Below are 115,343 nucleotides of genomic sequence, written 5' to 3'. Positions count from 1 at the left end.
GAGCGACTGAACGGACTGAGCAACGAACGGATCCTGGTGGCCTATTCCGGCGGCGACGAGTTCATGGTGTGCCAGCAGCAGGTCGAGGATATCGACGACGTCATTCACCTGCTCGGCCAGATCAAACAGTGTTTTTCAGCACCTTTTGACGTTCATGGCGAGGCCCATGGTATTACCGCGACGATGGGGGTAGCGGTATACCCGCAAAGCGGACTGGATGCAGACACCCTCCTTCGCAATGCGGATATCGCCCTCTACCGGGCCAAGGAGCAGGGCCGAAACAGCTACCAGTTCTACACCGAAGGCATGCAGGACCGGGAAGTCCTGCGCCTGGAACTGGACCGGGATCTGAGCCAGGCACTGGCCAACGATGAATTTGTGCTCTATTTCCAGCCACAGCTCAATCTGGAAACCGGCAGGATCAACAGTGTCGAAGCCCTGATTCGCTGGCAACACCCGGTCCGGGGGCTGTTACCGCCGGCCGAGTTCATTCCGCTGGCCGAAGAAAGCGGCCGGATCACAGAGATCGGGCGCTGGGTGGTGCGTGCCGCCTGCCGGCAGCTGACGCGCTGGAAGGGAACCCCCTGTGAACATCTGCGGATTGCCGTCAACCTGTCCGGCCGGGAGCTGGATGACGACACCCTGATTGATCACATCCGCCAGACCCTCAACTCAGAAGGGGTGGCTCCGTCCCGGCTGGAAGTGGAGCTGACCGAGGAAATTTTCATCCAGAATATCGAACACAATCTCAATCAGTTGTCCCAACTGCACCAACTGGGCGTGCACCTGGCCATTGATGATTTTGGGGTTGGTTATTCGTCCCTCGGGTACCTGAGAGACTTCCCGGTAGACCTGCTTAAAATCGATCGATCGTTCATTACCGACGTCACCGAACGACATGACGACGCCGTCATCACCCGCGCAGTGATCAACCTGGCCCACAACCTCGGCATCCAGGTGGTGGCCGAAGGGGTGGAGACCGAGGAACAACTCCATTTCCTGAAAGCTCACCGCTGTAATCTCGTGCAGGGCTACCTCATCAGCTGCCCCATTCCCGCCCATGACCTGGAGCAGGCTCTGGAGGAAGGCATCCTGAGCCCGGAGCATCCTGTTGGACAGGGTTTGTAATTGGCGCTAAGGCGCGCCAAACTTGTGCCTTCACAGTTTGGCTCGGAAACGTTATGTCTGGCAGGTATCTGACTCCGGAGCAGGATGCTCAACTTCGCCGTTGGGAACGATGGAACCGGAACTATTTTGTCTTTGCGTTTGTAACGCTGATTGTCGTCCTGGTATTCAGCAGTCAGTTAGGGCTGTCTTCTGGCGATGACTGGGGATCGCTCGGGCTGATACTCGCGGCGTTGGTGACGCCGATCATTCTGTTTCAGCTGCGGCTGCGATGTCCGGCCTGCGAGGCAAAAATCGGTTGGCAGGCCAAACTGATGGCGCCCGACCAGTGCTCATCCTGCGGGGTGTTTCTGCGGGCAACCACCCGGTCTCAGAAATAGGGTAAACAACCGGGAGCGCGCCTAGATTCTCAGGCTTTCACCAATGAGCCGGGCTTTCTCCAACATATAATCGTAGAACTTTTCGGCGGCTTCATCCGGGCTCATGTAAGACCGGTGGAAGATAATGTTGAGGCTGCCAAAGAGCTCTCCCTGAACGTATACGGGCACGGCAATAGAGGCAATCTTGGAGTATTCGCCCCATTCACCCGAATTCTGCCCATAACCTTTACGTCGTGTCTCAGCCAGCACCCTGTTCAGGTAGGTTTCGTCCCCGGCCAGTCGGGCATCCAGTGACGTGCCGTTTTTCAGAATATCCAGAATGTACTTTCGTTGCTTATCAGAACAATTCGCCAGATAGGCTTTACCACTCGCCGTCATCAACATCGGCAAACGTTTGCCAATCATCGACGTTGTCAGCGAAAGCCGGCTCGAACGGTGGGTCGACTCAATAACCAGCATGGAATCCAGTTTGAAGGTGGACAAATCCGCTGGCCACATGACATGTGCCGTAAGCTCGTTCATCAGCTCCAGCGTCTTTGGAGAGTGCACACTTTCGTGCCGATAACCATCACTCAGCTTACGAACGTTCGGTGACAGGTAAAAAAACGTATCGTCTGCCGAACGCTGGATATAGTTGAGCGCGACCAGCGTTTCCAGATAACGGCGGACCGTTGTCCGGTGAATGCCCGTTATCACCGAAATTTGATGGCATGTCGCCCGACAGCCAATTTCATTGATGGTTTCCAGGATTTTGAGCCCCCGTTCCACCCCTTGTACTGTTTTATACACAAGCACCCCGCCAGATCAATGCCCCCCTGCCGGGGGGCCTGATATCAGGTATCAGAAACTATACTTTGCCATCATCTGGAGCCGCGTTGCAGAACCGTCACGGCCATCAACCACTTCCCGCGTGTGGTGAGAAACTTCAACCCCATAATCCAGTCGGCTGACCGGCGACCAGATGTAGTTCAGATAAAGGCTCTGGTACTCGTTGTCCCGATCGGCTTCAACCACACCATCGCGGTGAGCATCATCCCAGTCGGCTTTCCCAAGCCCGTAGGCCAGATTATAACTGCCACGCCCCGCCTTTACGGTAAGACCCAGCGCAACACCCAGCGCAGGGATGGCCTCAACGTCTCCACTCCCAGGCTCCACATAGGCAGGCGCAGCCGGTCCGAGATAGAGGTAACCTCCCGTGCCTTCACCGTACATGACCGATCCCTGAACACTCACCGTAGGCGCCAACTGCACTTTTGCAGCCAGCGATGCACCGTAACCAAAGACGGACTCTTCATCATCCGTGGCTTCGTTGTAGACCTCCAATCGGCGCAACAACAACGAAGACGCATAGGACAGTCGCTCTCCAGAATGTTCGTAACGGAGGGTCAGATCCGGCAGGCTGTTCTTGGCTTCCGCATTGGCCGCCCCCGTGTAGGTTGTTCCACCCAGCCCCGAGGGGTCTTCGAGCGCTATGGAGAGCCCCTGAACGGTGTATCGTAACTGAGCCTGGCGGGCAATGTTGGCCTGCCCCACCTGGCCAGTAAAATCGATAGTAGGCGTATACCCGAGGAAACTCGTGAAGTTGGTGGTGGTTTGGCCCGCCAGGATACCGTTCCAGGAACCATAGGCATGCCTCAGGCGAAGGGTACCACCGCCACCGCCCCAGAAGTCGCCTTCAATGTATGTCGTCAGCGCCCCGGATTTGGTCGGTGTCTCGGTGCCAATGCCAAGTCGGGTCTGGAAAGCGTGGGCATCAAAGTGACCATCAGCGCCTTTGTCACCATCCAGCCGCACAGCGGCGTTGGAGGCCGCATTACCAAGCTTGGCGTCCAGGTCGTAAATAAAATCCAGTTTGCCATAGCCTTTCAGGCTGACCTGCGTACCTTCCACATCAAAACTGACCGCTTTCGCGACAGGCACGGATAAGAGCGTTGAAACAGAAATAACAGCAGCGATCTTTTTAATTTTATTATTCATGATTATCCTTAACACAGTAAATTCAGATATTGTTTTTCTATTCAGAGATACAGTTCTTTTAACCTCCCTCCTTTAAATAAAAGCCCCCCCAAAAAACGAACCTCAAAAAATAAAATCGACAAATCACTCCGCTCTGACTCAATGAAAAAGAATGTATAAATCCGGAATGACTTTTCATTCGGCAGCAGAAAGGCAGAACATTGTTGTAAACAACGCTCGCCAGACTGCCGATTGAATGACTATTGCCGGTGGATGTGTCGGTCTTTTCAGAACCGGAGGTGGCTCCCTCAGGCCATTCGATAGCCCCCGTTCACGTCGATCGAAGCGCCAGTTATGTAGGAGGCGGCAGGTGACAACAGAAACTCGATGGCACCCGCCACGTCCTCGGCTTCTCCCAGACGACCAACCGGCACACGGGACGCCACATTGTCGGATGGACAGCCTTGACGGAACATCTGGGTATCAATCAGCCCGGGGCAAACACTGTTTGCAAGAACCCCGTAGTCGGCATAGTCCCGGGCAATCGACTTGGTTAACGCAATCACGGCGGCCTTGCTCGCAATGTAAGCCGGGCATGATCGGTATCCCCCCAACTGAGCCGCCGCCGATGACACATTCACGATACGCGCCGGCAGGTTGTTGTCCCGGATCGCTCTCTGGCTCAGGAACGCCTGACACATCAGAAAAACCCCCGTGCTGTTCACCTGGAATACCCGGTTCCACAGATCGACTGAGGTCTGCTCCAGGCCAATTCGGTCACCGTTTTCACCAACCGGCGAAATACCGAAACAGTTTGCCAGCGCCGATGCCTGCAGCCCCTGGCTCTCCAGGCGATCAAACAGGCCTCTGACCGAGTCCTCACAGCCAACGTCCACAACAAAGCTCTGATGCCCCGCTCCGGGCAGGCTTTCCAAGACGCCGGCCAACCCCTGGCTGTCGACATCACACAGCACAAGCTGGCAGGTCTGTTTACGCGCCAGGCGCTCGGCCACCGCCCTGCCAATCCCTCCGGCCGCGCCGGACACAATCACAACATCATGTTTCATCCGATTTTCCTCAAATCACGCCAGGCAACCAGAGAGCGATGGCAGGAAAACTCACCAGGAGCACGATCCTGACCGCATCGGCCACGAGAAAAGGCGTTACGCCTCTGAAAATTTCCATCATCTGGGCACGATTGCCCACGACCGATTTCATGACAAACACATTGAGCCCCAAGGGCGGTGTAATCATGCCCACTTCGACCAGCGAGAGCGTGACCACCCCCCACCAGACAAGGTCGTACCCCATTCCCGCAATCAGCGGCAGCACCACCGGCGCCGTCACAAGTACCGCGGCAACCGTATCGAAAATGGTACCAATGGCCAGATAGATCAGTACGAGCACCGCCAGGATGACAAAGTGGGACGTTTCTTCCGGTTTGACGTACTCCAGAATCAGGTCGGCGGCGCCCGCGAAGCTCATCAGCGCCGCAAACACACTGGCCCCGATGTAAATGACGTAAATGGCTGCGGAATTGAGTGCAGTGTCCTGCAGGCTGTCCCAGAAACTGCTGAAACTGAAGTTCCCGGAAAAGAAAAAGAACAGCAGAGCCAGCACGGCTCCAACCGAGCCCGCCTCCTGAGTGGTAAAAATCCCACCGTAAAGGCCACCGACTACCAGGCCGAACAGAACCACAGGGCGCCAGGCCTTGATCAGGTCTCGCACGGCGGTGTTACGGTCAAAGGCCTGAGTTTCCGGAGCCAGCTCAGGTTTCAGCCGGATGGTGACGACAATGGCAAGGCAATACAGAACAAGCGCGAGCAGCCCCGGAATCAGGGCGGCCTGGAAAGACTCCTGAATAGACACTTCGGCAATGATGGCGTAGATGATCAGAACCACTGATGGCGGAATCAGAGCCCCCAGAGTGCCCCCAGCCGCAATCGTACCGGCGGCCAGGGCCGAGGCATACCGACGATCCACCATCTCCGAAAAAGCGACTTTGCCGAAAGTTGCCGTGGTTGCAATGGAGGAACCGCAGATTGCCCCAAACCCTCCACAACCGACGATGGAAGCAATTGCCAGCCCCCCTTTTCGGCTTCCAAGCGCAGAGGAGGCCGCCCGATAGATCTGGCCAGACATTCCGGAAGCCGTCGCAAAGTTACCCATCAGCAGGAATAGAGGGATGGCAATCAGGTCCAGACTGGTGGCCGTGCCCACCACCACATTACCCGTGATCGCCAGTGCCTGCGGCCACCCCAGGTAACCACCAATTCCGAGTCCACCTACTACCAGCAACGCCACACCAACCGGGATCTGCAACAGAATCAGCGCATAGGCAAGCAGGAACCCTCCCACCACCAGAAATACCGCCGACGCATCACTGCTTCCCGCCAGGGTAAAGTAGGCCGCGCCAACCGCAAGGACCGCGCCCACGATCAGAACCGGCGCCAGCAGTTTCTCCCCCGACAACGCTCGCAGGCAGTCCCGAACCGGGCGAGCCATACCCGCAATCACAAACAGGGCAAGAACCAACGCAACCAGGCCGGCGAGACTCCAGACCGGGTACGTCTGAAGCCCCAACACCGACGTGGTTTCACCATACTGATGCGTTTGCAGAGCCTTGGAGATAAACGACCAACTGATGACCGCCAGGGCGAGCAGACATAACGCACGCTCAAACAGGGCCATCAACCCGCTGCCGACGGGACCAAACCGGGACAGTAGCTCAACCTTGATATTTCGCGACTCAAAAAAGGACGAGGCAATCAGCCCTGCCACCACCACGGAAACCAGCAACTCGTTCAGCTCGTAGGTTCCGGCAAACGAATAGGAGAACACCGTTCTGGCAACCACATCCACACACGCCAACGACGCCAGAACAATCAGGAAAATCAGACTCAGCCGGGTAAGCATCGTAAAGCTGTTATCCAGGCCGAAACGTTTTGAATCTATACAGGATTCCGTGAGTAAAGCGTTTGACTGTTCCATAATCGATCATTTACAGAATGTGGGTACAACATGCCCGGCACTGGCAAGGCATGTCCGGAGTCGGTTATTACTGATGGGCGTTGTTTACTGCCTCCAGGTAGGTCTCCCAGACCTCCTGTCCATTGGCCACATTTTCCGACCACTCTTCGATTACTGGCGTCAGGCGGGCTTTCCAGGCCTCAATGTCTTTCTCTGAAGGCACGGTGATTTCGTCCTGATCCGAAGTCGCAACCTGCTCGCGCAAACGCTCATTTTCTCCACCCAGGCTGTCAGACCAGTAGCGAATGAAATTCCGGCCACCCATCTCATTCAGAACCTGCCGCACATCTTCTGGTAACGCGTTGTATTTTCGCTTGTTGATGGTGATGAAAACCGGGCTTGAACCAAATGGCACATCCAGATGCCATTTCACGTAGTCGGCAATGCCCCAGGTGAACACGGCATTCCAGTCATTGATGCTGCCGGTGAGCACGTTTTTGGAGAGGTTTTCCGCAATCGAGGGCACCGCCAGCGCTACGGGGTCAGCACCGAAAGCCTCCAGGGATTTTGCAGCCAGCGGACCTGCGGCCCGATAGCGTTCGCCTTCCAGCGCGGTAAACGACGTCAACGGCTTGGTGGAATGAAGCCTCTGGATCCCTGAGGAGAGAATGGCGAAAACGTGAACATTGTCGAATCCCTTTATCAGGCCGTTTTCGTAGAGCGTCCATAACCCAACAGACGCCTCATAGATGTCCGAGGCATAAAGGGGAACCTCAGCCACTTCCAGCTCCCGGAAACGCCCGGGCGTGTAACTGGTGACCCCCCACGCCATGTCGACGAGCCCCTGCTCCACCGCGTCAAAGGTATCTTTGGCGCTGACCAGCGTCCCACCTGAGAACATCTTTATTTTCAGCTTACCGTCGGTGCGTTTTTCAATGTCTTCAAAATAGTTACCAAACAGGTCCGTTGTCATAAAAGAAGTCGGACCTGCGATATTGGAGAAACGAAGCGTGGTGGACTTTGGGCCAGCAAATACCGCAGAGGAAAAAATGGTAAAAGCCAGGCCAAAAGCCAGGAATTTGAAATTCATGGGTTTACCCTTTTTTGTGTGTTGTTTTCGAGGATGAAATCTATAACTGCACTGCACCCATGTCCAAGAACCGATGGGTTAGTGTGCACATAGTGCACGAACCCTTCGAACTCAAATCAGAGCATACCTCCCCTCCCGGGGACAAAATATATCCTTACATAACAATTTATTAGCTTAAACTTCTAATAACATCACTCCGAAATGATCGCCTGATCTTGCCATCGCCCCTGGATGTCACCCTGCGACAACAAAAATCAACCAGCACTTTGTGCACTTTGTGCACACCCGACTGACTTTCTGTTGATCTGATTTTTATTGCCTCCCTATAATTTTGATGGCTACTAAATATTAAAACCCAAAATAAATACTTATCCTGAAATAAAAGTCCTATCGTCAAAGAAAAAGCTCTAATAAAAGATCCCGACCACCCCGTGTTTTCAACACGCTCTTTATATAAAAGAGCCCGAAAATATATCCATAATGGTTACCTGACATGAAAGCGTTACTTCAATGTTTATCTCACAGCCCGCTGGTAGGGCATGTAGATCCCGAGCCATCGGTTCTCAATGAGGTAAACCGCGTCATCCGGCATTCCAGAGAACGCGTCAATGCGTTTGACCCGGAACTTATCCTTTTATTCTCGCCCGACCACTACAACGGCTTCTTCTACGACATCATGCCGTCGTTCTGCATCGGCACCAGCGCCTACGCTATCGGTGATTTCGGGACCGCGGCCGGTCATCTGAAGGTTCCGGCGAAGCTGTCAGAAGACGCGGTGCAATACGTTATGGATGCCGGTGTCGATGTGGCCTTGTCTCACAAAATGCAGGTCGACCACGGGTTTGCACAGCCATTGGAGTTTCTGGTCGGACACCTCGATCAGGTACCGGTCATTCCAGTCTTCATCAATTCTGTCGCCGTCCCGCTACCGTCCTTCCAGCGTGCACGGCTGCTGGGCGACGCTCTGGGCAGGTATCTGGCCACGCTGAACAAACGCGTTCTGATCATTGGGTCCGGCGGGCTTTCCCACCAGCCACCGGTTCCCGAACTGGCAACCGCAGATTCACGCATTCAGGAACGCCTTCTGGGCAGTGGCCGTAATCTGCCAACCGAAGAAAGGCAGGCACGGACCCAACGCGTGATTGATGCCGCCCATCGGTTCGTGGACAACCAGAACACGCTGCACCCCCTGAATCCCGAGTGGGATCAGTGGTTTCTCGAACGCATCGCCACTGGTGATCTGATGTCTCTGGACAACGTCAGCAATCAGGACGTCTCTGACAAAGCCGGAAAATCCACTCACGAAGTGAAGAACTGGGTGGCTGCCGCCGCAGCCATGGCCGCCTTTGGCCCATATCAGGAAGAAAGCCGTTACTACCGGCCCATTCCTGAATGGATCGCCGGCTACGGAGCACTGACAGCCGTACCGGCCTGACCCGGAATCACTAACGCAAGGTTTCGAAAGCACAAGGACAAGAACATGACACAACCATGGACCGAAACAGGTACCAGTAAGTTTGTTTCCATTCGCGAAGGCGATTCGGACCTGAACATTCACTACAACGACACAGAAGTGGGCACCGAGGTTGTTGTGATGTTGCATGGCTCCGGCCCCGGGGCCAGCGGCTGGGCCAATTTCAACCGTAACATTCAGCCTCTGACCGACGCCGGCTACCGGGTCATTCTCCTGGACTGTCCGGGCTGGAGCAAAAGCGACACGGTGCTGAACACCGGTTCCCGCTCGCACCTGAATGCCCGGGTTCTGAAGGGGCTGATTGATGCGCTGGGCCTAGAGAAAGTCCACATTATCGGCAACTCCATGGGGGGGCACAGTACGGTGGCCTTTACCCTGGACTACCCGGAACACGTGGACAAAATCATCCTCATGGGAGGGGGTACCGGAGGCGGAAGCCTGTTCACCCCAATGCCGGCCGAGGGCATCAAGCGGATCGGCAAGCTGTACCGTGAACCGACGATGGACAACCTCAGGGACATGATGGACATCTTCGTGTACGACACAAGTCACCTGACCGAAGCACTGTTCCAGACCCGCCTTAACAACATGCTGGCACGCCGGGACCACCTGGATAACTTTGTAAAAAGCCTCACGGCCAACCCCAGGCAGTTTCCAGACGTCGGCCACCGCCTGAGCGAAATCACAAACGAAACCCTGATTGTCTGGGGACGTGATGACCGCTTTGTCCCAATGGATATCGGGTTGCGCCTGCTGAACGGCATCCCCCGTTCCGAGCTGCACATATTCAATCGTTGTGGCCATTGGGTGCAGTGGGAATATGCCGACAAGTTCAACCGCATGGTGCTGGACTTCCTGAAGTACGGCATTAACTGATTATTGCACCCGGATAGCTCGAAGGACATCGAAATGATCGTAAATCCACAGGTTCTGAACGAGCTGGCGGCTCAATTACGCCAGGCCGAAGCTTCTGGCGAGCCGGTAGCGCCACTGCGTGAGCAGATCGGTGAAGAAAATGCCGAAGCCGCTTACCAGATCCAGCGTTTGAATGTTGCCCACGCCAGCGCCAACGGTGCCCGCATTGTCGGCCGTAAGATTGGCCTGACCAACCCGAAAGTTCAGGCGCAGCTAGGCGTGAATCAGCCGGATTTCGGCACTCTGTATGCCGACATGGCTTACGGCGACAACGAAGAAGTGCCCTTTCATCGTGTCCTGCAACCGAAAGTGGAAGCCGAAATTGCCCTGGTGCTGGCCGACGATTTACCCCGGGCTGATACCGGGCTGGCCGAGCTGGTGGCAGCTGTGGACTGGGTCATGCCAGCCCTGGAAATCGTTGGCAGTCGTGTCGCGAACTGGAACATCCGGTTTGTGGATACTGTGGCGGATAATGCCTCCAGCGGCTGCTTCGTCCTTGGGGGGCCAGCCCGGCGTATTGACGGCGTGGATCTGCGCAAGGCCACCATGACCATGACCCGAAACGGCGAGGAAGTCTCCACCGGCGACGGCTCCGAATGCCTGGGCAACCCCCTGAATGCCGCCGTCTGGCTGGCCCGTAAAATGGTTGAACTGGGCGAACCCCTGCGTAAAGGCGACCTTATTCTGACCGGTGCTTTGGGCCCCATGTCCCCGGTCGCAGCCGGCGACCGGTTTGAGGCGGTCATCAACGGCATTGGCCAGGTTGGCGTGTCATTCAGCGCCGACTGAGGCCCACCGGACTTTTGAGGAACACGTGATGAACAAGACACTGAAAGCCGCCATCATCGGCTCCGGCAACATCGGTACCGACCTGATGATCAAGATCCTGCGTAACGGCAGGCACATCGAAATGGGCGCCATGGTCGGTATCGACCCGGAATCCGACGGCCTGGCCCGCGCCCGGCGCATGGGCGTGGCCACCACCCACGAGGGCGTGGACGGGCTGGTAAAGATGCCCGAGTTCGCCGACATCGACATCGTCTTTGATGCCACCTCCGCCAAGGCCCACATGCACAACGAAGTGTTTCTGCGGGGCCACAAGGACACCCTCAAGATCGTCGACCTGACCCCGGCGGCCATCGGCCCCTACTGCGTGCCGGTGGTGAACCTGGAACAGAACCTGGCCGAGGGTAACGTCAACATGGTGACCTGCGGAGGCCAGGCCACCATTCCGATGGTGGCCGCGGTGTCCCGGGTGGCCAAGGTGCATTACGCCGAAATTGTCGCTTCAATCTCCAGCAAGTCGGCCGGTCCCGGCACCCGCGCTAACATCGATGAGTTCACCGAAACCACCTCCAAAGCCATTGAAGTGGTGGGCGGTGCCAAGAAGGGTAAGGCCATCATCGTCCTCAACCCGGCGGAGCCGCCCCTGCTGATGCGAGACACCGTCTATGTGCTGTCCGAGGCCGCCGACCAGGCCCAGGTGGAAGCGTCGGTGGAAGAAATGGCCGCCGCGGTGCAGAGCTACGTGCCGGGCTATCGCCTGAAACAGAAGGTCCAGTTCGATGTGATTCCCGACGACCAGCCCATGAACGTCCCGGGGCTGGGCCGGTTCAGTGGCCTCAAGACCTCCATCTTCCTGGAAGTGGAAGGCGCTGCCCATTACCTCCCGGCCTACGCCGGCAACCTCGACATCATGACGTCCGCGGCCCTCGGCACTGCCGAGCGCATCGCCGAGTCGCTGGTCAACTGAGGAGGACCAACCCATGACTTTCAATCCCGGAAAGAAACTGTACATCTCCGACGTGACCTTGCGCGATGGCAGCCACGCGGTGCGTCACCAGTACTCGATCAGGAACGTGCAGGACATCGCTCGTGCCCTCGACCGGGCCAAGGTGGACTCCATTGAAGTGGCCCACGGCGACGGCCTGCAGGGCTCCAGCTTCAACTATGGCTTTGGTGCCCACACCGACCTGGAGTGGATCGAAGCGGTGGCCGAAGTGGTCACTCATTCAAAAATCGCGACCCTGCTGCTGCCCGGTATCGGCACCGTCCATGACCTGGACAACGCCTACAACGCCGGCGCAAGAGTTGTGCGTGTTGCGACTCACTGCACCGAAGCCGATGTCTCCCGACAGCACATCGAACATGCCCGCAAACTGGGCATGGACACCGTGGGCTTCCTGATGATGAGCCACATGCAGACCCCGCAGGGGTTGGCGCAGCAGGCCAAGCTGATGGAAGACTACGGCGCCACCTGCCTCTATGTGGTCGATTCCGGCGGCGCCATGAACATGAACGACATTCGTGACCGCTTCCGCGCTCTCAAGGATGTGCTCAAGCCAGACACCCAGACCGGCATCCATGCCCACCACAACCTTGCCCTCGGGGTGGCCAACTCCATCGTGGCGGTGGAAGAAGGCTGTGACCGCATTGATGCATCGCTGTCCGGCATGGGCGCCGGCGCCGGTAACGCCCCATTGGAAGTGTGTATTGCCGCCTTTGACAAGATGGGCTGGGAGCACGGCACCGATGTGTACGGGCTGATGGATGCGGCGGATGACATTGTGCGGCCGCTGCAGGACCGACCGGTACGGGTGGACCGGGAAACCCTGGCCCTGGGTTATGCCGGGGTCTATTCCAGCTTCCTGCGCCACTCCGAAGTGGCGGCGCAGAAGTATGGCCTGAAAACGGTGGATATTCTGGTAGAGCTGGGCAAACGCCGCATGGTGGGGGGGCAGGAAGACATGATTGTGGATGTGGCGCTGGATCTGTTGAAAGCCCAAGACGCACAAACACCGGCCTGACTTGTCCAAACCGGTCTCAGGCGTTGTGCCTCCTGACGGGGCTGCCTATGGCAGCGCCTTCCGGTCGACGCCGAGACCCGAGGGAACCCCTGAATGAAACATCAACGAACACTTTCCCTGCATCATCTGACCGCGTTGGATGTTGCCCCCATCGACTTACCGGCTTACGCCGCTCAGGCAGGGTGCGACTATGTTGGCGTATTCTGCGATCTGCCCGGAGTGAAAGCGGCAGGCTACCCCACCCTTTCACCCGGCGAGAGTGAACAACAATTCCGGGAAGCTCTGATCGCGCATGATATCTCCGTGAACAACCTCGAATTGTTTCAGATTCGGCCTGACACCGAGATTTATGAATTCAGAGAGGGTCTGGCCATGGGGAACCGGCTGGGGGCACGGCAAATTACCGTTCACATGCACGATACCAACCCCACACGCTCCGTCGCCGCCTTTTCAGAACTCTGCCGGATCGCCGAGGACTATGGGCTGGATGTCGCCTTGGAATTCACCAGTTTTTCAGCGGTCCGCACCCTTGAGGAGGCTCTGACCCTTCTTCGTGCCGCCAACAGAGCGAACGGGCGCGTGGCACTGGATCTGCTCCACTTTTTCCGCAACGGAGGAACCCTTAACTCCATCCACAGCCTTGAACCGCACGAACTCGGTTATGTTCAGGTGTGCGACGGGATGTATCAAACCCCCGAGGATCTCTACGCTGAAGCCGTAAAGAACCGAATGCTACCCGGAGACGGAGAGTTTCCCATCCGGCAGGTGCTGTCTATGATTCCGGACCATATCATCGTGGACATTGAAGTACCTCAGATGCGTTTCAAGGAACAAGGCATTAGCGCCCGCAGCCGGATTGCGCTGGCCGTTGAGCGCACGATCAGAACTCTTGATCCACAATAAACTCTATTAATACCGAGAATAAGCTAAGATCAATCACCTCGTGAAGCAGTATATTTCAAGAGCTCTTTCAGCTGTATGGGAGTGAAACAACCAGACTAAGACGAGATTTCTCGCAAAAGAATCTAGTGACAGAGGTGAGGCGTAAGACTAACGTATTCATCGCGCCTTTGAAGTAGCGACCTGCATCAAACTGCTCAAATATTGTTGGTATGTTGGAGTTGTGGAAAGGTACTCCCCAAGTTAACATCGAAAGCTAATTACTTGAGAAGCGAACCCCGTCCTTTCAATTCAAAAATAGAAGTTTTACATGCAACATAGCACGGACGTTCCGCTCGGGGTGCGAATAGATTCCTCGATTGCTCACTTTTCCAGAACAACTCTCTACTGGCTGAGTATGGTCCTGCTCTTCATAGCAGGGCTCGCAAGCTTTGCCATGATTCCATTAGCAGTTTTCGAGTACGGCGAAGGGTTACACGACGTTTCAACCCACGAGTGGTTTTTCCTAGCTCTGATTGTACTTCTTTTGTGGCGATACTGGATTCACTGTTCACACTTCAACGCCACCTTCTGGACACGAATATCCCGAATTTTCCTGTTTATGGGTGGGTTTCTTTTTATTGAGATCGCTTTCTATATCGCATCGGTAATTGGGGGTTTGCACGCTGGCTTGAGCTACGATCAAGCACTCAGTAACGCCGACACCAATTTCTGGGGCGAAATATTCTCTTGGGTTGGGGTTTGCCTGGTCCTGTACCTGGCATCTCCCTCGGAAGTAAAACAAGACCGGACTGGTGAGGACCAAATTCCGGTGATCCATGCTGAAGCCTCAGCTACAGGTAGTCAAAATAAGGAGTAGTTTTGAAAACGTTGTCCGGCCTTATCTTCGTGGTTCTCCTTTCGATCTCTCCGGCACAGGCAGATACAAGCCTGGAACGACTGATCCAAGGCTGTAGCGAGTTAACCGGCATATACAAGAACCAAGACGAAAAGCGCCTCCTCGCCGCACAGATGACATCGTTGAGCGAAGCACTGAGGGGAGGATACTGCCGTGGCGTTATTGACGAGTATCGCCGCAGTGAAGGCTACTCTGATTGTCGCTACGTCGATTGGTTACAGCAGGCAACCTACATCGCTCAACACGTGACAATGCCGACCGACAGGTTGCGCGTTGAGGATCTTTTGGAGCGATCCTGTGGAGGGTGACAGCCATGTTTCTGTTAAAGAAGCCCTGCGCCAACTGTTCGGTATCGAGAGCTATTCACGGATTCCAAAGCTCAGGAACTCGATAAATACTCTTGTAGGTGCTCTGAAGAAAAAGAAAATCCTAGATGATGCGAACGCACCTATCGAGTTCACTGCCAGTGAACGCGAGCGCTGGTATCTGAAAGCCAAGGACCTTGTCGCCTTCCACAATTCCGTAATCCTACATGGCATATATTCCGAGCCGAAGGTTGTTATCAAAATTTTTGAGAACGCGGATGAGCGCAAAGAGCTGGCAGGTTGGGCACGGGATATCCTGATAAACAGACAATCCGTAGCCTCCGTTGGCTTGATTCGTCATCAACTCACACAGTTTCTGGACCAACTCGACTCCCAATCCGATCTGCGTCAGAGCCGCCTGACGAATCCTTTCGACAATGCATTACCTCAGATGGGCTTTGGTCCACACGGAAATCTTCTCAAAGTTCTGGCCGCACAGACAGCAGTACTGTCTCTGGGCGATTCAATGATGGTTCGTTTTCTTGACGGAGATCTTGAAGGAGCAGAGAAAGCAGCCAAGGAACTATCTACGACCGAACCCCTTCTCAACCGCTACAAGACGATGATCCTGTCCAAATTCCGGGAAGCTGGGGAGTTTGATGACCTTCTGGACGAATGGCGTAAATAAAGTCTTTTTTGTGGAATCCACAACTTAATACTGGCTCCGAATCAATCAACGGAGCCAAACATGTCTACTCTAAATTCCCTATTGCACCACTGCCGCCAAAACCTTTGTGAATCGCATGTCCAGCGAGCCTTGGAAATTAATGATGGTCTTGAAAGTGGCCAGCCCTATCCCACCCTTGGCGGCAAGCGCATTCGCTGTCGCAGTGACCTCATCCGCTTCAAGCTTAGCCCGGCACTGCGCCTGATCTATCAAAAGACCGGACGTGGCTATTCCGCTGTCGCACTGGTGACTCGCGAGGCCTTTGATAGGGAAATCAAGCGAAGACGGGCTTGAAACCAGGGCCCTGTATTCAATTAGAAGGAGATTTAACTATGAATGCCTGTATTCAACTCAATCAGATGGCAGTTACACCGCAAGGCCTCGACTTGAACGTGGCCAACCTCGACTTTGCGCGGCTGAAGCACAAATACACAGAGTCCAGTGAAGCAGAAATGACCATGGAAGCATGGGATGTCGGTGAAAAGGAATATCGCCGCTTCCTGTCACTGAAGTCGTTCTATCCGTCTGTCTCTCTCGTGCCAACCAAGATCGTCGATGAAATCTGGCATGCGCACATACTTGACACACGCGCATACCGGGAAGACTGCCAGAAGGTGTTCGGTCAGTTCATTGACCACTACCCGTATTTCGGGATCTATGGTGAGGACGACTACCGGGACCTACAAGACGCCTTTGCGCGCACCGTAGCCCTCTACGGGCGTCACTTCGGGGAGTTTCCGACGGGGAGCGGCACGGAGGCCATGCGTTGCGCTGACCATGCTTGCCATGTTCCCACCTCTTGCGCGTGCCGCGTGTCTGGTGCGTGTAAGTAAGATAGCGGGGCATCTCAATTGGATAACTAAGGAGAAAAGACTCATATCGAGAATATACGATGATGGAGATAATGACGATTAAAGAATAGGTTTTTCACCTATCAAAATTGGCTTTATCCCGCCATAAAGATGTGAATCGGGAGCGAACTGCTCCCGATTCACATCTTTATGGCGGGAAGATCAAACCCGGAAATCCTAGTGTTCACGTTCAATCCACTGTTCAACAATCGTATCTGCACCAAACGGATTTATAACCATCACAGCCGATCTCATAAGTTGAAACAGGATGGTTACAAAGCATTCCCTTTAATGTTTCCACACTGTTATTACTTGTAAAACAGAGTTTTTTTTCACAACCAATTCTGTTAAAGATTAGCATCAACATAAAGTGAATCCGTTTCGCAACCTTACGTTCTAGGCGGGTTGAACAAAGGACCCTCCTCTCCAGCAGTTTTCGGAGCGGTGCAGTTTCATGAAGGACTGTAAATGGATTTTGAGATTTCCCCTCCCAGCGCTGCGGCCATGCTCGAGTCGCTCAGGGCCTATGGCTATTCGCTCAATTCCGCTATCGCAGATCTGATAGACAACTCCATCACGGCCAAGGCAAAAAATATCTGGATTACCCTTCGTTGGGATGGTGAAAATTCCTGGATCACCATCCGAGATGATGGGATTGGAATGAGCGAAAAACTGCTCTCTACAGCCATGGTTGCGGGTAGCCAAAGCCCTCTCGAACAGCGAGAAGAACATGATCTGGGTCGCTTCGGACTCGGCCTCAAAACAGCCTCTCTCTCACTTGCACGCTCACTCACAGTCGCCTCAAGAACCGAAAGTTCCCCGGTAGCGGTCAGAAGATGGGACCTTGACTACATAGCCGAGCAACAAACCAATGAGTGGCGGCTGTTGAAAACCGGAAGAGAAGAATCCGGGGGAAAAATGGCAGGTATCGAGAATCAGAGATCCGGCACGGTAGTGCTTTTGGAAAACCTCGATAAACTATGTTCAGGCACTATAGCTACTAGCCCTTCGCACAGAGATGAGTTCTATCACCAGATTGACTCCTTGCGTGACCATCTTGGAATGATCTTCCATCGTTTTCTGGCCTCTCCATCCAGGTTGAAGGTTTATATCAATGGTGACACGGAAGCCCAGCTCGTGAAGCCGTGGGATCCGTTCTTCGCAAAGCACAAGGCAACCGAACCCAAACCGGTTTTCAAAATTCCATTTGGGAAGACCACCACTACCGTTCAGGGCTTTATCCTCCCTCACAAAGACATGCTCACTCAGGATGAATATGAGGAGGCCGGCGGCCCGCTTGGCTGGAATGCCCATCAAGGTTTCTATGTTTATCGAGGGGACAGACTGTTGGTCAGCGGCTCTTGGCTGGGACTGCGGGAAGGTGTTTCAAAATGGCGTGCAGAAGAACACTACAAGCTGGCCCGCATTCGTGTCGATATCACCAACGAAATGGACAGCGACTGGAAAATCGATGTCAAAAAATCCCTGGCAACTCCCCCACAGACTGTGGCACTTGCCTTAGTCCAGTATGCCTCTCAAGTGAGAAAAGAGGCTCGGGAAATCTTTGCCCACCGAGGTAAGTACGGTAAACGAGAACGCAGAGAAAAAGTTGGCAAGGTATGGATGGCCAGACAGACCCGTGGGCAGAACACCTATCGTCTTGATCGCAACCATCCCGTTATAAAGAGCTTTCTTGACCGTCTTGGAGGCTGCAAAAACGAAGCCGAAGCTATCTTCAGATTGATAGAGGAAACAGTTCCGGTAGAGCAGATTTGGCTCGATTCCGCAGAGTCGCCAGAAATGAGGTCATCGCCGTTCGGTGCAGCATCAGAAAATGAAGTCATCGAGGCTGCAACTGCTTACCTGAACTTGCTGCAAGGTGGCAACTCCGCGCCGACCGACGAACTAATCAGTGAAATCTGCGATCTGGAGTGCTTTTCAGACCACAAAGAGATTATCTACGCACATTTTGGAGCCAGATAAACATGGAATTTCTTGATGAAATCGGTGCGATGATCTCAAGCACCATACAGCTTAAGAAAAAAATGAATGGTGGCAAAATTACGCGAGAGCAGCTGTGTGAAGCTGTGGATGCGGTTTTGATAATGACTCCCTACAAGGACGACCAGGAAGTCAGAAATAAGCTGATAGAAAATGCTGAGTTCAACAACAAAACATGGATGGACTCAGCACACACCATGGCATCAGAAGACAGGAACTGGACGGCCTGGCTTACCAAAGCCAAACCCGATATTCAGTGGCTTTACTGGAATCGTTACGAAGAGCTTCTAAGAAAAGAAGGGTGGCCACCGAAAGTTATCGAGACGCTGGATGAAACTATTGATGAAACTCTGGGGCAGCTGACTAACCCGGAACAGAAAGGAAGCTGGGACCGCAGGGGCATGGTTGTTGGTTCGGTTCAGTCAGGTAAGACGGCCAACTACACAGGTTTGATCTGTAAAGCCGCTGATGCAGGCTACAAAGTAATTATCGTCCTCGCCGGTTTCCACAAGAATCTTCGCTCCCAAACCCAAATCCGTATTGAAGAGGGCTTCTTGGGATACGACAAAAGTGATCCGGGAAATCCAAAATTCATTGGCGTTGGTGAGATTGCTCACGATCACAAAAAGCTTTGGCCCGATGCTGCCACCACTCGAGCCGACAATGGTGACTTTGTGGCCGGTGCGACCAAGAATTTTGCTAACAGCATAGACCGTCCACTGGTCTTTGTGGTCAAAAAGAACAAGTCAGTACTGGAAAATCTGATTGGATACCTAAAGGGCCAGGGCAGAGCCCAGAAAGGCATCACCGACCCAACACAATACGCCCCGATTTCAGAGATCCCACTTCTGCTGATTGATGACGAGTCAGACCAAGGCTCAATTAACACCAATAAATCGAACATCAAGGATCCAAGGTCCGAAGATAATGAGGAAATTGACCCTGAGGTCGATCCGACTGTCATCAACGGCCTGATTAGAACGATTCTGAACACTTTCGAGCAATCAGCCTATGTCGCATACACGGCAACTCCGTTTGCGAACATCATGATCCATAAGGACTCTGACTCAAAGAATTTCGGAGAAGACCTGTTTCCGAGAAGTTTCATCACCTGCATTCGGCCACCGACAAATTACGTCGGTCCGCAGAGAATGTTTGGTTATACGGACGCTGAAACCGGGCGAGAAACTAAGGGCTTGCCGCTTACTAGAAAAATATCTGATTACGCCGATAGCATGGCCCTGAATGAAAAAAAGGGCTGGATGCCTCCCAAGCACAAAAGCAGTCATATTCCGAAATTCCAAGGCGAATCGAGGGTACCACCTAGCCTTTATGAAGCGCTTCTATCTTATTTGCTCTCTTGCAGTGCAAGACTTCTGAGGGGCCAGGGAAGTAAACACTCCTCAATGCTGGTACACGTCACCCGGTTCACTGATGTTCAAAACAAGGTGACCACCCAAGTAAAAGAAGCTTTAACGAGCATCCGTCATTGCCTCGTTTATGGTGGTGATGATCCAAACTTTTCAGCCTGGAAAGATCTGAAACATCTGTGGCAAGAGGATTACACCAAAACCACCACCTCAATAAATGAGGAACGCTGCCCTGCTCATGAGTGGCGTGAAATTGAACAGGTTCTTCCGAAAGTTGTTCAAACCGTTGTAGTGAGGGAGATCAATGGAAGTGCGGGTGATGTGCTGGACTATGAACGGCATCGTGGCACTGGGCTCAACGTAATAGCAATTGGCGGAGACAAGCTTTCTCGAGGGCTTACACTTGAAGGATTGCTAGTTAGTTACTTTACGCGTCCAAGCAAAACTTACGACACGCTGATGCAGATGGGGCGATGGTTCGGATACAGAGATGGTTTCGTCGACCTCACGCGGCTTTTCGCTCCAAAAGAACTTATCAACTGGTTCCGGCATATTTCAGATGCCGACACTGAACTGAGAAGCGACTTTGAAACGATGTGTGCTGTGGGGGCGACCCCCGAGAATTTTGGGCACAGGGTTCGAACCCATCCACTTCTGCAAGTAACGTCGCCCGTCAAGATGCGGGATGGGCAGAAAGAAAAGTGCAGTTACAGTGGCGATCTCACACAGACTATTGTTTTCGATGCAGAGAAGACGACTAGGGACCTTAACTTGGTCGCGGTCAAGACACTGCTCCATGAAGCTAAACAAAAAGGAAAGTTCGATTCCAGTAGTTCTGAACATCGCCCGATGTGGTCCGAAGTCCCCGTGAAACCGGTTCTCAACTTTCTCGAATCATATAAAACCGGTTCAGAAGATGGCATCCGAAGAGTTGATACCAACCTGCTTGCAAAATATATCAGCGCGCAAAACTCCAAAGGCAACCTTACGGACTGGACAGTGCTGGTTTCAGGAATATCTGCAAATGACACGCAAAATACTGAAAACCTCGCAGGTTTCAATGTGGGTCTTCGAGACCGTGGCGACAAGGCAGAGACTCCGGATTATTTCCGCCCCGGAGTTATCACTGAGCCAAAAGATGAACGGGTGATTACGCTTGATGAGGAGCGTTTTCAAAAAGCTCTCGACGAAAAGCGAAAAATCGAAGAGCAAAGAAATGGCTCGGAAGCAGCCGCAAAAATCCAGTATCCGGGTGGCCCTCAATTACGAAAATATCGTCCGAGTACTAAAGGCTTGCTGATCATCTATCCCATAGATCCCGAGTCGCATAAATACAGCAACGTCGATGTACCCTTTATGGGCTTCGCAATTAGCTTCCCCGGCATTGATAGTGCCCAGGATATTCCTGTTGAGTACATCGTGAACTCAGTAGGACAACAAGCCGATGGCCAGTAATATTGATCAGATCGTTCGAGCTTGGGAAAGCCTGCTCGATGAGCCCGGCGAGCCATCGCAAACTGCGAGATATCGAATCGGCGGATCAGCCAGATTCGGCGCTTACCTCGCGATTTGTTTCGACGATCAATCACCAATGTTGGAGTTTGGGCCGATCACGCCTGATCTCGTCAAGGATACTCCCCTGCCGTCAATCAAAGGAATTGACTCAGGCCTCTCGTATCACAACCGGGAACTTTTTCTATCTCTGACTTTGAACCAACCTGCCTCAATAGATATTTTTCTGACTCTGGCTGCCCGCCTCACGGACGAGCTATCGGAAGTGGATTTCCCGGTCACCGGGTACAACGTCGTCAGACAAGTCCTGGTTGTCTGGAGAACTTTCTTCTCTTCCGAGAAGAAAATCCTTTCAGGTCCCGAGCAGACAGGGCTGGCAGGCGAGCTTATCCTGGCACACATGTTTATGGACAACGGCATTGAAGAGGCGACTGTTATCCGAGCGTGGAAGGGCAGTGAGAGAAGTCATCATGATTTCCAGCTTCCCTTTGCCACCATCGAGGTAAAGGCCACTATCGCACACAACATTGATACCGTGTCCATCAGCAGCTTACGCCAGCTTGATCCTACGGGAACCCAAAAGCTGTTCCTTGCTCAGGTCGCCATGGATTCTCATGATCATGGTGAACAGACCCTGCCTCACCTGATAAAGAGTATTCGCCAACGACTTTCGCTGTTTCCTGCGGAGAGGCTCGAATTCGAAGAAAAGCTCTTGGCTTCCGGCTATCGCGACAAGGACGAGACCCATTACTCTCAGCAATCGTTTCAAGTAAGGAAGGTACGGGCTTTCCTGATAGATAAAAAATTCCCAAAGCTAACCCACGACTCAATCCCTGAAGGCATCGTGGAAGCAACTTACCAAGTCAATTTGGGAACAGTAGCCCAACAAGCCCTCTCTTTCGACGACTTCATGTTAGCAGTATCGAGTAACCAAAATGATTGACTCAAGCGTTCAGGAATTTCGGTATCAGCTCCTCTCAGACATCTCTGACCCTGATAATGGCAATCTGTCTGAAGAGTATCCTGTGGAAAGGTTTACCGAGTATGTCACTGCGATGCTCTCGGAATCAGGTGCATCATTCGATCTTTCTATCGGACATATCGAGCGGCAATTCGGCGCTGGCAGTGTTCGCTGTGATGCCTGGGGCGCTGACCTTGCAGAAGGAAGGTTAGATCTGGTGGTGTCAGACTATTTTGGAGTTGATAACCCCGAATCCATTAACAAGTCCGACCTCGAGTCCTCCTTGAAACGTGCTCTTCGACTATTGGATTTCTGCAAAAAAACGCAACTGTCGGAGATCGAACCATCATCCAAGACTTACGACTGCGTTTCTTTAATCAAGGAATCACTCGGCTCCATAGGCCAGATCCGACTTCACTATCTGACCGACTCCGAGATCTCTCTCAGGGAGGAGCCGGAAATCGAGGGGCCCGCCGGTATCGATCTTCAGATTCACAAGTGGGATATCGTCCGGCTTAGCAGGGCACAGGCCTCAGAGACAAACCAGGAAGGCATAGAGATAGATCTGGTTGACCGCTTTGGTCGAGGCCTGCCCTGTCTATCCATGCCGGGGAATAGCGACGAGTACAGCGGTTACCTCGCAATCCTGCCCGGTGAGTGGCTCGCGGATCTGTATGAGGAGTACGCTGGAAGGCTGATGGAGTTGAATGTCCGCTCTTTTCTTCAGCAGAAAGGCAAGGTCAATAAGGGCATCAGAAACACCATCCTCAATGAGCCCAGCCGGTTTCTGGCATACAACAACGGCATATCGGCGACGGTTGAATCTCTCAATGTAGAGAAGAACGATTCTGGTCAGGAAGTCATCACTTTCATGCGCGGACTCCAGATCGTTAACGGCGGCCAAACGGTGGCTTCAATTCACCGAGCAAAGAAAGCTGACAAGTGCCCCCACCTGAATCGAGTAGCCGTTCAAGCAAAAATCACCAAGGTTAATCCGGAGAGCCTCGATGAGCTGGTTCCCCAGATCAGCCGATACTCGAATACCCAGAACAAGGTTAACGAAGCAGACTTCGCGGCGAATGACAGCTTTCACGTTGAGATTGAGCGCCTTTCCCAGACGGTCTGGGCTCCAGGCCAACAGTTCAAGTGGTTCTATGAGCGTGCTCGTGGCCAATACCAGGTTGCGAAAAGCCGGGCTTCAACCTCGCCAGCCAAGCGTAGGCAATTCGAGTCCATCAATCCGTCGAATAGAAAGTTTGTCAAAACGGATCTCGCCAGATACCAGAATGCGTGGGCGCAACTGCCATACATTGTGTCGAGGGGTGCACAAAAGAACTTCGTTCATTACATGTCCAAACTGAAGCAGGAAAGAAAGAACGAAATTCCAGATATCGATTTCTACAAGGATCTCATTGCCAAAGCTATTATTTTCAAGAAAGCCGAATCGATTGCGCGTCAGCACGCTTTCTCCGCATATCGTGCAAACGCCGTGGCCTACACGGTCGCCCTGCTATCCCATAAAACATACGGTCGGATTGTTCTGAGGGATATCTGGGACCGCCAAGAAGTAACCCCGTCAATCAACAAAGTGCTTTATGACTGGATGCCGGATGTTCTGGACCGGATCGTAGAAACGGCTGAAGGTAGGAACGTCACTGAATGGGCAAAGAACGAGCAGTGCTGGAAAGTCATCAAAGAAATGGAACTTATTGTACCAGAGGAACTGGAGGCCGAACTCGCCGAGGGTGATCACCTGCCAACAGTTGGTGCGGACGCAAGAAAGGGCAAAGTCACAATGACCTCCGAGGATCGCAAAAATATTGCGGTTACCATGGGACTAGAGGCTGAGACTTGGTGGAAGATCACGAAGTGGGGACAGGAAAAGGGCGAGCTTTCTGATTTCCAGTGCAGTCTTGCGACAACGATGGCTGGCTATGCCGCAGGGGGCTGGGTCAAGGTTCCTTCCGTCAAACAAGCCAAGCATGCTGCGAAAGTAGTCTTTGATCTTCAAGAGAGAGGAATTATTGATTCCCTTGCAGAAGAAGAAACGTTTACAGACTGATCAAGGTCGATTTATTTCAGTGCCTTAGCGTTCAAAAGAGCGCCAAGGCACAACGGTTCGAAAAGTTGAATATGAATTATGGCAATTTTGGGGAAGCCGGACAAAGAACGACTGCTTGCCTGGTACCAGGAAAATGGTCGCCACGAACTACCGTGGAGAAAGCTTCAAACACCGTGGGCTATATTTGTCGCTGAGAGCCTTCTGAGACGAACAAAAGCATCAACCGTTGCCGGCATCTACCCTTCTCTCATCGATGAGTTTCGCTGCCCCGAAGATGTCCTTGGCCAAAAAAATCTATGGCAACAACAAACCAACCCTCTTGGCATCGCATCAAGAGCGAATCAGTTTTTTTCAGCTTGTGAGCAATTAATTCAACAGCACCAAGGAAAGGTTCCCGGCAACTATAAAAATCTGATTACTCTTCCGGGTGTGGGACACTACATAGCCAACGCTGTTATCTCTTTCGGCTACCATCGACCTGTCTACATCATTGATACCAATACCATACGCGTCGCTTCCAGAGTTACGGGGGAACAAATTACACAAGCAGAACACCGCTCAAAAAAAGCAAAACGTCTTCTTGAACACTGCTTTGGCGACCAGGATGGCCTCTCGCCAGACCTGAACTTCGCGCTGCTAGATCTGGCGTTTTCAATCTGCAAGACCTCAAAACCAGACTGCAACGCCTGCCCTCTCTCGAGCCGCTGCGAATACGGCGTAGCCGCTGCGAATACGGCGTAGCCGCTGGCTCATAGACCTGGCAAAGCAAAGTAATCCTGGTATTCTATCCAGTCCTACCACTCTATCGACCCGATCTTGAAATGAGTCAGCCTAGCGACAAAGTAAAAATCATTGACCTCTTCGCAGGCCCCGGCGGTTTGGGAGAGGGGTTCAGCAATTGCGACAATTCTCCTTTCGAAATTGCCATGTCAGTCGAAAAGGAAAAAAACGCTCACAAGACTCTGACGCTGAGGTCGTTCTATAGAAAGCTCAAAGATAAATCCCTGTATGTCCGCTACGTGACGTGCACCGACGAGTCTTCGAAGAGACTCGTCATGGACGAGATCGAAAAAACGGACGAGTGGCGGGCTGCATGCGAAGAAACTCTGCAAAGACCTCATGCGCTAGGTAACAGTAAAGTTTTCGAGAAATGGAAAAACGGAGAAGTTCCGGACGAAAAAGACTTCGAGGAAGAGACTCCCGAGCAACGAGAGATAAACAGGAAAATTGATGAAGTTTGCCGATCAACCGGAGAAGATCGACGCTCAAACCTGAGAAGCTGTTCACCGTTAATTGTGATTGGTGGTCCACCCTGCCAAGCCTACTCGACAATAGGTCGCGCGAGGCGCGTGGGCATAGCAAATCATAACCAGGACCATGACGAACGCTTTTTTCTTTACAAAGAATACGCAGATGTCATTGACCGAGCACGGCCCGACTTGTTCGTGATGGAAAATGTGTCGGGAATCGGTTCGGCAAAACTCGCTAACGGAGTCAGAGTTTTTCCGGAGATCATCAAGCGATTGGAGTACCTCAAAGAAAACCCTGATCCTGAAAAGGATCAGAAGCAGTACCACATATATTCGCTGGTCACTGATAAAGATAACTTCATCGGCTCAGAAGGGGATCCTTCAGACAAGGATTTCGTTATCAATGCGGCTGACTTTGGCGTGCCCCAAGAGCGGAAGAGGGTCATTCTCCTTGGAATAAATGCGGAGCACGACAAAGAAGGATCACTTCCGTTAACTATGGACTCGAAGCTAGCCCCACTCGCACCGTCTATCTCGGAAACGATCGCTTCGTTGCCCAAGATCCGGAGTTCGATCAGCACTGCGAACCGATCACCAGGCCCTGACCAAATTACTGAAGACAGTCCATCTGACAGCGACCTGGAATGGCACAAAGTCAGAAACCAGTGCCTCGATGAGATTCGTAGAATTGTGTCGGGAAGGGATGCCATCGAACGAGGTATTCAGGACATCATGGAGTGGGAGCGTCGAAGCCTCAGATTCGAAAAAGCGCGGCAAGTGAAGGCTACAAGAGACATATCCGAGCATGACCTTGTCCGGATTTTCCTTTCCAATGAGGAAGAGCACTTTATCGAGTGTCGGGAGGGCGAATACCGGCATATTTTATCAACAATCTATCCGAAAATTGCCCAGCTCCTCGATGAGCTGGAAACATGGGAGCAGCTGAGTACCGGGTGTAATTTCTATTTGAACTCCCAATCAACCAGAGCCCTGACCGGCATAAATGAAGGCTACGGGAAACTTGAAAACTGGCTGGCCAACAAATACTTTTCCGGAGTGTTGAACCACCGGGCAAAACAGCATATGCCCAGTGATATGACCCGTTACATGTTCTCTGCACTATGGACTGAAGCGCAAATGCTTGTTGACGCTGAGCGCTCACCGCACGCGAGTATGCGTCAGACATCCACTTCGCCGACGACAAAATTTTTCCCTGCGGATCTGGCTTCCCGACATAAAAGTTGGTACTCACGGAACTTCCAAGATCGCTTCAGGTGCTATCCTCGACTTCATCGAGCAAAGACTGTCACTTCACATATGCATAAGGATGGCCATGCAAACATCCACTATGACCCCGCACAAATGAGATCGCTGACAGTGAGAGAGGCGGCACGTATTCAAACGTTTCCTGACGATTACTATTTTGAAGGCGGGCAAAGTGCACAGTACCTCCAAGTTGGGAATGCCGTACCTCCATTTCTGGCGAAGCAGATAGCTGAGCATGTGCTCAAGGTAATGAAATTTAAAAAGATTTTCTGAGTAAGTTCGGGCAAGATTTTCTACGGCAATTCGAGTTATTGCTTGGCCGAGTCTAGTAGGTGCTGGTGATGTGTGATCGGACTTATCCCGCGACGCATGACATACCGATGTGACCAACTCCCACTGGATTTTCCGGGCTCGCAGAGGCATGGCGTGTCCCACTTAGCCCCAACGCGCGCACTCATAAAGCCTATTGGTGCCTGAGCTTTTTCTTTATCTCCAGATATTCTAGTCCGTCTTTCTTCATATAAATGTGTACCGCTCTATGGCAATTTGGGCACAACAATGCAAAATCATTCTGGCTTAAGACGTAAGCTGAAGAGTATGTCGCGATAGGCACCTTATGGTGCGCTTCTATGTATTCGACGCCATAAGTTTAAATCGCAAATATCGCAAACCGAGGCCGAGTTGGCTTTAAGCGCCTTGACTACTCCCTGGTTGCGCTCAGCCATCAGGTGAGTCACGTACTTTCTGCCGCCCTCTTGGTACAGAACCTCCTCCTGAGGCAGAGATGTACCTGGCGCAAAACCAGACCCGCGTTCTAGAACGACGAATTTAGTCTCGATTGCAGATACAGAAAAAGTACCCTCGAAAACCCAAGAATCACCGCTCTCTGTGAACAGCAATATGGGATATTGGTACTGAGGCTGATTAATGAGTGCCGAATTTGCTTTTTCCGAATAAGAAACTTCACCGCCTCTCGCCTTGAATGAGTAATGGTATGCAGTCTTGCCATCATCTCCCCAACCATCCTCCTCGTATGACCCCGGCCGCGTCTTGATGATCACTCCATGACAAGCAGGTGGTTCGCCAATCCAATTGATTCCCTGCTGCGGTGTATTGTTTATTCGTACCTCTTCACCCCCCCAGAACTGGGAGTCAGCAACCTTGGAGTACTGAATTAGATCAAAGAGATTTCGCTTCGTAACGACATCTCCCGAGGCGAGCAGCAATAGATCCTTTGGTGTCTTTAGCTTCATAGGTACATCCTTTGTCGGTAGCATTAAGCCGGGCGCTGCGGCAAATTTGAAGCGTGGCGGAAAATGTTTCCGAAGGCAGCGCCCCCCTTAGCCATTTTCCATCTCCGCAATAAGGTTACGAATAAAGCTATCGAAAACGCTGAGTGCCTCAATAACTACCTTCTCGTCAAAGAAGATTTGAGCATCGTCTTGGTTCATTACTTCCCGTCGCAACTCAACACCTTTAATTTTGCGCAGCTTTGAGTATGTGGATTTCGGAGGCTCAGGCTCATAATCTACAAATCCGTCCCTGTGTGCCACTGAGTTCCTGAGAACGCCAAGCAATTTAATAGCCTGCCAATCTGGCGTGCAAAAGGCTTTTTCTAAGCCGACCACTTTTACCAGATAATTTCTTGCTCTCTCTATCCCTTGTCCGTGAAGGTCTTTTAAAGAAAGGCTTATCTTGTCCGAGTCACGAAATTCACCGCAGAAGTCATTAAGAACTTTCTCGAAGTAACCATAAGCCACCATCAACTGGGAGTACCATTGAAGCCTTGGAAGTATTTCTGCTGTTTCAATCCAGTGATCGTTTATATCCCTGAAAAAAGCATCTTGCTCAAACTCGTTCAAGCCATTCATTTCCTCTGCCATCTGATCTTCCAGTTGCCGAAGCTCCTCGTCCAGCCCCTGTTTGGACACCATACAATGACGCACATAAGTCGGAAGTTCCCATAAAGATCGATACAGAACATGACTTTGTCTCGGCAAAATCGTATTCCTCCATTCTGATGGCTCATCGGTATTGGGACGCAGTCTTTAGCTTGGCAGAAACATGGAATGCCATGTGATTACGAAAAACCTATGAATCAATTATCCGCCAACAACATGATAAAACAGTAGGTTAGCTATCCATTCTCTACGCTACCCTCCAATCATTTGTCTTCCATGATTTTCTGGAGCTTAGTTGCTTCCAAATGGTTCTGCTCGAAAAGGTCGAGTCTTTTCTGTAGTCAAAACCTTGGGTGACCGATTTTGAATCTCACCTTAACTTGGTAAGTTTGAGTAAAGCCGCGCCCCAAAACTGACATAAAGACTCGTAATTCATTAGGTTACAGGTCCCAGACTTCATGAGATCGGATATCAGTCTCGAATTGGACTGACACTAGCTTTTCCCAACTATTTCCCGGAAACCTTTGACCTGTGAGTTGGTCACAGGTTTTAGTCTATCTGTAACCGTAGAATCTGGGAATCCGCCGTGCCGCTATGGGGAGAGCGCTATGAAAGTCAAAGAAATCGCCACCGCCGCCGACGTCAATCCTGATACCGTCCGGTTTTATACCCGGGAAGGCCTGTTACAGCCCACCCGGAATCCGGACAACAACTACCAGCAATACGACGCCGACGACCTTCGCCGGTTGCGGTTTGCCCGTAAAGCCCGGCAACTGGGATTCTCGTTGCCCGAAATCCGACAGATTCTGGAGCAGGCAGACGACCATCACTCACCCTGCCCGATGGTTCGGGATGTCTTCCAGCAGCGGTTGGCGGAGGTCGAACGGGAAATCGCGGAATTGCAGAAACTACGGGCTCGAATGGTGTCAGCGTTGTCGACCTGGCAGGACATGCCCGACGGCACGCCCGACGGACACACCATTTGTCGTTTGATTGAACATTGGGATACCCCTTCGTCGACATCCTGCTGTGAGGAGTCTGAATGATGAGTGAACGATCGGTTCTGAAAACCGCCCTGAGTATCTCCGGAGCGTCTTGTCAGGGTTGCGCAAAAAAGATTCGCACGGCTCTGGAACCGCTGACCGGCAGCACCGAGTTGGTTGAGGTGGATCTTGAGAATCAGACGGTGGCCTTGCCCGAGGAGGTGGACACCGCCGAGGCCGCACGAATTGTGACAGAGGCCGGCTACCCGGCGGAACCCATTGCGGAAGATGCCCCTTCGGACAGCTGTTGTGCTTCCCGGAAGCCGGCCGCCGAGCCAAAACCAGAACCGGCACCCATCCAGCAGCATTCAACGGAAGCCGGCGAGCCTTCTGATGCCGGTCACGGGCAAACCGCCCTTGCCGTCAGCGGTGCGACCTGCGCATCTTGTGTGAATACCATTGAAAAGGCCCTCATGTCGGTGCCGGGGGTCACGCACGCTCATATGAACCTGGCCGACAGCACCGCGACCGCCAGTGGCGATACCGACCCGCAGGCTCTGGTGAAAGCGATTGAAAGTGCCGGGTACGGCGCCCGGGTCATTGAAGACGAAGACGCCGCGGACGATCGCAAGCAGGAAGAGGACAAAAAGCAGTATAAGGTGCTGCTGGTGAAAATGGCGATCAGTCTGGGGCTTGGGCTGGGCCTGATGATCTGGGGGATGGGCTTCGGATCCATGATGGTGACCGAAGACAACCAGCTCACCTGGATCAACCTCGGCATCCTCACACTGGGGGTGATGATCGCAACCGGCGGGCACTTCTTCACCGGGGCCTGGAAAGCGTTTAAACACCACAATGCCAATATGGACACGCTGATAGCCCTCGGCACCGGCACCGCCTGGCTCTATTCGATTGTGGTGGCCAGCATGCCGGAAGCGCTGCCGGAAATGGCCCGCCATGTCTACTTCGAAGCCTCCGCGATGATCATCGGCCTGATCAATCTTGGCCAGGCACTGGAATTGCGGGCCAAAGGCAAGACCTCGGAAGCTGTCAGGCGATTGCTGGATCTGCGGGCGAAGACCGCCCGGGTCATTCGCGAGGGCGAGGAACAGGACATTCCTGTGGAAGACGTCCGCAAAGGCGATCACATCCGGGTACGCCCCGGGGAAAAACTGCCAGTGGACGGCGTGATTGCCGAAGGCTCCACCCGAATTGATGAAAGCATGCTCACCGGAGAGCCCATGCCAGTCAGCAAAGGCGAAGGCGATGAAGTCTCTGCCGGCACCCTGAATACTCACGGCTCTATCATTTATGAAGCAACGCGGGTCGGCAGTGAAACCGCACTGGCGCAGATCATCAAACTGGTGAAGAAAGCCCAGGGTTCCAAACCGGCCATTGGCCGACTGGCCGACAAAATTTCCTCGGTCTTCGTGCCCTCGGTGATGCTGATTGCCGTGGTCTCGGCCCTGGTCTGGTACAACGTCGGGCCGGAACCGGCGGTGGTGCACATGATGGTAGCCGCCACCACCGTACTCATCATTGCCTGCCCCTGTGCCCTGGGCCTCGCAACCCCCATGTCCGTGATGGTCGGTGTTGGCAAAGCCGCAGAATATGGCGCACTGATTCGTCAGGGCGATGCCCTGCAGAGCGCCGGCAAGATTGACCTGGTGATTCTGGACAAGACCGGCACCATTACCGAAGGCCACCCTGCGGTTACCAGAGTGCACGCGGCCAACGCCGACGAGCAGCGCCTGCTGGCTCTGGCCGCCGGGCTGGAGCGGCATTCCGAGCATCCGCTGGCGGAAGCCATACTGGACAAAGCCCGGGAAGACGGCCTCGAACCGGCACCGGTTACCGGCTTTGAAGCCCTGAACGGCAAAGGCGTGCAAGGCAACCTCAATGGAGAGCCCGTGCGGCTGGGCAACCGGCGCTGGCTCGAATCCGAAGGGCTGTCACTTGCCAATCTGACAGACGCTGAGAACACCATCACCCGTGAAGCCGGCACACCGTTGTTCCTGGCTCTGGGCGAGGAGGTTCTGGGTGTGATTGGCGTGGCGGATGCCATTAAACCGGATTCCGAGGCCGCCATCCGGCGCCTGCACGAGGCCGGAATCAAGGTGATGATGGTCACCGGCGACATCGACGCGACCGCCAGGGCCATCGCCGCCAAGGCGGGTATTGACGACTACCGGGCCGAGGTACTGCCGGAAGACAAGGCCGAAGTGGTCAGTGAAATGCGCGGTAAGGGCCACATCGTCGCCATGGTGGGTGATGGCATCAACGACGCACCGGCCCTGGCCGCCGCGGATGTCGGCTTTGCCATTGGCACCGGCACCGATGTGGCCATTGAAAGCGCGTCCATCACTCTGATGCGGGGCTCTCTGCACGGTGTACCAGACGCCATCGAGATTTCACGAGCCACCGTAAAGAATATCCACCAGAACCTGTTTGGGGCCTTTATCTACAACTCCTTGGGTATTCCGGTGGCAGCGGGCCTGCTCTACCCTGTGTGGGGCATTCTGATGAGCCCGATCCTGGCTGGCGCAGCCATGTCCCTGTCTTCGGTTACGGTGGTATCCAATGCCAACCGCCTGCGGTTGTTCAAAACCAGTCACAAACCTTCACAAGAGGAGCGGAACTGATGACAACGTTTCTGGTCAATGCCGGAGGTCTTGCCTTGATGGCCGCCATTGTCTGGTGGTTCTGGCTTCCCGGCTCCAATACGGAACAATCCGATCAACATCACTGAGGTAATCGCCATGAGAAAACACACTCTCGCCCTGGGCCTGATGGCGGCTCTGGGTTTCAGCACCACCGCTCTGGCTGGCGGCGCGGCTCAGAGCATTCATGTCTACAAATCGCCCACGTGCAGTTGCTGTGTCGACTGGATTGACCACCTTGAGGAAAACGGCTTTGACGTTAAAGCCACCAACAGCAACGACATGGGCAGGGTCAAGGCGGAAGCCGGGCTGCTTCCCGGCCTGGGGAGCTGTCATACCGCGTTTGTGGACGGCTATGTTATCGAAGGCCATGTGCCTGCCGACGACATCAAACGTCTGCTGGCAGAGGCCCCGAAAGCGACCGGGCTGAGCGTGCCCGGCATGCCCATCGGTTCTCCCGGTATGGAAATGGGCGACCGCAAAGATCACTACAAAGTCATTATGTTCAACCAGCAAGGCCAGACCCGGGTCTTTAACCAGCATAACTGAAGCCCGGCATACGCTGTTGCCCGTGGGCGCAGGCTGAAACCTGCGCCCAGTGCCTGCCGTTTTTTTCTACACGACACACCCGCACTGTTCTATCATGGAACATAGAGTAGATAACAAGACTGGCAAGGACACATTTTGAGCCTCAAAACCCGCATTCTCGGGCTGGCCGCCCTATTGATCATCGCGGCGGGCACCGCCTCCTGGCTCGCTTACCGGGCACTCTCTGACGACATCGTCGAACGCTGGGGGCAACAGGTCGCCGAGATTCAGGTGCGCTACGACAGCGCCCGCCTGCTGCAATCACTGGAACGGGAGATCGGGCTGGCCCAGCAGATGGCCCGCTCATCGGCCCTGCTTCAGTGGGCTGGCGCACCGGACAATCCCACGCTCAAAGCCCGGGCCATCCGCCAGATGGAAAGCTTCAGGGGCAACTTCCGCGATAACAGCTATTTTGTCGCCCTCCGTGAAAATGGCCATTACTACTACAACAATGCCGATAACGAGTACGCCGGCAACCAGTTCCGCTATGTGCTCGATCCCGATAAGCCAGACGATGCCTGGTTCTTTCAGTTACTCCAGGAAGGCCGGGACTTTCATCTGAACGTGAACCCGGACACCGAGCTGGGCGTTACCAAACTGTGGATTGATGTACTCATGCGCGACGACAACCAGCAGGTTGTCGGGATGGTGGGTACAGGATTGAATCTTGATGATTTTCTGCAGGACATTGTCGATATCGGCCAGGATGGCATCACCACCCTGTTTGTAGACTATAACGGTGCCATACAGCTCTACCGGGACCGCAACTACATCGACTTTGCCAGCATCATCAAACCGGAAGGCCAGAAAAACACGGTCGACCTCCTGTTTGATGACCCACAGGACAAACAGCAGATTCTCGGCATGCTGCAAATACTGAAGCGCCGAAATGGCGAACAGGGTGCCGTAGAAAGCGGTTTCGTGACGGTGAACGACCGAAAACATCTGGCTGGCGTGGCGTTTCTGCCGGCAATCGGCTGGTTTGAAATCACCCTGCTTGATCTGGACACACTGATACCAAGAAGCTACCTGTGGCCATTGGTGGCGGTGTTTCTGGCCAGCCTGCTGATCACTCTGGCCCTGTTTCACCAGATCATTCAGTCCCGGATTCTCAGGCCGGTGCTCAGTCTCGAAGAGGCCGTCCATCGGCTTCGGAACGGGCGCTTTGATCTGCCTTATCTGCCTAAACCGGACAACGAGATCGGTCGCCTGGTCGATCATTTCGAAAAGATGTCCCACGCCTTGCGAAACACCACCCGGGAGCTGGAACAGCAAGTCGCCCGGCGCACCGAAGAACTGCAACGTCTTGCCCGGATAGACGCCCTGACCGGGCTGAAGAACCGTCGGGGCCTGGACGAAGTCATGAGCGAGCAGATCCAGCGCGCCGAACGGGAACAGACAGGCTTTGGCTTGCTCTGGCTAGACATTGATCACTTCAAAACCATCAACGATACGCTGGGGCATCAGGCGGGCGACGACATTCTGTGCCGGGTTGCCCTGTGGCTGAAAGCCGCCGTGCGCCCCTACGACCACCCCGGACGTTGGGGGGGCGATGAATTCGTGGTTCTGCTTTCCCCGTGTGACCCGGCCACGCTGGAACAGATTGCCTGCCGCATCCGCACCAGTGTCGAGAAAGAAAGCCAGCGCACCGGCAGCGCCATCACCATCAGTGTCGGTGGCTATTTCTGCCCGCCGGGAGAAGACCTGGACACCCTGCTACGCATCGCGGATCAGGCGCTTTACGAGGCCAAGCGAAGCGGCCGCAACCGGGTCTGTATCCACACCGCCACAGGCAAAGAAATTCATCCGGCCTGACAGATCTGACTCACACAGGCAGAACCGTTATACTCCGCTGCAACACACTTTATTAATCAGGTTATTTTTTCATGCTCAACGCCGACGCTCTCAATCAGTTGCGCCAGCTGAAAACCGACATCAAACAAAACAAGGTGGTGTTCCCCGGAACCGTCAAATCCACCAACGGACGCTTCGGCTTTGTGGCCCTGGATGAGGGCCGGGACGTGTTCCTGCCACCGGAGGAAATGCAGAAAGTCCTGCCTGGTGACCGGGTGAACGTTACCGAGCACGAGGTTGAAAAAGGCAAAACCCAAGGGGTTGTGGACGAACTGCTGGAATCACACCTGACCACTTTCGTTGGCCGCTACCTGATCAAAGGCAAAGGTCATTTTGTGGCACCGGAAACGCCGGGGATCAACCGCTGGGTATTCATCCCCCCCAAAGAGCGCATGGGTGCCCAGCCAGACGATTTCATTTACTGTCAGATCCACCGGCATCCGATCAAGGATGGCAAGGGCCAGGCCAAAGTACTTCGAGTGATTGGCAAAGCGGGCGAGCCCGGCATCGAACGTGCCCTGACGCTCGCCAGTTTCGACCTGGCCGACACCTGGCCTGAAGAAGTCCGGAACCAGGCCGACGCGCTCAGCGAAGAAACCGTTGCAACGCTCAGCGAAGGGCGCGAAGACCGTACCGCTCAACCCTACGTAACCATCGACAGCCCGGGCACGCAGGATATGGACGACGCCCTGATGGCGACCCCCAATGCCACTGGCTGGACCCTGTCGATTGCCATCGCCGATCCGACCACCCTGGTTGAACCTGGCAGCCCGGCAGAAGAAGAGGCCTTCAACCGGGCTACCGCCATCTATTTCCCTGGCGAACCACTGCCCATGCTGCCTGATACCATCAGCACCCGGCTATGTTCGCTGATGCCAGAGGTGCCGCGACTGGCTCTGGTGTGCGACCTACAGGTCAATAACGACGGCAGTCTGGGTGACTACAGTTTCCATCAGGCCACCATTCGTTCGCAGGGCAAGCTGAGCTACGAACTGGTCTCCCACCTGATTGAGGGCCGGGAAGACGACGAAATCAATGCGCTGCCTGAAGCCGTCGCCAACAGCCTGGATCAACTGCACCAGGTGGCAACCGCGTTGCGCAAGTGGCGTTCTGAGCACGCCTTGCTCAGCGGTGACCGCCCTGAGTTCCGGCTTCGGCTGGACGAGAACAAGCGTATCCGTGTGATCGAGCCGGCGGTCTCAAATGAAGCCCATCGTCTGGTGGAAGAGTGCATGGTGGCGGCCAATCGCTGCGCCGCAGACTTTCTGGAGAGGCAGGGAGCGGGCTTGTTTATCCAGCACCCCGGACTGCGGGATGACCGGGCCGACAATATCCGGAAGTTGCTGGAAGGCTACGCCCCGCATCTGGCAGAGCTCGACGCGCACAGTGCCGATGGATTCCGGGCGCTGATGAAGCACACCGACGCACTTGAGGCCGAGGTGCCCGTCAAAGCGATCCTGTCCCGCCAACTGGCCCGGGCCGAACTGGCTTTTGAGCCCGCACCGCATCAGGGCATGGGGCTGGCGGCTTATACCACCTTTACTTCACCGCTGCGTAAGTTTTCAGACTTCTACGTTCATCGGTTGATCAAAGCTGCCCTGTGGGATCAACCGACCAAGGCCCTCAACCCGCAGCAACTGGAAAGCCTGCAGGCTTCCCAGATCCGTGCACGGATGGCCGCCAACACGTTGGAAACCTGGCTGAAAAGCGACTACGCCAAGGGCCTGCCCGCCGAGGAGCCCATGGACGGCACCATCACCCGCACCCTGCCTTCAGGCTTTTTCGTGCGCCTGGACAGCAACGGGCTGGAAGGGTTTGTGAGCTGCAAAGACCTGGAAGGCAAGTTCAGCTTTGATCCGGTCACCCTGCGCCTGGTGCACAACAAAAATGGCCGGATTTTCCAACTGGACCAGCGGGTAACCGTCTGCTTTTCCGGTGTCGACGAGGAACGCCGTCAGATCAACTTCAAACTGCAGAGTGCCGAGGAAATCCCGGCCAGCACCAGCAACGAGAGCGACTGAACCGCCTCCTCAGCGGTTCAGCATTCGGGCCAGGCGCTCATCCTTCGCCTGCCAGAGTGCACCCAGCCACTCCTTGACGTTCCGGCGATGCTCCGCATCGCTGGAGTAGTCCTTGCCCTTCAGGTTGTCCGGAATGGCCTGAGTATCAATCGTCAGGAGGATTTCCGGCACCTTACCGCACATAAATTCCCAAAAGGTAGGCGCTCCGTTCGGATAGGCAATGGTGACATCCACCAGCGTGTCAATGGAGTCTCCCATGGCATCCAGCACAAACGCCACACCTCCGGCCTTCGGTACCAGAAGATGCTGATAGGGTGATTTCTGACGGGCGTGCTTGGCGGGTGTGAACCGGGTACCTTCCACAAAATTCATGACACTGACCGGGGTGTAGCGAAATTTTTCACAGGCCTGACGAGTGGCCTTCAGGTCATCCCCGCGTTTCTCCGGGTGCTTGATCAGATACTCACGGCTATAGCGTTTCATAAACGGAAAATCCAGCCCCCACCAGGCCAGGCCAATCACCGGCACCCAGATCAGCTGCTGTTTCAGGAAAAACTTCAGAAACGGTGCCTGGCGGTTAAACACACGCTGCATGGCCAGGATATCCACCCAGCTCTGGTGATTGCTGAGCACCAGATACCAGCTTTCGCGCTTGAGCTGATCGGCACCCTCAACCTGCCAGTCGGTCTTCTGGGTGAGTTTCATCCAGCCTGTGTTACAGGCCACCCAGGATTCCGAAATCCAGATAATCACCCGTGTACAGAGCACCCGAAACCCCTGGTGCGGAATGATCAGCTTAAACACTGCCGGGATATACAGCAGTATGCACCAGAATAACGTGTTAAGACCGATGAGCAACGCATTGAGCACGCCAATAACGGGAGCAGGCAGGAAGCTGAGCATGGTAATCCTGTTGTGGTTGTTGTTTCCGAGGCCCGCCATCATAGCAATCCGTCGGCGCCTTGGGCAGTGGCCCGAAGTGACCATCGTGCCGGTCAGATCTGACGGGTATGCCATGGCTAAGGCACGGAGCTCGCTCTATGCTTTGCCCTGTCACGCACTTGCCTTTCCACGGACTCCTTATATGCGCAATCCGCTCAGAACAGCCATCAAGACTTCTTCCGGCATCGCCCGCCAAAGCGCGCTCTACGCTGGCAACGCCTTTGATCGAGTGTTCCGTGCCGCCAGCCTGGTGCAGGCGGGCCAGACCCCGTTCGAAACGCTGTACAGTAACGGACTGGTCAGTCTGCGGCACTATCTGCCCTTGCAGGAAGACGCCATTGAACTGGATGGCCTCGTCATCCCCGTGGAACAGACCCGCCATCGCACGCCGATTGTCATCATTCCTCCGCTGGCAGTGAACATGCTGATATACGACCTGTTCCCCCAGCGCAGTCTGGTTCGCTTTCTCAGGGCCAAAGGTTTCGATGTGTACCTTATTGACTGGGGCACTCCCGGTCGCGAGCACACCCACTACAACATGCACACCTATGTGGCGGAACTGTTGCCGGATTACCTGAACCGGGTACGGGAGCACAGTGGCGAGCAGGAGCTGTCGCTGCACGGCTGGAGCATGGGCGGCATGTTCACCCTGTTCTACTCAGCCCTGAGCCAGGACCAGCATATCCGCAACGCGGTTGTCCTGGGGTTACCTATCGACAGCCACGCCTCCGGCCTTATCGGCTGGATGTATCAACGCCTGGCCGATGTCGCCGATCAGGTCCGGAAACGGACCGGGTTCCGGCTGCACGACCTCAAGCCGCACTGGTTCCACACACCCGGTTGGGCCAACACCATTGGCTTCAAGCTCTCCAATCCGGTGGGCAGCGTGATGGGCTACTGGGAGCTGATCGTGCGGCTGGGCGACCGGGAATTCGTGACCAGTCACGCCACCACCTCAGCTTTTCTGGACCGGATGGTGGCGTACCCCGGCGGCGTCATCCAGGACACAGTGGTCCGGGTCTGGATCGACAACCAGCTGGCCAGAGGAGAAATCCAGATCGGTGAAGATGTCGCACGGCTTGAAAATGTAAACGCCAACTTACTGGCCATCGCAGGGCAGGAGGACACACTGGCCACACCCGGTGCGGCCAAACGGGTGATGGACCACGTCAGCTCCACGGATAAGACCTTCCGGGTGGCCCCCGGTGGGCACATGGGGATACTGGCCGGAAGCAAAGCGCCCCGGGCATCCTGGCTTGAGCTGGCCGACTGGTTGGCAGCACGATCTGACTAAGGGGTTGGCCGAACCACTTACCTGAATAGGCTTACTGCTTTAAACTGCCACCCATGAAACCTGTTGATATGTTGAGCCTGGACCTTCGGTCCCTGGCAACGTTTGTGGCGGTACTGGACGAGGGCAGCGTCTCCCGGGCCGCCATTCGCCTGGGCGTCACCCAATCGGCCGTGAGCCACACACTGGAACGCCTGCGTCAGGCGTTTGGCGACCCCCTGTTCGTAAAATCCGGGCGTGGCATCGTACCCACCGATTACGCCATGCGCACCGGCCCCCATATCCGGCAATTGCTGGACGACCTTCGCACCTTGCCGTCCGGGCCTCCGTTTGAACCGGCCTCCGCCGAATTCACCTTCACCATCGCTGCCAACGATTATCAGCGGGACCTGCTCCTGCCCGGTCTGCTGACAATCCTGAGGCAGCAGGCACCGGGAATCCGGATTCAGGTGATTCCATCCGGCATCCCCAATGCCGATATGCTGCGTAAAGAAGCCTGCGACCTGATCATCAGCCCCCATGCGCCGGAAACCACAGACATCATGCAACGCGGGCTGATGGGCGACCGCATGGTTGTGTTCTACGACCCGGATCATCGCAGCGCACCGTCCGATCTGGCGGCGTACCTGAAAGCCGATCATATCGCCCTTATGTTTACGGCAGGCGAGCGCCTGGGGTTCGAAAGCACGCTGCAAGCCAAGGGTCTGATACGCAACAATCTGGTCACTGTCTCCAATTTTTCCGGCCTGCCGGAGTTTCTTCGGGGTACCGATATGCTGGCCACCGCTCCACAACGTATGAGCAGCCAGCTCATGCGGGACTTCGCCTGGGTCCCGCTACCCTTCGACTACAAACCGTTTACCCTGCTCATGCTGTGGCACCGCCGCCACCAGAACGATCCGGCCCATCGCTGGTTGCGCAACCAGGTCAATTCCGTCGCGGCCACCATGAACGGCCTGAACGATTAATCAATCAGTTTTGTTCATGTATTGCATGAAACCGTAAGCCGTTATCTAAACGCGAAACAAGTTCTAGACTTCCTCCTCCTTACGCCGGGTGACCCAGGCAGGCATACGCCTGCCAGCGCCGGACACCAAAGACAGGAAGAACCGTGCTCGCACTCACAAGCATCTGGACCACCATACTGCTGGCTGCCGCCGTGGCCCTCGGGCCGCTGGCCGTTGATATGTACCTGCCGGCCCTGCCTCAGATTGGTGCCGACTTCCATACCGGCACCGACCAGGTGCAGCTCACTCTGAGCCTTTACCTGGCGGGATTCGCCCTTGCCCAACTGATCTGCGGCCCGCTGGCAGACCGCTTCGGACGAAAACCCATCATGGTAGGCGGCTTTCTGCTGTTTGCGCTTGCCAGCGTCGGCTGTGCCCTGGCCACCAATATTGAAACCCTTCAGTTAAGCCGCTTCCTGCAGGCTCTGGGTGGGTCGGCCGGCCCGGTGCTCGGCCGGGCCATCGTCCGGGACATCTACACGCCCCGGGACGCCGCCAAAATTCTCGCTCTGCTTGCCAGCATCATGGCTCTGGCCCCAGCCGTTGCGCCAACCCTGGGCGGCCTCATGGTGGCGGGCTTCAGCTGGCACTGGATCTTTATCGCCATGGGCGGCTATGCCCTGCTGATGGCCGCCGTCACCGCCTTCGGTATTCCGGAACCCCTGCCGCCGTCACACCGGCAACCGTTGCGCCCTCGCCAACTGTTCGCCAACTACCGCCGCATCAGCACCGATGCCAGCTTTCTGGGTTATACCCTGACCAACGCGGCTATCTATGGTGGTCTGTTTGCCTTTTTATCCGGCGCCTCCTTCGTACTGATCGATGTCCTCGGGGTTAAACCCGAGCATTTTGGCCTCTACTTTGCCTCCATGGTCGCGGGCTACATCGCCGGCAATCTGGGTTCCATACGTCTGGCCCGATACCTCAGCCCCGACCAGATCCTGCTCTACGGCCTGATCACCTCGCTCGTCGGCGGAGCCGCCATGGCTTTGCTGGCTTACCAGCATGTACACAGTCCATGGGCTGTCATGATTCCCCAGGCTATTTTCATGGCAGGCACCGGCCTGGCCTTGCCCCAGTGCATGGCGGGTGCCCTGGCCAATTTCCCAACCATGGCTGGCTCAGCCTCTGCCCTGTTCGGGTTTATCCAGATGACCGCGGCTGCCATCGCCGGCGCGCTTGTCGGCGCGCTGCACAACGGCACCCCACTGGTGATGGCGACCATCATTGCCCTGTGCGCGGGTCTGGCCATGATCGCTTACCTGCTGCTGGCACAACGCTACCCCGCAAAAGCCTTCGAGACACCGAATGCCAGTGTCTGAGGGTTGTTCATGGATAGGATTTGCACCAAGCTCAGGGTGAAATGTCATCCAAATTAGGCTAAACAGTGTAAATTGCAGAACATAAAACCAATGAACCGAGGAGCAGACCATGAGCAATGTCACCCTGGACGGCAACCCTGTTGAACTGAGCGGAAAATTTCCCCAACCAGGCGAGAACGTGCCGCCCTTCACCCTGACCAGCAGTGGCCTGGAAGAAGTGAAGCTTGAGCAATGGGCCGGAAAACGCAAAATTCTGAACATCATCCCGAGCATCGACACTGGAGTCTGCGCCGCCAGTACCCGAAAGTTCAATGAACAGGCTGGCAGCCTCGATAACACCGTCGTCCTCGTCATCTCCGCCGACCTGCCCTTCGCCGCGTCCCGGTTCTGCGGCGCAGAAGGCCTGAAAAACGTAGAAACCCTGTCCACTTTCCGCAACTACAGCTTCCAGCAGGACTATGGTGTCGCTATCCAGAACGGCCCCCTCGCAGGCCTCTGCACAAGGGCAGTCGTGGTTCTGGACGAGAATAACAAGGTGATTCACAGCGAACTGGTCAGCGAAATCAAAAATGAGCCGGACTACGATGCGGCGTTGAGCGTGCTCTGAACCAAGCCCGTTACTGAACCCTTACCCGTAAAGCGCCCGGACCCGTTCGGGCGTCATCCCCGCCAAACCCAACACCAGGGTCCCCGAACTAACGTGCAAAACCGCCTGCAAAATGCCTCACTGGGCCGCCAGCTCTACCACATGACCTGGCCCATGCTGTTTGGGGTACTCTCCCTGATGACATTCCAGCTCACCGACAGCGCATTTGTCGGGCAACTGGGGCGCGACCCGCTGGCCGCGCTGGGGTTCACAGTCCCCATGCAACAGCTGGTCAGCGGCATGTATGTCGGCCTGGGCATCGCCACCACCGCGATCATCTCCCGCACCCTCGGCGAAGGCGACAACCTGCGGGCACAGCGTCTGGGAGGGCTCGTCGTGGCCATTGGCGCCACGCTGGCGATGATCCTGTGTCTGTCCGTGTGGCTGTTGCAGAGCCTGATTCTGGATCTGCTCGGCGCCGAAGACGCCCTGAGACCGGCGATTCGCGAGTACTGGATACCCTGGCTGCTTTCAGCCTGGACCGGTGCCATGGTCTACTTCAGTTATTCGGTGTGCCGGGCCAACGGGGATACCCGGTTACCGGGCTACCTGATGATCGTCACCAGCCTGCTCAACATCGCCCTCGACCCTCTGTACATTTTTGTGTTTGGCTGGGGCTTGCCGGGAGCAGCCTGGGCGACCATCACCGCGTTTGGCCTCGGGGCGGTGATCGTCTACCCCACCCTGCTCAAACGCCAGTGGCTCCGGTTTGATCTGCTGCAGCTACAACTCGCTCAGGCCATTCGCCAACTCGGCAGCATCATGGCTCCGGCCATGATCAGCCAACTGATGCCCCCGGTTTCTGCGATGCTGGCCACCGCACTGGTCGCGGGCTTCGGGTCGGCCGCTGTCGCCGCCTGGGGGCTGGGCACTCGCCTGGAGTTCTTTTCCATTGTGGTGGTCCTGGCGCTGACCATGTCCATGCCCCCCATGATTGGCCGCTTGCTGGGCGCGGGGGAAATCGGGAAAATCCGCAAGCTGGTTCGTCTTGCGGTACGCTTCATCGTGATCTGGCAACTGGCCATCGGTCTGATCTGGCTGGCCGCCTCCGGCGCCGTCTCCGCCCTGTTCAGCCCAGATGCCGGCGTACAGGACATTCTGTTCAGCTATTTGCTCCGGGTACCGTTGAGCTACAGTGGCCTGGGCGTTTGCATCCTGATGGTCTCCGTCAACAATGCGCTGGGCCTGCCCATGCGCGCGCTGCTGATCTCTACCCTCAGACTGTTTGCCTGTTACCTGCCGCTGCTCTGGATTGGCGGGCAATGGTCGGGGTTGTCGGGGCTGATGTCCGGAGCCCTGGTGGGTAATCTGCTGGCCGGAGTGATGGCCTACAGCCTGTACCGCCAGGGCATGGCCCGATTACGGGAGCAGGCCTGATGCTCAGCCAAAGCGGGCGCGAAAGGCTTCGGGGATCGGAGTAACCTCACGGCTTTCGTAATTGAAAAACACAAAACCGTACTTGGCCATAGCCACCGCCTGGCCGCTGTCGGCCTTGGTCACCCGGAAAACAAAATCCCCCCCGTATTTGTTGAAATCCATCAGCCCGACTTCGAATCTCAGCAGGTCCGGGTAGAAAGACTCGCCCTGGTACATGGTTGCCAGGTCGGTGACGATGATCCCGATGCCGTTGTGGGCGCCTTCCTCAAACCCGTATGCTTCCAGAAACTGGGCCCGGGCTTCAGACAACATGGAGATCAGGGCATCATTGCCCAGATGGTTGGCACCATTGATGTCCGTGATACGAACCGGTAAACGGGTTTCAAAGGTGAAAGCGGTGTCGGGAAAATCAAGTTTGATTCTGGCCACGTCGGGTTCCTGAGTCTGATCCTGAATAGTGGCCCGCATCATACTCCGACCTTAGTCGCTTCTCATCCTGTGGGTGGTTCAGGTATCTTGCTAAAGGTTACCCGTACTCATAAAACCAATAAGACATTGAGAAAATGATGGATATTCGCCCTGCTGCCACGCTGGTTCTCACTCGCGATACCGACAACGGCCTGGAAGTTCTGCTGCTGCAACGCACCTGGGACGCCGTGTTCCTTCCTGGTTACTACGTGTTCCCCGGCGGTGCCGTGAACTCCCAGGAACCAGAAGGCCGGGCCCATACCGTTGGGGTGGAAGATAGCGACATCAGCCAGACCATGAGCCTGGACGAAGGTGGCGCAGATTACATGCTGGCAGCCGTGCGCGAGTGTTTTGAGGAAGCCGGAATACTGCTGGCCCAGGACCGGCCCGGGCATCTGATTGACGGGAACCATTCGGTCCATGATGAACGGGAGGCATTGTTCCGGGAGGAGATTTCTCTGGCCCGGTTGTGCACAAAGCACGGTTTAACCATTCCTCTTGACCGGCTCGCCTACCTTAGCCACTGGGTCACCCCCCCCGGGCCACCACGGCGGTTTGATACCCGTTTCTTTGTCGCCGTTGCCCCTGAAGGCCAGGTGGCAAGCCATGACGGCACCGAGACGATCGACCACCTATGGATGTCCCCGGCACAGGCATTGGAAGAACACCGTGCCGGCGACCGGCTGCTCGGTTTGCCAACCATCCGGACCCTGCGGGTATTAAGCGAATTCAGCACCACGGGCGAACTGATGCGGTACGCCCATGCCAACCCGCCCGAAGCATTTCCGGACCAACCCTGGCCAGCAATGCGCAAGGGTAGGCCTGTCATGCTGGAGCCGAACGCGCCCGCCTACGATGAAGCCGTAAAACTGGACCCGGAGGCGGAGGGGTCAACCTGCGCCGAGATTCTTCCGGGTGAACCCGTGGAAGTGGCATCCGGGGTGTTGCGTTTGACGGCGCCGAATCCCGGGATGATGACCGGGCCGGGCACCAACACCTACCTTCTTGGCCACGAACGCTTTACCGTCCTGGACCCAGGCCCCGCCAACGACGCGCACATCGCACGGATTCTGGAGCTGACCGGCGGCGTGATCGATCAGGTGCTGGTAACTCACACTCATCTGGATCATTCCCCGGCGGTCGCACAACTCAAAGCACACACCGGCTGCCGGGTGTTTGGCTGGCCAGCCCCCGAAGGTGCGGGCCAGGACAGGGAGTTTCGGCCGGATGACCAGCCGGCCCACGGGGACCTGATTGTTACAGAGGCCGGTATCCTGAAGGTGCTTTCTACCCCCGGCCATGCGTCAAACCATCTGTGTTATCTGCTGCTTGAGCAGGAGTTGCTGTTTTCAGGGGATCACATCATGCAGGGGTCCACGGTGGTCATTAACCCGCCAGACGGGGACATGAAAGCCTACATCGACTCCATGTACGACCTGCTCGCCGAGTCCGTGCGCTTTATCGCGCCCGCCCACGGTTTCCTGATGGGGCAACCGGCCGCGGTCATTGATTATCTGATTACACACCGGCTGTCGAGGGAACACAAAGTCTGGCGCGCTCTGGAAGCCCTGTCACCGGTCAGTCTGAAAGACCTTACCGCCCGGGCCTACGACGATGTGCCGGCGGCCATCCATGGCCTGGCCGCCCGCTCGGCACTGGCCCACCTGCTGAAGCTGGAAGCGGAGCACCGGGCCTTTACCGAAGGCGATCTCTGGCACGCCGCGGCACCATAGCGCGGCTATTTCTTGGCAATCACCCACACAGCGTGAACGATGCCGGGAATGTAACCGAGGAGGGTCAGCAGGATATTGATCCAGAAATGCTTACCAATGCCTACCTGCAAAAAAACACCCAATGGCGGTAACAAAATCGCAACCAGAATTCGCAAAAGATCCATTCAGTTCTCTCCTTGGCGGACGTAAAACATTCATACCATTGCAAAACAGCAATGGTATGACATTTCACCATATCTCACCGGGAAAAACCCGCCCGGCTTTATGAAAGCGGTATTAAACCTCTGTCACAGCCGTATTCATGAACCTTGCGAGTCCCTATCCTTGGGGCCACACTGTCACATTGTCAGGTAGTTGAGGATTTATGCTGCAAGCAAGACTCCGACATTCAACCACAAGCGCACTCACCTTGCTGATCGTCGCCCTGGCCACTCCCGGCGCTCTGGCCGACGTGACGGTTGCCAAAACAAAGGCCACAACGCTCCTGGTGGCCGAACTGGCGGAAGATGAAAGCGTTGAGGACATCGAGCGTTCTGAACCCCGGCGGGACTCAGCCAGCGAGCCAGCCCGGCCTCCGGCCCCGGACGTCCCGGCGCCCGTCAACACTGAAGCCAGCACTATCCCGGCCGATAAACCCCGGGAAATCGCGCCCAACATTGATCTGAAAGAAGTCGCTCCCCTGCCAGAACCCGAACCGGCTCTGGCGGAGGACCGCGGAATACCGGTGGCGCCAGATGCCCCACCGGCTGAGCATGTCGCCCCGGAGGCCCTTGAGCCTGAACCGGCCGCGCCCGTCCCGGCGGAGAGTTTCACTCTGCTGGGGAAAGAAATCCTGCCAGGCACCGCCACGCGCCTGGCCTGGTCACCCGGCATTCAGATTGCCGGGCTGTCCCAGATAACACCCGTGCTTGTAGTAAACGGGGTAAACAAAGGGCCAACGCTTTGCCTGACCGCTGCGGTCCATGGCGACGAGCTCAACGGCATCGAGATCGTTCGGCGCACCATGTACGACCTGAACCCGGAAAAGCTCAGCGGTCGGGTTATCGGCGTCCCCATCGTGAATCTGACTGGTTTCCAGCAGGGCAGCCGATATCTGCCAGACCGCCGGGACCTCAACCGCCATTTCCCGGGCAGCCCGGACGGGACACTGGCCGACCGCATTGCCCATTCGCTCTTCAACAACGTGGTGCGCCACTGCAACATGCTGGTCGACATCCACACCGGATCACTGAAACGCACCAACCTGCCGCAGTTACGAGCGGATATGAACCATCCGGACGTGGCGGAATTCACCCGGGGCTTTGATCGCATGGCCGTTGTACACAGCTCCGGCTCGCCCGGCATGTTGCGATCTGCCGCCACCGATGCCGGTATCCGTGCTGTGACCCTGGAAGCCGGCGAATCTCTTCGTATTCAGGAGCATCAGATTGATGCCGGCGTGAACGGCCTGAACAGCCTGATGGAAAAACACGGCATGATTTCCCGGATGTTTGTCTGGGGCGATCCCGAACCGGTGTACTACGACTCAACCTGGATCCGCGCCCAGCATGGGGGCATTCTGTTCAGTGAAATCAAACTGGGTGCCACGGTGTCCGAGGGTGACATTCTTGGATACGTTGCTGACCCGATCACCAATGAGCAGCATCCGATTCGTGCTACCGCCGATGGCCGGGTGATTGGCATGGCGGTTGATCAGGTCGTGATGGCCGGGTTCGCCGCTTACCACATTGGTACGGAGGCACAAGTTCCGGGAGAGTAGTATGCTAGGCGTTTTCACATGACTTCAAACCCTTGGGGGCTGTGTGTCTGAAGGAAACGCCGCAATGCCAACTTCCGGTCAATCACTGGCTTACATCGGCCTGGTCCTGACCCCGTTGTTCTGGGCCGGGAATGCCGTGGTTGCCCGGGGCACCGTCGGGGACATTCCCCCGTTGTCCATGTCGTTCTGGCGCTGGGTCCTGGCGCTCGCCATTCTCTTGCCGTTCGGGCTTCCCGGCATCCTGCGACACCGCCGGGTCATCCGAGCGCACCTGGGCTCCATCGTTGCACTGGCCACCTTCAGCGTCGCGGCCTTCAACTCCCTGCTTTACGCGGCGGCCATGACCACAACAGCCACCAACATTGCCCTGATCAACGCCACTATCCCCATCTTTGTGGCTCTGCTGGCCTGGATACTGCTGGGTGACCGTACCCGCCCCACTCAGGTGGCGGGCATCGGGATGGCCATCGTCGGCATTCTCTGCGTGATTGCCCGGGGGGACCTGTCGGTGCTCACCGGCCTGCAGGCGCAGTCCGGTGATCTGATCATGGTAGGCGCGGTGTTCTGCTGGGGACTGTTCTCGGTTCTGCTGCGCCGGCAGGCCGTGCCGCTCCCGGCGCTGACGTTTCTGACCATCCAGATTCTGGTAGGCGCCCTCGTGCTTTTACCGGTGTATCTGACAGATCTGCTATTTTTCAGTGGCGGCTTTGAAGTGTCTCAGACCACCCTCCTGCCCTTGCTGTTCTTTGCCATCTTCCCCGGCATTCTGGCGTACGCATTCTGGAACCACGGGGTCCACAGTATCGGGCCTTCCAGGACAGCCATTTTTATGTACCTCACCCCGGTCTATGCGTCGGTGCTGGCCATTATATTCCTTGGAGAATCGCTCAGTCTTTTCCATCTAGTCGGCGGATCGCTCATTCTGGGCGGACTGATTCTTGCCACCCAAAGCAAGCGGCCTTTCCAGCGCCAGCTTGCCCGCACTCAGCAGCCCTGAATGCCCCGCGACAAGGCCGTTTCCAGGCGATCCAGAATCTGCCTCAGCAAGGCCCTCGGGCAGCCGATGTTCAGGCGCATAAAGCCGCTGCCCTGCTGACCAAAGCTGAGCCCGGGATTGAGACCAACACCCGCCTGCTGGACAAAAAAGCGTTTCAGGCCCGCATCGTCCAGCTGCAGCTCCCGGCAATCCAGCCACATCAGATAGGTGCCCTCGGGCGCGGACGTCCTGATACCGGGTAACCGGCGTCTGACCTCATCGACCACATAGTCGCGATTCCCCTTCAGGTAATCCATCAGTTCATCCCGCCAGGGACCGCCACCCCGATACCCCGCTTCAAACCCGGCAATACTGAATGGGTTGCACTGGGGCACATGCAACCGGTTGAACACCGCCTTCATCGCTGCACGCTGAGCGGGGTCCGGGATCACCAGCGCGGACAGCCCCAGCCCCGGCATGTTAAAGGTTTTACTCGGGGCGACGGCCGTGATCAACGGCTCTCCCGGTTCAGCCAGCGTCGCCAGTACCCGGTGGGCCGGCTTGTCAGGATAGGTCAGATCGCAGTGGATCTCGTCTGACAGAACCACCAGCCCGTGACGTCGGGCAATGCCCAGAATTGCCTTCAGCTCGGGCTCACCCCAGACACGCCCAACCGGATTGTGGGGCGAACATAACAGCAGGACCTTCGCATCGTCGCGGGCGGCACACTGCTCCAGACCATCAAGGTCCATGCGGTAAACGCCATCCTGATCCCGTTCCAGGGGGCTCTCGATCACCCGGCGCCCCGTATCCCGTACCGAGCTGAAAAACGGCGGGTACACCGGGGGCTGGATGATCACCCCATCACCGGGTTCGGCAAACGCCAGGCAGGCCGCGTTCAACGACGGCACCACCCCCGGCGCCATCACGATCCACTCTTGCTGAATGGCCCACCCGTGACGAGCCCGGAACCAGTCAATCATCGCGTCGTACAAACTGTCCGGGAACAACGTGTAACCATACACCGGGTGTTCCGCCCGTGCCTGCAAAGCCCGGGTAACGGCTTCCGGTGCCGGGAAGTCCATATCCGCCACCCAGGCCGGGATGATATCTTCGCGACCAAACACGGCCTTGCGGGCGTCGTATTTGACGGAGCAGGTGTGCTCTCTGGCAATCGTCTGGTCAAACAGGCTTTGGGTCACGACGCTCCCCCGGTTTATTGGTCCGTAAAGCCGCTATTGTGGTGGCCCCGGGCAACCACCGCAACCCGGAGCCACTCTCCGGCTTTCGTCGGAAGGACATGAATTTTGCTTGCCCAACCCACCCGATACTTGCGAACCTAACCAGTTCACAGTCTGCCTTAACAAACGGTTATCGGAGCCTTCCCATGATTGGCCAGATTATCTCAACCATGCTCCCGGTGTTTCTCATCGCCGGTTGTGGTGCCCTCTATGGCCGTTACCGGACACCGGATATTCGTGGCCTGAACGTTCTGAACATGGAGTTGTTTGTTCCCATGCTGGTGTTCGCCGTGCTGGCCGACCAGCAGGCTCCGCTGCAGGACTATGGCTGGCTTGCCCTGGCCGCTACCGTCGTGGTGCTCGGTTCCGGGCTTGTCCTTTACCCGGTGGCAAAGGTGCTGAAGCTGAACCTGAAAACCTTTCTGCCCCCCATGATGTTCAATAACTCCGGCAACATGGGCATCCCGGTGCTGGTGCTGGCGTTTGGTGAGGCGGCCCTGCCCGCCGCTGTGGTCCTGTTCATCGTGGAAATGCTGCTGCATTTCTCCGTCGGCCTGCACATGCTGGACCCTCAGACATCGGTTCTCCGCCGCCTGCGCCAGCCCATTGTCTTTGCCAGCCTGGCCGGGCTCGCGGTGAACCTCAGCGGCGTTGCCCTCCCGGGCTGGTTGCTGGAAGCCCTGAATATGCTCGGTGGCGTCTGCATTCCTCTCATGCTGTTTGCGCTGGGAGTCCGCATGCTGGACGTGGACTTCAGCGACTGGAAACTCGGTCTGATCGGGGCAATTGCCTGCCCTCTCTCCGGTCTGGTGTTGGCGTGGCCGATGATTAACGTGCTCGACTTGCCCGCTTTACAGGTCGCCAGCCTGTGGGTCTTCGCCGCACTGCCACCGGCGGTACTCAATTACATCGTGGCCGAGCAGTATCAGCAGGAGCCCCATGCCGTCGCATCTCTGGTGTTGCTGAGTAACCTCGGAAGCCTGGTGGTTATGCCGATAATCCTCGGCTTGGTGTTCGCGGCGGGCTACGTGTAAGCTTTCTGCAATCCGGAGACTTGATCCATGTCCGAAACCATCGCCGTCGTCCGCGCCTCCCGCCCGAATTTCCTCCTGTTGGCTCCGCTCTGCGCGGGCCTGGGCCTGGCGGCGGCCTGGCAACAGGACCAACACCCCGGATTGCTGCACACGGTTCTGGTCTTACTCGGCGCGGTTCTGGCGCATGCGGCCGTCAACCTGCTCAACGAGTACGACGATTTTCACTCCGGCCTGGACCTGCTCACCCGGCGAACCCCGTTCTCCGGTGGCAGCGGCGCACTCCCCGAGACACCCTCTGCCGCGCGCCAGGTACTCTGGGCTGGCCTCGGCACCCTGGCTCTGGTTGCCGCCATCGGCCTGTACTTTCTCTGGCTACGGGGCCTGCCACTTCTGATCCTCGGGGCCGCCGGGCTCGTGCTTGTCCTCACCTACACGCGCTGGATTACCCGCTCCCCCCTGCTGTGCCTACTGGCACCCGGTATCGGGTTTGGCCCTGTCATGGTTCTGGGCACCATCATCGCCCTGGGGGCCAGGCTGGATGCTACAGCCCTCCTGTGTTCACTGGTGGCCTTGCTTCTGGTCAGCGAACTGCTGCTCATTAACCAGATCCCCGATGCCGAGGCAGATCGCAAGGTCGGGCGTCGGCATCTGGTGATTACCCAGGGCCCCCGGAAGGCCTCGCTGCTGGCCTCCGGGCTTCTGCTAAGCGCCTATGGTGTGATTCTGGCCGGGCTGCTTACCTCCACATTACCCCCGTGGACCACCCTGGCCCTGATACCCCTGCCGGCGGCACTTTGGGTCAGCCGGATGCTGCCTGAAGTCCTGGACCACGCCGAGCGCCTTCACGCCGTCCTTGGCCTGAACGTAGCCGTCCTGCTTTCGACGCTGGCCCTTATGTGCGTAGGGCTCAGCCTCTAGGCACACCAGTGCGCGGGCTTCAGCCCCACCTCCTGCTTGCAACTGCCCGGACTTTAACCGAAGGTAAGATGCAAATCTGGCTGATTTCATTAGTGATACGGAGGTCTAACCATGAGTGTTCTGCTCCTTATTCTCAGTGCCCTGGCGCTGATCTATTTCAGCGTCGGCGGAAAAACAGCCGCAATTGTCATGTCCGTCGCCACACTGGCTGGCGTGGCACAGGACGACTGGCATCTGCTCAGTTTTCTGAGTGGCGGGATTCTGCTGGCACTGGCGCTGCTGGTCACTCTGCCCGGGGACCTTCGTCTCGATAAATTCAGCCGGCCCTTGCTGGGTTGGGTGCGCCGCCGCCTGCCCAGGCTGTCCGACACCGAACAGGAAGCCCTGAGGTCCGGCTCGGTGGACTGGGACGGGGAACTGTTTTCCGGCAAACCCGCCTGGAACAAACTACTGGATGCGCCCCCGGCGCACCTGACCAGCGAGGAGCAGGCGTTTCTTGATGGCCCGGTGGAAGAGTTGTGTCACATGCTCGACGACTGGCAGATTACCCACGAACACTACGACCTGCCGGACAAGGTCTGGAAGTTCATCCGCAACCAGGGTTTCTTTGGCCTGGTAATTCCGAAGGAAAACGGTGGCCTTGGTTTCTCCAACACCGCCCACTCCGAAATTGTGATGAAAATCTCCACCCGCAGCGTCTCCGCCGCCGTGACCGTGATGGTGCCCAACTCCCTGGGCCCGGGTGAACTGCTGATGCACTACGGCACCGATGGCCAGAAACAGCACTATCTGCCGCGCCTGGCCTCCGGTACGGAGATTCCCTGCTTTGCCCTGACCTCGCCGGTGGCAGGGTCCGATGCGGGCGCCATCCCGGATAAAGGCATCGTCTGCAAAGGCGAATGGAATGGCAAGGAAGTGCTGGGCCTGAAAATCACCTGGAACAAGCGCTACATTACACTGGCACCGGTCGCGACCCTGATCGGCCTGGCCATCAAGGTCTACGACCCTGAGCACTTGCTGGGAGAGCAGGATGAGATCGGTGTGACCTGTGTCCTCGTGCCACGGGAAACAGAGGGCGTGAATACCGGCGCCCGGCACCTGCCGATGAATACAGTCTTCATGAACGGGCCCACCTGGGGTACCGACGTGTTTATTCCTATGGAGCAGGTGATTGGCGGCCAGGAGATGGTGGGCAAAGGCTGGACCATGCTGCTGGAGTGCCTGTCCATCGGCCGCTCCATTTCCCTGCCCGCTCTGGGCACCGGGGCTGGCAAACTGGCTTGCCTGGCCACGGGCTCCTACGCCTACACCCGTGAGCAGTTCGGCCGTTCCATCAGCCAGTTTGAAGGGGTGCAGGAGGCCCTCGAACCCATCGCCGGCTACACCTATATGATGGACGCCGCGCGTCTGCTCACTGCCGGCATGCTGGACCGGGGCGTGCGCCCGTCAGTGCCCTCTGCGGTGCTCAAGTACCGCAATACCGATCTGATGCGGGAAGTCATCAATCACGCCATGGACGTGGTGGCGGGCCGGGGCGTCATCACCGGGCCTCGCAACTTCCTGGCCCGGGCTTACCAGGCGGTCCCCATCGGTATTACCGTTGAAGGTGCAAACATCCTGACCCGGAGCCTGATGGTGTTCGGCCAGGGCGCCATCCGCTGCCACCCCTTCATTGTGGAGGAAATCGAAGCAGCGGGCATGGACGACAACGACAAGGCCGCCAGAAAGTTCGATGGCATTTTTTACCGCCATCTTGCCCACACAACCCGAAACGCCCTTCGTGCCTTTGTCCTCGGGCTGAGCAAAGGGTGGCTGGAAAGCACCCCTCGCCAGGGGGACATTCAGAAGTACTACCGTCAGCTGGGACGATTCTCGGCGGCTTTCGCCCTGATGACCGACGTCACTCTGCTCACGGTCGGTGGTGGCCTGAAAGCGCGTCAACGCCTCTCGGGTCGTATGGCGGACTGTCTGGTGCAGCTGTACTATGCCACCGCAGTGATCAAACAGTGGCACGAAGAGGGCTACCCGGAAGACCAGCGGGATCTTGTCGAATGGTGCCTGCAAACCTGTTTGCACGACCTGCAGAGCGCCATGCGCGACGCGATCATCAATTTCCCGGTAGCGGGCTTACGCTGGCCGCTGCGGCTGCTGATCTTCCCACTGGGAGCTACCGGCCTGAATGGCCCGGATGACCGTCTTGGCACCCGCGTGGCGGCCACCATTGTCAGAGACACCGCCGTTCGCCAACGCATCAGCCGGGGAACCTTCGTCAATCCGGACCCGAACGATCCGCTGGGCCGGGTACTCAACGCCTACAAACTGGCCAAGGAAACCGAAGGGATGCGCCAGCGCCTGCACGACGCCATCCGCAGCCGCAACGAAGATGAACTGGATGGTCTGGCACTGCTGATGGGGCATCAACGCAAGGAACTGGTGGATTGGGCCTGCGCTCAGGGAATTGTGACGGCCGATGAATGCCCGAAACTGGAGGAAGCCCTGACAGCCCTGTATGACGTTATCCGCGTCGACGCCTTCGATGCCGAGGGGCTGAAAGCCCTCGCTAAAGACGCACAAGGTAAACGAAAGGTCGTGGAACGGTCGCCCCGTTCCTGAATGGAGTCTCACCGGGGGCAGCCTGAGCCGCCAGCCCCCGGACAGCCTGTCACCTTACTTCCCTCGCAGGCCTCCCCGGATCGCCTCGTCCAGCAACCATCGGCGAAGGGTCTGAATGCCCCGTTCACGCCGTCGACTGGTTTTCCAGGCAAAGTAGAACTTGTCGCCAGTAACCACCGAATGGGTGGGCAGCCTGACAAAGTCTTCAGAATCTTTCCGGGTGCTGAGCATGTAGTCGTTGGTCAGGGCAATTCCCTGATGGAAACGCGCAGCCTCAAGGGCCAGCAACATATGGCTGAAATGCTGAACACGAGCTCGCGAGGGTAACAGTTCGTTGGCCTCGCGATACCATGCATCCCAGTCACCCGCTGATTTGTCGAAAATGCTGTGGGTCGAAAGCAACGGAAAACGCGCCATCTCCTCCGGCGTTACCGGGGCTTCATCCTGCTCTTCCGAGCCTGTATCACGTCCCAGCTCCCGACGCATCCGCTTCCAGTAGTCCTGGCTGCAAACCGGAAAGAGGCGTTCAGTGTAAACATGCTCGTAACTGTAGGCCGAGGCGGTGGTGTGGATGGTAATAAAGCAATCCGCCACCCGGTCCGACAGCACCGGATTTTCGCTGCTCATCTCCAGAGCCAGATCAATCTGTGGGTGCAGTCGCTGCAGCTCCGGCAATCGGGGCACCAGCCAGCGCACCGCAAAAGAGCTGAACACCGACAACCGCAACCGGGCTTCCTCGTGCCCAAGCAACTGCTGGCTGGCCCGTTCAATCTGAAACAGCGCAGACCCGACCGCATCGAAATACTGGCGACCCTCGTCGGTCAACGTCACCCGGCGCCCGGAGCGCCAGAACAACCGCTCTCCCAGATAGGTTTCCAACTGCTTAATCTGATGGCTCACGGCGCTCTGGGTAATCGCCAGTTCCTCCGCCGCAGCCGAAAAGCTGTTCAGCCTTGCGACCGCTTCAAAAACAGGGAGAGCTTTAAGGGGGGGAAGTCTCATCGACACAAACCATCTAAATTTCTAATGAATAGCTAATAATGATCATTTCATTGAATATTAGCATTGGAATAGACTTCTCTCCTGGTCCATTTACCCGTCCCCGAAGACGAATCACAGGAGGCTGTCCCAACGTGTCAGGCAAAACCGTCAACAGCGCCATTATGCTGCTGGTTATCGGCAACGCCATGGCGCTTTTTTCAGATGTGCTGATCAAGCTGCTGGACCCCGAAACCCCCATTTTCCAGTTCGCCTTCCTGCGCTGTGCCATCACTCTGGGCCTGCTCCTGCCGCTGGCCGGCAAGCTTGACCGCCAGAACCTGTTCAGCGGCCTGAAAGTCCATGCCATCCGCGCTCACGTTCATCTGGCGGGTATCGCCTGCATGGTGATCGCCCTCACCAACCTGCCACTGGCGACTGCAAACGCCTTGTTCTACGGCGCCCCAATTCTGGTGATGGTGCTGTCCGCGTTGTTCTTCCGCGAAAAGCTCACGCCATTAAGCGTCACCGCCGTGATCAGTGGCTTTCTCGGGATCATCGTGATTCTGCGCCCGGTGGAGTTCAACTGGGCGGCGATTGCGGCCCTGGGTTCGGCGCTGACTCTGGCGGTTAACGCCGTGATGGTGCGGAAGTTGCCCAAACAGCAGAGCACGGTGCACAAGCTTTTCCTGAACTATCTGCTGATTCTGCCCGCCGCCGCGGCGCTGGCCATCTGGGAAGGGGCAGAATGGGACCCAACCATCTTACTCATCGCCGCCGGGTCTGCCCTGCTTATCCTGGCTTACAACATCACGGTTTTGCTGGCTTACCGGCAAGTGGACGCCAATCAGGTAACCAGCGCCGAGTACACCGGGCTGATCTGGGCCGTCGCCGTTGGCTGGATCTGGTTTGGTGAAGTGCCGGATATCTGGTTTCTGGCGGGCACGACCATGATTGTGGTGCCGCTGATCCTGATCGGCCTTCAACATCGTCGCCGCTCTCCGGCCCGGGGCTTCAACCCGGCCACCCGGGAGGATGCCGGGCCTGGCAACGAAAGCCACTCCCAGGCAGCCAGCAAGGCTGAGACACGGACATCACCCGCTATAACAGACGCTTGCGGCCACTCATCCTCGCAGTAACCACCACGCGCCTCCCCCCGGAAGGGAAGGCGCGCCTCAGTGTCGGCGAAACGGATAGAACAACTGCCCCAGATAAGAGCCTGGCAGCTTCCGGGTGGTACCGTATTCCGCCGGCCAGTGCGCTTCTGGAAAATGGTAGGTGCCAAACAGCCGGTCAAACAGCACCGTGTGCGCAGAGTAGTTGGTATCAATGGCCGGTTTTTCCGAACTGTGGTGCCAATGATGAAATTGCGGCGTAACCAGCAGGTACTTTAAGGGCCCCCACGGAATATTGAGGTTGCTGTGGATAATGATGGCTTGCAACGCTGCGAAGGTCACGTAAATATCCAATGCTTCCTTGCTGGCACCAAGGAGGTACAACGCCAGCATCACCAGGCCACGTTCAATAAAGATCTGAACCACATGCGCCCGGGACCCGGCCAGCCAGTCCATGGTTTCCACCGAGTGATGAACCGCGTGGAAAAGCCATAGCCGCCGGACTTCATGGAACACCCGGTGCTCCCAGTACAGCACAAAATCCGCCACCAGAATCAGCAGGACAACCTGGAGCCAAAGGGGCGTACTCTGGATCAGAGCCTGCAAGCTGTCGCTGGCCACCCACTCAAAGTGGGTCACCAGGAAGTTGCCGAACAGCAGAATGGCCGAGATCAGCAAATGGTTCAGGCAGAAGTAGAAGAAGTCCAGGCCCCACTGATCCCTCAGAATGACCTGATCCCGATACTTCGGAAACAGCTTTTCCAGGCTGGTAAACACAATGGTTGAGCCAAGAAATGCCAGAATCAGCCAGTCGACCCCCAGCGACAGGGGTTTTGGCTCTACCGGGCCCACCGGAACGTTGTAACCACCAAGACCAAACGCCATCAGCGTCATGACAATCCCGGCAGCACCCAGCCGCTTCCGGCGGTCCAGAATGAAAGTGGCTACCCCGAAAAACAATGAAAACCACATGCCATACTTCAGGATATCCTGAAGCGCTTCGGCATCATAAACCGCTCGCAGATCGGTGGTGGTCAGATAAGACGGGAACAGGTAAGCGAGAACCGCCGCCAGGCTCAGGCCCCCGAGAAAAACTGAAAAGTAGCCGGGAATCCGGCCATTCCGAAAGCGCAGCTCTTTTTCCGGGCGGGGCTCAACAACTCGTTCGCGGTACTGGTAACCGGCATCAGGTTCGGTGTTCATGCGTTCCCTGCAAAGATTTTGGGTTGATCAACCACCGTCCGTTCACGGGCAACGCCGACGATGACCCATCATGGCGGTTGAATCGGGCCAGCTATAATATTTCAGGAACATTTGAACTGCCAGCCACTTGCGAATGACCGGAAACGCCTCAGCTCTCGGTCAGCAACCCGGACTTCAGAAGGCAAGCTTCCAGGGCGAAGGTGTGCGCGCAATCATCGCCCAACTGCCGTAACGAATCGGCCAGCCGCAACAGGTAATCGGCATTGGGCCCGCTGGGGCCGGTTGCCAGGGCGATCTGGCGGGCAATGTCTGCATCCGGCGCCTCACCCAGAAAGGCCTGGTTGTCTTCGGTCGCAATATAGACCAGGCCTTCGGCCTGGCAACCGTCGTCAAAGGTCATCGCGGTGCTGAAGCGCAGATAGCCGTTTTTCTCCCGCACGTCCAGATACTCGAACACCTTGGGTGACACCCGGTACGCCATGCCCCTGCACACAGCCTCTGGCTGCTCAACCAAGGTCACCACCCGCCCCGGTGCTTCGGGTGTGCCCCGATGATCATGGGAGCCCTGCCAGAACCGCCGTGCCCAGCCCTGAATAGAGGCAGGCCGCTGCTCCAGAAACGGGAAATCCACCTTGTAGATCAGCGAGCCATAGCCAAACAGCCAGATAGCCTCAACACCGTCGAAGTTGAAGCGGCTGCGATTATCCTCAATGGTATTGGCCGACATGATGCCTCCCACGTTCAATCAGCAACCGGATTCTTTCAGGCACCTGAGGTACTGGCGACAAACCCGGAAATCCCGGTAAGCACAATTTCAGCCGCCATCGCCGACAGGATCAGACCACTGATTTTCGACATGATGTTCAGGCCGGTTTTACCCAGCGCCTTTTCCAGATAGCTGGACAAACGCAGCAACACGCCCAGGATAAACAAGCCAGACACCAACCCCATCAGCCCACCCGCCACCTCCGGCACGGCCTTCAGCTCGGCACCATAGACCATGATCGCCCCAATGGTGGCCGGACCAATCATGACCGGAATGGCCAGCGGCACCACCGCCACATCGTCCCGGTCTTCGTCAGGTAACCCCGTTGCATGGTTGCGGGTACCACTGTTTACCAGACTGATCGCGGTGAGGAACAGCAGACTGCCGGCACCAATCCGGAAGGAATTCAGGGTAATGCCAATGGCACTGAACAACAAAGGACCGGCAAAGAACAGGATCACCCCCAGAATAAACGCCGAAACACAGGCGCGACGAATGATAGAGGCTTTTTCTGCCGCTGGCAGACCACGCGTCAGAGCCAGAAACATGGTGACGACAAAAAACGGGGCGAGCAGGAACACAAAGCGAATGGTGCTGCTGAGGTAAGTGCTGAAAAACGTATCGAGCATTCGGGCAAATCCGGCCGGAGGTTTGAGCCCGTAAGCATAGCGCCTGTCATCGTTTTCTGCCGTAAGGAAGAGAACCTACGGCCGGATCATGATCGACAGGCGGCCAGCCTCAGCGCTTCTTGATCGAGGGCTTTCGTGGTTTTCCGGGCTTCGGAGAGCGCCCCTTCGGCCCGGGGGGCCGGCCTCCCGCTTTCGGGTTACCTCCGGGCCTGCCGGAACGTTTGCCCGGCGCCGGGCCTGCACCTTTCCCCTGGCCCTTACCCGTCGCTTTCCCTGCCCCCCGGCCAGCCGTTTTCGCGCCTTGAGTCCGGCGCGGAGGCCGGTTCCGGGCTGATGCCGCTTTCTTGGGTGTTGCGCTGCCTGGTTGCGCTGCTTCTGAGGAGGATTCCCGAATGGCGTCAAACAGGATCGCCAACTCCTGTTCGGTCAGGTCCCGCCAGGCACCAACCGGCAAGCCCCGCAGGCTCACGTTCATGATCCGCACCCGTTCCAGGCGGGTCACTTCGTAGCCAAAGTATTCTGCCATGCGACGTATTTGCCGGTTCAGGCCCTGAACCAGAGTAATGCGAAAAACAAACCGGGAGACCTTCTCAACGTTGCAGCGCTTCGTCACGGTCCCCAGAATCGGCACGCCATTCCCCATGCCCTCCAGAAACTCCCGGGTCACCGGTTTGTCGACCGTCACCAGATACTCTTTTTCATGGTTGTTGCCGGCCCGCAGGATCTTATTGACCAGATCGCCGTTGCTGGTCAGAAAGATCAGGCCCTGGGAGTCCTTATCCAGACGGCCGATGGGAAAGATTCGCTCACTGTGGCCAACAAAACGCACAATGTTGTCTTTCTCAGCGCTATCGGTGGTACTGACGATCCCCACCGGCTTGTTCAGCACGATAAACACCAGATCATCTTCGTCCCGGGGCACCACCACGCGACCGTTCACCTTCACCACATCGCCGGGCAACACCTGGTCTCCCACCTGAGCGCGACGACCGTTGAGGTAAACGTTGCCCTGTTCGATGTAACGATCCGCATCCCGGCGCGAGCACATACCGCTCTCACTGATGTACTTGTTCAGACGGGTGGATGTCTTGTTGACCATGAAGTCCTGCCGGATTCGGGTGATGAATGGGGGTTCCCGGGCACCGCCCGGTCCGCGCATCATCCCATTGACGCCACTTGTGGGCAACCAACGCAGCCAGACGCCGGGCTCCAGGGCAGTCCGGTGAGGCTTCAGGAAAACCGTGAATGCAACACCGAGCGGTCAGTCGTTCCGCTCCACCAGCAGACGATTGAGCAGCGGGCGATACTCATCAAAGCTACGGATCCTGGCGCCGGGCACCTTACCCTCATCGTCCCAGACCCTCAGACGCAGAGCATCCCGGTAATATTCGTGGGTCTGGAATTCCGCCACCTCCGGTTCTGTCATCGGCCCACCCTGCACGTTCAGGGAATTAACCGAAGCCGGCGAGAGGCGGTTAAAATAATCCGGATTGGTCGCGCACAAGTAACGTTTGGCGGCCACGTGCAACTGGATCGGTTCACACACCGACTTGGGAAAGAAGGCGGTCAGCACCTCGGCACCGGCAGTCTCGTGATAGTTGTCCTGCCCCTGTTCCAGAGACTCTTCCGGGAACTCACTGGTGTAGTGGCCAATGTCATGCAACAGTGACGCCGCAATGAGGCTCTCCGGCGCACCGGCTTTCTCTGCCAGCGCCGCACTTTGCAGCATGTGTTCCGACATGGTGACCGGCTCCCCCATGTACGACTCCCCGCCTCTGCGTGCGAAAATGTCGGCCAGGAAGGCCACGATATTGTCCCGGCTCAAAGACTCAAACGACATGGCACTCACCTTTCTGTTCCAGCACCGCCAGGGTTGACCGCAGGCCATCCAGGTCTGCGTAGGCACCCTGCAGCCATCGCGATCCGCTTCCCTCATAGCCCACCCGGCCATGGGTCACCCGGGTGTTGTCGACGATGAACAGTTCCCCGGGCTGCAGCTTGAACGTGACAGCCAGCTCCGGCCGCTCCATGATGTCCGCCAGCTTCCGGTAACCATCGTAAAAGGCTTCCATCTGCTCGAACGAAATGTCCGTCACGGGCCCCAGGGAGCGATTATTGAAGCGAACCGTCAACAATTCACCATCCGGCCCCAGCTCAATCATCGGCCGCTTGGATTTCAGCATCACATCGCCCGTGCCGGTAAAGGTGTAGTTTGCCGGCAACGAAGACAGCGCCTGAAACGCATCTGGAGCTTCCTCTCGCAGGATTTCGACCGCCTTGAAGCTGTCGACCACCACCGAGTCCCCGCCCTCAACCGAATTCTCCAGACACGACAGCAGCTGCAGCGTTGGAACCGGGTCCCGGTAGGGATTGTCGGTGTGAACCTGCAAACCCAGACCGGTGTAGGCCAGGTTCACCGGGTTCACTTCTGTGCGGACTTCGAAGAACCGGCCGTAATTGGTTTCCCGAATGAACCCGAACAACTCCACCACCCGGCAGATGGCGCCGCTCTCAACCGGCATATCCGTCATTTTGGCCACGCCATAGCGGCGAATATCAGCCAACCAGCCCCGCAGCTCCCCGGGGTTCTCACTCGCCCCCCGGAAACTCGCAACCGGCAGTTTTTCCTCAAGCTCTTTGCCCCAGCGAACGATAGTCTCGTTCGTCCAGCCAGCCGCCTTGGCCGCGTTGGAAGGGCGGTCGTACCGGTGCAGTCTCAACCAGGCGGCGTCGAACACAACCACTTTGTTTTCCGGTAAGAAGGCGATCTCCAATCGAGCATCATCAACGACCGTGGCGGCCTTGACCCCAACCTCCTCCGGCACATCCTGAATACGAACCAGCCGCTGACCATTACCCGGCGACAAGGTCTCAGAATCGGGGGAGTTATCCCGGAGCCAGATTGCGTGGAACCGGGCGCGCACACCATCAGCCCATTCCACCTGCACAACCTTGCCTTCTGCCAACATCTTGACGTTGCTCAAACCCAGCATGTTTCTCTCCTTCGACGATCTCTTTCTAAGGTGGAGTGAATCCTAACGAGCCTCCCGTTATTATAAAAACAATCTTTTATAGCCCTAAGGGTATAATTTTCTAATGGATAGTCTGCCAATCAACCACTCTTTGCCGCCTCTGAGCTGGCTCCAGGCTTTCGAAGCGGCGGCCCGCCTCGAGAGCTTCACCCTGGCCGGAGAAGAACTGGGGCGCTCACAAGCCACCATCAGCCAGCAGATCCGCTCCCTTGAGAACCGCCTGGGCTCCGAGCTTTTTCATCGCCTGCCCCGCGGCGTGGAGCTTACGCTGGATGGGGCAGCCTACATGCCCCACGTACGCTCTGCCTTTGAGACGATTGCCGCCTCAACCCGGGACCTGTTTGCCACCAACCGGCACACCATTGTGACCCTGGCTTCGCCGGTCTCCTTCGTTGCGGGCTGGCTGGCGCCGAGACTGCATGAACTGGACGCCCAGTCCCAGCGGATCAACCTGTCGATTGCCACCATCAACCGACCGGTAGACTACGACATGGAAAGCGCGGATCTGGAAATACGCTATGGGGATGGAGCATGGCCCGGCGTCGAGCGGAAACTGATTCTGGAGGAACGCCTGTCTCCGGTGTGCGCGCCAGCGTTGCTGGAGACCGTGGTTCACTGGCGTCAGTTACCGGTCATTGGATTGTCAGGGGCCCGTGCCGGGTGGTCGGAATGGTGTACGGCGGCAGGGGTTCCACCTCTTGGCGCGCCCGTCTACCGGTTTGACAGTTTTGTCCTGGCGCTGGAAGCCGCCCGGGCGGGAGCGGGCATTTTACTGGCGTCCCTGCCTCTGGTGGAAGCACCACTGAAGAACGGAACGCTGGTGCGTCTGTCAGACGTTGAACTGAGACCCCGGACCGGGCACTGGCTGACTCGCGATCACCGCAAGCCCGTCAAGCCCGAAACCCGGGTAGTCTGGCAATGGATGATCAACCTCGCGGGCGAGTGCCCGCCATAAAAGCTTCCCCGGTTTTACCACCAACTACCTTTTATTATCTGGGACTTACACCAGCATTAGACTAAAGGATTAGGTAGTTTCACTAGCATTATTAAGCATGCTTTCTTATTTCGCTGTTAGAATGTGGCGTTTTTCTGTTCGCTCCAAGCGCCGCCACAGCCCAACCCCGTGGCATTTCAACGCATAGCAAGAGGTGGATCATGTCGACCGAGTCCCGAATTCGTTGTCAGAAACTCAGCAATCGCATTATGAGTGCGCGAGATGCTGCCGCCCTGATTCCCTCTGGAGCGAATGTCGGCATGAGTGGCTTTACCGGTGCAGGCTACCCGAAGGCGGTGCCCCAGGCGCTGGCCGAGCATATCCGTGACCATCGTGCACGGGGCGAGAATTTCCGGATCAGCGTCTGGACCGGTGCCTCAACCGCACCGGAACTGGACGGCGCCCTTGCCGAAGTTGATGGCATTGAAATGCGTCTGCCTTATCAAAGCGACCCGGTCTGTCGTCAGAAAATCAACGAAGGCCGGATGGAATACATCGACATCCATCTTTCCCACGTTGCCCAACATGCCTGGTCGGGCTTTTTTGGCAAGCTTGATATTGCCGTCATCGAAGTGGTGGGCATTACCGAAGACGGACGGCTGATTCCCTCATCGTCTATTGGCAACAACAAAACCTGGATCGATCAGGCCGACAAAGTCATTCTGGAGGTCAACCACGGCCAGAGCGCCGGCCTGGAAGGCATGCACGATGTGTACTACGGTACCGCACTGCCTCCACGACGAAAGCCCCTTCCCATCACAAAGACTGATGAGCATTTCGGCGAAAAGTACCTGATGTGCCCGCCCGAGAAAGTGATCGCCGTGGTGGAAACCGATGCCCCGGACCGGAACTCCCGGTTCAGTGCGCCAGATGAGAATTCCCGACGCATTGCGGACCATCTTCTGGATTTCTTCGCCAGCGAAGTGGAGAAAAAGCGATTGCCCGCCAACCTGCTGCCACTGCAGTCCGGTGTGGGCAATATTGCCAATGCGGTCATGGCCGGACTGAACGATGGCCCGTTCAACAACCTGACTGCTTACACCGAAGTACTTCAGGACGGCATGCTCGACATGCTGAAATCCGGCAAGCTCTCCCACGCCTCCGCCACGGCCTTCTCCCTGAGCCCGGAAGCCAACCAGGAGCTGGCCGATAACATTGATTTCTATCGGGAGCGCATTGTTCTGCGCACTCAGGAAATCAGCAATCATCCCGAAATCATCCGTCGCCTGGGGATCATCGCCATGAACGGCATGATTGAAGCGGATATCTACGGCAATGTGAACTCCACCCATGTGATGGGGTCTCGAATCATGAACGGCATCGGGGGGTCCGGAGATTTTGCCCGCAACGGTTTCCTGTCGGTCTTCATGACGCCCTCAACCGCCAAAGGTGGCGCTATTTCAGCCATCGTCCCCATGGTGTCCCACGTCGACCACACTGAACACGACGTTCAGATCATCGTCACCGAACAGGGCCTGGCCGACCTTCGCGGCCTGCCACCCCGCCAACGGGCGCTCAACATCATCGAAAAGTGCGCGCACCCGGACTTCCGCCCTCGTCTGCGGGACTACTTTGAGCGCGCCTGCAACAGCGGCCGGGGCATGCACACCCCCCATCTGCTGAACGAAGCCCTGAGCTGGCACCACCGGTACGAAGAAACCGGGCAGATGTAAGCGCTAAACACCGAACTCAGGATGGCGTCCGCTACCAACCTCGCTGGGGGACGCCATGCTGTTTGAGGTTGTCGCCTCTCCCCCTTCACAGAGATACTGCTCCGCATCAAACCGCCGGGTCTGCTGCCGGAACTGCCAGGTAAAACCCGGCCACAGGGTGGTGTTCTTGCCGTTTTCATTCACGTACCAGCTCTTACAGCCCGTCTGCCAGACAGAGTCGCCCAGCCGGGCCTGGATGGATGCGTTGTAGCGGCCACAGGCATCGGCTGTCACGTCGACACTTTTCCAGCCCCAATGGTCCATTTTTTTGATGGCGTCCAGTACATACTGAACCTGGGACTCAATCATGTAGACCATGGAGCTGTGGCCCAACCCGGTATTCGGGCCCATCAGCATGAAAAAGTTGGGGAAGCCAGCCACGGTGGTGCCTTTGTAGGCTTGCGCCCCGTCACACCAGGCATCGAGCAAATCCCGGCCGTCACGCCCGAAAATCATGCCTTTTGGAATGGGCTCCTGAGCCTTGAAGCCAGTGCCGTAAACAATACAGTCCACCGGGCGCTCAACGCCGTGAATATCAATGATGGTGTTACCGCTCACTTCGCGGATTCCATCCGTCAGCACGTCGACATGCTTCTGATCCAGCGCCGGGTAGTAGTTGTTCGAGATCAGCACCCGCTTGCAGCCGAAGTGGAAATCCGGGGTCACCTTCTTTCGCAGTTCCTTGTCCCTGATCTGGTTCCGGATGTGGCGCCGGGCCTGCAGCTCACCGATTTTCAGAATGCGGGGATTGGCCACAAACCCCAATACCCGGGCCTCCAGCATCCAGTATATGCTCTGACGAAGTGCATTCAGGGTTTGCGGAAACTTGTTGAACATCGCCTGCTCCAGAGGCCGGAGTTCGCGATCTGGCTTAGGCATAATCCACGGCGGCGTGCGCTGGTACAGATCCAGATGGGCGACCTCCCGGGCAATCTCCGGCACAAACTGGATAGCCGAGGCCCCCGTCCCAATCACTGCGACCCGCTTACCCCGGAAATCGTAGTCATGATCCCAGGTCTGGGAATGGAAACTAGCCCCTGTAAACGTGTCTATGCCTTTGATCTCGGGATAGGCCGGCGTGCTCAGCCCGCCCATGCCAGAGACCAGAATCTCCGCTCTCAACTTGCGAAAGGCTGGCAGGCTTTTATCGCTCCGGTCCAGTTCAGAGCCCGGTTTCAGGCCCTTTTCTTCCATGTATGCCCAGAGCCCGGGGCTGTCACAGGTCTCTATCATCCAGGCTGAGGTTTTATCATTCCAGCGGGCGCCTGCAACGTGAGTCTTGAAGCGGATGTGTTCCATCAAACCGTATTTCTCAGCGCAGTGTCTCAGGTATGCCTGTATCTCTGGCTGACGTGCGAACATGCGCGTCCAGTTAGGGTTCTGCTCAAACGAGAAAGAATACAGGGCCGACTGAACATCACAGGCACAACCGGGGTAATGGTTGTCATGCCAGGTGCCTCCCACATTGTCGCTCTGCTCCAGGATCACAAAGTCTTCAAAGCCCGCTTCCTTGAGCTTGATGGCCATTCCCAGGCCCGAGAAACCGGTCCCGATGATGGCGATTCTGGTGGCTCGTTTCATTGCTGCGCTCCTGTGTGGCCCGGGGGCCTTGCCTGTTATTGTCGGGGTTGTCATCATGACGAGTAGACAAATGTATACCGCCCAAAGTAGACAGCTGTATACCCGAAGTTGAATGAATGGCCCTGAGTGACAGGCGATTGGCCTCAGCAGGGCGCCTGGATTTCTGGCTGGCTCAGCGCAATTGGCACCAACACACGGGCACACGGATCAACAGAAGAGGACCCCATGGGCACACTGGCTGGCGGAAAACTGAAGCTCGTTCAGGCCGCACTGAGACTGATCACCGAGACCCGGAGCCTGACTTCCCTTGGATTACGGGAACTCGCTCGTGAAGCTGGCTTGAACCCGAACACCTTTTATCGGCACTTCCGAAACCTGGATGAATTCGGGCTTCAGGTGTTGGGGTACATTGCGGAGGACATGAAGGCGGGCGTTCGACAACTACGACAAATGGCAGACTCTTCCGAGCAGGCATCCCACGACACCGTCACCTTCGTCTATCACTACTTTCTCGCCAACCCGGCCGCCACAACGGTTGCGGTTCGTGAACTGCACGGGCCTTCTCCCGTGCTGCGTCAGGCACTGGAAGCTCAACTGAATGCCAGCGCCCGGGAGATGGCGGAAGATATTCTGGAACGGGGACTGGTGCCCGGCGTAGAAGCAACAGTGGTGCATGAGATTTCACACATGACCATCCGCTACATTCTGTTCCGCGCCCTGGATTTTATTGAGAAACCGGAACAGCGGGAGCGGATTCAGGGCGAAACGGAGCGGTTTATCAACCGGCAGTTCCGTGGAGCCTTGATCGAATCGCTGGATATCAGACAGATTCCGGCACTCAAAAAAGCCGCGGGCCCATAGGCGCGCGGCAAGCGGGGTTGAAGGGGCTTCCGGTCAGTAAAGCGTGGTCAGGGATTTCCGGGCGAAGGCTGTCACTTCGTTCAGGCGGCCCTCTTTGACTTTCACCAGCCACTCGGGATCCTGCAGCAGAGCGCGCCCAACGGCGATCAGGTCGAACTCGCCGTCATTCATACGTTCAACCAGTTCGTCGATGCCGGACTGCTCGACCGACTCCTGCTTGCTGGCAAATGTGCCGCTGATGAAATCTTCGGTCAGGCCAACACTGCCGACCGACATGGTCGGCTTGCCGCTCAGTTTCTGGGTCCAGCCAGCCAGATTCAGGTTGGAGCCTTCGAACTCCGGCTCCCAGAAACGGCGCGTGGAAGCATGGAAAATGTCCACGCCGGCCTCAACCAGTGGCGTCAGGAAACGCTCCAGTTCTTCCGGACTGCTGACCAGTTTCGCGTCGTAGTCCTGCTGCTTCCACTGGGAGAAGCGCAGCATGATCGGGTAATCCGGCCCTACGCGGTGTCGCACTTCTTCAACGATTTCCACCACGAAGCGCAGCCGGTTCTCCAGGCTGCCGCCATACTCGTCGTCCCGCTGGTTGGTGCCTTCCCACAGAAACTGGTCCAGCAAATAGCCGTGCGCGCCATGAATCTCAACACCATCAAACCCAAGGGCCTTGGCATCCTGAGCGGCATCGCCGAAGGCTTTCACTACATCCCGAATGTCCTCGCGGCTCATGGCCTGACCGTTAGGTTTGCCCGGGGCAAACAGGCCAGAAGGACTGTAACCTGGCACAGCAGGATCTGGCTCGGTGCCCTCTTTGCGCACGGCGCCGACATGCCACAACTGGGGGAAGATGGCGCCGCCCGCTTCGTGCACAGCATCGACAACCTGCTTCCAGCCCGCCAGAGCTTGCTCGCCGTGAAAGGCCGGGACGTTCGGATAGCCGTTCGCCGCTGCGTGATTGACCGTTGTACCCTCGGTAATGATCAGGCCAACACCGGCTTCGGCACGCCGGCGATAGTAATCCACCACATCTGGCCCCGGTACGCCGTTGGGCGAGAAATTACGGGTCATTGGAGCCATGGCTACGCGGTTGCGCAGCTGGAGGTGATGAAGTTCAAACGGATCAAACAAAGGACCAAGATTCATGCTCATGAGATAGGCAACCTCGTCAATTTGGTTTCGTAAAGCAACCCTATTGAATCCGGTTTCAAAATGCAACCCTATTAGGTACACTTCTCCCCATGGCCAGAAAACGTTTTGATGATTCCAAATGCTCCGTCGCCCGTGCCCTGAACGAGGTAGGGGACTGGTGGTCCCTGCTGATCGTACTGCACGCCATGTATGGCACCCGTCGGTTCGTGGATTTTCAGCAACAGCTGGGGATTGCCAAGAATATCCTGTGCGACCGGCTGGCCAAACTGGTGGACAACGACGTCCTCCGGAAGGTAGATGTGGGCGAGCACGGCTCCCGCTTTGAATACCGCTTGACGGAAAAAGGCCGGGATCTGTTCCCGGTGGTGGTAGCCCTGCGTCAGTGGGGAGATAAATGGAATCCGACTCCGGAAGGCCTGCCACTGGACCTTCGTGACCGTGAAACCAGCCAGCCCATTCAGCAGGTCACCGTTCAGAGTTCCGACGGAAAAACCCTCACGATCAGAGACGTTTTTGATTACGAACAGACACACTGACAAACTCTGAAAGACCAGCCAGCCACCCTTCTCCCCCAAAGGGGCAGACGAAAAAACAACGTCCCTGCACACCATCACCACTTGTGATTTGTCTATTTTCCGTACACCTCCTATAGTCGTAGTAAGGAAGACGGAAGGAGGCAAAGGAATGACCACTGGTGCGCAGCTCTTTTCTTTCTCGGGCGATGATCAGGGCACCCTCCCTACGACCAACGTCCCGCTTCCCTGGAAAGTTCTCAGTGTCGAAGATGACAGGAGCTATCAGGACTCCCTGATCTTCAGTTTGAAACGGCTCAGGGTCCTGGGCCGTCCGGTTGAGCTTCTGACGGCTAACTCCGCGACAGAGGCCGCCCTGCTTCTGGCCAAGGTGCAGGACATCGGCCTGATTCTTCTGGATGTCGTGATGGAGGAAGAAAACGCCGGACTGGGTCTGGTGGAAACCATTCGAAACACGCTGGGCAACCAGACCGTGCGCATTGTTCTGCTAACCGGACAGCCCGGCATAGCCCCCCGCACACGGGTTGTTCAGGACTACGACATCAATGAGTACTGGGACAAGGCCGAGCTTCAGGACCGGCTTCCATCCATCGTCACCACCAACCTGCGTACCTGGCAGACCATGACCGAACTGGAGCAGGCCCATACCGGGCTGCAAATGGTTGTGGAAGCGTGCCAGCATATTTCCGACCGTCACGATCTGGCGCGTTTTTCAAACACCGTGCTGGAACAGATTGCCCAGGTGCTCGGTCTTGAGGGTAACAATGGGGAGGGCATTCTGTGTCTGGAACATAATACCCAGACAACCAAGCCGTTCACCGTGCTCAGCAGCTTTGGCACCTTCCACCAGAGCCGTTTGCAATCCCCCCACGATCTCAACCAGGCGCTGACCGCTTTTACTCCCGCGATTGAACAGGCCCTGGAGGCTCAGAAGCACCAGTTCTTCGACAATCACGCCGTGCTGTTCTTTCCTCACTCGTCTTCAAGTCACGGGGGCGCAGACAACACCGTCCACACCGTCCTGCTGAAAACCTGCGAACCTCTTAGCCAGAGCGTGATCCGGCTGCTGTCGGTGTTCAGCGAGAACATCAAGACCGGGTTCACCAACCTGATGTTGCTGAACCGGCTGCAAACGTTGTCCTATTTCGACGATTCACTGCACATCTACAATCGCAACTGGCTGATCCGTAACCTGACCCTGCTCTCTCAACCCCAGTGGAGGGCCAGTGCCTTGTTGCTGTTTTCGCTCAACGATTATGCCGAGAGAACACTCACCTTCGGCCATACCGCCGTGGAGCGTTTTCTGGCCAGCATCTGTGAACAATTGAAGGAAAAACTGCCGACGGGAGCCCCCATGGTCCGTCTTGGACGCGACACCCTCGCCGCCCTCTGCCCTTCGGGCAAGTTACCGGAGGTCTCGTCGTTGCAACAACTGGCGCTCATGGACATCCCCATCGACGGCGCCACCCGCAAAGCCCGGCTGACCCTGGCCCAGCTCAAACTTGCCGACGTTGATCAGGGCTTTCCTCCGGAAGAAGTTTTGCATCTGGCGCAAACCGTCCTCTACGGCGCCCGGCTTGCGAAGCAGCCGCTTCGAATCTACCAGCCGGAGGTGCTCAAACGCATCCAGCATGATTTCGATCTGCTTCAGCAGTTGATCAAAGCACTGGAAGAAGACCAGCTGACCATTTTCCTTCAGCCCAAAATCCGCCTGACGGACGAACAGGTCGTTGGCTTTGAGGCCCTGGTCAGGTGGCCCAGACCCGATGGCAGCTTTACATCCCCTGCCCTGTTTCTGCCTTTGGCTGAAAGATCCGGTTTGCTGGATACTCTGGATCTGCAAGTGCTGCACAAGGCCTTCAATGCTGCACAAAGGCTGTCAGACGCCGGTTACGCATTACCAGTGGCGTTTAATGCCACCTGGAGCGACCTGAACAACGAAGAGTATATCGACCAGCTGCTGTCCAGGCTGGATTCCGGCGACCTGCCCCCCGCCCTTCTGGAACTCGAGATCACGGAAACCCAGGCTATGGAGGGCTATCAGGAATTGGCCCCCAGGCTTGAAGCCCTCAGAACCAAAGGCATGAGCGTCAGCATTGATGATTTTGGCACCGGCCATTCCTCCCTCGCTTACCTCACGACCCTTCCTGCCGACACCATCAAGATCGACCGTTCCTTCGTTCAGCAGCTGGAGTCGGGCAGCATCGGTGAGCATGTGACCGAAACCGTCATTGCTCTGGGCCGCCGGTTCAACTTTGCCGTCGTTGCGGAAGGCATCGAGACCCGGCAACAGCAAGCCCAGCTCGTGAAGATGGGGTGCCTGATCGGGCAGGGATTCCTGTTCGCAAAACCAATGCCGGTCGATGACATTCTGAAATGGCTCGACGCTTCATGACGACAGAGCGTACCCCTGCCAGAAAGCAGGTTCTGTTTCACCTGCCCCTGCTGGCCGCCGTGCTGATTGTACCGCTCCTGGTGGGTACGCTGATCTACGTCAATCGCATGACCTCAGAAAACCAGATCATCCAGAATCAGCAAGACCGGATGCTTGGTATTGCGCTCTCTCTGATCCACAGCCAGCTGGGTGACATGAGTCACACCCTGTACTTGCTGGCCAACGACCGGTTGCTCAGAAAAGCACTCTCCGAGCAACCGATTGATCGCGACAGCGCCCATGAGGTTTTCTTTTCCTTCAACACCGCCATCGACAGCCTGACCCAGATACGCTGGCTCTCACCGTCCGGAATGGAACAGGTTCGGGTAGACCTCACCGATCAGGGCGGAGTTCCAACGCCGGAGCACCGCCTGCAGGACAAAAGCCAGCGTTACTATTTTATTAATGGCATCAACACCCCTCCGGGCGAGATCTACTTTTCTCCCCTGGACCTGAATGTGGAATGGGGCGAAATCGTCATTCCGTTCGAACCCACCATTCGCATTACTCTGAAAACCGGTGAACAGAACCAGATGCCACCCGGGCTGCTGGTGATCAACTACAACCTGGCCAGACTGATGGAGGACCTTCGACAGCTGAATACCAATCAGGTCCAACTGATGATCGTGAACCCGAACGGCTACTGGACACTGCACCCTGACCGGGACAAAGAGTGGGGCGCTCAGAGAGAACAGCCTGGCAACACACTGGCCCGGATCAGCCCTAAATTCTGGAATCAGCTTAAGACCCAGGAGGTCATGGCCGGGCACTCGTTCTATGACGGCATCGTGAGCTCCCAGGTGCTTCATGTGCAGCCGCTCTCTAAAACCATCAACGCTTACCTTCTGGCGATGACGCCCCGGGCTCTGGTGCAGGAAATGCGACTCAAAGCCGCCGGACAGGCCGCCGCCGTCGCTCTGGTGTTATTGGTCATTGGCGGCATCGTCCTCTGGCGGGAATACCGGCAACAACGAACCATGATGGGCCTGAATGCTCAGTTGGCCGAAGACAAAAAAGCACTGGAACAGGCCGGCAAGCGCCAGAAAGATCTGATGTCGCAGCAACAGCTGTTGCAACAGGACCTTGTTCAGGCCTCCAAGCTCTCTTCTCTGGGCATGATGGTTGCGGGTGTGGCCCATGAACTGAACACCCCCATTGGCGGGGCCATGCTAGCGGTTTCCCGGCAACAGCGGGATCTGGAAGCCCTGCAACAGGGCTTTGACGAAGGGCTCTCACGCTCGGCATTCCTGACTTACCTTGAAGACACCCGGCACGGCAATCACCTGCTGCAACTGAATCTTGGCCGTTGTGCAGAACTGGTGCGCAGCTTTAAACGGCTCGCTGTCGACAGGGCCAATGAGGAGATCATCGAGTTTTCACCTAGGCAGGTTGCCGAAGACCTGCTCATTTCTCTGGAGCCCGAACTGAAACAGCATTCCGTGGTTATCGAAGACCAGATTGAGGCCGACCTGAGCCTGGAGAGCTACCCCGGGGTGCTGTCCCAGGTGCTCCAGAACCTGCTGACAAACGCTCTCGACCACGGGTTCGAACCGTCCGAGCCCGGGCGCATTACCTTATCCACACAGGCCGAGCCGGGCCAGCAGCGTCTGGCCATCATCGTTGAGGACAACGGCCGGGGCATCAGCCCCGACATTCGTCCACGGATATTCGACCCGTTTGTCACCAGCCGGCGAGGACGGGGTAACACCGGGCTTGGCCTGAATCTGGTCCACCAGTGGGTGACCCAGGTTCTGGAGGGAGACATTGAGGTGGCTTCCCCCTGCAAGGACGGACGGGGGACCCGCTTTACGCTCTGGCTACCACTGGCGATCGAACGGGTCGACGTCACTTAGCGCGCCTCCGAGCCGCCCCATCTCAGCCCTCTCAACCGCCAGAATCACGGGCTGTTATTGAGATAAATCAAGGCAGGCGTTCTCCCCGAAAACTCTTCTGCGCTCCATCCACCATTTCTTGCGCTAAATCAAGATTCTCATTGCCAATCTCATTAAATTGGGGCCAATGATCTTTCATGTGCAAGGAGATGGCTATGTCTCGTGGTTTTAAACTCAGTATTCTGGCTGCGGCCGTAATGGCAGCAGCTCCGGCGGCTCAGGCTTTCGAAGCGGGTGATTTTGTGGTTCGCGCAGGTGCCGTGCACGTAGCGCCGGACGATTCCAGCGACGAAGTACGTCTGGCTGGTGGTGTGGCAACCGGTTCTGATGTTGCTGTTGACACCAACACCCAGCTGGGTATTCGGGGAACTTACATGTTCACCAGCCATCTTGGGCTCGGTGTTCTGGCAGCAACACCATTCAAGCACAACATTACCGGTAAAGATGGCCTGCTTGATGGCGCCGATATCGGCGAAACAAAGCATCTGCCACCGACCATCACGCTTCAGTACTATCCGATGGCAAGCACCTCAGCGCTTCAGCCCTATGCCGGTGTAGGCGTGAACTACACCACGTTCTTCGAGGAGAAGTCTGACCTCGGCGAACTGGAACTGGATGACAGTGTGGGTGTCGCCGTCGAATTTGGTGTGGATTACATGCTGAGCGAGCAGTTCGGTCTGAACGCTGCTGTCTGGTGGGCAGATATCGACACTGAAGCCGAAATCAAAGGCGTTACTGAGAAACTGGACGTCGAAATCGACCCCATGGTCTACATGGTTGGCTTCACCTACAAGTTCTGATCCGTACCCCCGGTAGCTCCCACGGTCTGTCAGCTACCGGGCGGTACGTTCTCCTGCGCGGGGCCTCGGCCCCGCTTTTTTATGTCTGAACGCCGTGAAGCATCAGGCGCTCTGGCGCTGGCTCGGGCGACCTGAACGTCCCTCGCCCTGGCTCTGCCCACCCCGGCCACGACCACCACTACGGCCTGCCGGTTTCGGGCCAAAGCTTTTGCCATTGCCGTTTTGCGGCCGACGATTTCGGGCCTTGCTGGGATCTGCCTTCGCTTTCGGTTTCAGCGGCAGGTTGTTTTTCGGCTCGAAGCCTTCCACTTCCTTACGTGGCAGCTGCTTTTTAATCAGCTTTTCAATGCCCGCCAGCAGCTTGCCTTCATCGGCACTCACCAGTGACAGAGCATGACCGCTTTCACCGGCACGACCGGTGCGACCAATCCGGTGCACATAATCTTCCGGCACGTTGGGGAGCTCAAAGTTCACAACCTGAGGCAGTTGCTTGATGTCCAGGCCACGGGCTGCAATGTCGGTCGCCACCAAGACACGCACTTCACCCGCCTTGAAGTTGGCGAGAGCACGGGTACGGGCACCCTGAGACTTGTTGCCGTGGATGGCAGCCGCTGTAATCCCGTCTTTTTCCAGCTTCTGGGTCAAACGGTTAGCACCGTGTTTGGTCCGGGTGAACACCAGCACCTGTTCCCAGCCATTGTCCCGGACCAGCTTGCTGAGCAGCGCGGTTTTCTGGCTCTGATCCACCGGGTACACCGACTGCTTCACTTTTTCAGCCGTGGTGTTACGGGCGGCCACTTCCACCTGCACGGGGTTATTCAACAGCCCCTGCGCCAGGGACCGGATATCGTTGGAGAAGGTGGCGGAGAACAGCAGGTTCTGCCGCTGGGTCGGCAACAGGGCAAGGATCTTGCGGATGTCGCGGATAAAGCCCATGTCGAGCATGCGGTCCGCCTCATCCAGGACCAGAATCTCCACTTCGTTAAAACGAACCGCGTTCTGCTGGTACAGGTCCAGCAAACGGCCCGGTGTGGCCACCAGAACGTCCAGTCCTTTGCGCAGCTTCATCATTTGCGGATTGATTTTCACGCCGCCAAACACCACCGCAGAGCGGGTGGGCATGTATTTGCTGTACAACGCCACACTGTCGTGAACCTGAGCCGCCAGCTCGCGGGTCGGCGCCAGAATCAGCGCCCGGGGGCCTTTACCCGTGCGCGGCTTTTCAGCCAGGCGTTGCAGTAACGGCAGGGTAAAACCAGCCGTCTTTCCGGTGCCCGTCTGGGCCGCAGCCATCACGTCTTTACCGGAGAGCACAGCCGGGATAGCCTGTTGCTGGATCGGAGACGGGGTTTCATAACCCTGATCGGAAGTGGCACGGACCAACTGCTCGGACAAACCGAGGGAAGAAAAACTCATATAAAACATTCTCTTGATTGATTCTGCCTCCACGAACACCGGAAACGGCGAATGCGGGCAGATGCCATGAAAGCCATGGAAACTAAGACGACTACGGTCACGCGCCGGGTTCGGGGTGACGTCCTCTGACAGGTCGTATGAAATGGTTCGCAACGCGGCCTGAGGCCAGATACTGCGGAATCCCTAGAGGCAGGATGCAGGCACGGTAACAGCTCGCCCGGAAAATAGCCATAAGTGTTTGCCAGCAAAGCCCGGGAACTTGCAGGGCCCCGGGCCGTCATAAACCGCCATCCCCCACAGAGACGGAGTCTGCATGTTAAGCATAAGCCTGGGGCCACTGAGCCTGTCCATCGGCCACCTGTTGCTGGTGCTGGCCTTTATTCTGGCGCTGGTGGTCGGCGGCTTGCTGGGCCGGCGCTATCGGGTACCGGTTGCGGGCTCGGTAGCCGACGTTTTTGTGGTGACGATGCTCTGCGCCCGCCTCGGCTTTGTGGTGGGCTATTTCGAACACTATCAGGACAACCTGCTGGGCATCATCGACATCCGGGACGGCGGCTTTGATGTGGTCTGGGGCCTGGTGGGCGCCCTGGCATTTACCTTGTTCCTGCTCTGGCGGCGAGTACCCGTGCGCAAACCACTGGCGATTGCCGTGGTCGCCGGTGCCGTGTTCTGGGCTGGCACTGCGGGCACCATTTCCCTGATTGAGCAACAGTCCCGGGGCATGCCCGACGTTGTTTTACGCAGCCTCGCTGGCGAAGCCGTACCTTTGTACAGCCTCGCCCAAGGCACACCCACCGTGGTCAACCTGTGGGCCACCTGGTGCCCGCCCTGCATCCGGGAGATGCCGGTTCTGGAAGCAGCACAGGCAGAACACCCCAACATCCGGTTCGTCTTCGCCAACCAGCGGGAACAGCCGGAGACCATTCAGAGTTTTATCGAAGCGCAACAATTATCACTCGACAACCTGTACCTGGACGGGCAGGGGCGGATTGCCGGTGCCGTCGGAAGCCAGGGTTTACCAACGACTCTGTTCTACAATGCTGAAGGGCAATTGGTAGACACCCATTTCGGAGAACTGTCGAAAGCAACCCTGGCACGCGGGCTGGAGAAAATTCACACCCCGTAGGCTGCAGTCTACAGGCCGTGCGCCCGGGCACTGGCTTCCAGGCGCGCCTGCTGCTGCTCCAACAAGGCGCTGACCGCCTGCAGTTCGCGAATCCTGGCCTCTACCCCAGCACGCTTGCGGGCCATCACCGCCGCGCCTTCCCGGCAGTTGATCCGGTCTGAACGGAGTGCATCCAGCAGTTCGCGGATTTCAGTCAGAGAAAAGCCCAATCCCTTGAGTTGCCGGACCATCGACACACGGTCTACGGCCTGCTCCGGATACTCCCGATAATTGTTACCACTGCGGCCAACTTCCCGCAGCAACCCCTGTTTTTCGTAGTAGCGCAGAGTGTCCCGGCTCACGCCGGTCCGCCGCTCCAGTTCCGATATTCTCACGCTGCACACTCTCCCTGTTGACGTTGGAGCATACTCCATACTTTAGGCTGCGTTCGACTCATTGAACAAGGAACGCATCATGACCATTCTCATCACTGGCGCCACCGGTTTTATCGGCAAACACCTTTGCCTTACGCTGTTGCAGCAAGGCCACCAGGTTCAGGCTCTGACCCGATCCCCGGCCAGCCTGACCCAGCTCACCGGGTTTCTGGAGCACCACGGCGCGCCCATGCAGCATTTTTCCGTTCTTGAAGGTGATCTGGACAAAGCCGGGCTCGGCCTGGCAGCACTTCCGAACGATATCGAATGCCTCGTTCATCTGGCCGCGCGATTTGCCTGGCACTTGCCCCGGCACACGGCCAGAGCGACCAACGTAGAGGGTAGTCTGCGGGTAGCCGAACTGGCCAGTCAGCTGGGCTGCAGACTGGTGTTTATCAGCGGATTCATGCTGGCAAACACCGGGTACCTGTCCGGCCTGGGCATCAACCCGGACCACTCGTCCCATACCAACTGGGACCGGGTTTACCGGCGAACCGGTGGCTACGAAGCCAGCAAACTTGAATCGGCGTTTGCCTTGCGGGCGTACGCGACACAGCACCGGTTAGAAACCGTCGAAGTCCAGCCCGCCACAGTGGCCGGCCATAGCGAAACCGGCGAGCTTGAGGCCGGGCAACCGTTGTATGGCCTGCTGGACAACCTCGCCCACGGGAGACTGGCCATGATTCCCGGTTCTGCCGGGCACTGGCTGCCGCTGATACCAGTGGACACACTGGCCCGGGCTATTGCGGCGGCATGCACCGACGACAACCCACCAGACACCTTATTGGTACTGGACCGCACCACGCCCAACCTGAAAGGGCTGCTGCAGGAGGCGGCAACGGCTCTTGGCACGACGGCTCCCCGCAGGCACTTACCCATGGGCATCATGAAAGCTCTGCTGTCGATTCCCGGGCTTCCCGGCTTACTGAACGTTGCCCGGGAGTCTCTGGACTTCATCCAGACCTGTCGGTTCGACACCTCAGGTACCGACCTTTTCCTCAGGCTGCATGGCATCGAAATACCGCCGTTTGGGCGCTCTCTCCGGGCCAGCGGCCAGCGCTACCGGCTGACCCTGAACCCTGCCCCGCAAGCACCACGCCGGAACTGACTCAGGTGCCAAACAGGGCGGAGCGCAGCGGGCGAAGGAAACCGTTTGAGCGGTCCTTGCTGACCTCGCTGGGCTTACCGTCCAATTCCAGATAGCCGTCTTCAATAGGGTCGAAGCGAAGGATTTTCACATCCTCCAGATAGTTCTGGGAGGCCTTCCAGGGCCCATGAGTGCCCTGACGCGGCAAACGGTCTTCAGCGCGCTTGATGTAACCGGCATCCAGAGAGCCCAGGATGGTTTCATCACCCCGGCTGTTCCCGGCATCGCGGGGAACGGCTACCTGCTGCCCATTGCGGTCCATATGGTTGATCAGACGACATAGATACTCGCTGGCGATATCAGCCTTCAGGGTCCAGGAAAGGTTGGTGTAGCCAAACACCATGCCGGCATTGGGCACACCTTCCACCATCACATTTTTGTAGATCACCTTGTCTTTCAGCACCACCGGCTGACCATCCACGCTGGGTCTGATCCCACCAAGCATCTGGATATCCAGGCCCGTGGCCGGAATAATGATGTCGGCTTCCAGTTCCTCGCCGGAAGCCAGGCGAATGCCGGTTTCCGTAAAACGTTCGATGTGATCGGTTTTGATCGAAGCCGTTCCGGCCTTGAGGGCCTCAAACAAGTCACCATCCTTCACCACACACAGGCGCTGATCCCAGGGGTTGTAGTCCGGGCTGAAATGTCGCATATCCGCCTTACCGTTCAGTTGTCGCCGAATGATCGACAGAAACAGGCGGCGCATGGCCCTCGGGCTCTTGCGGGAACGTTCGTACAACAACCGCGAAACCGAGATGTTACGGGCCCGCGTCAAACGGTAAGCCACTTTTGCGGGCAGGACCTTCTGTAAGGCCAGGGTCACCTTATCGGTTGAAGGCAGCGGCATCAGATAGGTCGGCGAGCGCTGCAACATGGTCACGTGGTCCGCTTTCTCAGCCATCGTCGGCACCAGGGTAATGGCCGTGGCACCACTGCCGATAACCACCACCTTCTTACCCCGATAGTCCAGATCTTCCGGCCAATGTTGCGGATGCACCACCTGCCCCTGGAAATCGCTCTCACCCGGGAAGTCCGGCTTATAGCCGCGATCGTAGTTGTAATAGCCGGTGCAGCCCACAAGAAAACCGGCGGTGTAGGTTTCCTGATCGCCGGTCTGCTCGTTCTCTGCGGTCAGGGTCCAGCGTTTGTCGGCGCCGGACCAGTCCGCGGTCTTAACCGCAACACCATACCGGATATGGCGGTCCACATCGTTTTCCCGGGCAGTTTCCGCAACATACTGTTTGATGGAGGCACCATCAGCGAGCACCTGCCCTCCGGTCCAGGGCCGGAAGTTGTAACCGAAGGTGAACATGTCGGAATCCGAACGGATACCCGGATACCGGAACAGGTCCCAGGTGCCGCCGAGCGACTGGCGGCGCTCCAGAATAGCAAAGCGTTTACCGGGGCATTCCCGCACCAGATGACAGGCCATACCAATACCTGAAACACCGGCGCCAATGATCAAGACATCGTAATGCTGATTCCCCATAACCTGCTCCCCGGATTCCGATCCGTTTCTTATCGTGTCGTGTTGAAAATGACGATAGCGCAGGCTGGCCTGCCCGTGGATTGGCCAATGTGCACTCCACTTGCAGCGATTTGAGCCAGTCTCCATATCTTTGTGGCCCCCCCGGCACCACACCGGTTCTTCGGCCTGCCACATTGGTCGGGTTTGAGCCATCCGAAGCGCTGTGCGACAGTGGGTGCAGAATCAGGACTCAGGATACCTTTGCCCATGAAAACTGTTTTCTCTCCCCTGCATAGTCGTCGCCACGTTCAGACCGAACTCGACGGTGGCCTGTTGATCGCCCCCCACGAAAAGCCTTCCCGGGCAGAAACCATACTGGCCCGGGTGAAAGACCAGGCTCTGGGTGAGATTCTGGAACCCGAGGAGTTCGGCCTGGGGCCCATCACGCGCGTGCACACGCCGGACTACGTCGCGTTTCTGGAAACCTGCTGGCGGGACTGGCAGGCCGAGGGCAAACCCGGAGAGGCCATTCCCGCCGTCTGGGCGGGGCGCGGCATGCGCCACCGAGTCCCCAAAGACATTGATGGTCGCCTGGGGTATTACAGCTTTGCCGCCGAGACCTCTATTTCCGATGGCACCTGGGAAGCTGCAAGGGCCTCGGCTAACGTTGCACTCACGGCCCAGAAGCTGGTTGCGCAGGGGGAACGGGCCGCTTTCGCCCTGTGCCGCCCTCCCGGGCACCACGCTCACGCCGACCTGTTTGGGGGGTACTGTTTCTTCAACAACGCTGCCGTGGTGGCCCAGGCGTTCCGCGATCAGGGCTATGGCAAGGTGGCCATCCTGGATGTGGATTTCCACCACGGCAACGGAACACAGGCCATTTTCTACAACCGTGCCGACGTGCTCACCATCAGCCTGCACGGCGACCCGGACCTGGTGTTCCCCCATTTCCTGGGCTTCGAGGATGAGCTGGGAGAAGGCCCCGGTGAAGGCTATAACCTCAACATCGTCTACCCGCCAGGCACCCCCTACAGCACCTGGAGCCAGGGCCTGGAGACGGCTTGCAGGCGGATTGAAGCGTTCAAACCCGATGCTCTGGTGGTGGCGCTGGGCGTGGATACCTTTGAAGGCGACCCCATCTCCTTTTTCAAGCTCACTTCGGCAGACTACCTGACGCTGGGTAACCGGCTGCAGCAACTGGGTCTGCCAACGGTGTTCACCATGGAAGGCGGTTACGATGTCGACGCCATTGGCGTGAATGCCGTCAATGTAATGCAGGGCTTTGACGGGAAATCGTGAGCGAACCGGGCAATGGCTTTGGCGGAAACGGCCATTGCCTGTAGCTTGCTAATCGGGTGATCATCACCCGATCATACGCCACCTCTGGAAGCCCGGAATGGAAAACTATCTGCAAGCCACACCGTTCTTCGACTACGATCATCCGGCTGTGTCCGCCTGGATAAAGGCGCAGTTGGAAGGCGTGCCAGAGGACCCGGTCGAACAGATCAAGACACTTTACCTGGCCGTCCGCGACGAGATTCAGTACAACCCTTACGTCTTCCAGACAGACCCGAACACCCTGTCTGCCAGTTACGCCCTGGAAAGCGGGGAAACCTACTGCATCCCGAAAGCCGTACTTCTGGGAGCAGCAGCCCGCTCAATCGGCATACCCAGCAGGCTGGGCCTGGCCGACGTTCGAAATCACCTGTCCAGCCCGAAACTGATCGAATGGCTGCGTTCAGACATCTTCCGGATGCACGGCTTTATCGAGCTGTACCTGAACGGCCAGTGGGTAAAAGCAACCCCGGCGTTCAACCGGCAACTGTGCGAACTGATGAACGTGGAGCCCCTGCCGTTCGATGGCCTCCACGATTCCGTGTTCCAGGAATTCACCGAAGATGGCCAGGCTCATATGGAGTACATCAACGATCACGGGGTGTTTGACGACGTGCCCTTCGGATTTATCGTTGACGGAGTGCGGGCAGCCTACGGCCATCTGTTTGAACCTGATGGGCAGCCCGGCGTCACCAACGGCAGCCTGGAACAGGACGTTGCCGGGCACTCCTGAGACATAAAAAAACCGGCAACCCACGTCCTGTGGGTGCCGGTTTCAGGGGTCAGCCTGAATGGGTCAGGCCAGTGTGAATGGCTTACTCCGCCGAGTTACGAATCAGGAAGTCAAAGGCACTCAAAGCCGCCTTTGAGCCCTCGCCCATCGAGATCACGATCTGCTTGTAGGGCACGGTGGTCGCATCACCCGCCGCAAACACGCCCGGGATCGACGTTTCATTGCGATCGTTGATCACGATTTCGCCATGCTGGCTCAGCTCAATGTCCCCTTTCAGCCACTCGGTGTTGGGCACCAGACCGATCTGAACAAACACGCCTTCCAGAGCCACATGGCGCGATTCGCCGGTGTTACGGTCGGTGTAGGTCAGGCCGTTCACCCTGCCATTTTCACCCGTAATTTCGGTGGTCTGGCCAGAGGTGATGATGTCCACATTCTTCAGGCTGCGCAGCTTCTTCTGCAGCACCTCATCCGCCCGCATCTCCGCTCCAAACTCCACCAGCGTCACATGGCCGACAAGACCAGCCAGATCGATGGCCGCTTCCACGCCTGAGTTACCTCCACCGATCACCGCCACTCGCTTGCCCTTGAACAGCGGGCCATCGCAGTGCGGGCAGTAAGCTACCCCTTTGTTGCGGTACTCGTCCTCGCCGGGCACACCCAGTTGGCGCCAGCGAGCGCCAGTAGACAGAACCACCGTGCGGGCCTTCAGAGAGGCGCCGTTAGCCAGCTGCACTTCGTGCAGGCCGCCAGCCTGTGCTGCGGGAATCAGCTTCTCCGCCCGCTGCATGTTCATGATGTCCACATCGTACTCGTTAACGTGCTGCTCCATGGCAGCAACCAGTTTCGGGCCTTCGGTGTAAGGCACGGAAATCAGGTTTTCAATGCTCATGGTGTCCCCGACCTGGCCACCAAAACGCTCGGCAGCAATGCCGGTCGAGATGCCCTTACGTGCCGCGTAGATTGCGGCAGCAGAACCAGCCGGACCACCGCCGATCACCAGCACTTCAAAGGCGTCTTTCTGGTTCAGCTTCTCCGCTTCCTTCTCGGCCGAGTTGGTATCCAGTCTGGCGACAATCTCTTCCAGCGTCATGCGGCCCTGGCCCCAGGGCTGGCCGTTCAGGTACACGCTGGGCACTGCCATCACTTCACGTTGTTCAACTTCATCCTGAAACAGTGCGCCATCAATGGAGGTATGCCGGATCTTCGGGTTCAACACGCTCATCAGGTTCAGGGCCTGAACGACGTCCGGGCAATTCTGGCACGACAGCGAAAAATAGGTTTCAAACTCAAACTCACCGTCAAGCGACTGAATCTGCTCAATCACCTCCTGAGCCGCCTTCGACGGGTGCCCACCCACCTGCAGCAGGGCCAGCACCAACGAGGTAAACTCATGGCCCATCGGAATGCCAGCGAACCGAACACCAATGTCGGTGCCCACCCGGTTGATGGCAAAAGACGGCCTGCGCACATCCGAGGCACCGTCTTCACGCAGGCTGATTTTGTCCGACAGCCCCTCAATCTCTTTCAGCAGCTCCAGCAACTCACGGGACTTGGCATCATCATTCAGTGCAGCCACCAGCTCAATCGGCTGAGTCACGTTGTTAAGGTAGGTTTTCAGTTGTTCCTTGAGGTTGGCATCCAACATTTGGTGTTCCCCTGTCGTTGAAATCGTGGCTTTCAGAATCTCGGTAATAAGAAACCGCGCTTAATTGCCACCTACAATAAAGATCTTCGGGCAAGAGTTACAATTGATTACTGGAAACTAGCCTATAGGCACCAGCTATTGATCAGGCGCATACTTTCAAGAATAGCGAATCACGCCTCCCCCCCGACTCCGAAAAAGTACGCATGCCCCCGGTCTCGTCACAAAACCGACACAGTTTCGTCACACCTTCTTCTTATGGTGGCCACGAATTTTCTCAAATCATGTAGTGAAACCCGGGAGAAATGTGTGAGCAACCTGAAACAGTTAACCGCCGTCGGCTGCCTTGGCCTCAGCGTTTTATTGACCGCCTGCTCCGACGACAACGATTCCAAATCGTCCAGCCAGAAAGACAAACCTCTGGAACTGACCATCCTGCACACCAATGACCATCATTCCTATTTTGAAGGCCAGAGTTTTGACCTGGATCTGGAAATTGATGCTAACCAGCCCGGTAAAGAAAGCGTTCGCGTGGATCTGGGTGGTTTCCCGCGCATTGCCAGCGCCATCGGTGAGTACCGCGACGACAACACCCTGGTACTGAACAGCGGCGAGCTGAACGGCACGCTGTACTTCAGCCTGTTCAAGGGCGAGCTGGATTTCAAAGTCTTCAACGAGATTGGCCTGGATGCCTACGAACTGGGTAACCACGAATTTGATGAAGGCGATGCTCACCTGGCCAACCTGCTGACTCAGGTTGATTTCCCAATCCTGGCCAGCAACGTCCGGCCAACAGCAAAAAGCCCCCTGTACGGTTCCGACATCCAGCCCTACGTCATCAAGGAAATCGACAACCAGCTGGTCGGTATCATCGGAGTGCTCAAGTCTGAGAAGACCCGCGAATCGTCCATGGTCAGTGACGATGTCGTCTTTGATGACGAAATCGAATCGGTACGTACCTACGTGAACGAACTCCAGGGCAAGAGCGTGAACAAGATCATTGTTCTGAGCCACCTGGGCTACGAGTTTGATCTGGTCCTGGCCGAAAACGTGGCGGACATCGACGTGATTGTCGGCGGCGACACCCACGACACTCTGGACTCCACCGGTGAACTGGCGGGCATGGGCATCACCGTTGACGGCGGCTACCCCACCATCATTCAGAACCCGAACCAGGAGCCCGTCTATATCGTTCAGGCGTGGGAATACGCCAAAGGGCTTGGCCACCTGCGGGTGAGCTTCGATGAAAGCGGCAAGGTGACCAACGCCACCGGGAATCTGGAGCTGCTGGTAGGTGACCAGTTCCAGGTCAAAGACCAGGACGGCCAGTGGGCCGTGGCTGACACCAGCCAGACCGCAGCCATCGAACAGGCCATCGGCGGCCTGACCACCATCCGCCAGATGGCGGAAGACCAGAAAATTCTGGATCTGATTGCACCCTATAAAGCCGAACTGGAAGCCTACAAACAGCAGTCGCTGGGTTCCGTGACCGAGCCGATGCCGTTCACCCGAATTCCCACCAACTTCGCGCCTGGCGAGAAGCCAACCGGCAGCTACGCCGCTCAGGTGGTTGCGGATGCCTTCCTGACGTATCTGCCCAAGGCCGATGTGGCTATCCAGAATGCCGGCGGTGTCCGTGCGCCCCTGGAAGACGGTAACTTCACCGTGGCTGATGCCTACACGATCCTGCCGTTCTCCAACACCGTCGTTACCATTGATATGACCGGTGCCGATATCGTTCAGGTTCTGAACGAGGCTCTGGACTACGCTCAGGGCATCAGCGCCTCCACCGGCGCCTTCCCGTACTCCTCGAACCTGAGATACGACGTTACACTGAATGCCAAAGCCGGTACCGGTATCCGGAACGTGGATGTGCGTGATCCGGCCACGGGCAACTGGTCACCCATTGACCCTCAGGCCACCTACACCGTTGCCACCAACTCCTTCACCGCACTGGGTAAAGATGGCTACGTGACCTTTGGCAAGGTCCGGGAAGCCAACCCGGAGAGCTTTGAAGAATCCGACGTGGCCTACGCGGTGCCGTTGATTGAGTACTTCAGGGATGAGCTGCCAGACAACATTCTGCCGCCTCTGGACCCAGACACCTACAGTCTGAAGTCCGTCACCACCGCCACACCCTGACCCACACAAAAAAGCCCCGGCACGCGTGCCGGGGCTTTTTTTTCGCTACACCATGGCCTCCCCGAGAGGAGGCGACGGGGGTAACTTAGATCTTGCCAACCAGGTCCAGAGACGGAGCCAGAGTTTCTTCGCCTTCTTTCCACTTGGCCGGGCAAACTTCGCCAGGATGGTTGCGAACGTACTGAGCCGCTTTCACCTTGCGCAGCAGGTCATCAGCGTCACGGCCAATGCCTTCAGCCGTGATTTCAACCGCCTGAATGATGCCGTCCGGATCGATCAGGAAGGTAGCGCGGTCTGCCAGACCCTGGCCTTCACGCATCACACCGAAGTTGTTGGTGATGGTGCCAGTCTGGTCGCCAACCATGTAGTAGTTGATCTTGGCGATGGTCTCAGACGTGTCGTGCCATGCTTTGTGGGTGAAGTGAGTATCGGTGGATACAGAGAACACTTCTACGCCCAGCTTCTGCAGCTCTTCATACTTGTCAGCCACGTCGCCCAGCTCGGTCGGGCATACGAAAGTGAAGTCGGCCGGGTAGAAGAAGAAGATGGCCCACTTGCCTTTAACATCGGCTTCAGAAATTTCTACGAACTCGCCCTGCTTGAATGCGGTGGCGTTGAACGGTTTGATTTCGCTGTTAACGATACCCATCTCAGAATAACTCCTGTCGGTTCATTTAACTGATGGTGAAAACGATGCTTACATTACGGGTTTGGCTGCCCGAGTGAAAATTGATTATTTACACCCCATGGATAGCCTGAGGCTATCCATGTAAAACCTCACTCTTCAACATGCAACCGTGCAGCGTATACGCCCCACGCTGACTGATATGGGGGGTGCCCCCCAGATTTCAATCCGGTTGATGAACCAGCCTGACCGACACGAGTGACGATTTGATGGCATCGGAGATGCCAGGCAGCAGCCCATGCACTAGGCAAGAATGTAAAAAAGGTACTCCTGACCATTTTTCACAGGGCTCCGTGCCAGGGTATAGCCGTGAGCAACCGCCTCTTCTGGCACGTTTCGAAACGAACCAGGGCAATCCGTAATCACCTGCAAAAGCTCCCCCGGCTTCATGCCATCCAGCGCTTCCAAAGTGTAGATAACAGGGTACGGACAGGATTCACCTCGTAAATCCAGCGTAAAGTCAGCTTCTCTCACACTTTCCATGTTATGCAATGCCTCCTTTCAATCCAAAGTTACGGTGATAATTCTTCTCCCGATACACGGTTAACGCATACAGAATGCCAAGCATCGCGAGGGTCCCAAGAATAGCACCCAGCGGGCCTACCGTGTCGATCAGGTTGATCTTCTCACCACTTTTCACCAAGGCATCGTAGATACCAAGGTTGTCCCACCCATACGCCAGCACCGTCGCACCGATAACGTTACCGACAAAAACGGGCAGAAACAGCACCTGACCCTCCATCAACCGGTACATCATGCCCGTTTCACAACCCGATGCCATCACAATACCCAAGCCGAATAATCCCCCTCCCACCAGAGTGCTGAGAGCCGCTACCTGAGTAATCGGTGGCAAACCATAGACGCTGATAACAACAAAGGTAATAACAGAACTGGCAGCCATTCCGATCACAATGGCCTTGGCCATCAGGCTCCGCCCCACCAGAAACAAGTCCCGGAAAGCCGAGGTAAAACAGACCTGCCCGCGTTCAATAAGTATTCCGAAAGCAAGACCAAACAGCGCCCCCAGCCCAAGCAGACCCTGGCCTGTCGAGAACAGGTAACCCACAAACCCCAGATAAACAAGCGCAATAACCGCCCCAAGATAGGGCTGAATAACGCGCACTTTGACGTCAGACCCCCTGACGGCCCCACGGACCAGTGTTGGTTTGCCCTTCCACCAAGGCATTCTGGTCAACTTGGCTCCGAAAAAAGTCCCTACGCCCGTGGCAACAATGAATATCCAGGAGTGAAACGAAAACTGAGGCACCCCGGTAAAGAACGCTGCCAGATTACATCCCAGCGCCAGGCGCGCACCAAAGCCTGCAATAATGCCACCGACAAAACCTTGTACATAGCGGCGCTTGTGTTGAGGCAACCGTATCTTGAAGCTGTTGCTCAACAGCACCATCATCAGCGCCCCGATGAACATGCCCCATACAATCCAGCCATCAGGGCGACTCCAGGTAGAGCCCTCAAGCTTGATCATCTGATAATACTGCCACCCGGAAACATCCACCCCAAGCACTTGCAGAACTTCTCCCCCCAGCCGGGTAAATTCCCCGGTGACGGCCCACACGGTACCGGTCAGCCCAAAGTACAGGGCGCTGAGCAGGCCTGCCGCGACCAACACAATGTATGGATTCCAGTACCGCTGAAAAACAGGTTTAACCATGACGCTCACATCCTTTTGATCGATATCTTTGATCTGACAGACATTTCGGTATGCTGAGGTATGGTAGGCCTACGGCGACCTCGATACCACTCCGAGCACTCAACACTTTGGTACTGGCTCCGGAGGCCGGATAAATTCAGCCTTTATGCCGATATTCCGCCCCCACTGGGCCGCGTAACGTGCCAGTGTTGGGTCGGTTCTGGAACCGGTTATTCATTGCAACGAAGCCCGCTCACACCGATACCGGGCGGTTGCCAGCCAAGAGAAGGAAGCATCATGAGTGATCTGACAACCCTGCGGGACATCGTTGGCCTGGGTAACAGCGCCAGCGCCATCAGCGATTCGGCTCTGGTGATTATTGACGCCCAGAACACCTATCGCGAAGGCATCATGAAACTGGACGGCGTAGAGCCCGCGTTGCAGGAGTGCCGAACCCTGCTTGATCGTTTCCGGGCAGCCGGGCGCCCCGTGTTTCACATTCAGCACGATGCAGGCGCGGGTTCCCCCTACGACCTCACGGCCCCCATTGGCCAGATCGCAGACGTGGTCGCGCCCGCCCCGGGCGAACCGGTGATTACCAAAAACTTTCCGAACTCGTTTACCCAGACCGATCTGGATGCCCAGCTCAGGCAGGCTGGTGTTCAGAATCTGATTCTGGCCGGGTTCATGTCTCACATGTGTGTGAACTCGACGGCCCGGGGCGCGTTCTCACTTGGCTACAACCCGACCGTGGTGGCCTCAGCCACGGCCACCCGTGCCTTGCCGTCCAGAGCTTCCGGGAACACCGTCCCCTCCGGCCAGGTGCACGAAGCCGCCCTGGCGGCCCTTTCCGACCTGCCCTCGGCGGTGGTCCCGTCCCCGGCAGACGTGCCCGACTGACCATTCGCCCTCGTTTTACCGGCCCGGGCCCCCCTCCCGTCAGCACAACGGAACGGAGCCCTGGCTATCGCCCCGGCGTCAGCCGCGCCCAGCTTAAATCTTCGCAAGGTACGGGCATATTCGTTACCTTCCTATCATCTTTCCCCCCACAAAGTGCTAGTCTTCGTCAGACAGACATCGAATTTGCCAGGCAGGCGACGCCCTCAGAAGCACGCCGGCCCGGCATTCCCCGGAGGTTTATGATGAGAACCAAGAATCTGGTGCGCGCTTCCATCGCCGCCGCCCTGAGCACATCCCTGTTGGCCGGGTGCTCGGCCCTGAACTCTGCCAGCACCGGCTCCTCTGCCGCAGAGCCCACCACGCAAACTTACTGGGTCAACAGCCTGAAAGCCGACTGCGTTGGCGTAGGCCCCATGAAGTGCCTGCAGGTGCAGAAAGGAGAAAAACAGGTATCTGGTGACTGGCAAATGTTTTACGCACCGATCCAGGGCTTTGACTACGAACAGGGTTACCTCTACAAACTCCGGGTAAAAGAAACTCGCCTTCCGGCAGATAAGGTACCCGCTGATGCCTCGTCCATCGCCTACGAACTGGTTGAAGTGCTTGAAAAGCAGGCAGACAGCAAACTTCGCCTTCACGACATCTGGGTGCTTGAAGCCATTGAAGGCCAGCCGCTGGAGCTCAGTAACGAAAGGCAACGGCCTCGCCTGGAGATCAACCTCCAGGAAATGAGAGTCTCCGGTACCGACGGCTGCAACCGCGTGTTTGGCGGCATTCAGGAGGTCACCGCCGACAAGATGGTCTTTGGTCCGATTGCGGCCACCCAGATGGCCTGCCTCAACATGGAGGTTCCAGACCAGTTCCAGCAACGTCTCAGCAACGTCCGGGGCTACTCTCTGCAGGGCCTGAAACTGCACCTGCTGGATGCCCGCGGTCAGCCCATGCTGTCCTTCCAGAAAACGGATTGACCCCCGGGTCCTCAACAAGGCCTGTTATTTTCCGCCAGCGGGATTTATGGTGAGCGCAGAGTCCAAGCCGCACTTATCCTGACAGGCGTTCTTAACAGGCCATTCATGAACATCCGATCCCTCGAAACCTTTTACTGGATTGCCAAACTGGGCAGTTTCCGGGCCACAGGCGAGAAGCTGTATGCTTCCCAGCCCACCATTTCTGCCCGCATTTCAGGCCTGGAGGACGAACTCGGCGTGGAGCTGTTTGACCGCTCTGGCCGCAGCGCGGTGCTGACCGCCAAAGGGCGCGAACTTCTGATATACGCCGAGAAGATTCTGGAACTGCATCAGGAGCTCTTGGAGAAGGTCGCCGACCCGGAGTCCATCCATGGCACCATTCGGCTGGGCGTCGCCGAAACCATCGCTTACACCTGGCTGCCCAAACTGATCGAACGGATCAACGAGACCTATCCGGCCATCAACCTTGAGCTTGATGTGGATATCTCGGTCTGTCTGGCCGAGAAACTCATCAAACGGGAAATCGACATTGCCTTCCTGATTGGCGACGTGCGGCATGAAGGGTTTGTCACCAAGCACTTCTGCAGTTATTCCCTGACCTGGGTCGCCAGTGAGAAAATGACACTGCCGGAAAACCCCATCACCCTGTCCGCTCTGGCCCGGACCCCGATCATCACCTACCCGCGCATGAGTGAGCCGCACACCTATATCCGGTCGCTGATCCATCCGGTGGGGCGCTCGATTCAGATTCACTCCAGCTCCTCACTTTCCACCATTATCCGAATGACCGTAGACGGCATGGGGGTCAGTGCGTTGCCCCGCGAGATTGTCACCAGTGAACTTGAATCGGGAAAACTGCGAGAGCTTGAGGTGGAAGCCAACGTACCTGACCTGGTCTTCAACGTCGCGTATATGACAGCTCCCGGCGGCCATGTGGTGCGCGCCATTGCCGACCTTTCGCTGGCTCTGGTTGCGTCCGACAACGGCTGAAAAAGATGCAGCCTGGAACTGATCAGCTTTTTCGATCAATTTAAATTCTAAATATCGATTGGAACTGATCAATGCTTTTGCCTTAATTTAGGTACAAACCATTACAAGGCGAAAAAATGATCAGCTACAACCCTTCCCCTGCTCGGGCCGTCAGGCACCAGGCTCGTGATGGTAGCCTTACCGGCCCAACCGCCGGGCTGGCCAACGGTTTCGTTCAGGTTAATCTGGTGATCTTGCCGGAAGCCCAGGCGAATGGCTTTTTGCGTTTCTGCCAGGCCAACCCGAAGCCCTGCCCATTGATTGCCGTCAGTGAACCCGGCCAGCGGGGCTGTGAGATTCTGGCAGAGGATCTGGACATCGCCCGTGACGTCCCGTCCTACTGTGTCTACCGCGAAGGCGAGTTGGCAGGCACCTCCGGTGATGTGTCTGATCTGTGGCGGGACGACCTTGTGACCTTTGCCCTGGGTTGTTCGTTCAGCTTCGAACACGCACTGGTGCAGAACGGCGTCGCCGTTCGTCATATTGACGAAGGTCGCAACGTGCCGATGTTTAAAACGTCAATCCCACTGCAAACAGCCGGAGGATTTTCTGGCCAGATGGTGGTATCAATGCGCCCGTTCCTGGCCACTCAGGCCATCCGGGCCATCCAGATCACAACGCGGTACCCGCAGGCCCATGGCGCACCCGTGCACTTTGGCGACCCGGCCCGGATTGGCATTTCTGATCTGATGAAACCGGACTATGGTGATCCAGTATCCATTCATGCTGATGAAACGCCCGTTTTCTGGGCGTGTGGGGTCACGCCCCAGCAGGTGCTGATGGATGCCGGTGTGCCGTTCGCCATTACCCACAGCCCGGGCCATATGTTGGTAACCGACATTCCCGAGAGCCAGGTTGCCCTGCTGTAGTCCCTGGCAACAAAAAGAGAAGAGGAAACTTTATGATCAACAAAAAACAGACCATCGCTGCGACCGCGTTTGCACTTGCTCTGGCAGGGCAGACTTCCGCTCAGGAGATTGATAAAACCAGCTTTGCCTACGTCGGCAGCTGGAGCAGTCTGTCGCTGTATCAGAACTTTGAGAATCCGTTCTGGAGCAAGCACATTCCCGAAGCGTCTGGTGGCAACCTGTCCACCGCCGTGACCACCTTTGATCAGATGGGGCTGGGCGGTGGCGAGGTCTATCGCCTCATGGCCCGCAACGTCATCGAAGTGACCTCCACCGTGGCGGACTATGCGGTTCAGGACGCGCCGGAGCTGGAGGGGCTGGACATGCCCATGATGGCACCGGATGTGGAAACGGCCCGACAGGTGGCCGAAGCCTACTGGCCGGTTCTGGACGAAGCCTTCAGCGAGCGCTTCGACGGCGCCAAGGTCCTGGCCGTGGCCCCGTACCCATCACAGGTGGTGTTCTGCAACACCGAAATCAGCAGCCTGTCTGATCTGAAAGACAAAAAGGTGCGCGCCAGTGGCCGGACAACCGCAGAGTTTCTGGAAGCCGTGGGCGCCGAAGGCATCACACTGAACTACAGCGAAGTACCCGGCGCCCTTCAGCGCGGCGTCATTGACTGCGCAGTAACCGGTTCGCTGTCTGGCTACAGCTCCGGGTGGTACGAAGTGGCCACGCACCTGTACCCACTCCCGGTGGGTGGCTGGGATCATGTGGTCACCGCCATGAACGGCAAGAAATGGCGCTCCCTGTCCCCGGACACCCAGGAATGGCTGCTCAAGGAACTGAAGGAAAACTACGAAGCGCCGGTCTGGGCCTCTGCCGTTGATGAAACCAAAGAAGGCATTGCCTGCCTGACCGGCGAGGGCGAATGCTCCCGCGGCGAGCCTGGCAACATGGTTCTGGTGAAGGCCACAGACAGCGATTTCGAGCAGGTATCCCGTCATCTGGAAGAAACCCTGCTGCCAAACTGGGCGGCTCGGGTTGATCAGCGCTGGGTAGATCGCTGGAACGAGACCATCGGCAGCGTTACCGGCCTCAAAGCCTCCAAGTAAACTCCCCCAACCTTGCAGAAACAAAGAACGGGCTGTGCGCATCAGCCCGTTCTGGAGACCCCTATGTTGGAACAGATAAATTCCGGGCTCGACCGGATTCTTCAGGGCGTCCAGTCCGGCTCGCTCTGGCTGGCCAGGGCAGGCGGCGTTCTGATTCTGCTGACCGTCGTCCTGGTGACCGTCGAGATCCTGTCGCGGCAGTTGCTCGGCCGCTCGAATCTGCACGCGACCGAAATCACCGGGTACGTGATGGCCATCAGCACCAGCTGGGCGTTTGCCTACACCCTGATGCGAAAAGCCCACATCCGGATTGATGCGCTCTACCTGAAACTGCCGGTCAGCCTTCGGGGGGTACTGGACCTGATCGCCTTGCTATCGCTGGCATTGTTCTGCGTTCTGGTGGTGGGTGCCGCCTTTGAGGTTGCGGAACACTCCTACAGTGGCGGGGCTCGGGCCAACACCCCGCTGGGCACCCCGGTCTGGATTCCTCAGGCGTTATGGCTGCTGGGCCTGGTGTGGTTTTCCATCGCGGTTGTGCTGATGTCACTTCGCGTCCTCCTGGGGCTGCTGGCTGGCCAGGTGAACGACGTCCAGCGCCTGGCAGGCAGTCCAACGCTGGATGAACAGATCAGCGAAGAGAACAAGGAAACCAACTGATGATTCTGATCACTCTGACCGTACTGCTGGTCCTGCTCCTGCTGAGTGTTCCGGTGGCCGCCACCCTGATCGTTCTGGGGCTGTTTCTGGACGAGTTTTTCTCACCGTTCCCCTTGGTCAACGCCATGGGCGACGTACTCTGGTCCGCGTCAAACAGCTTTCTGCTGATTGCCATTCCGCTGTTTATTCTGCTGGGCGAGATTCTGGTGCGTACCGGCATCGCCAAAGGCACTTACCGGGCCCTTGAAAGCTGGTTCTCCTGGCTCCCAGGTGGCCTGCTGCACGCCAACATAGGTACCGCAACGCTGTTTTCCGCCACCTCCGGCTCAAGCGTCGCGACGGCTGCCACCATTGGCACCGTTGCCATCCCTCAGGGCAAAGACCTGAAGTACGACCAGCGCCTGTTCACCGGGTCCATCGCAGCGGGCGGCACCCTCGGCATCATGATTCCACCGTCGATCAACCTCATTGTATACGGCTTCCTGACCGAAACCTCCATCCCTCAGCTGTTCGCGGCGGGCATGATACCCGGGCTATTGCTGGCCTTGCTGTTCATCATCGGCACCGCACTCATCTGCCTGTGGCGCCCTTCTCTGGGTGGCCCGAGCACCCATCACTCCTGGGGCGAGCGACTCTCTGGTCTGAGGCATCTGGTCCCGGTTCTGGTGCTATTCGGTATTGTGGTTGGGTCGATCTATGCGGGCTGGGCGACTCCCACAGAAGCCGCCTCCCTCGGCGTAATCGGGGCCATGGTGATTGCCGCGATCATGGGCAAGCTGAGCAAGTCCGTGATCCTGGAAGCTCTGGAAGGCACCATGCGTACCACCGGCATGATCATGCTGATCATCATGGCGTCGTACTTCCTGAATTTTGTCCTGGCCTCTGCCGGCATCACCCGGGAGCTGACGTCATTCCTGGAAGCCGCCGGTCTTGGCCCCTACTCAACACTGCTGCTGGTCATTGCCCTGTACATCATCCTGGGTTTCTTCATCGAAACCCTGTCTCTGATGGTGATCACCATTCCGATTGTGGCACCGATCATCATCGGCATGGGCTTTGACCCGGTCTGGTTCGGCATCCTGCTGATCCTGCTGATTGAGATGGCACTGATTACACCGCCTGTCGGGCTCAACCTTTATGTGGTTCAGGGCGTGCGCCAGGGCGGCTCCTTCAACGACGTGATGGTCGGAGCTTTGCCGTACGTCGCGATGATGCTCCTGATGGCCGTCGCATTGGTGCTGTTCCCCTCAATCGCGCTGTTCCTGCCGGAACTGCTGAATTAACGCTGATCAACATACAACAACAGGAGACCCGTGATGACTGAATTTCAACTGGCCGAGACTGGCGAAACGCTGAACGTTGCCATCAACGAACTGATTATTGCTGGCTGGGCCGGGCGTGAGCAGGCCGGCATTGATGAGCATATTGAAGAACTCAAAGCCATCGGGGTTGCGCCGCCCTCCAGCACCCCGCTGTTCTATCGGGCCTCGGCGGGACTGGTCACCAGCGACGGGAATGTTCAGTTTCTGGGCAACGAAACCAGCGGCGAAATCGAAGTTCTGCTGATTGGCACCGAGCGCGGCACCCTCGTCGGGATCGGCTCGGACCACACCGACCGGGAGGCCGAAGCCTGGTCGGTCGCCCACTCCAAACAGGTGTGCGCCAAGCCGGTCGGTCGTCAGGTCTGGTGGCTGGCCGATGTGATTGAACACTGGGACCAGTTGCAGATGGCGTCATTCGCGACCATAGATGGCCAGGAAGTACCGTATCAGCAAGGTGGCGTGACAGGCCTGCTCCACCCGGAAGACCTGCTCCGCCGGTTCGGCCTGGACAAAACCGAACTGGCCCCGGGCCAGGCCATGCTCTGCGGGACGCTGCCAGTGATGGGCGGCGTTCGCCCGGCTCAGGCGTTCCGAATGGTACTGACAGACCCGGTCAAAGGCCGCGCTCTGGAACACGCATACAACATTGAAACACTATCGGTGGTGAAATGACGCAGTTCAGATCTGAGCCTCTCAAACCGTTACCGGCAGAGTCCCTCGCAGACCTGCTGGACGGTCTGGCAACCGGCCAGTGGCGGGCCACCGACCTGCTGGAAACCTGCCTGAGCAACATCGACCGTGGCGACAACCCGGACCAACAGATCTACACCGGCCGGTTTGACCGGCAGGCGGTCGCGGAAGCCCGGGCGGTGGATACACTACGGAGCGCCCAGGCACCGGTGGGCGAGCTGGCCGGCCTGCCCATCGCCCTGAAAGTGCTGTTCGACGTTGCCGGCGAGGTCACCCACGCCGGCAGCCAGTGGTGGAAAACACCCGCCGGAGCCGATGCCCTTATCGTATCTCGTCTGCGGAGTGCGGGAGCGGTAATCACCGGACACACCAACATGACCGAGTTTGCCTATTCCGGGCTGGGCATCAACCCCCACTATGGCACCCCCGACAACCCCATTGCGCCGGGCCGGATTCCCGGGGGCTCCTCCTCGGGGGCGGCGGTCGCTGTGGCCCGCAATATGGCCGCGGCGGCCATCGGGTCCGACACGGGCGGCTCCGTTCGCATTCCCTCGGCCTTCTGTGGCCTGGTCGGTTTCAAACCGTCGCAGCAACGCATTCCACGCAACGGCTCGTTCCCGCTGTCCGACAGCCTGGATTCCATCGGCCCGATGGCCCGAACCGTGGACTGTTGCGCCCGGCTTGATGCTGTCCTGGCCGGCCAGCGCGCTCAGACACTGACGCCGCGTCCACTGGACGGCCTGCGCTTTGCCGTTCCGTCGAACTACATGCTCGACGACGTTGCGCCGGAAATTGCAGAAGCCTTCACCACGAGCCTGAAGCGGCTACGCGCGGCCGGTGCGCGCATCGACGAGGTAGCGGTTCCTGTCCTCGATAGCTTGCCGGAGCTGCTGGAAGGCGGCGGCTTTACTGCCGCAGAAAGCTACCACCTTCACCGGGAATGGCTGGCCTCGCACGGAGACCAGTACGACCCAAGGGTTCGCGTCCGGATCGAACGGGGCGCCGCTCTCAGTGCCGCCGACTACATTGAGTTGCTCCAGCGCCGGCAACACCGCACTCAACAGGCAGACCAATGGCTGTCGGCCTACGACGGACTGCTTGCGCCCACCGTGCCGGTTGCGCCTCCCCGCGTTGAGGATCTCACTCAGGACGAAGATTATGGCCGCCTGAACCTGCTGGTGCTGCGCAACCCAACCGTCGCCAACCTGTTGGATTTGTGTGCCATTACCATCCCGAACCACGAGCCGGGGGCGCTGCCATCAGGCCTGATGCTGGTTGGCCGGAACGGCGCGGACCGGGACGTACTCGCCATCGCAGCCGGACTTGAGGAGACCCTAGAAACCGCATGCTGAGCGTTCTGGTTGCAAAACTGGTGGCGACCGCCGCGGTGGTTATCGGCGTGTCGGTGGCCGTCGGCAGGATGGGCCCACGGCTTGGCGGCATTCTGGCAGGGACGCCGATCATTCTGGGCCCCGGTTATTTCTTCATGCTGCAGGAACGTTCTACCGACTTCCTGCAGGCCGCCGCCCTGTCGACACTGCATGCGCTCATTGCCACCCTGGTGTTTGCCATCTGCTTTGTCCTGGCCGCCGGACGCTTTGGCATTTTCACCAGCCTGGCCCTGGCAACGGGCAGCTGGATACCCGCCTCCCTGTTGTTTTCCCTGCTTCCCGGAGGCGTATGGGGAGGCCTCCTGGTCTATGGGCTGGTGCTCCTGATTGCCGAAATGATCCGCCGCCGGTTGAACCTGGAACAAACCGTGGTGGTTGCCAGATCCGGCTGGTTTGATTTACTACTGAGAGGCATGCTGGCCGGTATCCTGGTGAGTATTGCAACCACTGTGGCGGCACAGTCCGGGCCTTTCCTTTCCGGTATATTGGTTGGGTTTCCGGTGGGGCTGTTCACCATTGGCTGGACACTGTACGAACGTTACGGCCCCGACGTCGCGAGGGCGACCGTGAGCATGGCCCAGAAAGGCATGCTCAGCCTCGTGGCCTTTACGGTGGCACTGGCTCTGACGGTGGAGACGCTGCCGCCCATGGCCACCTTCGCCACGTCCCTGCTGGCTTCCATCGCGGTGAGCCTGGGTATTTTTGTCATCAGCCAATGGCGTTACCGCGCACTGCAGACAGGAGAGGGTATATGAAAACGCTTTTGATCAATGCCGACATGGGCGAAAGCTTTGGCCCCTGGGTCATGGGTATGGATGAGCACGTGATGCCCCACGTCGACCTGGCCAACGTAGCCTGCGGCTTCCACGCTTCCGACCCCCACGTTATCCGGCGCACCGTGCGTTTGGCCAAGGCCCATCAGGTGAAAGTCGGCGCTCATCCATCCTATCCGGATCTGGTTGGTTTTGGCCGGCGCTCCATCGCCTGCTCGCCGGATGAAGTGGAAGACCTGGTGCTGTATCAGATTGGTGCCTTGTCCGGGCTCTGTCGGGCCGAAGGCCTGCAGCTTCATTACGTGAAACCCCACGGCGCACTCTACAACGACATGATCCGCGACCCCGGGCTATTCGAAGCGGTGGTCAGAGCGGTCAAGGATTTCGATGCTTCCCTGCCGTTGATGACGATGGCTGCCTGCGACACCTCCATGGTACAGGACATTGCCGACCGGCACGGCATCACCCTGTGGTTTGAGGCCTTCGCAGACCGGGCCTACGACCCTCAGGGACACCTGGTTTCCCGGCGGCTGCCGGGGGCAGTCCACGAAGACCCGGATGAAATCCTGGCGCAGGCCATCAGAATCGCCAAAGGCGAACCACTGACCGCCAGCGACGGCAGCGAGATCGTGCTGAACGCCGACACACTCTGCGTGCACGGGGACAACAACGACTCCATTGCCGCGATCCAGTCCATCCGTGAGGCCATTCAGGCACTGGGAAGCCAGGCATGAGCCCGCGATCCGCTACCGCCCTGCCCCGGCTGGAATCTGCAGGACTGGATGGCTGGATGGTCCGGCTGTTCGACACCATTGATGAAGCCAACCTCCCCTGGATCACCGCGTTGCTGCAACGCTGCGAATCGGCGTTCGGAACGGCGCTGGTGGATCTTGTGCCGTCCTACACCACCCTGCTGGTGGTTTTCGATCCGGTACAACTGAGCCCGTTTGAAGCACAACAGACGATCACCACCCTGCTGACAGGCCTGACTCCGGAAGGCGGTACCAGCACCAGCCAGATCCATGAACTGCCCACGTACTACCATGCCAGCGTCGGGCCAGATCTGGAGCGGGTCGCAGAACACACGGGCCTGTCGGTGGCCGACGTCATCGCGTGCCACAGCCAGAAAACCTACCGCGTCTTTGCCCTGGGCTTTGCGCCAGGCTTTGCCTTCATGGGCCTGACGGACCCTCGGCTGGAATGCCCAAGGCTCGACACACCCCGTAAAAAAGTCCCGGTGGGCAGCGTTGCCATTGCGGCACGTCAGACCGCAGCCTATCCCACAGCCACCCCCGGCGGCTGGAACCTTCTCGGCCGAACCAGTGCCCGCTTGTTTGACCGTGAAAGAGAAGGCTTCAGCCTGCTGAACGTGGGCGACCAGGTACGTTTCGCCCCGGTCTCTCGCGACGCATTTGAACGTGACGGAGGCGACACCACCCCCATGGAGGCTGCCCAATGACCCCCCAATCCGCAACCGACATCGCCATTCGGGTTCGCCGGGCCGGGCCACTTGCGCTGCTTCAGGACCGGGGCCGCTTTGGCGTCCGACATCTGGGGGTCACTCAGGGCGGTCCGGCCGACCTGTATTCCTGGGCCTGGGCCAACCACCTGGCCGGCAACCCCTGGGGCTCGGCAAGCCTCGAAGTCACCTTTGGCGGGCTGCAACTGGTGGCCGAACGCGACCTTGAAATCGCCATTGCCGGGGCCGACCTTGGCGCTACCCTCGAGGGCAAGCCGGTTCCGCTCTGGCAACGGGTACACTGGCCCGAGGGCCAGACCCTGGCGTTTGGCACCCCGGCAAGCGGCCTGCGGGCCTACCTGTCCGTTCACGGCGGCTTTGCCGCGCCTCCGGCCATGGGCAGTGTGGCCTGTGTGGCCCGGGAGCAACTGGGCGGCTTCGATGGCTATGGCCGAAAACTGGCCGATGATGACCAGTTACGCATCTTCACACCAACCACCCCCGCAACGCAGGGCCTTACCGAGGCCCCGGGCCACGCCCGCCCGGATTTCCGGGAGCCACCACAGCTCGACCTGCTGCCAGGCGCTCAGATTGCCGAGTTCACCGGCCGCAGCCTGTTTGATGCATTCAACGCCTGGTGGCGGGTAGATGACCGGGCAGACCGCATGGGAGTGCGCCTGACAGGCCCCCGATTACAGTGCCAAATCCGCTCCCTGATTTCAGAGGGGATCAACCTCGGAGGGGTCCAGGTGCCACCCGATGGCCAGCCGATCGTGTTGCTCAACGACCGCCAGACCATCGGAGGCTATCCAAGACTGGGCTCGCTTTCACCGCTGGCCGCGTCCCGGCTGGCCCAATGCCTCCCCGGACAGGAAGTCAGGCTGGTCGCCCACAGCAGTGAAGCGGTGCTCCGGGAATACCGCGCTTTTCTGGCCGGGTTCAACGCCTGATTCCGAAAAGCCGACGCCCCGTTACCTCACCCTGACACACTGCATGTCCGGGGCGTCGTGTCCCCATACGATCGTGGCTTGCCCCTGATGTTCCCAGAACATTTCATTGCGCCCCTGGTACTTGCTTCCGCTGGCGCTCGGTTGCAGGTACATGAGCGACACACGGTCGCCACGTTCGGCAACCAGCGTCGACGGCTCGGTCTCAAAGAAGGTCACAATCACCTCATTGGCGGGATTGCCATCACAAGCGAAACGGAACGGGCCCTTGGATGGAACCAACTGATAGCGGGCCTGAAGTTCGGCAATGCGCTGTTGGTACTCACGTGCCACGCACTCAGACCGATCATCCGCTTTCCAGCAATCATCGCGCCCTTTGATCCAACCTCGCTGCTCTGCCCTGAGCACAGAGGGATGCTGGTTTTCCGCTTTTTCCAGAGCGGCGGCATAAACCCCCGATAGCTCTCTGTCGAGCGCCGATAAACGCTGGTTGGCACAAATCATCGCCTCGGTACTTCCTGCCTCAACGCCCTCACAGGAAAACGACGGTTGTGACACTGCCTCCACCCGGCTGGTTTCGCCCGTGGCTGAATCCTGAACGAGCGACTCAATGTAACGACACCAGGCGTCGGTGTCCCGCCCCGGGACGCCAGCCTGGCCACGAATGCCAAGCCGGAATTCAATCACCGACTTCCACTCGTCCGAACCAATATCCGGGCCGTGGCCCTGCCCGTCGCCAGTGGGCACCCGATGCTCGATGGCTTCGTACCATGCCTCAGAACAGAGCCCGTTCGCACTCAACTCGGGTTCCGGGCTGCCACCGCTCAGGTTGGCACAGCCTGCGCCGGCAACCAGAAACACCAACAGGCCCAGCCTGGCCGCCATTGCTCCCACCTTAAAATCTGCCTTGCTCAACATGGCCTTAACTCCTGCGTTCTTCCATAGATGTGACGGGTTCAAACTCAAAGCATCCTATCATTCCGTTCAGGCCCCTGCAGTCCCGGCCCGACGAAGCCTTCCGTGCTCAGGGCATTGTCCAGCAGGGCTTTGGCCTGCAGCGCCGCATCCAGATGCCCCTGCACATGAGCCATAGAGGTTGCCCCCTCTTTCAGCAGAACGATCAGGCGGGTGATTGCTTCCGCCCGGTCGTCCGGCAAAGCGAGGTTATCCACATAGCTTCGAATCAGCTCCGCGATGGCGGTTTTATGCTCGGCGCAGGCCTGATGAATGGCGTGCTCCCGGTCACTGAACTCAGCGCTGGCGTTGATGAAGAAGCACCCATGGAAACGGTCAAGATCCGGCACCCGGTTGTTGAACCAGTCGTCCAGGGCGTTAAAGATTTCGAGCAACGGCGCCTTTCCGGCAGGCACCTGGGTCAGCCGGGATGCCAGCCAGGCCCGGTAACGATGGTCACGATACCGGATGGTGGCTTCGATCAGATGCTCTTTGCTCGGGAAATGGTGATACAGCGTTTTTTTCGCGACCCCGGACTCTGCCAGCACCAGATTGACACCGACCGCGTGGATGCCCCGGGAGTAGAACAACGTGAAGGCCGTACGAACGAGCAGGTCTTGCTTCTCCATAACGATATCCCCATCAAAACCGATACCCGGATCTTGACACCAGTAGACAGCCTTGTCTACTCTAAGTAGACCGACCTGTCTACTTAGAGATTTCTTATGTATCAACGCCTGATCGCGTCACGCCTGTTTGTGCCACTTTTAGCCGGCCTGGGGGCCATGCTCTGCATTACCATCCTGAGCAGCCTGGGCGGCGTAACCTCGTCTTCCGTTTGGCTAATGGCACCCTTTGGGGCCACCATGGTGATTCTCTTCGGTTTGCCGGACAGCCCTTTGGCACAGCCCCGCAACATTATCGTCGGGCACCTGTTAACCACCGCCATCGGCCTTTCTGTGGCCACCCTGGCGGGCGTCTCGCCCTGGTCTATGGGATTAGCTGTCGGCCTGGCCGTCAGCCTGATGCTGATCACCAAAACCACACACCCACCGGCGGGAGCCAACCCTCTGGTGGTCATGCTGGCCGGTGAGCACTGGGATTTCCTGATCACGCCGGTAGCGGCAGGCGCATTGCTGATTGTGACCTTCGGGGCGCTGTACCACCGGTTTATTTCCGGTCAGCCTTACCCCAAGCGCTGGCTGTAAGCCGCTGCCCGGGCCACAGGAACCAGAGCGCCTTTAACACGTCCTTTAAAAAGCGCTCTGGGATTACGTGAATACTGCAGACAGGGGGCGTCAGAGGCCCCCCAGGCAGGCGTATTTCAACTCCGTGAAGTCATCCAGACCATGGTGAGAACCTTCCCGCCCCAGCCCCGATTCTTTGATTCCCCCAAAGGGGGCCAGCTCGGTTGATATCAAGCCTTCGTTCACACCCACCATGCCATATTCCAGGGCTTCCAGTGTGCGGAAAATACGGCCATAGTCCCGGGTGTAGAAATAAGCCGCCAGCCCAAACGGCGTATCGTTTGCCAGTGCAATGGCTTCCGCTTCCGTCTCGAAAGGAAAAACAGCAGCAAGGGGGCCAAACGTTTCTTCGGAGGCAACCAGCATTTCTGCCGTCACATCGGCCATGACCGTCGGTGCAAAGAAATTCCCCCCAAGCTCATGAATGCCGCCACCACACAGCAGGCGGCCACCCTTGGCCTGGCAGTCCTGAACATGACTTTGCACCTTATCGACCGCCGCAGCATTGATCAAAGGGCCAATCGTCACACCCTCTTCCAGGCCGTTGCCGACACGAAGCTGGCGCACCCGGTTCGTGAGTTTCTCCAGAAAGGCGTCGTAGACGCCTTTCTGGACCAGGAAGCGGTTGGTACAGACACAGGTCTGGCCGGCATTACGAAACTTCGAGGCCATCGCGCCCTCAACGGCAGCGTCCAGATCTGCATCATCAAAAACGATGAACGGAGCATTACCTCCCAATTCCATCGCGGTCTTCTTGACCGTGCCCGCACACTGAGACAACAGATACTTGCCAACCGGCGTTGAACCTGTGAACGAGACCTTGCGCACCCGGCTGTCTGTCGTCAGCACATCGCCTACCGCTGCCGGGCTGGCACAGGTCACCACGCTAATCAGCCCTTCCGGAATCCCCGCTTCCTGGGCCAGATGAGCCAGGGCCAGCGCCGTCAACGGCGTCGCTTCCGCCGGTTTGATCACCACACTGCAACCGGCAGCCAGGGCCGGAGCACATTTACGGGTAATCATCGCCAGAGGAAAGTTCCACGGTGTAATCGCTGCCACCACACCCACAGGCTCACGCGTGACCAGTATGCGCTTGCTGGCATCTGGCCCCAGCGAGGACTCGCCCATCATCCGCTTACTTTCTTCCGCGAAGAATTCGATAAAAGACGCCCCGTAAGCCACTTCTCCCCGAGCTTCAGCCAGAGGCTTGCCCTGCTCCAGAGTCATAAGACGGGCAAGCGTCTCGGTTTCACGAACAACAAGCTCAAACCAGCGCCGCAACAGACGGGCTCGTTCTTTCACGGACACCTGGCGCCACAGCCTGCCCGCCTGCTCCGCCGCAGCAATGGCCTCGCGAGCGTCTTCCGCGCCCAGATCAGCAACCCGGGCAACCGTGTCGCCAGTGGCAGGATTAACCACCTCAAAATGCCGAGTGCCAAGGCGCCATTCACCACCAATCAATGCAGCTACATTGGCGCCGGTTACAGCCTCAAATAGACTCATAGTACATCCTCTTTCGCCCCCACCGACACGCTCCGGTCACAGCGAGAGCCGCTATTCAAAGCAGGCGGACGGTCAGCGCCCGCCTGCACAGTCTTTAACACTTACCTGAAGTGCGGCATAACCTCAGAGGCAAACAACTCCAGTGACCGCTTTTTCTCCTCAAACGGCAGAGTGTTGTCGGTCCAGTAGCTGTATTCCGTCACGCCCAGCGCTTCGTACTTTTTAAGCCTCTCAACCAGCTCAGACGGCGTGCCAATCATCATATTGCGGTGCAGGCTCTCAAGGGAAAACTCCGGGTTGTCAGCAACATCGGCTTCCGTCGCCGGCTCAAAGAAGCCGTCCACCGGCGTCTGGTCGTTCTTGAACCAGGCCTGGAAATAGCGATAGAAAAGCTGCAGGGCTTCCGCTCCACGACGCCAGCCTTCCGGGTCGCTTTCTTCATGAACGTAGGTATGGCGCAGGAACATAAGTTCAGGCCGCTCAACCCCGGGGTGCGCCGCGCATGCTGTCTCAAACTTGCGAGCCAGATCCGCAACCTCTTCGTCCCCTTTCATCAGGGCTGTCACCATCACATTGCAACCATTAGCCACCGCAAAATCATGGGAGGCTGGGTCCCGGGCGGCAATCCAGACCGGCGGCAGAGACGGCTGCAGGGGTTTGGGCACACTGGTCGTGGTCGGGAAACGGTACACCTCACCCTCATGACTGTAATCCCCCTGCCACAGGCCGCGGATAGCCGGCACCATCTCCCGCAACGCTGCGCCGCCTTCGGACGCGTTCATACCAGCCGTCAGTCGGTCAAACTCAAACTGGTAAGCGCCACGAGCGATACCAAATTCCAGCCGCCCGCCACTGATGACATCCAGCAAGGCGGCCTCACCCGCCAGTCGAATCGGGTCCCAGAAGGGCGCCACAAACGTCCCTGCGCCCAGCCGGATACGCTCGGTTTTGGCCGCCAGATACGCCAGCTGTGCCACCGGGCTGGGCGACGAGGTAAATTGCATGCCATGGTGCTCTCCAATCCACGCCGTGCGAAAACCAGAGGCTTCGGCAATTTTGACCAATTCACAGAGTTCTTCGAACAGCTGCTGATGGCTCTTATCGCCCTGATAGCGTTCCATATGAAGGAATAACGAAAACTGCATTGTCTGAATCTCCCCGATGGATGGAGTTAGGTCATTTCGGATTGTTTGATGGCGACCGGCTCAGCCACCTGCTCACTGGCAAGGGCCTTGAACATGCAGTAGCACATCACCAGCAAGGCCACAGAAAATGGCAGGGCAGCGGCAATCGCGGCAGTCTGCAGCGCCTGAAGGCCTCCGGCCAGGAGAAGCACCGCAGAGGTTGCCCCCAGACCCAGCCCCCAGACCACTCGATACAACTGCGGCGGATTCGGGTTGCCCTGAGAAAGGATGGTGCAGATCACCAACGTGCCAGAATCTGCGGAGGTCACAAACCAGGTCACGATCATCAGTGTTGCCATACCAAGCATGAAGCTTGTGGCCCATGGCACATTGAGCGCTTCAATGGTCTGGAACAGCACCTTCGTAATGTTGTCGTTGGCGACCGTTGCCAGGTCTACTCCGCCGAACAACTGCAGATGGAGTGCGGTGCCTCCGAAAATCACAATCCACACCATGGCGCCCAGCGTTGCCGCCAACATACCGCCAAACAGAACTTCCCGAATGGTGCGCCCACGTGAAATACGAGCGACAAACATGCCTACGTATGGACCCCAGGACAGCCACCACCCCCAATAGAACAAGGTCCACCAACCCTGCCACTGGCTCTCAGGGTCAGGATTCGTCCAGAACCCCATGGGCAAAAGATTCCCGAGATAGTCCCCGACACTGGTCGTGAAAATCGTCAGAAGAAAAACCGTCGGCCCTGCCAGCACAAAAAACGCAAACAGAATCATGCTCAGGTGGATATTCCATTCACTGAGCAGCCGGATCCCTTTTTTGAGCCCGGATACCGCCGAGACGGTTGCCGCCACCGTGACTACCAGCACCAGAATCACCTGATTCGTGCTGGAAATTTCCATCCCGAACAAGCTGTTAAGCCCCGCGTTCATCTGGGAAACCCCCAACCCAAGAGTGGTGGCGGTTCCGAACAAGGTCGCGAAGATGGCAAGCAAATCAATGGCATGCCCGATCGGGCCGTAGATACGCTCTCCCAACAGCGGATAGAAGGCCGAGCGAATGGTCATTGGCAGGCCACGGCGATAGGCAAAGTACGCCAGAATCGTTCCCACAAGAATGTACACGGCCCAGCCGTGGAATCCCCAGTGGAAAATGGTAATGCGCAACGCCGTCTGCGCGGCATCCAGCGTATTAGGAATGTCCCCTTTCGTTTCACTGAACGGATTGCCCTGAAGGTGGTTCAGAGGCTCAGCAATACTCCAGAACAGCAGACCGGTCCCCACAGCTGCACTGAACAGCATGGCAAACCAGGTGAAATTGGAGAACTCAGGGCGTTCATCATCCCGCCCCAGACGCAGTTTCCCGTAGGGACTGAAGATGATCGCGAAGGCGACGAACAGCACCACATTGATGGTCAGGATGTAATACCACCCCAACTCAGTCTCAATGTACTGCTTTACCCCTGTATAGATTGTGTTGGCGAGGTTTGGCTGCAACACCGTAAACAGGACAAAAGCCAGAACCATGGTCACCGAGGCGATGGCCATGGTTTTGTTTACCCCGGCAAACACACCGCTCCGGGGCACACTCGTTTGTGCATTTTGCATTCAGTTTTCTCCCGAGTTCCGTCATTGGCATTGTTTTGGTTTCAGTGGTCGGGCGAGCTCCCGGCGGCCCTTTTTATGGAACACGACCAGCTGAGGATCTCGGAGAGAGATATTGGTATACCATATTATGAATTGCAAAGGTTTTCTTTGAAAAAGACAGAATGTCAAGAAAACAAAATCGTAACTCTATGTTTTTAAAAACACTAAAAACAAAAACAAAAAATTTTCATAGCCAGAAACAAATCTAACATCCTCCAGCCTTGTCGAATTTGTATTTTGGTATTATGGTATACCAAGATAGAAAACCACAAAAAACCGGCTGAGTCTGGTACCAACCGTTGAGGAGAGCCCAATGAGCTTCGAAATTCGTAAAATTGTCACCTACCGTGAAACCACCTACATCGAAGCCGGAAAGGCTGGAGACAAGCCCGTCACCATGCTGGGGGTCGCCGCCGTTGTGACCAACCCCTGGGCCGGCCGGGGATTCGTGGAAGATCTCTCGCCAGAAATTCGCAGCGGCTGTTCCGAGCTGGGCGAGCTGATCGTCAAACACATTCTTGATGAGATCCCGGGCGATCAGATCGAAGCCTACGGTAAGGCCGCGGTTGTGGGCGCCGAGGGTGAGATTGAGCATGCGTCCGCCATCATCCATACGCTTCGGTTTGGCAACCACTTCCGGGAAGCGGTTGATGCCAAGAGCTATCTGAGCTTCACCAACAAGCGTGGCGCACCTGGCACATCGATTCAGATCCCGATGATGCACAAGCACGACGAAGGGTTCCGGTCCCACTACATCACTCTGGAAATGCGCATTGAAGACGCCCCCCGGGCGGACGAGATTGTCGTTGTGCTGGGCGCCGCAGACGGTGGCCGACTGCATCCCCGGATCGGCAACCGTTATCAGGACCTGAAAGAGCTGGCAGAAGAAGCCGGGCAGGCAGGTAACGCGTGAGCATCCGGAGAGTCCACATGCAGCCCTGTGATGCGAAAATGAGTTCGTCCGGGACTCGTTACTGGCGATCTGGCGTGGGCGCTCCGGTTGTCCTGATCCATGGTGTCGGACTGGATGCCACCATGTGGCAGGCACAGGTCGACGCCCTGGCGGATCACTACGACGTTATCGCCTACGATATGCTCGGCCATGGCGAAAGCCCGTTGCCCAAAGAGGACGCCTCGCTGGACGATTATGCCGATCAGCTGTGCGCTCTGATGGACGAACTGGAGATCGCACAGGCAACCGTGATTGGTTTCTCCATGGGTGGTCTGGTGGCCCGGGCTTTCGCCCTCCGTCACCTCGAACGGTTGCGGGCCATGGGTGTTCTGTCGAGCGTCTTCAATCGCAATGAGCAGCAGCGCTCTGGCGTTCAGCAACGCCTGTCCCAAACCCGGGAGCAAGGCCCCTCTGCCAACGTTGAAGGCGCTCTGGAACGCTGGTTCAGCCCTGCCTTCAGGGCCGCTTACCCAGACCGCATTGCCGCTATCCGGGATTGTGTGACTCAAAACCATCCCGATGGTTATTATCGAAGCTATGCCCTCTTTGGCACCCAGGACCGGTTCGGCGCGAACGATCTTTCATCGATCAACGTACCCGTTCTGGTCGCGACCGGAGAACTCGACCCCGGCTCGACACCGCACATGGCAAAAGAACTCGCTCGGAATCTGCCGAACGCCCATGTGCATATTCTGGCCGGACAACGACATATGGCCCCGCTGGAAGCCGCAGACGAGGTCAACCGGCTACTGCTGGGTTTCCTCGGCAAGGTCCATTACCCATCCACACAAGAACAAGAGGAGACTCTCGGATGACACTGGATGCACTGACGATGTTTATTGATGGCGAATGGCGCGGCGCGCGCTCAGGCGCCACGTTTGAAAGCTATAACCCCGCGACCGGTGAAGCCTGGTGCCGTGTACCCAACGCCGATGCCGCTGATGTGGAAGACGCTGTCCAGGCTGCTCACGGTGCTTTCGAGAGCCAGGAGTGGGCGGGCCTGACCGCCACGGCCCGAGGCAAGTTACTGTATCGCCTCGGGCAGTTGATTGCCGATAATGCCGAGACCCTGGCACAACTGGAAAGCCGGGATAACGGCAAGCTGATCCGTGAGACCCGCGGGCAGGTCAGCTATCTTCCCGAGTTTTTCTATTACAACGCCGGGCTGGCCGACAAGGTGGTCGGCGAAACCCTGCCCCTGGACAAAACGGACATGTTTGGCGCCACCATCCGGGTACCGATTGGAGTGGTAGCTGCGATCATTCCCTGGAACAGCCCTCTGTACCTGACCGCCATCAAGCTGGCCCCGGCCCTTGCGGCAGGAAACACCATCGTCATCAAACCGTCCGAACACGCTTCTGCCAGCCTGATCGAGCTGATGCGACTGGTGGAACAGGCGGGCTTTCCCAAAGGCGTGGTGAATCTCGTCACTGGCTACGGCCCCTCGACGGGCGCTGCCCTGACCGCTCACCCCCTGGTACGAAAAATCGCCTTCACCGGCGGCGCCAGTGCGGCTCGCCACGTGGTACGCAACAGTGCAGAAAACTTTGCCAAACTGTCTCTCGAACTGGGCGGAAAGTCTCCCAACATTCTGTTTGACGATGCGGACCTGGACAGTGCCATCAATGGCGTGGTCGCAGGTGTTTTCGCCGCGTCCGGCCAAAGTTGCGTTGCCGGTTCCCGCCTGCTCGTGCAGCGGAGCATCCATGAAACCGTGATTGAGCGTCTGCAGCAGCGGGTGGCCAGCATCCGGATTGGTGATCCGGCCGATGCCGCAACAGAAATGGGCCCCATCGCCACGGAGGCCCAGCTGGACACCATTGAGCGTATGGTCTCCCAGGCCAAAGACGACGGCGCCGAAGTCCTCTGTGGCGGCGAACGCCTGAAGGGCCAGGGTGGCTGGTACTACCCGCCAACCATTCTGGCCTGCGACTCCCATCAGATGCCTATCGTTCAGGAAGAGGTTTTTGGCCCCGTGGTTGCGGTCATCCCCTTTGATGACGAAGCAGAAGCTCTGAAACTCGCCAACGACACCGAATTCGGACTGGCTGCCGGGATCTGGACACGGGATGTTGGCCGGGCTCACCGCCTGGCGCGAGACGTACGTTCCGGGATTCTCTGGGTGAACACGTACCGTGCCGTGTCGGCCATGGCCCCGATTGGCGGTTTTGGCGCAAGTGGTTATGGACGGGAATGCGGTATTGATGCCGTCCGCGACTACACCGACCTCAAAACCCTGTGGATAAACTTATCCACAGACCCGATGCCTGACCCTTTCATCATGCGTTGATTCAGGAGAGAGCCATGATCGACCCACAAGACTACAAACAGGTTCTGGGCGCATTTCCAACCGGCGTCACGGTCGTTACCGCCCTTGATGACGATGGTCGGCTGGTGGGCTTCACCGCCAGTGCCTTTTCCGCGGTCTCAATGGACCCGGCGCTGGTTCTGGTTTGTCCCAGCCTGAATTCAGACTCCTATCCGATCATCAAACGCAGCGGACGCTTTGTCATCCACATCCTGAGCCACGAGCAACAAGCCATTGCCTATCACTTTGCTGGCAAAGGACACGACAAAGGGCAAGGCGTGCAATGGCAACGATCCGAGCTTCAGAATGCGGTACTGGAAGGTGCCGTCGCCTATCTGGAATGCCGTGTCTGGGAAGACTACCCCGGAGGCGACCACGCAATCCTGGTCGGCGAGGTGGAAAAGCTCTGGTGTGCCGGCCATGAGCTCGACCCCCTGCTGTACTGTCGTGGCAAGATGGATCAGCTTCCGGAAACCCTGCGTGCCCTGGCGCACGCCTCCTGAGTATGCACAACGAGGACAAAGTTATGTCAGACGACATTTTTGAACGGGGGCTGGCCAAACGCCGCCGGGTATTAGGCAACGATTACGTGGACCAGTCCATGCGCAATGCCGACCCATTCACCCAGCCGCTTCAGGAGTTGGTCACAGAGTATTGCTGGGGTAACCTCTGGCATCGAGAAGGCCTCAGCGACCGGGATCGGAGCATGATAAACTTGGCCATGATTACTGCCCTCAATCGCCCCCACGAACTGCGTCTGCACGTTCGAGGCGCGATCAACAATGGTATGAGCGTCGACGAGATTCGCGAAGTCCTGATGCAGACCGCTATCTACTGTGGTGTTCCCGCTGCGATTGATGCGTTTCGCCAGGCCCGAGAGGTTCTCAGGGAAATGGGCGAAATCTGACCACAGCCCAGAATCAGGAGAAGACATGCAACGGACCCCATTGGACGACAGCCTTAAGGTTACTCGTAACCAGCCAACACTCAGAGAAATGGTGCTTGATAAGCTCCGCCAGGCCATCATGAGCTTTCAACTCCTGCCGGGTGACCGGCTGGTGGAGCGAGACCTTTGTGAACGACTGGGTGTCAGCCGCACATCGGTACGGGAAGCGCTCCGGCACCTTGAAGCCGAAGGACTGGTAGAAAGTGAAGGTGGTCGAGGGCCTCGCGTTGCGGTCATCACGCTGGAAGATGCCAGGGATATTTACGAGCTGCGCTGCGTACTGGAAAGCATGGTGGTGCAACTCTTTACCCAAAAAGCAAGCGCTCAGCAGATGGCAGAACTGGATCACGCGTGGGAAATACTGAAGGCCGGCTTGCGCAGTGGCGATACCGTCGCCATTGTGAATGCCGTCAGTGATTTCTACGGCGTTCTTTACGATGGCGCCGGGAACCGCATCGCGGGGCAGTTCCTGAGCTTGTTACAAGCGCGGGTCAACTACCTCCGGGCCACCTCCGTGTCACAGAAAGAACGATATCTCGACAGCTTTCAGGAAATGGTCAAAATCGTTGACGCCATCAAGGCCCGGAACCCGGAAGCGGCCCACCAGGCCTGCGTTGACCACATCAAAGCGGCTGCAAAAGTGGCTCTGGCGGCACTCGGCGAGAAACAAGGAGAACCCGTCGAGCCCATCAGCGTCGCCCGAAGCCTGCAGTGAGAATACGCCATGCCCAACTTCTGCTCACATTGTGGCCACTCCCCCCTGGCCAGGGGAACCCCCCCCGGTGATACCCATGAACGGGACTACTGCGGCGCCTGCGGCGCCGTTGTCTACGACAACCCCAAGGTGATTGCCGGCGCCATTATTGAGCAGGAGGGCCGCATTCTGCTGTGCCAGCGAGGCATTCCGCCACGCGTTGGCAGCTGGACACTACCTGCCGGCTTCATGGAACGGTGTGAGAGTGTGGAGGAAGCAGCGCGCCGAGAGGTCTGGGAAGAAACCGGCATCGACGCCGAGGTCACCACGCCTTACTCTATTTTCAGCGTGCCCCCCACCAACGAGCTCTATATCATCTATCGCGCCCGGGTGGTGACCTGGGAGGACGCCCCGGGCCCGGAGACACGGGCCGTGAACTGGTTCAAACCCCAGGACATTCCCTGGGATCTGATTTTCTACCCGGCCATTCGCCAGATCCTGGAGCGGTACATCGCGGAACGCGACGGAGGTACCTACGGAATCTATACGGGAAGCATGGAAAAAGGCGTCGTCCACTTCATGCAGTGATGCTTCAGGGGCGCTTCTTCCCTGAACCACCCCTTACCCATCTACGGTTGAACAATCTCAACCACTTCCAGGTCAAAACCTGCCAGCCCTTTGTAGTTCAGAGGCGCCCCCATAAGCCTCAGCTTCCGGATGCCCAGATCAGCAAGAATCTGAGAACCGGTACCCACACCGGAATAGCGAATGGATGACACATCGGGAGGCGGCGTGTCCTGGCGGGTTGCCCGGGACAGAAGGCTCTGGGACGATTCCTGACTGGCCAGAATAACCACCGCTCCCCGTTCCGCCCTGGCAACATTCTCCAGCGCCGACCAGAGCGACCAGGCTCTGGGGCCCTGATAGTCTGCCCCCACGAGATCACGCAATGGGTCCACGGAATGCACCCGGACCAACGTCGGCTCCGATCCACAGACCTCCCCCATGGTCAGGGCCAGATGCGCGTCGCCCGTAATCAAATCCTCGTAGGTATGTAAGACAAACTCACCATGCGCCGTAGACAGGGGTTGCTGCCCCGTATGCTCCACCGTTTTCTCCCTTTCCAGCCGATACTGGATCAGGTCTGCGATGGTGCCAATGCGAATGCCATGCTGCCTGGCAAATTCCTCCAGCTCTGGTCGCCGGGCCATACTGCCATCGTCATTCATCACTTCCACAATCACCGCCGCCGGCTCCAGCCCCGCCAGCCGGGTAAGGTCGCACCCCGCCTCGGTGTGGCCTGCCCGGCTCAGTACGCCGCCCTCCCGAGCTCTCAAAGGAAAGATATGCCCGGGTTGAACCAGATCTCGTGGATGCGCCTCCGGGGCCACCGCCGCCTTAACGGTTGTCGCCCGGTCGGCCGCCGAAATGCCCGTTGTCACCCCCTCACGGGCCTCTATCGATACGGTAAAAGCGGTCGCGAAGCTGGCACCGTTATTCATCACCATCGGAGGCAGCTCCAGCTGATCACATCTCTCTCCGGTGAGCGTCAGACAAATCAGACCCCGTGCATGCGTCGCCATGAAATTGATCGCCTCCGGCGTGACATGCTCCGCCGCCATAACCAGATCGCCTTCATTCTCACGATCCTCATCATCAAGGAGCAGCACCATCCGCCCCTTACCAATATCTTCGATCAGGCTTTCGGTTGAGTCGAAATTCATACAGTCACCGTTCTGGAGGAGTTAACGCTGTCGCCAGCACACGCTCTAACAATACAAAACACTATGGTATACCATAATACAAAACCTCAAAAGGAGCCATGAGAGGGATCATGATAAAAGGCTACTGGATCGCAAACGTCACGATCACCAACGAGCAAAACTACGCGGGCTACCAGGCCCTGGCACCCGAAGCATTTCGTAAGTATGACGCTCACTTTCTTGCCCGGGGCGGACAAAATCAGGCACTGGAAGGACGGACGACTCCGGAACGGACCGTCATCATTGAGTTTCCGAGCTATCAACAAGCTCTGGATTGTTACCATTCAGAAGAGTACCGGAAGGCTCGCGGGGCGCGAGAAGGTGCGGCAGAGGTGGACATTGTGATTGTGGAAGGCCTATAAAGCGGTTGCCGGCAACCCGAGACCACCGGGGAGCCGGCCGCAACATCAGGCTATAGCCAACTCAAAGCTGCTATCACGGCCCTCCATTGCAGACAGACACGTCCTTTTAGTTCTCGCCCGGCCCGGCCTTATCGGTTTTCAGGCCCGGTGGCGCATCCATAAAGTGATAACTCACCCACAGCAAAAGCAAATAAAACAGCGGCAGTAACGCCGCCAGAAAACCGTATTCCGTGCCCTTCTCGCTCCAGCCATAACTCACGCCAAAGAGCACCGGGTACATCAACGTCCCCCACAGAAACACACGGTTCATCACCCGGTTAAACAAAGGGGCCTTCACGCCGGGTTTACTCCCCAACCCCATGAGACTGGCCAGCGCGGCAAATGGGTATGCAATCAGGGGTATCGCACCTGCAACCAGAAACGCGACTCTGAAAAACTCCATCATCGCAGGCAAAGACATCCTTTGGAGGCAGGCGTCGGGCTAATAGCTGGTGATCTCAAAAGACTCAATGATAACGTTTCCCTGTTCATCACCCATGAGCTCTGACACCGCACGTTTCATAGCGTCAACATACCGGGGTTTAATATTGAAATCCGCATCATAAAGATGATCGTCGGCGTCCAAGACCACGTCAGACAAGGCCATCAGGCACGCAGACATTTCAGCGATACTGGAAAACAGGGTGACTGGCTTCCAGGTTCCTGCCCCATGGCGGCCAAACATCACCGTGCCATCGTCGGTATTGTAAATTAACGGGTCACTATTTGAACAACCAAAAACAACCCAGTTTTCAGGCCACGACGTTTCACGTTCTTTCGTAACGCCGTTTATTCGATAGCCTTCCTGAAACTTCATGACGCCGCCCAGGTCTGGAAACTCGAAAATCTCAAACCCAATATCTATCTGCCGCGACGCTGAGAGCCCGCTTGATAGAAACCTTTCTATCTCGATTGGTATGTTCATGTTCTGAACCGGTCTTTTCCTTTAATGTGCCGAACGCGCGGCGTCGGTTACTGCCTCTTGGCGCACCAGGACGCGATGGCCTCCCCAGGCTGGAGGTGGTAATTCTCAGCCTTTTTCCCCGTGCTGACGCCACACTCATTGCTGCCACAGGTATAACCCACCGCACGACCGACTTCTCCGTACTCCTGAATCAGGCCAACGGCGACCTGATTCTGAAGGTAGAACCGGTTTTTATACGTGCCCGTTGGAACCACCAGAGGCACCGGGGCGATACCGACAAAGGCACCTACTCCAGCCCAGGAGGTTCCATCTTTATAAATCAGTACCTTACACTCTTTGAAGTGATCGACAGAATCGGGATCGCCCCAGTATGCCGTGATTTCCTCTTCCGTATACGGCGCGTCCCGTTTCTCGAAGGAGAACTGATTACGTTCTTTTGCCAAGCGAAAATCGGTTCGGACCCATTCCGCTTTTCCATAAGTACCAACGGCCAGACCAACACAACCAGAGGCCAGCAACGCTGAAAGCACGATGACAACGGCTCGATACATCTTTCTTCCTTTTAGCACCTGCGCCTCGCGGCCTTCCAGAGCACAGCGGCCATATCTGCCTTGCTTTGTTAAAACCTGCCTTCAAGAACCACCGGGCTTAGCCAGACGCACCGCAACGTTGCTGTGTTGCGCTCCTGCTTTGCTCTCATCCAGCGATCCGAAAAGATTGACCCATTGCCCCTGGATCAGCAGCAACTCCCCGCTGCCGGCGCTGCTCCCATTGCTCGCGGTGTAACGGCCAGCATAATTGAATTGAAACTGCTTGGGCGAGCCTGCAACCGGCTTGAACTCATAACCTATGGCCAACTCCTTTGACGAAGCGAAGCCCGTCTCCTCGCTCGATACGCCAACCGTTATAAGAGACGAGTCTTTCAGAAAGCTGGGCAAAAGATCCGAGGGCTCGCTGTCAGTTTTGGTGGCCTGACACTCACAATACCTAACTTCCAATACCAACGATTTGTCAGCGAGATAGTCTTCAGGGCCAGCGCTGCCTGCAAAGACAAAGCCCGGGAGTAAGGATAGAAAGGCCAGATTGGCCCACCAGATAGCGTGTGATTCAATCCGTCGCATTTGACCTCCTGTGTTTTCGTTTCAACGCTAAAGTCCGCTGGCGCCGTCATC

At 57.3% G+C, this 115,343-nt stretch carries 108 protein-coding genes (1 of these 108 cut by a window edge); 70 read left to right on the top strand and 38 right to left on the bottom strand.

The features are described 5' to 3' along the window. Window positions 1-1,128 carry the final stretch of a putative bifunctional diguanylate cyclase/phosphodiesterase gene (locus tag K325_RS0115215; RefSeq protein ID WP_036193636.1) on the top strand. 1,140 nt of this gene lie to the left of the window's left edge, so 1,128 of the gene's 2,268 nt are visible here — the last part of the coding sequence; its start codon lies beyond the left edge, outside the window; the stop codon is at window positions 1,126-1,128. A 53-nt stretch (window positions 1,129-1,181) separates the two neighbouring features. Continuing rightward, the gene (locus tag K325_RS0115210) at window positions 1,182-1,505 is read left to right on the top strand and encodes a hypothetical protein (RefSeq protein ID WP_029655122.1); all 324 of its coding nucleotides are present in this window, start codon (window positions 1,182-1,184) and stop codon (window positions 1,503-1,505) included. A 21-nt stretch (window positions 1,506-1,526) separates the two neighbouring features. Here K325_RS0115210 and K325_RS0115205 read toward each other — a convergent pair whose 3' ends face one another. From K325_RS0115205 to K325_RS0115185, 5 genes are all read right to left on the bottom strand, one after another. Next, the gene (locus K325_RS0115205; protein ID WP_169441819.1) at window positions 1,527-2,294 is read right to left on the bottom strand and encodes an IclR family transcriptional regulator domain-containing protein; all 768 of its coding nucleotides are present in this window, start codon (window positions 2,292-2,294) and stop codon (window positions 1,527-1,529) included. A 51-nt stretch (window positions 2,295-2,345) separates the two neighbouring features. Beyond that, window positions 2,346-3,482 carry a DcaP family trimeric outer membrane transporter gene (locus K325_RS0115200; protein WP_029655120.1) on the bottom strand — a complete coding sequence of 379 codons (1,137 nt, stop codon included), beginning with the start codon at window positions 3,480-3,482 and terminating at the stop codon, window positions 2,346-2,348. A gap of 287 nt (window positions 3,483-3,769) precedes the next feature. Beyond that, on the bottom strand, window positions 3,770-4,528 hold the full coding sequence (locus K325_RS0115195; RefSeq protein WP_029655119.1) for an SDR family NAD(P)-dependent oxidoreductase: 759 nt from the start codon (window positions 4,526-4,528) through the stop codon (window positions 3,770-3,772). Window positions 4,529-4,538: 10 nt separating this feature from the next. Next, complete coding sequence (locus tag K325_RS0115190) at window positions 4,539-6,452, bottom strand: TRAP transporter large permease (RefSeq protein WP_084694260.1); 1,914 nt, start codon at window positions 6,450-6,452, stop codon at window positions 4,539-4,541. A gap of 67 nt (window positions 6,453-6,519) precedes the next feature. Then, window positions 6,520-7,521 carry a TRAP transporter substrate-binding protein gene (locus K325_RS0115185; RefSeq protein WP_029655117.1) on the bottom strand — a complete coding sequence of 334 codons (1,002 nt, stop codon included), beginning with the start codon at window positions 7,519-7,521 and terminating at the stop codon, window positions 6,520-6,522. A gap of 493 nt (window positions 7,522-8,014) precedes the next feature. Between K325_RS0115185 and K325_RS0115180 the strand changes: the two genes are divergently transcribed. From K325_RS0115180 to dcm, 17 genes are all read left to right on the top strand, one after another. Beyond that, window positions 8,015-8,956 carry a 3-carboxyethylcatechol 2,3-dioxygenase gene (locus K325_RS0115180; protein ID WP_029655116.1) on the top strand — a complete coding sequence of 314 codons (942 nt, stop codon included), beginning with the start codon at window positions 8,015-8,017 and terminating at the stop codon, window positions 8,954-8,956. Window positions 8,957-9,001: 45 nt separating this feature from the next. Further along, entirely contained in the window at window positions 9,002-9,871 is an 870-nt protein-coding gene (locus K325_RS0115175) for an alpha/beta fold hydrolase (RefSeq protein WP_029655115.1), read from the top strand. 33 nt (window positions 9,872-9,904) lie between these two features. After that, window positions 9,905-10,699: a 2-keto-4-pentenoate hydratase gene (mhpD, locus tag K325_RS0115170; protein WP_029655114.1), complete on the top strand. Its 795-nt coding sequence runs from the start codon at window positions 9,905-9,907 to the stop codon at window positions 10,697-10,699. A 28-nt stretch (window positions 10,700-10,727) separates the two neighbouring features. Beyond that, window positions 10,728-11,663, top strand: a complete 936-nt coding sequence (locus K325_RS0115165) for an acetaldehyde dehydrogenase (acetylating) (RefSeq protein WP_029655113.1) — start codon at window positions 10,728-10,730, stop codon at window positions 11,661-11,663. A gap of 13 nt (window positions 11,664-11,676) precedes the next feature. Continuing rightward, window positions 11,677-12,717 (top strand): 4-hydroxy-2-oxovalerate aldolase, encoded by a 1,041-nt coding sequence (dmpG, locus tag K325_RS0115160; protein WP_029655112.1) that lies wholly within the window; start codon window positions 11,677-11,679, stop codon window positions 12,715-12,717. Window positions 12,718-12,810: 93 nt separating this feature from the next. Continuing rightward, window positions 12,811-13,620 (top strand): sugar phosphate isomerase/epimerase family protein, encoded by an 810-nt coding sequence (locus K325_RS0115155; RefSeq protein ID WP_029655111.1) that lies wholly within the window; start codon window positions 12,811-12,813, stop codon window positions 13,618-13,620. Window positions 13,621-13,927: 307 nt separating this feature from the next. Further along, the gene (locus tag K325_RS0115150) at window positions 13,928-14,476 is read left to right on the top strand and encodes a hypothetical protein (protein ID WP_029655110.1); all 549 of its coding nucleotides are present in this window, start codon (window positions 13,928-13,930) and stop codon (window positions 14,474-14,476) included. Window positions 14,477-14,478: 2 nt separating this feature from the next. Continuing rightward, a complete protein-coding gene (locus K325_RS0115145) occupies window positions 14,479-14,823 on the top strand; it encodes a hypothetical protein (protein WP_029655109.1) in 345 nt (114 codons plus the stop codon). Then, window positions 14,813-15,508, top strand: coding sequence for a hypothetical protein (locus tag K325_RS0115140; protein WP_029655108.1), 696 nt, complete (start codon window positions 14,813-14,815; stop codon window positions 15,506-15,508). The genes K325_RS0115145 and K325_RS0115140 overlap by 11 nt, the downstream gene beginning before the upstream one ends. Before the next feature lie 60 nt (window positions 15,509-15,568). After that, window positions 15,569-15,841, top strand: coding sequence for a ParE family toxin-like protein (locus tag K325_RS18620; protein ID WP_156836610.1), 273 nt, complete (start codon window positions 15,569-15,571; stop codon window positions 15,839-15,841). A 38-nt stretch (window positions 15,842-15,879) separates the two neighbouring features. Then, a complete protein-coding gene (locus tag K325_RS0115130; protein ID WP_211218165.1) occupies window positions 15,880-16,380 on the top strand; it encodes a glycine-rich domain-containing protein in 501 nt (166 codons plus the stop codon). A gap of 486 nt (window positions 16,381-16,866) precedes the next feature. Next, window positions 16,867-18,381 (top strand): ATP-binding protein, encoded by a 1,515-nt coding sequence (locus tag K325_RS0115120; RefSeq protein WP_029655106.1) that lies wholly within the window; start codon window positions 16,867-16,869, stop codon window positions 18,379-18,381. 2 nt (window positions 18,382-18,383) lie between these two features. Next, the gene (locus K325_RS0115115) at window positions 18,384-21,224 is read left to right on the top strand and encodes a Z1 domain-containing protein (RefSeq protein WP_029655105.1); all 2,841 of its coding nucleotides are present in this window, start codon (window positions 18,384-18,386) and stop codon (window positions 21,222-21,224) included. Continuing rightward, entirely contained in the window at window positions 21,214-22,224 is a 1,011-nt protein-coding gene (locus K325_RS0115110) for a PD-(D/E)XK motif protein (protein ID WP_029655104.1), read from the top strand. The genes K325_RS0115115 and K325_RS0115110 overlap by 11 nt, the downstream gene beginning before the upstream one ends. Then, complete coding sequence (locus K325_RS0115105) at window positions 22,217-24,304, top strand: AIPR family protein (RefSeq protein WP_029655103.1); 2,088 nt, start codon at window positions 22,217-22,219, stop codon at window positions 24,302-24,304. The genes K325_RS0115110 and K325_RS0115105 overlap by 8 nt, the downstream gene beginning before the upstream one ends. Before the next feature lie 78 nt (window positions 24,305-24,382). Beyond that, window positions 24,383-25,045 carry an HhH-GPD family protein gene (locus tag K325_RS0115100; protein ID WP_029655102.1) on the top strand — a complete coding sequence of 221 codons (663 nt, stop codon included), beginning with the start codon at window positions 24,383-24,385 and terminating at the stop codon, window positions 25,043-25,045. Between the two features lie 314 nt (window positions 25,046-25,359). Then, window positions 25,360-27,093, top strand: a complete 1,734-nt coding sequence (gene dcm / locus K325_RS18300; RefSeq protein ID WP_169441817.1) for a DNA (cytosine-5-)-methyltransferase — start codon at window positions 25,360-25,362, stop codon at window positions 27,091-27,093. A gap of 190 nt (window positions 27,094-27,283) precedes the next feature. Here dcm and K325_RS18935 read toward each other — a convergent pair whose 3' ends face one another. The 3 genes from K325_RS18935 to K325_RS0115085 form a co-directional block, all read right to left on the bottom strand. Then, the gene (locus K325_RS18935) at window positions 27,284-27,433 is read right to left on the bottom strand and encodes a hypothetical protein (RefSeq protein ID WP_211218164.1); all 150 of its coding nucleotides are present in this window, start codon (window positions 27,431-27,433) and stop codon (window positions 27,284-27,286) included. A 1-nt stretch (window position 27,434) separates the two neighbouring features. After that, on the bottom strand, window positions 27,435-28,073 hold the full coding sequence (locus K325_RS18115; RefSeq protein WP_211218163.1) for a hypothetical protein: 639 nt from the start codon (window positions 28,071-28,073) through the stop codon (window positions 27,435-27,437). A gap of 87 nt (window positions 28,074-28,160) precedes the next feature. After that, the gene (locus K325_RS0115085) at window positions 28,161-28,754 is read right to left on the bottom strand and encodes a hypothetical protein (RefSeq protein WP_029655100.1); all 594 of its coding nucleotides are present in this window, start codon (window positions 28,752-28,754) and stop codon (window positions 28,161-28,163) included. 575 nt (window positions 28,755-29,329) lie between these two features. On the opposite strand from K325_RS0115085, the gene K325_RS0115080 reads away from it, so the two are divergent. The 5 genes from K325_RS0115080 (at window position 29,330) to K325_RS0115055 (ending at window position 36,827) form a co-directional block, all read left to right on the top strand. Next, a complete protein-coding gene (locus tag K325_RS0115080) occupies window positions 29,330-29,767 on the top strand; it encodes a MerR family transcriptional regulator (protein WP_029655099.1) in 438 nt (145 codons plus the stop codon). Continuing rightward, entirely contained in the window at window positions 29,767-32,346 is a 2,580-nt protein-coding gene (locus tag K325_RS0115075; RefSeq protein ID WP_029655098.1) for a heavy metal translocating P-type ATPase, read from the top strand. Before K325_RS0115080 ends, K325_RS0115075 begins: the two co-directional genes overlap by 1 nt. 117 nt (window positions 32,347-32,463) lie before the next feature. After that, the gene (locus tag K325_RS0115065; RefSeq protein ID WP_029655097.1) at window positions 32,464-32,913 is read left to right on the top strand and encodes a DUF411 domain-containing protein; all 450 of its coding nucleotides are present in this window, start codon (window positions 32,464-32,466) and stop codon (window positions 32,911-32,913) included. Between the two features lie 135 nt (window positions 32,914-33,048). Next, window positions 33,049-34,767 (top strand): sensor domain-containing diguanylate cyclase, encoded by a 1,719-nt coding sequence (locus tag K325_RS0115060; RefSeq protein WP_029655096.1) that lies wholly within the window; start codon window positions 33,049-33,051, stop codon window positions 34,765-34,767. A gap of 71 nt (window positions 34,768-34,838) precedes the next feature. Next, entirely contained in the window at window positions 34,839-36,827 is a 1,989-nt protein-coding gene (locus K325_RS0115055) for a ribonuclease R family protein (RefSeq protein WP_029655095.1), read from the top strand. Between the two features lie 9 nt (window positions 36,828-36,836). Here the strand turns inward: K325_RS0115055 and K325_RS0115050 are convergent, their stop codons facing one another. Next, the gene (locus K325_RS0115050) at window positions 36,837-37,730 is read right to left on the bottom strand and encodes an acyltransferase (RefSeq protein WP_029655094.1); all 894 of its coding nucleotides are present in this window, start codon (window positions 37,728-37,730) and stop codon (window positions 36,837-36,839) included. Window positions 37,731-37,911: 181 nt separating this feature from the next. Between K325_RS0115050 and K325_RS0115045 the strand changes: the two genes are divergently transcribed. From K325_RS0115045 to K325_RS0115025, 5 genes are all read left to right on the top strand, one after another. Then, window positions 37,912-39,063, top strand: a complete 1,152-nt coding sequence (locus tag K325_RS0115045; protein WP_029655093.1) for an alpha/beta fold hydrolase — start codon at window positions 37,912-37,914, stop codon at window positions 39,061-39,063. Between the two features lie 53 nt (window positions 39,064-39,116). Beyond that, window positions 39,117-40,028, top strand: coding sequence for a LysR family transcriptional regulator (locus K325_RS0115040; protein ID WP_029655092.1), 912 nt, complete (start codon window positions 39,117-39,119; stop codon window positions 40,026-40,028). Window positions 40,029-40,171: 143 nt separating this feature from the next. Then, window positions 40,172-41,389, top strand: a complete 1,218-nt coding sequence (locus K325_RS0115035) for a multidrug effflux MFS transporter (RefSeq protein ID WP_029655091.1) — start codon at window positions 40,172-40,174, stop codon at window positions 41,387-41,389. Between the two features lie 109 nt (window positions 41,390-41,498). Further along, window positions 41,499-41,996, top strand: coding sequence for a thiol peroxidase (tpx, locus tag K325_RS0115030; RefSeq protein ID WP_029655090.1), 498 nt, complete (start codon window positions 41,499-41,501; stop codon window positions 41,994-41,996). A 93-nt stretch (window positions 41,997-42,089) separates the two neighbouring features. Next, a complete protein-coding gene (locus K325_RS0115025; protein ID WP_029655089.1) occupies window positions 42,090-43,412 on the top strand; it encodes an MATE family efflux transporter in 1,323 nt (440 codons plus the stop codon). A gap of 3 nt (window positions 43,413-43,415) precedes the next feature. On the opposite strand, the gene K325_RS0115020 is transcribed toward K325_RS0115025, so the two are convergent. After that, on the bottom strand, window positions 43,416-43,841 hold the full coding sequence (locus K325_RS0115020; protein WP_029655088.1) for a thioesterase family protein: 426 nt from the start codon (window positions 43,839-43,841) through the stop codon (window positions 43,416-43,418). A gap of 137 nt (window positions 43,842-43,978) precedes the next feature. Between K325_RS0115020 and K325_RS0115015 the strand changes: the two genes are divergently transcribed. Continuing rightward, the gene (locus K325_RS0115015) at window positions 43,979-45,613 is read left to right on the top strand and encodes an MBL fold metallo-hydrolase (protein ID WP_029655087.1); all 1,635 of its coding nucleotides are present in this window, start codon (window positions 43,979-43,981) and stop codon (window positions 45,611-45,613) included. Between the two features lie 5 nt (window positions 45,614-45,618). On the opposite strand, the gene K325_RS18460 is transcribed toward K325_RS0115015, so the two are convergent. Further along, window positions 45,619-45,777 carry a YqaE/Pmp3 family membrane protein gene (locus tag K325_RS18460; RefSeq protein WP_036193635.1) on the bottom strand — a complete coding sequence of 53 codons (159 nt, stop codon included), beginning with the start codon at window positions 45,775-45,777 and terminating at the stop codon, window positions 45,619-45,621. 200 nt (window positions 45,778-45,977) lie between these two features. On the opposite strand from K325_RS18460, the gene K325_RS0115005 reads away from it, so the two are divergent. Next, window positions 45,978-47,372 carry a succinylglutamate desuccinylase/aspartoacylase family protein gene (locus K325_RS0115005; RefSeq protein WP_029655086.1) on the top strand — a complete coding sequence of 465 codons (1,395 nt, stop codon included), beginning with the start codon at window positions 45,978-45,980 and terminating at the stop codon, window positions 47,370-47,372. 64 nt (window positions 47,373-47,436) lie between these two features. Further along, on the top strand, window positions 47,437-48,369 hold the full coding sequence (locus tag K325_RS0115000; RefSeq protein ID WP_051146674.1) for a DMT family transporter: 933 nt from the start codon (window positions 47,437-47,439) through the stop codon (window positions 48,367-48,369). Here K325_RS0115000 and K325_RS0114995 read toward each other — a convergent pair. Beyond that, a complete protein-coding gene (locus tag K325_RS0114995; RefSeq protein ID WP_029655084.1) occupies window positions 48,357-49,550 on the bottom strand; it encodes a MalY/PatB family protein in 1,194 nt (397 codons plus the stop codon). The two genes, K325_RS0115000 and K325_RS0114995, sit on opposite strands and share 13 nt — an antisense overlap. A gap of 185 nt (window positions 49,551-49,735) precedes the next feature. Between K325_RS0114995 and K325_RS0114990 the strand changes: the two genes are divergently transcribed. The 3 genes from K325_RS0114990 to K325_RS0114980 all read left to right on the top strand — a co-directional run bounded on the left by K325_RS0114990 (window position 49,736) and on the right by K325_RS0114980 (window position 54,154). Then, on the top strand, window positions 49,736-50,623 hold the full coding sequence (locus K325_RS0114990; protein ID WP_029655083.1) for an AEC family transporter: 888 nt from the start codon (window positions 49,736-49,738) through the stop codon (window positions 50,621-50,623). A gap of 27 nt (window positions 50,624-50,650) precedes the next feature. After that, window positions 50,651-51,541 carry a prenyltransferase gene (locus K325_RS0114985; protein WP_029655082.1) on the top strand — a complete coding sequence of 297 codons (891 nt, stop codon included), beginning with the start codon at window positions 50,651-50,653 and terminating at the stop codon, window positions 51,539-51,541. Window positions 51,542-51,652: 111 nt separating this feature from the next. Beyond that, the gene (locus tag K325_RS0114980) at window positions 51,653-54,154 is read left to right on the top strand and encodes an acyl-CoA dehydrogenase (RefSeq protein WP_029655081.1); all 2,502 of its coding nucleotides are present in this window, start codon (window positions 51,653-51,655) and stop codon (window positions 54,152-54,154) included. 54 nt (window positions 54,155-54,208) lie between these two features. On the opposite strand, the gene K325_RS0114975 is transcribed toward K325_RS0114980, so the two are convergent. Next, the gene (locus K325_RS0114975; protein ID WP_029655080.1) at window positions 54,209-55,156 is read right to left on the bottom strand and encodes a LysR family transcriptional regulator; all 948 of its coding nucleotides are present in this window, start codon (window positions 55,154-55,156) and stop codon (window positions 54,209-54,211) included. Between the two features lie 131 nt (window positions 55,157-55,287). On the opposite strand from K325_RS0114975, the gene K325_RS0114970 reads away from it, so the two are divergent. Beyond that, window positions 55,288-56,271 (top strand): DMT family transporter, encoded by a 984-nt coding sequence (locus K325_RS0114970; RefSeq protein ID WP_084694258.1) that lies wholly within the window; start codon window positions 55,288-55,290, stop codon window positions 56,269-56,271. A 36-nt stretch (window positions 56,272-56,307) separates the two neighbouring features. Here the strand turns inward: K325_RS0114970 and K325_RS0114965 are convergent, their stop codons facing one another. From K325_RS0114965 to tmpA, 6 genes are all read right to left on the bottom strand, one after another. After that, window positions 56,308-57,450: a sterol desaturase family protein gene (locus K325_RS0114965; protein WP_029655078.1), complete on the bottom strand. Its 1,143-nt coding sequence runs from the start codon at window positions 57,448-57,450 to the stop codon at window positions 56,308-56,310. A gap of 148 nt (window positions 57,451-57,598) precedes the next feature. Continuing rightward, on the bottom strand, window positions 57,599-58,177 hold the full coding sequence (locus tag K325_RS0114960) for a gamma-glutamylcyclotransferase (protein WP_029655077.1): 579 nt from the start codon (window positions 58,175-58,177) through the stop codon (window positions 57,599-57,601). Window positions 58,178-58,212: 35 nt separating this feature from the next. Further along, on the bottom strand, window positions 58,213-58,845 hold the full coding sequence (locus tag K325_RS0114955; protein WP_029655076.1) for a MarC family protein: 633 nt from the start codon (window positions 58,843-58,845) through the stop codon (window positions 58,213-58,215). Between the two features lie 109 nt (window positions 58,846-58,954). Continuing rightward, window positions 58,955-60,007 carry a 23S rRNA pseudouridine(2604) synthase RluF gene (gene rluF, locus K325_RS0114950; RefSeq protein ID WP_265596846.1) on the bottom strand — a complete coding sequence of 351 codons (1,053 nt, stop codon included), beginning with the start codon at window positions 60,005-60,007 and terminating at the stop codon, window positions 58,955-58,957. Between the two features lie 99 nt (window positions 60,008-60,106). Continuing rightward, a complete protein-coding gene (locus K325_RS0114945; protein ID WP_029655074.1) occupies window positions 60,107-60,685 on the bottom strand; it encodes an HD domain-containing protein in 579 nt (192 codons plus the stop codon). Then, complete coding sequence (tmpA, locus tag K325_RS0114940) at window positions 60,675-61,838, bottom strand: 2-trimethylaminoethylphosphonate dioxygenase (RefSeq protein WP_156836609.1); 1,164 nt, start codon at window positions 61,836-61,838, stop codon at window positions 60,675-60,677. Before tmpA ends, K325_RS0114945 begins: the two co-directional genes overlap by 11 nt. Before the next feature lie 103 nt (window positions 61,839-61,941). On the opposite strand from tmpA, the gene K325_RS0114935 reads away from it, so the two are divergent. Continuing rightward, entirely contained in the window at window positions 61,942-62,832 is an 891-nt protein-coding gene (locus K325_RS0114935) for a LysR substrate-binding domain-containing protein (protein ID WP_029655072.1), read from the top strand. A 200-nt stretch (window positions 62,833-63,032) separates the two neighbouring features. Then, complete coding sequence (locus K325_RS0114930) at window positions 63,033-64,544, top strand: acetyl-CoA hydrolase/transferase family protein (protein ID WP_029655071.1); 1,512 nt, start codon at window positions 63,033-63,035, stop codon at window positions 64,542-64,544. Window positions 64,545-64,547: 3 nt separating this feature from the next. Here the strand turns inward: K325_RS0114930 and K325_RS0114925 are convergent, their stop codons facing one another. Continuing rightward, the gene (locus K325_RS0114925; protein ID WP_051146673.1) at window positions 64,548-66,164 is read right to left on the bottom strand and encodes a flavin-containing monooxygenase; all 1,617 of its coding nucleotides are present in this window, start codon (window positions 66,162-66,164) and stop codon (window positions 64,548-64,550) included. A gap of 225 nt (window positions 66,165-66,389) precedes the next feature. Here K325_RS0114925 and K325_RS0114920 point away from each other — a divergent pair, with 225 nt between their 5' ends. Then, window positions 66,390-67,025, top strand: a complete 636-nt coding sequence (locus K325_RS0114920; RefSeq protein WP_029655069.1) for a TetR family transcriptional regulator — start codon at window positions 66,390-66,392, stop codon at window positions 67,023-67,025. Window positions 67,026-67,058: 33 nt separating this feature from the next. Here K325_RS0114920 and K325_RS0114915 read toward each other — a convergent pair whose 3' ends face one another. Beyond that, the gene (locus tag K325_RS0114915; RefSeq protein WP_029655068.1) at window positions 67,059-68,171 is read right to left on the bottom strand and encodes an NADH:flavin oxidoreductase; all 1,113 of its coding nucleotides are present in this window, start codon (window positions 68,169-68,171) and stop codon (window positions 67,059-67,061) included. 89 nt (window positions 68,172-68,260) lie between these two features. Here K325_RS0114915 and K325_RS0114910 point away from each other — a divergent pair, with 89 nt between their 5' ends. From K325_RS0114910 to K325_RS0114895, 4 genes are all read left to right on the top strand, one after another. Continuing rightward, entirely contained in the window at window positions 68,261-68,707 is a 447-nt protein-coding gene (locus tag K325_RS0114910; RefSeq protein WP_029655067.1) for a winged helix-turn-helix transcriptional regulator, read from the top strand. A 148-nt stretch (window positions 68,708-68,855) separates the two neighbouring features. Beyond that, a complete protein-coding gene (locus K325_RS0114905; protein ID WP_029655066.1) occupies window positions 68,856-71,099 on the top strand; it encodes a GGDEF/EAL domain-containing response regulator in 2,244 nt (747 codons plus the stop codon). Then, complete coding sequence (locus tag K325_RS0114900; RefSeq protein WP_084694257.1) at window positions 71,081-72,991, top strand: sensor histidine kinase; 1,911 nt, start codon at window positions 71,081-71,083, stop codon at window positions 72,989-72,991. Before K325_RS0114905 ends, K325_RS0114900 begins: the two co-directional genes overlap by 19 nt. A gap of 194 nt (window positions 72,992-73,185) precedes the next feature. Then, the gene (locus tag K325_RS0114895; RefSeq protein WP_029655064.1) at window positions 73,186-73,830 is read left to right on the top strand and encodes an OmpW/AlkL family protein; all 645 of its coding nucleotides are present in this window, start codon (window positions 73,186-73,188) and stop codon (window positions 73,828-73,830) included. Window positions 73,831-73,932: 102 nt separating this feature from the next. Here K325_RS0114895 and K325_RS0114890 read toward each other — a convergent pair whose 3' ends face one another. Continuing rightward, complete coding sequence (locus tag K325_RS0114890) at window positions 73,933-75,246, bottom strand: DEAD/DEAH box helicase (RefSeq protein WP_029655063.1); 1,314 nt, start codon at window positions 75,244-75,246, stop codon at window positions 73,933-73,935. Window positions 75,247-75,559: 313 nt separating this feature from the next. Between K325_RS0114890 and K325_RS0114885 the strand changes: the two genes are divergently transcribed. After that, a complete protein-coding gene (locus tag K325_RS0114885) occupies window positions 75,560-76,372 on the top strand; it encodes a TlpA disulfide reductase family protein (RefSeq protein WP_029655062.1) in 813 nt (270 codons plus the stop codon). An 8-nt stretch (window positions 76,373-76,380) separates the two neighbouring features. On the opposite strand, the gene K325_RS0114880 is transcribed toward K325_RS0114885, so the two are convergent. Further along, the gene (locus K325_RS0114880; protein ID WP_029655061.1) at window positions 76,381-76,746 is read right to left on the bottom strand and encodes a MerR family transcriptional regulator; all 366 of its coding nucleotides are present in this window, start codon (window positions 76,744-76,746) and stop codon (window positions 76,381-76,383) included. A gap of 79 nt (window positions 76,747-76,825) precedes the next feature. Between K325_RS0114880 and K325_RS0114875 the strand changes: the two genes are divergently transcribed. After that, on the top strand, window positions 76,826-77,893 hold the full coding sequence (locus K325_RS0114875) for an SDR family oxidoreductase (RefSeq protein WP_228128464.1): 1,068 nt from the start codon (window positions 76,826-76,828) through the stop codon (window positions 77,891-77,893). Between the two features lies 1 nt (window position 77,894). Here the strand turns inward: K325_RS0114875 and K325_RS0114870 are convergent, their stop codons facing one another. After that, on the bottom strand, window positions 77,895-79,421 hold the full coding sequence (locus tag K325_RS0114870; RefSeq protein WP_029655059.1) for a flavin-containing monooxygenase: 1,527 nt from the start codon (window positions 79,419-79,421) through the stop codon (window positions 77,895-77,897). A gap of 246 nt (window positions 79,422-79,667) precedes the next feature. Between K325_RS0114870 and K325_RS0114865 the strand changes: the two genes are divergently transcribed. Then, window positions 79,668-80,699 carry a histone deacetylase family protein gene (locus tag K325_RS0114865; protein ID WP_029655058.1) on the top strand — a complete coding sequence of 344 codons (1,032 nt, stop codon included), beginning with the start codon at window positions 79,668-79,670 and terminating at the stop codon, window positions 80,697-80,699. 97 nt (window positions 80,700-80,796) lie between these two features. Continuing rightward, window positions 80,797-81,468, top strand: coding sequence for a transglutaminase-like domain-containing protein (locus K325_RS0114860; protein ID WP_029655057.1), 672 nt, complete (start codon window positions 80,797-80,799; stop codon window positions 81,466-81,468). A gap of 82 nt (window positions 81,469-81,550) precedes the next feature. Here K325_RS0114860 and ahpF read toward each other — a convergent pair whose 3' ends face one another. Then, window positions 81,551-83,116: an alkyl hydroperoxide reductase subunit F gene (gene ahpF, locus K325_RS0114855; RefSeq protein WP_029655056.1), complete on the bottom strand. Its 1,566-nt coding sequence runs from the start codon at window positions 83,114-83,116 to the stop codon at window positions 81,551-81,553. 306 nt (window positions 83,117-83,422) lie between these two features. Between ahpF and K325_RS0114850 the strand changes: the two genes are divergently transcribed. Beyond that, window positions 83,423-85,255 (top strand): 5'-nucleotidase C-terminal domain-containing protein, encoded by a 1,833-nt coding sequence (locus K325_RS0114850; protein WP_051146672.1) that lies wholly within the window; start codon window positions 83,423-83,425, stop codon window positions 85,253-85,255. Between the two features lie 85 nt (window positions 85,256-85,340). Here the strand turns inward: K325_RS0114850 and ahpC are convergent, their stop codons facing one another. From ahpC to yedE, 3 genes are all read right to left on the bottom strand, one after another. Then, window positions 85,341-85,904, bottom strand: coding sequence for an alkyl hydroperoxide reductase subunit C (ahpC, locus tag K325_RS0114845; RefSeq protein WP_084694255.1), 564 nt, complete (start codon window positions 85,902-85,904; stop codon window positions 85,341-85,343). 279 nt (window positions 85,905-86,183) lie between these two features. After that, window positions 86,184-86,423 (bottom strand): sulfurtransferase-like selenium metabolism protein YedF, encoded by a 240-nt coding sequence (gene yedF, locus K325_RS0114835; protein ID WP_029655053.1) that lies wholly within the window; start codon window positions 86,421-86,423, stop codon window positions 86,184-86,186. Window position 86,424: 1 nt separating this feature from the next. Further along, the gene (gene yedE / locus K325_RS0114830) at window positions 86,425-87,612 is read right to left on the bottom strand and encodes a selenium metabolism membrane protein YedE/FdhT (RefSeq protein ID WP_036193633.1); all 1,188 of its coding nucleotides are present in this window, start codon (window positions 87,610-87,612) and stop codon (window positions 86,425-86,427) included. 276 nt (window positions 87,613-87,888) lie between these two features. Here yedE and K325_RS0114825 point away from each other — a divergent pair, with 276 nt between their 5' ends. The 13 genes from K325_RS0114825 to K325_RS0114765 all read left to right on the top strand — a co-directional run bounded on the left by K325_RS0114825 (window position 87,889) and on the right by K325_RS0114765 (window position 99,693). Next, window positions 87,889-88,491: a cysteine hydrolase family protein gene (locus tag K325_RS0114825; RefSeq protein ID WP_029655051.1), complete on the top strand. Its 603-nt coding sequence runs from the start codon at window positions 87,889-87,891 to the stop codon at window positions 88,489-88,491. A gap of 239 nt (window positions 88,492-88,730) precedes the next feature. Further along, window positions 88,731-89,459 carry a DUF4377 domain-containing protein gene (locus K325_RS0114820; protein ID WP_156836608.1) on the top strand — a complete coding sequence of 243 codons (729 nt, stop codon included), beginning with the start codon at window positions 88,731-88,733 and terminating at the stop codon, window positions 89,457-89,459. A 105-nt stretch (window positions 89,460-89,564) separates the two neighbouring features. Continuing rightward, a complete protein-coding gene (locus K325_RS0114815; RefSeq protein ID WP_029655049.1) occupies window positions 89,565-90,449 on the top strand; it encodes a LysR family transcriptional regulator in 885 nt (294 codons plus the stop codon). A gap of 116 nt (window positions 90,450-90,565) precedes the next feature. Next, window positions 90,566-91,357, top strand: a complete 792-nt coding sequence (locus tag K325_RS0114810; RefSeq protein WP_029655048.1) for a putative hydro-lyase — start codon at window positions 90,566-90,568, stop codon at window positions 91,355-91,357. A 32-nt stretch (window positions 91,358-91,389) separates the two neighbouring features. Then, a complete protein-coding gene (locus tag K325_RS0114805; protein WP_029655047.1) occupies window positions 91,390-92,451 on the top strand; it encodes a TRAP transporter substrate-binding protein in 1,062 nt (353 codons plus the stop codon). Between the two features lie 63 nt (window positions 92,452-92,514). Continuing rightward, a complete protein-coding gene (locus K325_RS0114800; RefSeq protein WP_029655046.1) occupies window positions 92,515-93,108 on the top strand; it encodes a TRAP transporter small permease subunit in 594 nt (197 codons plus the stop codon). Beyond that, complete coding sequence (locus K325_RS0114795; protein WP_029655045.1) at window positions 93,108-94,391, top strand: TRAP transporter large permease; 1,284 nt, start codon at window positions 93,108-93,110, stop codon at window positions 94,389-94,391. The genes K325_RS0114800 and K325_RS0114795 overlap by 1 nt, the downstream gene beginning before the upstream one ends. 33 nt (window positions 94,392-94,424) lie before the next feature. Then, window positions 94,425-95,102: a DUF2848 domain-containing protein gene (locus K325_RS0114790; protein WP_029655044.1), complete on the top strand. Its 678-nt coding sequence runs from the start codon at window positions 94,425-94,427 to the stop codon at window positions 95,100-95,102. Further along, complete coding sequence (locus tag K325_RS0114785) at window positions 95,099-96,472, top strand: amidase (protein ID WP_029655043.1); 1,374 nt, start codon at window positions 95,099-95,101, stop codon at window positions 96,470-96,472. Before K325_RS0114790 ends, K325_RS0114785 begins: the two co-directional genes overlap by 4 nt. Next, on the top strand, window positions 96,466-97,266 hold the full coding sequence (locus K325_RS0114780; protein ID WP_029655042.1) for a hypothetical protein: 801 nt from the start codon (window positions 96,466-96,468) through the stop codon (window positions 97,264-97,266). The genes K325_RS0114785 and K325_RS0114780 overlap by 7 nt, the downstream gene beginning before the upstream one ends. Beyond that, entirely contained in the window at window positions 97,263-98,018 is a 756-nt protein-coding gene (locus tag K325_RS0114775) for a 5-oxoprolinase subunit PxpA (RefSeq protein WP_029655041.1), read from the top strand. The genes K325_RS0114780 and K325_RS0114775 overlap by 4 nt, the downstream gene beginning before the upstream one ends. Continuing rightward, window positions 98,015-98,743 (top strand): 5-oxoprolinase subunit B family protein, encoded by a 729-nt coding sequence (locus tag K325_RS0114770; RefSeq protein WP_029655040.1) that lies wholly within the window; start codon window positions 98,015-98,017, stop codon window positions 98,741-98,743. Before K325_RS0114775 ends, K325_RS0114770 begins: the two co-directional genes overlap by 4 nt. Then, entirely contained in the window at window positions 98,740-99,693 is a 954-nt protein-coding gene (locus tag K325_RS0114765) for a 5-oxoprolinase subunit C family protein (protein WP_029655039.1), read from the top strand. The genes K325_RS0114770 and K325_RS0114765 overlap by 4 nt, the downstream gene beginning before the upstream one ends. A gap of 21 nt (window positions 99,694-99,714) precedes the next feature. Here K325_RS0114765 and K325_RS18810 read toward each other — a convergent pair whose 3' ends face one another. Then, a complete protein-coding gene (locus K325_RS18810) occupies window positions 99,715-100,608 on the bottom strand; it encodes an MliC family protein (protein WP_228128462.1) in 894 nt (297 codons plus the stop codon). Window positions 100,609-100,652: 44 nt separating this feature from the next. Continuing rightward, the gene (locus K325_RS0114755; protein WP_084694254.1) at window positions 100,653-101,273 is read right to left on the bottom strand and encodes a TetR/AcrR family transcriptional regulator; all 621 of its coding nucleotides are present in this window, start codon (window positions 101,271-101,273) and stop codon (window positions 100,653-100,655) included. Window positions 101,274-101,369: 96 nt separating this feature from the next. Here K325_RS0114755 and K325_RS0114750 point away from each other — a divergent pair, with 96 nt between their 5' ends. Further along, window positions 101,370-101,852, top strand: a complete 483-nt coding sequence (locus tag K325_RS0114750) for an HPP family protein (protein WP_029655036.1) — start codon at window positions 101,370-101,372, stop codon at window positions 101,850-101,852. A 90-nt stretch (window positions 101,853-101,942) separates the two neighbouring features. On the opposite strand, the gene K325_RS0114745 is transcribed toward K325_RS0114750, so the two are convergent. From K325_RS0114745 to K325_RS0114735, 3 genes are all read right to left on the bottom strand, one after another. Beyond that, on the bottom strand, window positions 101,943-103,394 hold the full coding sequence (locus K325_RS0114745) for an NAD-dependent succinate-semialdehyde dehydrogenase (RefSeq protein ID WP_029655035.1): 1,452 nt from the start codon (window positions 103,392-103,394) through the stop codon (window positions 101,943-101,945). Between the two features lie 101 nt (window positions 103,395-103,495). Next, window positions 103,496-104,539, bottom strand: a complete 1,044-nt coding sequence (locus K325_RS0114740; RefSeq protein ID WP_029655034.1) for an LLM class flavin-dependent oxidoreductase — start codon at window positions 104,537-104,539, stop codon at window positions 103,496-103,498. Between the two features lie 26 nt (window positions 104,540-104,565). Further along, entirely contained in the window at window positions 104,566-106,143 is a 1,578-nt protein-coding gene (locus tag K325_RS0114735; protein ID WP_029655033.1) for a BCCT family transporter, read from the bottom strand. A gap of 352 nt (window positions 106,144-106,495) precedes the next feature. On the opposite strand from K325_RS0114735, the gene K325_RS0114730 reads away from it, so the two are divergent. The 7 genes from K325_RS0114730 to K325_RS0114700 are packed head-to-tail and all read left to right on the top strand — an operon-like array spanning window position 106,496 to window position 111,670. Continuing rightward, window positions 106,496-107,095, top strand: a complete 600-nt coding sequence (locus tag K325_RS0114730) for an amino acid synthesis family protein (RefSeq protein ID WP_029655032.1) — start codon at window positions 106,496-106,498, stop codon at window positions 107,093-107,095. A 17-nt stretch (window positions 107,096-107,112) separates the two neighbouring features. After that, entirely contained in the window at window positions 107,113-107,949 is an 837-nt protein-coding gene (locus K325_RS0114725) for an alpha/beta fold hydrolase (protein ID WP_029655031.1), read from the top strand. After that, window positions 107,946-109,424 carry an aldehyde dehydrogenase gene (locus K325_RS0114720; RefSeq protein ID WP_029655030.1) on the top strand — a complete coding sequence of 493 codons (1,479 nt, stop codon included), beginning with the start codon at window positions 107,946-107,948 and terminating at the stop codon, window positions 109,422-109,424. The genes K325_RS0114725 and K325_RS0114720 overlap by 4 nt, the downstream gene beginning before the upstream one ends. Window positions 109,425-109,438: 14 nt before the next feature. Beyond that, window positions 109,439-109,945 carry a flavin reductase family protein gene (locus tag K325_RS0114715; protein WP_029655029.1) on the top strand — a complete coding sequence of 169 codons (507 nt, stop codon included), beginning with the start codon at window positions 109,439-109,441 and terminating at the stop codon, window positions 109,943-109,945. Window positions 109,946-109,968: 23 nt separating this feature from the next. Then, the gene (locus tag K325_RS0114710; protein WP_029655028.1) at window positions 109,969-110,349 is read left to right on the top strand and encodes a carboxymuconolactone decarboxylase family protein; all 381 of its coding nucleotides are present in this window, start codon (window positions 109,969-109,971) and stop codon (window positions 110,347-110,349) included. Between the two features lie 25 nt (window positions 110,350-110,374). Then, on the top strand, window positions 110,375-111,103 hold the full coding sequence (locus tag K325_RS0114705; protein WP_029655027.1) for a GntR family transcriptional regulator: 729 nt from the start codon (window positions 110,375-110,377) through the stop codon (window positions 111,101-111,103). Window positions 111,104-111,112: 9 nt separating this feature from the next. Then, window positions 111,113-111,670 (top strand): NUDIX hydrolase, encoded by a 558-nt coding sequence (locus K325_RS0114700; RefSeq protein WP_029655026.1) that lies wholly within the window; start codon window positions 111,113-111,115, stop codon window positions 111,668-111,670. Between the two features lie 41 nt (window positions 111,671-111,711). Here the strand turns inward: K325_RS0114700 and ribBA are convergent, their stop codons facing one another. Further along, window positions 111,712-112,806, bottom strand: coding sequence for a bifunctional 3,4-dihydroxy-2-butanone-4-phosphate synthase/GTP cyclohydrolase II (ribBA, locus tag K325_RS0114695; RefSeq protein ID WP_029655025.1), 1,095 nt, complete (start codon window positions 112,804-112,806; stop codon window positions 111,712-111,714). Window positions 112,807-112,919: 113 nt separating this feature from the next. On the opposite strand from ribBA, the gene K325_RS0114690 reads away from it, so the two are divergent. Then, the gene (locus tag K325_RS0114690; RefSeq protein WP_029655024.1) at window positions 112,920-113,207 is read left to right on the top strand and encodes a DUF1330 domain-containing protein; all 288 of its coding nucleotides are present in this window, start codon (window positions 112,920-112,922) and stop codon (window positions 113,205-113,207) included. Window positions 113,208-113,313: 106 nt separating this feature from the next. Here the strand turns inward: K325_RS0114690 and K325_RS0114685 are convergent, their stop codons facing one another. The 4 genes from K325_RS0114685 to K325_RS0114670 all read right to left on the bottom strand — a co-directional run bounded on the left by K325_RS0114685 (window position 113,314) and on the right by K325_RS0114670 (window position 115,292). Beyond that, window positions 113,314-113,652 (bottom strand): hypothetical protein, encoded by a 339-nt coding sequence (locus K325_RS0114685; RefSeq protein WP_036193632.1) that lies wholly within the window; start codon window positions 113,650-113,652, stop codon window positions 113,314-113,316. Between the two features lie 36 nt (window positions 113,653-113,688). Further along, window positions 113,689-114,171, bottom strand: a complete 483-nt coding sequence (locus tag K325_RS0114680; protein ID WP_029655022.1) for a hypothetical protein — start codon at window positions 114,169-114,171, stop codon at window positions 113,689-113,691. 47 nt (window positions 114,172-114,218) lie between these two features. Continuing rightward, window positions 114,219-114,722: a hypothetical protein gene (locus tag K325_RS0114675; RefSeq protein WP_051146670.1), complete on the bottom strand. Its 504-nt coding sequence runs from the start codon at window positions 114,720-114,722 to the stop codon at window positions 114,219-114,221. A gap of 81 nt (window positions 114,723-114,803) precedes the next feature. Further along, window positions 114,804-115,292, bottom strand: a complete 489-nt coding sequence (locus tag K325_RS0114670; RefSeq protein ID WP_029655020.1) for a hypothetical protein — start codon at window positions 115,290-115,292, stop codon at window positions 114,804-114,806. Between the last annotated feature and the right edge of the window lie 51 nt (window positions 115,293-115,343).

It is taken from the genome of Marinobacter daepoensis DSM 16072, from assembly GCF_000421165.1.
In the GTDB taxonomy this organism is placed as follows: Bacteria; Pseudomonadota; Gammaproteobacteria; order Pseudomonadales; family Oleiphilaceae; genus Marinobacter; species Marinobacter daepoensis.
Note: the sequence above shows the minus strand (reverse complement) of the source record. Positions and strands in the feature narration are given on the sequence as shown.

Coding starts and splice junctions, on each gene's coding strand:
- K325_RS0114905 (WP_029655066.1), top strand. CDS start 68,856: ATGACCACTGGTGCGCAGCTCTTTTCTTTCTCGGGCGATGATCAGGGC.
- K325_RS0114920 (WP_029655069.1), top strand. CDS start 66,390: ATGGGCACACTGGCTGGCGGAAAACTGAAGCTCGTTCAGGCCGCACTG.
- K325_RS0115055 (WP_029655095.1), top strand. CDS start 34,839: ATGCTCAACGCCGACGCTCTCAATCAGTTGCGCCAGCTGAAAACCGAC.
- K325_RS0114750 (WP_029655036.1), top strand. CDS start 101,370: ATGTATCAACGCCTGATCGCGTCACGCCTGTTTGTGCCACTTTTAGCC.
- K325_RS0114720 (WP_029655030.1), top strand. CDS start 107,946: ATGACACTGGATGCACTGACGATGTTTATTGATGGCGAATGGCGCGGC.
- K325_RS0115015 (WP_029655087.1), top strand. CDS start 43,979: ATGGATATTCGCCCTGCTGCCACGCTGGTTCTCACTCGCGATACCGAC.
- K325_RS0114700 (WP_029655026.1), top strand. CDS start 111,113: ATGCCCAACTTCTGCTCACATTGTGGCCACTCCCCCCTGGCCAGGGGA.
- K325_RS0114765 (WP_029655039.1), top strand. CDS start 98,740: ATGACCCCCCAATCCGCAACCGACATCGCCATTCGGGTTCGCCGGGCC.
- K325_RS0115085 (WP_029655100.1), bottom strand. CDS start 28,754: ATGGTGTCCAAACAGGGGCTGGACGAGGAGCTTCGGCAACTGGAAGAT.
- K325_RS0114785 (WP_029655043.1), top strand. CDS start 95,099: ATGACGCAGTTCAGATCTGAGCCTCTCAAACCGTTACCGGCAGAGTCC.
- K325_RS0114930 (WP_029655071.1), top strand. CDS start 63,033: ATGTCGACCGAGTCCCGAATTCGTTGTCAGAAACTCAGCAATCGCATT.
- K325_RS0114795 (WP_029655045.1), top strand. CDS start 93,108: ATGATTCTGATCACTCTGACCGTACTGCTGGTCCTGCTCCTGCTGAGT.
- K325_RS0114735 (WP_029655033.1), bottom strand. CDS start 106,143: ATGCAAAATGCACAAACGAGTGTGCCCCGGAGCGGTGTGTTTGCCGGG.
- K325_RS0115115 (WP_029655105.1), top strand. CDS start 18,384: ATGGAATTTCTTGATGAAATCGGTGCGATGATCTCAAGCACCATACAG.
- K325_RS0115105 (WP_029655103.1), top strand. CDS start 22,217: ATGATTGACTCAAGCGTTCAGGAATTTCGGTATCAGCTCCTCTCAGAC.
- K325_RS0115040 (WP_029655092.1), top strand. CDS start 39,117: ATGAAACCTGTTGATATGTTGAGCCTGGACCTTCGGTCCCTGGCAACG.
- K325_RS0114725 (WP_029655031.1), top strand. CDS start 107,113: ATGCAGCCCTGTGATGCGAAAATGAGTTCGTCCGGGACTCGTTACTGG.
- K325_RS0115190 (WP_084694260.1), bottom strand. CDS start 6,452: ATGGAACAGTCAAACGCTTTACTCACGGAATCCTGTATAGATTCAAAA.
- dcm (WP_169441817.1), top strand. CDS start 25,360: ATGGACGAGATCGAAAAAACGGACGAGTGGCGGGCTGCATGCGAAGAA.
- tmpA (WP_156836609.1), bottom strand. CDS start 61,838: ATGCTGGGTTTGAGCAACGTCAAGATGTTGGCAGAAGGCAAGGTTGTG.
- K325_RS0115200 (WP_029655120.1), bottom strand. CDS start 3,482: ATGAATAATAAAATTAAAAAGATCGCTGCTGTTATTTCTGTTTCAACG.
- K325_RS0114685 (WP_036193632.1), bottom strand. CDS start 113,652: ATGATGGAGTTTTTCAGAGTCGCGTTTCTGGTTGCAGGTGCGATACCC.
- K325_RS0114715 (WP_029655029.1), top strand. CDS start 109,439: ATGATCGACCCACAAGACTACAAACAGGTTCTGGGCGCATTTCCAACC.
- K325_RS0114815 (WP_029655049.1), top strand. CDS start 89,565: ATGAACATCCGATCCCTCGAAACCTTTTACTGGATTGCCAAACTGGGC.
- K325_RS0114900 (WP_084694257.1), top strand. CDS start 71,081: ATGGCTCGACGCTTCATGACGACAGAGCGTACCCCTGCCAGAAAGCAG.
- K325_RS0114965 (WP_029655078.1), bottom strand. CDS start 57,450: ATGAACACCGAACCTGATGCCGGTTACCAGTACCGCGAACGAGTTGTT.
- K325_RS0115180 (WP_029655116.1), top strand. CDS start 8,015: ATGAAAGCGTTACTTCAATGTTTATCTCACAGCCCGCTGGTAGGGCAT.
- K325_RS0114675 (WP_051146670.1), bottom strand. CDS start 114,722: ATGTATCGAGCCGTTGTCATCGTGCTTTCAGCGTTGCTGGCCTCTGGT.
- K325_RS18810 (WP_228128462.1), bottom strand. CDS start 100,608: ATGTTGAGCAAGGCAGATTTTAAGGTGGGAGCAATGGCGGCCAGGCTG.
- K325_RS0114810 (WP_029655048.1), top strand. CDS start 90,566: ATGATCAGCTACAACCCTTCCCCTGCTCGGGCCGTCAGGCACCAGGCT.
- dmpG (WP_029655112.1), top strand. CDS start 11,677: ATGACTTTCAATCCCGGAAAGAAACTGTACATCTCCGACGTGACCTTG.
- K325_RS0114975 (WP_029655080.1), bottom strand. CDS start 55,156: ATGAGACTTCCCCCCCTTAAAGCTCTCCCTGTTTTTGAAGCGGTCGCA.
- K325_RS0114825 (WP_029655051.1), top strand. CDS start 87,889: ATGAGTGATCTGACAACCCTGCGGGACATCGTTGGCCTGGGTAACAGC.
- K325_RS18460 (WP_036193635.1), bottom strand. CDS start 45,777: ATGGATCTTTTGCGAATTCTGGTTGCGATTTTGTTACCGCCATTGGGT.
- K325_RS0114710 (WP_029655028.1), top strand. CDS start 109,969: ATGTCAGACGACATTTTTGAACGGGGGCTGGCCAAACGCCGCCGGGTA.
- K325_RS0115000 (WP_051146674.1), top strand. CDS start 47,437: ATGCCAACTTCCGGTCAATCACTGGCTTACATCGGCCTGGTCCTGACC.
- K325_RS18115 (WP_211218163.1), bottom strand. CDS start 28,073: ATGAAGCTAAAGACACCAAAGGATCTATTGCTGCTCGCCTCGGGAGAT.
- K325_RS0114985 (WP_029655082.1), top strand. CDS start 50,651: ATGTCCGAAACCATCGCCGTCGTCCGCGCCTCCCGCCCGAATTTCCTC.
- K325_RS0115065 (WP_029655097.1), top strand. CDS start 32,464: ATGAGAAAACACACTCTCGCCCTGGGCCTGATGGCGGCTCTGGGTTTC.
- K325_RS0114860 (WP_029655057.1), top strand. CDS start 80,797: ATGGAAAACTATCTGCAAGCCACACCGTTCTTCGACTACGATCATCCG.
- K325_RS0114910 (WP_029655067.1), top strand. CDS start 68,261: ATGGCCAGAAAACGTTTTGATGATTCCAAATGCTCCGTCGCCCGTGCC.
- K325_RS0114790 (WP_029655044.1), top strand. CDS start 94,425: ATGACTGAATTTCAACTGGCCGAGACTGGCGAAACGCTGAACGTTGCC.
- K325_RS0115195 (WP_029655119.1), bottom strand. CDS start 4,528: ATGAAACATGATGTTGTGATTGTGTCCGGCGCGGCCGGAGGGATTGGC.
- K325_RS0114670 (WP_029655020.1), bottom strand. CDS start 115,292: ATGCGACGGATTGAATCACACGCTATCTGGTGGGCCAATCTGGCCTTT.
- K325_RS0114775 (WP_029655041.1), top strand. CDS start 97,263: ATGAAAACGCTTTTGATCAATGCCGACATGGGCGAAAGCTTTGGCCCC.
- K325_RS0114915 (WP_029655068.1), bottom strand. CDS start 68,171: ATGAGCATGAATCTTGGTCCTTTGTTTGATCCGTTTGAACTTCATCAC.
- K325_RS0114755 (WP_084694254.1), bottom strand. CDS start 101,273: ATGGAGAAGCAAGACCTGCTCGTTCGTACGGCCTTCACGTTGTTCTAC.
- K325_RS0114680 (WP_029655022.1), bottom strand. CDS start 114,171: ATGAACATACCAATCGAGATAGAAAGGTTTCTATCAAGCGGGCTCTCA.
- ahpC (WP_084694255.1), bottom strand. CDS start 85,904: ATGGGTATCGTTAACAGCGAAATCAAACCGTTCAACGCCACCGCATTC.
- K325_RS0114870 (WP_029655059.1), bottom strand. CDS start 79,421: ATGGGGAATCAGCATTACGATGTCTTGATCATTGGCGCCGGTGTTTCA.
- K325_RS0115175 (WP_029655115.1), top strand. CDS start 9,002: ATGACACAACCATGGACCGAAACAGGTACCAGTAAGTTTGTTTCCATT.
- K325_RS0114805 (WP_029655047.1), top strand. CDS start 91,390: ATGATCAACAAAAAACAGACCATCGCTGCGACCGCGTTTGCACTTGCT.
- K325_RS0115005 (WP_029655086.1), top strand. CDS start 45,978: ATGCTGCAAGCAAGACTCCGACATTCAACCACAAGCGCACTCACCTTG.
- K325_RS0115050 (WP_029655094.1), bottom strand. CDS start 37,730: ATGCTCAGCTTCCTGCCTGCTCCCGTTATTGGCGTGCTCAATGCGTTG.
- K325_RS0114780 (WP_029655042.1), top strand. CDS start 96,466: ATGCTGAGCGTTCTGGTTGCAAAACTGGTGGCGACCGCCGCGGTGGTT.
- K325_RS0115120 (WP_029655106.1), top strand. CDS start 16,867: ATGGATTTTGAGATTTCCCCTCCCAGCGCTGCGGCCATGCTCGAGTCG.
- K325_RS0114730 (WP_029655032.1), top strand. CDS start 106,496: ATGAGCTTCGAAATTCGTAAAATTGTCACCTACCGTGAAACCACCTAC.
- K325_RS0115165 (WP_029655113.1), top strand. CDS start 10,728: ATGAACAAGACACTGAAAGCCGCCATCATCGGCTCCGGCAACATCGGT.
- K325_RS0115080 (WP_029655099.1), top strand. CDS start 29,330: ATGAAAGTCAAAGAAATCGCCACCGCCGCCGACGTCAATCCTGATACC.
- K325_RS0114800 (WP_029655046.1), top strand. CDS start 92,515: ATGTTGGAACAGATAAATTCCGGGCTCGACCGGATTCTTCAGGGCGTC.
- K325_RS0114865 (WP_029655058.1), top strand. CDS start 79,668: ATGAAAACTGTTTTCTCTCCCCTGCATAGTCGTCGCCACGTTCAGACC.
- K325_RS0115100 (WP_029655102.1), top strand. CDS start 24,383: ATGGCAATTTTGGGGAAGCCGGACAAAGAACGACTGCTTGCCTGGTAC.
- K325_RS0114990 (WP_029655083.1), top strand. CDS start 49,736: ATGATTGGCCAGATTATCTCAACCATGCTCCCGGTGTTTCTCATCGCC.
- K325_RS0114895 (WP_029655064.1), top strand. CDS start 73,186: ATGTCTCGTGGTTTTAAACTCAGTATTCTGGCTGCGGCCGTAATGGCA.
- K325_RS0115150 (WP_029655110.1), top strand. CDS start 13,928: ATGCAACATAGCACGGACGTTCCGCTCGGGGTGCGAATAGATTCCTCG.
- K325_RS0114705 (WP_029655027.1), top strand. CDS start 110,375: ATGCAACGGACCCCATTGGACGACAGCCTTAAGGTTACTCGTAACCAG.
- K325_RS18620 (WP_156836610.1), top strand. CDS start 15,569: ATGTCTACTCTAAATTCCCTATTGCACCACTGCCGCCAAAACCTTTGT.
- K325_RS0114890 (WP_029655063.1), bottom strand. CDS start 75,246: ATGAGTTTTTCTTCCCTCGGTTTGTCCGAGCAGTTGGTCCGTGCCACT.
- K325_RS0114925 (WP_051146673.1), bottom strand. CDS start 66,164: ATGAAACGAGCCACCAGAATCGCCATCATCGGGACCGGTTTCTCGGGC.
- mhpD (WP_029655114.1), top strand. CDS start 9,905: ATGATCGTAAATCCACAGGTTCTGAACGAGCTGGCGGCTCAATTACGC.
- tpx (WP_029655090.1), top strand. CDS start 41,499: ATGAGCAATGTCACCCTGGACGGCAACCCTGTTGAACTGAGCGGAAAA.
- ribBA (WP_029655025.1), bottom strand. CDS start 112,806: ATGAATTTCGACTCAACCGAAAGCCTGATCGAAGATATTGGTAAGGGG.
- rluF (WP_265596846.1), bottom strand. CDS start 60,007: ATGATGCGCGGACCGGGCGGTGCCCGGGAACCCCCATTCATCACCCGA.
- K325_RS0114740 (WP_029655034.1), bottom strand. CDS start 104,539: ATGCAGTTTTCGTTATTCCTTCATATGGAACGCTATCAGGGCGATAAG.
- ahpF (WP_029655056.1), bottom strand. CDS start 83,116: ATGTTGGATGCCAACCTCAAGGAACAACTGAAAACCTACCTTAACAAC.
- K325_RS0114980 (WP_029655081.1), top strand. CDS start 51,653: ATGAGTGTTCTGCTCCTTATTCTCAGTGCCCTGGCGCTGATCTATTTC.
- K325_RS0114820 (WP_156836608.1), top strand. CDS start 88,731: ATGATGAGAACCAAGAATCTGGTGCGCGCTTCCATCGCCGCCGCCCTG.
- K325_RS0114745 (WP_029655035.1), bottom strand. CDS start 103,394: ATGAGTCTATTTGAGGCTGTAACCGGCGCCAATGTAGCTGCATTGATT.
- K325_RS0115185 (WP_029655117.1), bottom strand. CDS start 7,521: ATGAATTTCAAATTCCTGGCTTTTGGCCTGGCTTTTACCATTTTTTCC.
- K325_RS0115045 (WP_029655093.1), top strand. CDS start 37,912: ATGCGCAATCCGCTCAGAACAGCCATCAAGACTTCTTCCGGCATCGCC.
- yedE (WP_036193633.1), bottom strand. CDS start 87,612: ATGGTTAAACCTGTTTTTCAGCGGTACTGGAATCCATACATTGTGTTG.
- K325_RS0114875 (WP_228128464.1), top strand. CDS start 76,826: ATGACCATTCTCATCACTGGCGCCACCGGTTTTATCGGCAAACACCTT.
- K325_RS0114770 (WP_029655040.1), top strand. CDS start 98,015: ATGAGCCCGCGATCCGCTACCGCCCTGCCCCGGCTGGAATCTGCAGGA.
- K325_RS0115155 (WP_029655111.1), top strand. CDS start 12,811: ATGAAACATCAACGAACACTTTCCCTGCATCATCTGACCGCGTTGGAT.
- K325_RS0115130 (WP_211218165.1), top strand. CDS start 15,880: ATGAATGCCTGTATTCAACTCAATCAGATGGCAGTTACACCGCAAGGC.
- K325_RS0114960 (WP_029655077.1), bottom strand. CDS start 58,177: ATGTCGGCCAATACCATTGAGGATAATCGCAGCCGCTTCAACTTCGAC.
- yedF (WP_029655053.1), bottom strand. CDS start 86,423: ATGGAAAGTGTGAGAGAAGCTGACTTTACGCTGGATTTACGAGGTGAA.
- K325_RS0114935 (WP_029655072.1), top strand. CDS start 61,942: ATGGATAGTCTGCCAATCAACCACTCTTTGCCGCCTCTGAGCTGGCTC.
- K325_RS0114945 (WP_029655074.1), bottom strand. CDS start 60,685: ATGTCGTTTGAGTCTTTGAGCCGGGACAATATCGTGGCCTTCCTGGCC.
- K325_RS0115110 (WP_029655104.1), top strand. CDS start 21,214: ATGGCCAGTAATATTGATCAGATCGTTCGAGCTTGGGAAAGCCTGCTC.
- K325_RS0114955 (WP_029655076.1), bottom strand. CDS start 58,845: ATGCTCGATACGTTTTTCAGCACTTACCTCAGCAGCACCATTCGCTTT.
- K325_RS0115075 (WP_029655098.1), top strand. CDS start 29,767: ATGAGTGAACGATCGGTTCTGAAAACCGCCCTGAGTATCTCCGGAGCG.
- K325_RS0114885 (WP_029655062.1), top strand. CDS start 75,560: ATGTTAAGCATAAGCCTGGGGCCACTGAGCCTGTCCATCGGCCACCTG.
- K325_RS0115210 (WP_029655122.1), top strand. CDS start 1,182: ATGTCTGGCAGGTATCTGACTCCGGAGCAGGATGCTCAACTTCGCCGT.